Source organism: Halomonas rhizosphaerae, from assembly GCF_030012485.1.
Lineage (GTDB): Bacteria > Pseudomonadota > Gammaproteobacteria > Pseudomonadales > Halomonadaceae > Halomonas > Halomonas rhizosphaerae.
In genome coordinates this window covers 1-111,626 of record NZ_JASCQQ010000005.1, presented here as the reverse complement: position 1 = coordinate 111,626, position 111,626 = coordinate 1, and the positions used below count along the sequence as shown (strand labels likewise).

Sequence of the window (111,626 nt, the reverse complement as noted above, 5' to 3'; positions counted from 1 at the left end):
CCGTGGTCTTGTCCTCCACCATGGCGGCGGAGACCTCGGGATGACGCACGGCGAAGGTGCCGCCGAAGCCGCAGCACTCGGCGGCGCGTGCCTGCTCCACCACCTCGACCTGGCCGAGCTGGGCCAGCAGGGCCGGGCCGGTCTCGGCCAGTCCCATCTCGCGCCGGGCGCTGCAGGAGGTGTGCATGGCGACCTTCTCCGGTTCGCCGCGATCCTCGAGCTTCAGGTGACAGACATGGACCAGGAACTCGGTCAGCTCATGGATCCGCCCGGCCACTTCATTGGCCTGCTCCTCGAGGTCGGTCCCGGCAAAGAGCTGGGGGTAGTGGGTGCGCATCATGCCGCCGCAGGAGCCGGAGGGCACCACGATCGGCCAGGGCTCGGGGAAGAGGCCGAGCTGGGCCGCCGCCACTGCCCGGGCCTCCTGCTGGTAGCCCGACGTGTAGGCCGGTTGCCCGCAACAGGTCTGGTCCTCGGGAAAGAGCACCTCGATGCCCTCCCGCTCGAGCAGGCGGATAGCGTCCAGGCCAGCCTCCGGATAGAAGAGGTCGACGAGGCAGGTCCCGAAGAAATAGACCTTCTCCGGCTTCGGTGGATAGAGCTTGACTGGCGTCATGGCAGATCCTGGACAGCGCAGGAGCACGGCAGCATTGCGCTGAAGTCGTTGATTCGGGCTACGGAAAATTGGTAAAACCAATTGACACTGAAATGTTGCCGCACATTAGGAGGCGGAGCCTGCAGTGTCAAACGCGCAAGGCCCGCTTCCCAGCCTCGCTCGCCTATACTTTAGTCTATCGGTTTCAACGCTTTTCCCAACATGCTGATGTGGCAGGAGAAATTCAGACGGCCTGACGCAGGGACAGCGCGCCGTTGACGCGGTGTTTGGTAATACCAATTTGATGGCGATACCATGCCGACTTTCGCCACGTGTTCCGGAGCCACCACCATGGCCTATCAACCCGTCCGACAGCCTCGCCTCGCCGACGTCATCACCGAGCGCCTCGAGGCGCTGATCCTCGAGGGGAGCCTGAAGCCAGGCCAGCGCCTGCCGCCGGAGCGCGAACTGGCCGAGCGCTTCGGCGTCTCGCGCCCCTCGCTGCGCGAAGCAATCCAGAAGCTGTCGGCCCGCGGCCTGCTGACCAGCCGCCAGGGTGGCGGCACCTTCATCAGCGAGGAGCTCAACAGCGGCTACAGCGACCCGCTGCTGGAAATGCTCTCGCGCCACGGGGAGTTCCACCTCGACCTGCTCGAGTTCCGCGACGCCATGGAGGGCATCTCCGCCTACTATGCCGCCCTGCGCTCCACGCCCACCGACAAGGCGCTGCTGATCAAGCGCTTCGAGGAGCTCGAGGCGTGCTTCAAGGGCCGTGACCCGGCGCTCGAGGCCCGCGCCGACGCGGCCTTCCACATGGCCATTGCCGAATCGGCCCACAACGTGCTGCTGCTGCATACCATCCGAGGCATCTTCCACCTGCTGGAGAAGAGCATCGTCGACAACCTGGCCCACCTGTTCGAGAAGCCCGAATCGCGCCCCCTGCTGATGAAGCAACACCGCGACCTGCTCGATGCGATCCTCGAGGGCCGGGCCGAGGACGCCCGCACCCGCGCCCACGAACACCTGGTTTTCGTGGAAGAGGGGCTGCTCGAGGTCGAGCGCGCCGAGACCCGGGCCCAGCGCGCCCTGCGCCGCGCCCAGGTCATGCCCGCGACCTCACGCTGAGGCGGCCATGCCGACGACGTCCCGCCGCCGGGCCCGCCAGCTGCTCTGGTTGCTGATGCCCCTCGGCCTGGTGCTCGCCATGTGGCAGGCCGCCCTGCTGGCCCGCGACCAGGCCCTGCAGGGGCTGCGCCAGGACGCCGAGAACGAGCTGCGCCTCTCGGCGGCGAGCCTGGTCGGCCATCTCTCTCGCCACGACTACCTGCCCGACCTGCTCGCCTCGCGGGAAATGGTCAGGCGCTTCCTGGCCTCCCCGGAGAGCCAGGACCCCATGCCCCTCAACCGGCTGCTGGACCGCTTCAGGGCCACCGCCGGCGTCTCGGACATCTACCTGATCGACCGCCACGGCGACACCCTGGCCGCCAGCAACTGGCATCGCCCCAACACCTTCATCGGCCAGAACTACGCCTTCCGCAGCTACTTCCAGGACGCCATCGCCGGTCACGCCGGGCGTTTCTATGGCCTGGGCGTGCAGTCCCGGGAGCGCGGCTACTACTTCTCGGCGCCGGTATGGCTCGACGACACCGCACCGGACGCCAGCCCCGATGGCGTCATGGTGGTGAAGGTGCTGCTCGACACCCTGGAGGCGAGCTGGGCGGAGCAGGATGCCGAGCTGCTGGTCACCGACAAGGACGACATCATCTTCATGGCCAGCCGCCCGGAGCTGCGCATGCGGGCCCTGCAGCCGCTCTCCGGCGATGAGCGGGAGGCGCTGCTGGATACCCGTCGCTATGCCGACGAGCCGCTGGCCCCCGCCGGCATCGAGATCACCGGGAGCCCGGGCGAGCACAGCCAGCGGGTCGGCTTCCGGCGGGGACCGCTGGCCGAGGACGACTATCTGGGCCTGTCGCGCCCCATGCCGGCGTTCGGCTGGGAGATGCATATCCTCAAGTCGCTGGCGCCGGTGATCCAGGCCCAGTGGCTCGCCGCCCTGCTGGCCGGCGGCCTCTACGGCGTGGTGGTCCTGGCCGGCGGCATCGGCTGGCAGCGCCTGCGGCTGCGCCGCGAGCGCGAGCAGTTCGCCGAGCGGGAGCGGCGCACCCTGGCCCGGGCCCGCGACGAGCTGGAGCTCAACGTCCAGCGCCGCACCCGCGACCTGGTCGAGACCAACCGGCGCCTCTCCGGCGAGATCGAGGAGCGCCGCCGCGCCGAGGAGCGACTGCGCCAGACCCGCGACGAGCTGATTCAGGCCGCCAAGCTCGCCGTGCTCGGCCAGCTCGCCGCCGGCATCAACCACGAGCTCAACCAGCCGCTGGCGGCGATTCGCGCCTATGCCGAGAATGCCGCCGCCTTCCTGGCGCGCAGCCGCACCGAAGCGGCGAGCAGCAACCTGGCGCAGATCATCGAGCTCACCGAGCGCATGGCCGAGATCAGTGCCCAACTGCGCCAGTTCTCGCGCAAGAGCGGTGACAGGCCCACCAGCGTCTCGGTCCCCGCCTGCTTCGGCTACGCCCTGCGGCTCTTCCAGTCGCGGCTGCGCGATGCCGGGGTCGCCGTCGAGCGCGACTGGCCCGAGGAGGAGGCCTGGGTGCGCGCCGACCTGGTGCGCCTGGAGCAGGTGCTGGTCAACCTGATCGGCAATGCGCTACAGGCCATGGCCCAGACCGAGACGCCGCGACTGCAGCTCGGCATCGAGCCCGACGGCGGCGAGGTGCGGATCCGGGTCATCGACAACGGCCCAGGCATCGCCGAGGCCCACCTGGGGCGGATCTTCGAGCCCTTCTTCACCACCAAGTCGCCGGGCAGCGGCCTGGGGCTGGGGCTGTCGATCTCGGCGCGCATCATCGACGACCTGGGCGGCCGGCTGGCGGCGGACAATGCCCCTGGCGGCGGCGCCCGCTTCACCATTACCCTGCCCCGCGACCCCGGTCCCGAGGCGACCGGCGACACCAGGCCCGAGGAGCACGACACCCATGCATGAGCCGGCGACCCTTCCGGTGATGATCATTGACGACGAGGCGCACCTGCGCATCACCGCCGGCCAGACCCTGGAGCTGGCGGGGTACGAGCCCCGCGCCTTCGAGAGCGCCGAGGCCGCCCTGGCGGCCCTGACGCCGGACTTCCCCGGGGTGGTCGTCAGCGACATCCGCATGCCCGGCATGGACGGCATGGCCCTGCTGCGCGAGGTGCGCGGCCGCGACCCCGACCTGCCGGTGATCCTGATCACCGGCCATGGCGACATCTCCACCGCCGTGGAGGCGATGCGCGAGGGCGCCTGGGATTTCCTGGAGAAGCCCTTCGCCGGTGAGCGCCTGGTGGAGATGGTGCGCCGCGGCATCGACAAGCGCCGCCTGAGCCTCGAGAACCGTGCGCTCAAGGCCGAGCTCGAGGCCCAGCAATCGGCCCCGGGCCCACGCCTGGTGGGGCGCACCCCGGCCATCCAGCGCCTCGCCTCCATGGTCCAGCGCATCAGCCAGGTGGAGACCGACGTGCTGCTGTTCGGCGAGACCGGGGCCGGCAAGGACCTGGTGGCCCGGGCCATCCACGAGCGCAGCTGCCGCGGCGGCCACCCCTTCGTGGCCATCAACTGCGGCGCCGTCCCCGAGAGCATCATCGAGTCGGAGCTGTTCGGCCACGAGAAGGGCGCCTTCACCGGGGCCGTGGAGCGGCGCATCGGCAAATTCGAGCATGCCCAGGGGGGCACGGTGTTCCTCGACGAGATCGAGTCGATGCCGCTGTCGCTGCAGGTCAAGCTGCTGCGGGTGCTGCAGGAGCGCTCCATCGAGCGCCTCGGGGCCAACGTGCCGGTGCCCCTGGACCTGCGCGTGATCGCCGCTACCAAGGTCGACCTCAGGGCCGCGGCCGAGGCGGGACGCTTCCGCGAGGACCTCTACTACCGGCTCGAGGTGGTCACCCTGCCGATCCCTTCGCTGCGCGAGCGGCGCGAGGACATCCCGCTGCTGTTCCAGCACTTCGCCGTGGTCGCCGCCAACCGCAGCGGGCTGGAGGCCCCGCCGCTGGATGCCGCCGGCATCTCCGCGTTGCTCGCCCACGACTGGCCGGGCAACGTGCGCGAGCTGCGCAACCTGGCCGAGCGCTACGTGCTGCTCGGCGCCACCTGCGACTACCGCCTGGATGCCCTGCTCGAGGGGGTGGGCAGCGACAGCGGCGACCTGGCCCTGCCCCAGCAGGTGGAGCTGTTCGAGAAGAGCCTGATCGACCAGGCCCTGGCCCGCCACCGTGGCTGCGTCAGTGAGGCCTGCGAGCAGCTCGGCCTGCCGCGCAAGACCCTCTACGACAAGCTCAGGAAGTACGGCCTAAAGGCCGAGGACTACCGCCAGAGCGAGGCCCCCTGACGGAGCAGCTCCTGCAGCGTTCCCCAGGGGGGCAGCCAGGGGATCAGTGCGGCGACGAGCACCAGCATGAGCGCCGAGTTGCCCGGCTGGCGATAGTCGAACAGCTTGAACGCCGTGCCGAAGGAGCGCTTGATGCGCGTCCCCACCAGGTCGACGCTGTAGAGCTCATCGAGCAGCAGGTGGATCAGCGTACCCAGCACCAGCGCCAGCCCCTGGGCCCAGGCCATCCAGGCCTCCTGCAGGAGCCACTGGTAGCTGGCCACCGTGGTCGCCAGCCCGCACAGCAGCGATGCCAGCAGCGAATGCCAGATACCCCGATGCACCGAGAAGCGCCTGAACACGGCACTCAGCACATAGCGCACGCCGACATACAGGCCGCCACAGGCGACGATGAGCCCCCCCGGGCCGAGCCATGCCTGCAGCAGCAGGGCGCCCACCACCACCGACAGCACGGCGAGCAGGGTGAAGATCAGGCGGATCGCATGGGAATTGTCGGCATCGACATCCGGCAGGATCCCGCCGAACGCGGTCAGGATGGCCAGGGAGGCGGCGTCGGTGGCGGACAGCGAGGTAGCCTGCCAGGCGCCCAGACCCAGCAGCGCGCCACCGGCCACCGCGACGCCGAGGTGGGTACGAAAATCGGCCATGTGCAGAGACTCGAAAATACTGGATGAATACCCAGATTATGCGCAGCATGGCCATAAAAAACAATCAGTTGCCAATTGGCGACAGGCTCAGCCTGCCAGGTACTCGTCCTTCAACCTGACGTAGTTGCCGGCGGTGTAGGGGAAGAAGGCCCGCTCGGTCTCCTTGAGCGGGCGCAGCGCCTTGGCCGGGTTGCCGGCGTAGACGTGGCCGCTCTCCAGGCGCTTGCCCGGCGTCACCACGGCACCGGCGGCGATGATCACCTCGTCCTCGACCACGGCCCCGTCCATGACGATCGCGCCCATGCCCACCAGGATGCGGTTGCCCAGGGTGCAACCGTGGAGGATCGCCTTGTGGCCGATGGTCACCTCCTCGCCGATGGTCAGCGGGAAGCCGTCGGGGTTGAAGTCGCTGGCATGGGTGATGTGCAGCACGCTGCCGTCCTGCACGCTGGTGCGCGCGCCGATGCGGATGCGGTGCATGTCGCCGCGGATCACCGCCATGGGCCACACCGAGCAGTCGTCGCCCAGCACCACGTCACCCAGCACCATGCAGGCCGGATCGATATAGACCCGCGCACCCAGCTGCGGCGTCTGTCCCTTCCAGGGTCGCAGGCTCGTTGCCTCGCTCATTGCTCACCTCTTCTTGTCAGGTCCGGCGCTTCAGATCAGTCCGGCCAACAATACTACCAGCGTCAACGGGATCGACACCCAGCGCACCAGGGCCCGCCAGGCACGGAAACCGTTGGGGCCGGCATCCAGCGCCCGCAGGGTGGCCTCCTCGGGCATCACCCAGGCGGCGAAGATGGCGATCAAGAGCCCGCCCAGCGGCAGGAAGATCTCCGGCGGAATGGTGCTGACCAGCTCGAAGGGATTCATGCCGAACAGCACCCGGGTCTCGGCCAGGCTCGAGAAGGAGAGCACCGAGAGCATCCCCAGCCCCCAGACCGCCAGCCCCACCACGGCCGCCGCCGGGCCCCGCCGCAGGCCCCAGCCCTGCAGGGTGGCGACCATGGGCTCGGCCAGGTTGATCGAGGAGGTCCAGGTGGCCAGCAGCAGCAGCAGGAAGAACAGCGAGAGCCACAGCGGCCCCCCGGGGAGCTCGGCGAAGGCCACCGGCAGGGTGACGAACATCAGCCCCGGCCCCTCGCCGGGGTCCATGCCCTGGGCGAACACCACCGAGAAGATGGCGATGCCGGCCAGCAGGGCCACCGTCACGTCGAGCACCGCCACCGAGACGGCGGCCCGGGGCAGGCTCTGGTGGTCGGGCATGTAGGCGCCATAGGCCATCAGCGCACAGGCGCCCACCGCCAGGGTGAAGAAGGCGTGCCCCATGGCCTGCAGCATCACCATGGGCGTCACCGCCGAGAGGTCGGGCAGGAACAGCCAGGCCAGTGCCGGACCGAAGCCCTCGGTGGTGGCCGCGTAGCCCGCCAGCACCAGCAGCAGCAGGTAGAGCATCGGCATCAGCAGGTTGTTGAGCTTCTCCAGGCCCTTGGCCACCCCGGCAGCGACCACCAGCATGGTCATCATCAGGAAGAGGGTATGGTTGAAGGTCATGCGCCCGGAGTCGGCGAGGAAGGCCTCGAAGCCGGCGCCGATCTCCGCCGCGCTGCGCCCCACGAAGTCACCGTTGACCGCGGCCACCAGGAATTCGATGGACCAGCCCGAGACCACCGAGTAGAAGGAGAGGATGCAGAACACGGTGAAGGCGCCGAACAGGCCCAGCCAGCGCCAGTGGCCACTCGCCCCGGCCTGACCGGCCAGATGGCCCAGCGACTGCATGGGGCTGCGGCGTCCGGCGCGGCCGATCAGGATCTCGGCCATCATCACCGGTAGCCCCAGCAGCAGCACGAAGGCCACGTAGAGCAGCAGGAAGGCGGCGCCACCGTTCTCCCCGGTGATGTAGGGGAAGCGCCAGATGTTGCCCAGCCCCACCGCCGCCCCGGTCACTGCCAGGATGAAGGCGCGCCGCGTGCTCCAGCGCTCCAGCGTCTCGTTCATGGGTCCACTCCGCGAGCCTGAAAAGGGCGCAAGCCTAGCACATTGAAACCCGCCGCGGCCGCCCGCATCTAAGACCCATTCTCCCGTCCCGACCCGAGGTGTGCATGTCCCGCAATCCGCTGCTCGAACCCCATGAACTGCCCCCCTTCGATGCCATCCGGCCCGAGCACGTGGTGCCGGCCATCGAGGAGCTGCTGGCGGAAAACCGCACGGCCATCGAGGCGCTCCTCGCGGGCGCCGACGCCACCGCCCCGAGCTGGGACAGCCTGGCCGCCCCGCTGGAGGCCCTCAACGACCGACTGGCGCGGGCCTGGTCGCCGGTCTCGCACCTCAACGGCACCATGAACAACCCCGAGCTGCGCGAGGCCTACCAGGCCTGCCTGGGCAAGCTCTCCGACTACAGCACCTGGATCGGCCAGCACGAGGGGCTCTTCCGGGCCTGGCAGGCGCTGCGCGACGGCCCCGCCTGGCAGACCCTCGAAGAGGGCCAGCGTCGCACCGTGGAGAATGCGCTGCGCGACTTCCGCCTGGCCGGCGTGGACCTGCCCGCCGAGAAGAAGCGGCGCTACGGCGAGATCAAGTCGCGGCTCTCCGAGCTCTCCAACACCTTCTCCAACCAGTTGCTGGACGCCACCCAGGCCTGGCACCTGGACCTCGCCGACGAGGCCCGCCTCGCTGGCCTGCCCGAGAGCGCCCTGGCCAGCCTGCGGGCCAATGCCGAGTCCAAGGGCCTGGCCGGCTACCGCATCACCCTGGACTTTCCCAGCTTCTTCCCGGTGATGACCTACGCCGAGGACCGCGAGCTGCGTCGCGAGGTCTACACCGCCTTCGTCACCCGCGCCTCCGACCAGGGCCCCAACGCCGGCGAGTACGACAACGCCCCGGTGATGGAGGAGATCCTCGCGCTGCGCCACGAGTTGGCCGAGCTGCTGGGCTTCAGCGACTACGCCGACTACTCGCTCTCCACCAAGATGGCCGAGTCACCCGACCAGGTGGTCACCTTCCTCGAGGACCTGGCCGCACGCGCGGTACCCCAGGCCCGCGAGGAGTACGCGGAGCTCGCGGCATATGCCCGCGACGAGCTGGGCATGGAGGCGCTCGCGCCCTGGGACGTGGGCTTCGCCAGCGAGAAGCTGCGCGAGGCGCGCCATGCCATCTCCGACGAGCAGCTGCGCCCCTACTTCCCCGCCCCGCGGGTGGTCGACGGCCTGTTCCGGGTGGTCGAGCGCCTCTACGGCGTCACCTTCGCCGAGGACGAGACGGCGCCGCGCTACCACCCCGACGTGCGCTACTTTCGCATTCTGGAGCAGGGCGCGCCCATCGCCGGCTTCTACCTCGACCTCTATGCCCGCGAGGGCAAGCGCGGCGGCGCCTGGATGGACGAGTGCCGGGTCCGCCGCCTCGAGGGCGACGCGGTGCAGCTGCCGGTGGCCTACCTGACCTGCAACTTCACCCGCCCGGTGGGCGACACCCCGGCCCTGCTGACCCACGACGAGGTCACCACCCTCTTCCACGAGTTCGGCCACGGCCTGCACCACATGCTGACTCGCCAGACCGTCGCCGACATCTCCGGCATCAACGGCGTGGCCTGGGACGCGGTGGAGCTGCCCAGCCAGTTCATGGAGAACTTCTGCTGGGAACGCGAGGGGCTCGACCTGATCGCCGGCCACGTGGAGACCGGCGCCCCGCTGCCCGAGACGCTCTTCGAGCGGCTGCTGTCGGCCAAGAACTTCCAGTCCGCCATGGGCATGGTGCGCCAGCTGGAGTTCTCGCTGTTCGACTTCCGCCTGCACCGCGAGCTCGCCGCCCCGAGCGCCACCGATATCCAGGCCCTGCTCGACGCGGTGCGCGACGTCGTCGCCGTGGTGCCGCGGGCCGACTTCAACCGCTTCCAGAACGGCTTCGGCCACATCTTCGCCGGCGGCTATGCGGCGGGCTACTACAGCTACAAGTGGGCCGAGGTGCTCTCCGCGGATGCCTGGAGCGCCTTCGAGGAAGCCGGTATCTTCGACCCCGAGACCGGTCGGCGCTTCCGCACCGAGATCCTCGAGCGCGGTGGCTCCCGCGACGCCGCCGAGCTGTTCCGCGCCTTCCGCGGCCGCGAACCCAGCGTCGAGCCGCTGCTGCGCCACAGCGGCATCCGTGCCGCCTGAGAAGGTTTTGCCGCCGAGCCCACTCGGCGGCCCATCGTGGAGATGACATGACCGTAACCAAACGCTTTATCGCCGGAGCCATCTGCCCGCGCTGCGCCGAGATGGACCGCATCCGCAGCTGGGAGCAGAACGGCATCCGCTACCGCGACTGCGTCAGCTGTGACTTCTTCGAGCAGTTGCCCATCGAGGACGAGGCAGAGCCGGAGCTCGAGACCCGGGTCAATCGCGAGCGCGAGGAGCAGGCGCGCAGCGACCTGCAGACCGTGAAGATCCTCGACCCGAAAGGGCACTGACACGCGTGGGCCAGGGAACGGCCGCCACCCCGCTGCCGCAGCGCCGCCTGCTCGAGCTGCTCGGGCTCGCGGCCGCGGCGGCGCTGCTGGTCGCGCGACTCGACCTGGCCACCCTGGCCGCCGGACTGGGGCTCTTCCTGTGGGGCATGACCCACCTGGAGGAGGCCATCAAGCGCCTCTCCGGCGGCACCCTGGACCGCTGGCTGCACGCCGCCACCCGCCGGACCTCGCGGGCCATCGCCGTGGGTGCCCTGGCGACCGCGCTGGTCCAGTCCAGTTCGCTGGTCACCCTGCTGGCCATGTCCTTCGTCGGCGCCGGCCTGGTCGCCCTGCCCGCCGCCATCGCCCTGCTCTTCGGCGCCAACCTCGGCACCACCACCGGCGCCTGGCTGATCGCCGGCTTCGGGCTCAAGGCCGACCTGGCCCACTACGCGATGCCACTGCTGGCGCTGGGGCTGCTGGGCTCGCGGCTGCTGCAGGGCAGCCGCGCCGGCATCGCCGGCCTGCTGCTCGGCATGGGCCTGCTGCTGCTGGGCATCGACTTCATGAAGCTGGGCTTCGAGACCTGGCAGGATGGCCTCACCCTGGACGGCCTGGCCGGCGAGCGCCTCTGGCACTGGCCGCTGCTGGTGCTCTTCGGGGTCATGGCCACCGTGGTGATGCAGTCGAGTCACGCCACCCTGCTGATCACCCTCACGGCGCTGGCCTCCGGCCAGCTGCCCTACCTGCCGGCCCTGGCCATCGCCATCGGGGCCAACATCGGTACCACGGTGACCGCGGTGATCGGTGCCTTCGGCGCCAGCACGGCCGGCCGGCGCCTGGCCGGGGCCCACGTGATCTTCAACCTGGTCACGGCGGCCGTGGCCCTGGCGCTGCTGCTGCCGCTGGCCGGGCTGGTGGACCGGCTCGCCGCGCTGCTGGGCCTGGCGACCACCGCCTGGCCGCTCAAGCTGGCGCTCTTCCATACCCTCTTCAACGTCCTCGGCATCCTGCTGATGCTGCCCTGGATCCCCCGGCTGGCCGGCGGCCTGGAGCGGCTCTTCCCCGAGCCGGCAAGGCTTCCCCCGGCCCAGGCGCGCTACCTGGATGCCAACGCCCTGCAGCACGCCGACACGGCCCTCGCCGCCATCGAGCAGGAGTGCCGACGGCTCGACCGCCGCACCTACCACCTGCTCGCCTCGGCCATCCTGGTGCCCAGCGCCGAGGCGATCGGCCACCCGCCCGACCGGGCCGTGATCGAGGCGCCCATCATCCCCGAGGAGTGGCCGCTGGTGAACGTGCGCTACCACGAGCAGATCAAGCCGCTGATGGCGGAGATCCTCGACTTCTACTCGCGCATCGACACGCCCCTCACCGCGGCCCAGGAGGCCCGCCTGGAGGCCCTCTATGCTCGCACCCTACGCCTGGTCGAGGCGGTGCGCTTCGGCGAGGTGCTGCAGCGCAGCCTGCTGCGCCACGCCGCGCCGACGAGTCCGCTGCGCGAGGCCCACGATGACCTGCGCATGGCCCTCGCCGAGGGCCTCAACCGCCTGGCCAACGCCCCGGGTGCCCGCGACATCGAGGCGCCCCTGGAGGAGGTTCGCCGCCGCTGGCAGCACGAGCTGGCCGAGCGGCTGCGCCAGCATCGTCTGGATCCCTGGCTCGCCTCCTCGCTGATGAACGACCTCCACCAGGCCAGCCGCCTGACGGCCGCCCTGAGTGCGCCACTCGTCGCCGACGCCTGACGGCCCGCCCCCGACGCGACAGCCTGTGCGGAAATCCGCACACCGCAAGGCCCGCCCCGTGCGGGATCCCGGCCCCGCCCTGCCAAGGCTGCCTCGACCAAGGTCGAATGAAATCTTCACAAACATTTGAAATTACTGATATTTTAACGAAAAGGCATGGCCATTGCTTACTGATGGGCGTTGATGCCACCCCGGCCTGGCTCACGGCAGGCCCCGCAACCGGTGACCATACTGGGATGGCATGCAGCCCCGGGGCACGACGGCCCGGGCAGATGACAAGAGCACAACCGCATACAGGAGACACGCCATGCGCAACGCAACCTCACGGATCCTCGCCGGCACCCTCGCCGGCTCCCTGCTGGTCGCCGCCTCGGCCTCGGCCCAGTCCGACCGCAGCGACTGGCCCGAGAGCTTCACCGTGGGCACCGCCAGCCAGGGCGGCACCTACTTCGTCTACGGCTCCGGCTGGGCCAACCTGATCGCCGACGAGTTGGACATCTCCGGCGGGGGCGAGGTCACCGGCGGGCCGACCCAGAACATGGCGCTGGTCCATGGCGGCGACGTCGCCATGGGCCTGACCACCATGGGACCGGCCGCCGAGGCGCTGGCCGGCGAGAGCCCGCTGGCCCCCGGCGTGCCCATGGACAATGTCTGTGCCCTGTTCCCGATGTACGAGACGCCCTTCTCGATCACGGCGCTGGAGGACAGCGGCATCGAGTCGATCTCCGACATCCCGGAGGGCGCCCGCATCGGCTTCGGCCCTTCGGCCTCCACCTCAGACACCTACTTCCCAGCCATGCTCGAGACCCTGGGCGTGGAGTTCGACCGCCGCAACGGTGGCTGGTCCGACCTGGGCGGCCAGTTGCAGGATGGCCTGATCGACGTCATCGCCTTCGCCGCCGGCATCCCGATTCCCGCCGTCAGCCAGCTAGAGGTGCAGACCGACGTCAACATCATCGAGTTCACCGAGGAGGAGCAGGCCAAGGTGCTGGAGGAGTTCCCGGTCTCCGAGTTCATGATCCCGGCCAGCACCTACGAGACCCTCGAGGAGGATGCCCGCGCCGTCTCCATGTGGAACTTCACCATCGCCGGCTGTGACCTGCCGGAGGACTTCGTCTACGAGGTCACCAAGCTGAGCATGGAGAACAACGACCGCATGCGTGACGTCCACCGCAGCGCCGCGACCAGCATCCCGGAGAACATCAAGTACAACACCGTGCTGCCGTTCCACCCGGGCGCCGTGCGCTGGTACGAGGAGAACGGCCACGAGATTCCGGACGACCTGAAGCTGTAAGCCGTTGACCTGATCGGCTGCCCCGCATCGCGCTGCATGAGCCCGATGCGGGGCAGCTCCTGTGCTCCTCCGCCATCCCCCCAAGGGTGTTCCCCATGTCCCATACCCCCGATTCTCGCCCCGACGACGAAGCGGCCGATACCGTCGTCGTCGAGGGTGTCGATGAAGAAGCCGTGGAGTCGAACCGTCGGCTCTATACCGGCTGGCAGTGGCTGCTCTTCGCTACCCTGGCCATCACCTACTCCGGCTTCCATCTGGTCTCGCTGAACGTCTATCCGATGGAGACCTGGTCGTTTCGCATCGTGCACATCGCCGGCGCACTGATTCTCGGCTACGGCCTCTATGCCGGCACCCGCTTCGCCGACGAGGACCAGCGCCGCTCTGCCGCCTGGCTCTCCTGGGTGAGCTACGCCATGCTCATCCCCGCCCTCTACGCCCTGGTGCGGGTGGTGATGATGTACCAGGCGATGAGCGCTGGCGCCATGCGCATCGCCCCGGAGATCGAGGCCTGGCACTTCGGCTATCCACTGATCCTCGCCACCACGGCCGGCATCCTGCTCGCCTGGAGCTATCGCCAGTTCCGCGACCGCCTCTCGCCGGCCGACCTGGTGCTGATGGTCTGCGCCCTGGCCGTGGCCGGCTACCTGCTGGTGATGTTCAACAGCCCGCTGCGCGCCTCCACCGGCACCTCCTTCGCGCCCATGGGCATCTCCTACGCGGCCATCGCCGGCTCGCTGCTGATCCTCGAGCTGACCCGCCGCGTCGCCGGCCTGGCGCTGGTGGTGATCTCCGCCATCTTCCTGCTCTACGTCTTCGCCGGCCCCTACCTGCCGGGCTTCCTCGGCTACCCCGGGCTCTCGGTGGGACGCTTCTTCAGCCAGGTCTACACCGACGCCGGCATCCTCGGGCCGACCACTGCGGTCTCCTCGACCTACATCATCCTGTTCATCATCTTCGCCGCCTTCCTGCAGGCCTCGAAGGTGGGCGACTACTTCGTCAACTTCGCCTTCGCCGCGGCCGGTCGGGCGCGTGGCGGCCCCGCCAAGGTGTCGATCTTCGCCTCCGGCCTGATGGGCATGATCAACGGCACCAGCGCCGGCAACGTGGTCTCCACCGGCTCGCTGACCATCCCGCTGATGAAGAAGGTGGGTTACCCGGCCCGCAGTGCCGGGGCCATCGAGGCCGCCGCCTCCACCGGCGGGCAGATCATGCCGCCGATCATGGGCGCGGGCGCCTTCATCATGGCCGAGATCACCGGCATTCCCTACACCGAGATCGCCGTGGCGGCGCTTATCCCCGCCATCCTCTACTTTCTCTCGATCTACTGCATGGTGGACTTCGAGGCGGCCCGCAAGGGCATGCGCGGCATGCGCAAGGACGAGATCCCGCTGTTCTCGAAGCTGATCAAGCAGGTCTACCTGTTCGCGCCGATCATCATCCTCATCGCCGCGCTGTTCATGGGCTACTCGGTGATCCGCGCCGGCACCCTGGCCACCGCCTCGGCGGCCGTGGTGAGCTGGTTCTCGCCCCACAAGATGGGCATCCCCGCCATCCTCAAGGCCCTGCAGCTGGCCGGCACCATGGCCATCCAGATCATCGCCGTGTGCGCCTGCGCCGGCCTGATCGTGGGGGTGATCTCGCTGACCGGGGTCGGCGCACGCTTCTCCTCGCTGCTGCTCGGCCTGGCCGGCGTCAGCCAGCTGCTGGCGCTGTTCTTCGCCATGTGCATCTCGATCCTGCTGGGCATGGGCATGCCGACCACCGCCGCCTACGCGGTGGCCGCCTCGGTGGTTGCGCCGGGTCTGATCAACATCGGCATCCAGCCGCTGGTGGCGCACTTCTTCGTGTTCTACTTCGCGGTGGTCTCGGCGATCACCCCTCCGGTGGCGCTGGCCTCCTATGCGGCGGCGGGCATCTCCGGCGACAACGCCATGGGCACCTCGGTGGCCTCGTTCAAGATCGGCCTGGCGGCCTTCATCGTGCCCTTCATGTTCTTCTACAGCCCGGCCATGCTGATGGAGGGCAGCTGGATGCAGATCCTGCGCGTGGGCGTGACCGCCACCCTGGGCATCGTGCTGCTGGCGGCCACCGTCCAGGCCTGGTTCTTCGGGCCGGTCAAGGCCTGGCAGCGCCTGGTGATGCTGCTCGGGGCGCTGTGCATGATCTACGGCGGCATCTATTCCGACATCGCGGGCCTCGCCATCGGCACGCTGATGTTCATGATGCAGCGCGGCCGCCACGGCGGCGGGGGCAAGGCCGTCAGTGCCGGCTGAGCGTGACCCTCCCCTGAAACGCAACGGGCCCCGCCAATGGCGGGGCCCGTTGCGTTGCGGCGGGGGGAGTGTCAGCCGGTGATATTGTCGAGGATGCGCAGGCAGGGGGTCGCCTGGTTCAAGGTATAGAAGTGCAAGCCCGGGGCCCCGCCGTCGAGCAGCCGCTGGCAGAGCCGCGACACCACCTCCTCGCCGAAGGCGCCGATGGCCTCGCTGTCGTCACCATAGCTCTCGAGCTGCTTGCGGATCCAGCGCGGGATCTCGGCCCCGCAGGCGTCCGAGAAGCGCGCCAGCTTGGTGTAGTTGGTGATCGGCATGATGCCTGGCACGATGGGGGCCTCGACGCCCAGCGCTCGCGCGCGGTCGACGAAGTGGAAATAGGCCTCGGCGCTGAAGAAGTATTGGGTGATGGCGAGGTCGGCCCCGGCCTTCATCTTGCGGGCGAAGTTGGCCAGGTCCTGCTCGAGGTTCGCGGCCTGGGGATGGGACTCCGGGTAGGCGGCCACGGCGACCTCGAAATGGTCGCCGGTCTCCTCGCGGATGAACTCGACCAGCTCGTTGGCGTAACGCAGCTGGCCGTAGCCGCCCCCGCCCATGCCGGAGGGCATGTCACCGCGCAGGGCCACCAGGCTGTCGATGCCCTCCTCCCGGTAGCGCGAGAGCAGCTCGCGCAACGCGCCCTTGTCGCTGCCGATGCAGGAGAGGTGCGGCGCGGTGGTGAAGCCGGACTCGCGCACCATCCGCACGGTGTTCAGGGTGCGGTCCTGGGTGGAGCCACCGGCACCGTAGGTGACCGAGAAGAAGCGCGGCCCGCGGCTGGCCAGGGCATCGCGAACGCCGACCAGCTTCTCCCGACCGGCGTCGGTGTTGGGCGGGAAGAACTCGAAGCTGACCCCCAGCGGGTGTTCCTGCGTGCTCATCGGCTTACCTCATGAAAATGATGCATATTGCGGCTATTCTGACGGCTGGTCTGGCTGCAGACCAATGAAAGATACGCGACGCTGCATCAATCCTGTTCATGCAGAGGCGGTCACACGGCCGCCATGACCCAGGGAAGGACATGACCCCGATCGACCCCGGCACCCTGTTGGGTCCCCTGTGGACCCTGCTCGCCTATGTCGGCCTCGGCTGGCTCGCCGCCCGCCGGCTGGCGGTGGACCCGCGCCCCGTCGCCACCCTGCTGATCTACCTGGTCGCCCCGCTGACCTTCTTCCGTGGCCTGATCCAGGGCGGGCCCACGCCCGGCTACCTGCTGCTGACCGCGGCGCTGTTCGCGGTGGCCAGCCTGATCTCGGTGGTCGTCCACCGGCTGGCAAGGCACGGCTTCGCCCCCCAGGAGACCGCCCTGCTGGCCTTCTCCTCCGGCACCGGCAACACCGGCTACTTCGGCCTGCCGGTGGCCCTGGTGCTGCTGCCGCCCCAGGGGGTGACGCTCTACCTCTTCTGCGTGCTGGGCGTGACCCTCTACGAGTTCACGGTGGGCTTCTACTTGAGCGCCCGGGGACAGTTCTCGGTACGCCAGAGCCTGGTCAAGATCGTCCGGCTGCCGCTGGTCTACGCCTTCCTCGCCGCCCTGCTGGTGAGCGGCCTGGGCATCGGGGTGCCGGACGCGGTGATGCAGGGGCTGGCCGCCTTCCCGGCGACCTATACCCTGCTCGGCATGATGATCATCGGCATGACCCTGGGACGGGTCAGCGTGCGGGAGTTCGACCTGCGCTTCATCGGCGCCTGTGTGGCGATCCGCTACGGCCTCTGGCCGCTGCTGTCGCTGGCCACGGTGCTGGGCCTGCAGGCGCTCTTCCCGCTGTCGGGGGAGCTGGCCCTGGCGCTGCTGCTGATCGGCGTGGTGCCCATGGCCGCCAACGTGGTGGTGGTGGCCATGGAGCTCGGCATCGCCCCCGAGAAGGGCGCCCTGGCGGTGCTGATCACCACCCTGGCCGCGCCCCTGCTGATCCCCCTCTACTTGGGGCTGATGATGCCACTGGCCGGCATCCGGTAACGACGACCACACCCCTCGGCGGGCTTGCAGCCGGCCCTCATCGGGCTAGCCTTAGAGAAGAGTCGTCTCACGAGGAGCCGCCCATGCCAAGACGTCACTTCCTGCTGGCCTTGCTGGTCGGCGCCCTGCTGGTTCTGTCACCGGCCCTGGCCCACCACGGCTGGACCGGCGGCGAGACCATCGAACTCACTGGCACCATCACCGCGGTGCGCCTGGGCAATCCCCATGGCGAGGTGACCCTCGACGTGAAGGGTGAAGCCTGGACGGTCGAGGTCGGCCAGCCCTGGCGCAACACCCGCGCCGGCCTGGCGGAGGGCGACCTCGCCGAGGGCGTCGAGCTGCGCGTCTCCGGCGAGCACGCTGGCGAACGCCTGTTGAAGGCGGAGCAACTGTGGATCGGCGAGGAGCACCACGTGCTCTACCCCGATCGCATCTGAGCGCCGGGGGTGGAAGCCCTGCTGACCTGGCTGGCCGGAACCCCGCTGGCCGAATGGATGCGCCTGTCGCGCTGGGGCTATGCGGCCGTCAATGCCCTGCACGTGCTGGGCGTGGCCCTGCTGGTCGGCGCCATTGCCGCCCTGGATCTGCGCCTGTTGGGCTGGCGGCGCCGCCTGCCCCTGGCCCCTCTCCGCCGGCTACTGCAGCCCGTGGCCATGGCCGGACTCAGCCTGGCGCTTGGCGCTGGGCTGATGCTCTTCCTTGCCGATCCGACCGGCTACGCGGCCATGCCGCTGTTCTGGCTGAAGCTGTCGTTGATCGCCCTGGCCATTACCAACGCCCTGGCACTCAACCTAGGCCCAGGGGTCGAGCACGCCTCGCCTCGACGCCTGCGCCTCGCCGGCGGACTCTCACTACCGTTGTGGTTGGGGGCCTTGGCCTGCGGACGCTTTCTCGCCTTCGTCTAGGACTCAGTAGCGATAGGCGTCCGGCTTGTAGGGCCCGTCGACGGCGACGCCGGTATAGTCGGCCTGCTCCTCGGTCATGCGGGTGACCACTCCGCCGAAGCCCTGCACCATGTAGCGGGCGACCTCCTCGTCGAGGTGCCGCGGCAGCACCGTCACGCCGAGGGCATCCCGCCGGTCGCCCTCGGGCAGCTCGGCGAAGCGGCCATCGAAGAGGTGGATCTGTGCCAGCACCTGGTTGGCGAAGGAACCATCCATCACCCGGGAGGGATGACCGGTGGCATTGCCCAGGTTCACCAGGCGGCCCTCGGAGAGCAGGATCAGGTAGTCGCGACTGTCGGGGTCGAATGTTCCCGGCTTGCTGTCACGGTAGATCTGGTGCACCTGGGGCTTCACCTCCTCCCAGTGCCAGTGGCGACGCATGTAGGCGGTGTCGATCTCGCTGTCGAAGTGGCCGATGTTGCAGACCACCGCGCCGGGCTTGAGCCCCTGAAGCATGGCGGCGTCGCAGGCGTGGATGTTGCCGGTGGCGGTCACCACCAGGTCGATCCGCGAGAGCAGGTCCCGGTCGATGCTCTCCAGGCCGCGGTTGAGGCCCTCGCGGTAGGGCGAGACCACCTCGAAGCCATCCATGCAGGCCTGCATGGCGCAGATCGGGTCGATCTCCACGATGCGCACGATCATGCCCTCCTGGCGCAGCGAGGCGGCCGAGCCCTTGCCCACGTCACCATAGCCCACCACCAGCGCCTGCTTGCCCGCCAGCAGATGGTCGGTGGCGCGCTTGATGGCGTCGTTGAGCGAATGGCGGCAGCCGTACTTGTTGTCGTTCTTCGACTTGGTGACGGCATCGTTGACGTTGATCGCCGGCACCCTCAGCAGGCCGTCGCGCAGCATCTCCTGCAGGCGATGCACGCCGGTGGTGGTCTCCTCGGAGATGCCGTGGATGGCATCCAGCAGCTCGGGACGCTTCTCGTGGAGCAGTGCCGTCAGGTCGCCGCCGTCATCCAGCACCAGGTTGGGGGTCCAGCCGTCTGGGCCCTCCACCGTCTGCTCGATGCACCACCAGAACTCCTCCTCGCTCTCGCCCTTCCAGGCGAACACCGGGATGCCGGCGGCGGCGATGGCGGCCGCGGCGTGATCCTGGGTGGAGAAGATGTTGCACGACGACCAGCGCACGCTGGCCCCCAGATCGATCAGCGTCTCGATCAGCACCGCGGTCTGGATGGTCATGTGGATGCAGCCGGCGATACGCGCGCCGGCCAGCGGCTGCTCGCCGCGGTACTTGTCGCGGATCGTCATCAGCGCCGGCATCTCGGTCTCGGCGATGCGGATCTCGCGACGCCCCCAGTCGGCGAGGGAGAGATCGGCGACCTTGCAGTCGGTTGCCACGGGAGCGGAAACGGCGGGGTGGTTCATCGAGCGACACCTCTTCAAGACGAAACGCGTGATCCTCACTATAGGCAGTGAGCACAACCCCAGACAACCAACGCAGGCGGATGCCTGGCAGAGATCACGGCTCGAAGCCGTCGATGCCGGCCTCGCCGAGTCGTCGCGCCAGTGCCTGCACCTCGGGATGGGCGAAGAAGTCGACCTGCGCCTCGGCGCGCTCGGCTCCCACGCCGGGCAACGCCGTCCAATCGCGACGGCCATGGCCGGTCAGGGTCGCCCAGTCTGCCGGCAGGGCGGCCTCGACGCCGGGCGGCGCCCCCAGCGCCTGCAGCCAGCGGGGAAACGCTGCCGCCCGCGTGGCCGCGAAGGCGGCCACCAGGGCCCTGGCTCGGGCCTCGCCGATGCCGTGGGCGCGACGCAACGCCCGTTCGTCCAGGGCCAGCCAGTCCAGCAGGCCCGTGACCAGTCCGGCCTCGACCAGGGCGTACCAGGTGCCCGGGCCCACGCCGGGCAGGTCGAGCCCCTGCGGGCCACCCAGCCAGGCGAGGCGCTCGAGGAACTGTGCCTCGCAGCCCGGCCGCGACCGGAAGCAGCTCAGGGCGTGATAGTCCTCCCCCGCCGGCGGGGCGAGCGCCGGGCGCTCGACGGCTCGCCAGGCCACGCTCTCCAGCCGGGGAATCGTCAGGCCGGCCAGGGCGATCACCACCTGGTCGCCGGGGCGGATGTCGAGCGCTCGCCAGCGCGCCAGCGACCCCAGGCCGACCCGGCGGATCGTCCGGCCCTCCAGCGCGACGGGATGCAGGTGCAGCAGCGGGGTGATGCGTCCGGTACGCCCGATGCGGAACTCGACGCCGCGCACCTCCGCCAATACCTCCCGGGGCGGGTGCTTCCAGGCCGCGGCCCAGCCCGGCGGCTCGGCCCACCACTCCTTCCCGGGCGGTCGACGCCCCTGACGCAACACCACGCCATCGGTGGCGAAGGGCAGCGGGCCGCGATACCAGCGCTCCCGCCAGCGGGCCACCTCTTCCAGGGTCTCTACCGGCCGGGTCAGGGCGACGGCCTCGCCGAAGCCCAGCCGTTCAAGCCCCTCGAGCCGCTCGTCCATCGCCGCCGGACCATCCGGCCAGTCCCAGACGAAGAGGCCGATGCGCCCTGCCGCCTCGGCCTCCAGGGCATCGCGGGCCAGCAGCCCGGCCACCGCGCTGCGCGCCCCGGCCGTACCTGCCTCGGCCTGGACGTGCCCCCCCAGGCGCAGATGGAGCTCGCCCTGCAGGACCGCATCAATCTCCTCCGGGAGCCGCGCGGGAATCGCCGGGATGCGGCGTGCCGCCGGCGTCCAGTCCTGCCCATGACGGCCATCCCCTCGGCTGATCGCCCTCGCCAGGCGGCCCTGCGCGTAGGCGAGGGTCACCGCCACGCCGTCCACCTTGGGCTGCACCCAGGCGTCGTCGCGGCGCGCCAGCCAGTGGCGCACCGCGGCCTCGTCGGCGAGCTTGGCGAGCCCGGTCTGCGCAACGGGATGGCGAACCGGTCCGGACGGCCGCGCGACGTCGGGCGCGCCACCCTCGAGCGCCCCGGGAAAGCAGCGCTGCCAGGCCGCGAGCCGCTCTCGCGCCTGGTCATAGACGCCATCGGAGACCGGCGACTCGCCCCGGCGGTAATAGGCGTCGTCCCACCCGGCCAGCCGCTCGCCCAGGGCAGCGAGCTCGCGTTCGGCCCGTTCCCCGGACCAGGCGGGACAGGCCATGGCCGAGGACGGGAAAAGCACGATGGAGAGGGCCAGCAGCCAGCCGGCCAGATGCCGGGACATCAGGCAGCTCCCACGCAAGGTCTGTCCTGACCATAGCAACGGGCCCCACATGGCGCTGCCAGCGGGGCCCGTCATCGTCTGTAGGCGATCTCCTACAGCCCGGCGGCCTGGCGCAGGGCGTGGGCGCGGTCGGTCTTCTCCCAGGGGAAGGCCGTGAAGGTCTCGGTATGCGCCTGGCCCTGGGTGTCGGTCCAGCGGTAGCTCGTCTCGAAGGGCTCGCGACCGAAGTGGCCGTAGGCCGCGGTGAGCTGGTACATGGGGTGCAGCAGGTCGAGCATGCGGGTGATGGCGTTGGGCCGCAGGTCGAAGTGCTCGCGCACCAGCGCGATGATGCGCGCGTCGTCCACCCGGCCGGTCCCGAAGGTGTTGACGGAGACCGAGGTGGGCTCGGCCACGCCGATGGCGTAGGAGACCTGGATCTCGCACTTGTCGGCCAGCCCCGCGGCGACCAGGTTCTTGGCCACGTAGCGGCCGGCATAGGCGGCGCTGCGGTCGACCTTGGAGGGATCCTTGCCGGAGAAGGCGCCGCCACCGTGCCGTGCGGTGCCGCCGTAGGTGTCGACGATGATCTTGCGCCCGGTCAGGCCGCAGTCGCCCACGGGGCCGCCGATCACGAACTTGCCGGTGGGATTGATATGGTACTTGGTGGTCGCGGTCAGCCACTCGGCGGGGATCACCTGCTCGATGATCTCGCGGCGCACCATCTTGCGCAGCTCGTCCTGGTCGATCTCCGGGTCGTGCTGGGTGGAGAGCACCACGGCATCCACGGCGCAGGGCTTGCCCGCCGCGTCGTAGCGGAAGGTCAGCTGGCTCTTGGCGTCGGGGCGCAGCCAGGGCAGCAGGCCGTGCTTGCGCAGCTCGGCCTGACGCTCCACCAGGCGGTGCGCGTAGTGGATCGGCGCCGGCATGTAGGAATCGGTCTCGTTGGTGGCGTAGCCAAACATCAGGCCCTGGTCGCCGGCACCCTGGTCCTCGGGTTTGTTGCGGTCGACCCCCTGGGCGATGTCCACGCTCTGCTTGCCGATCAGGTTGAGCACGCCACAGGTCTCGCCGTCGAAGCCGACGTCCGAGGAGGTATAGCCGATGCCGGTGATCACCTCGCGCACCAGCGCCTCGAGGTCGACCCAGGCCGAGGTGGTGATCTCGCCGGCGACGATGGCCACGCCGGTCTTGACCAGCGTCTCGCAGGCCACCCGGGCGTTCTTGTCGCGGGCGATGATGGCGTCGAGCACCGCATCGGAGATCTGGTCGGCGATCTTGTCCGGATGCCCCTCGGACACGGACTCGGAGGTGAACAGAGAGTATTCGCTCATGGCGTCCTCGGCCCTCTTCTTATCGGCAATAGGCAGTCGCGAAGTCTACACGCTGCGGCTCCCCCGGGCATCCACGATTTGATGCAGGGCGGCAAGTCGGCGACAATAGGCGCCCGAATTCGACCGCGCCGCCCCGTCCCGCGGCGTCACCCAGCCAGAAGTCACGTCCGGCCGCATCCCCCCTGGCCCGTTCGTGTCGTTGCCTATATTCTGCCGCAGGCGAGGAGCACACCATGCCGTCCCGTTTCGAACTGGCCAACGCCATACGCGCCCTGTCCATGGATGCCGTCCAGAAGGCCAACTCCGGCCATCCCGGCGCGCCCATGGGCATGGCCGACATCGCCGAGGTGCTGTGGAACGACTACCTCGTCCACAACCCGGCCGATCCGCACTGGCCTGACCGCGACCGCTTCGTGCTCTCCAACGGCCACGGCTCCATGCTGCTCTACTCCCTGCTGCACCTGACCGGCTACGAGCTCGGTCTCGAGGAGTTGCAGAACTTCCGCCAGCTGCACGCCAAGACCGCCGGCCACCCGGAATACGGCTACGCGCCGGGCATCGAGACCACCACCGGCCCGCTGGGCCAGGGCCTGGCCAATGCGGTGGGCATGGCGCTGGCCGAGCGCACCCTGGCGGCCCAGTTCAACCGCCCCGGCCACACCATCGTCGACCACCACACCTACTGCTTCGTCGGCGACGGCTGCCTGATGGAGGGCATCTCCCACGAGGTCGCCTCGCTGGCCGGTACCCAGCGGCTCGGCAAGCTGATCACCTTCTATGACGACAACGGCATCTCCATCGACGGCGAGGTCGAGGGCTGGTTCACCGACGACACCGCCAAGCGCTTCGAGGCCTACGGCTGGCACGTGGTGCCCAGCGTCGACGGCCACAAGCCCGAGGAGATCAAGGCCGCCATCGAGCTGGCCCGCAGCCACGACGACAAGCCCAGCCTGATCATCTGCAAGACCATCATCGGCTTCGGTGCGCCCAACAAGCAGGGCAAGGAGGAGTGCCACGGCGCCGCGCTCGGCGAGGACGAGGTCGCCGCCGCACGTCGCCAGCTCGACTGGCCCCATGCCCCCTTCCACGTGCCCGAGGAGATCTACCGCGGCTGGGACGCCACCGAGGCCGGCCAGGCCCGCCAGGACGCCTGGAAGGAACGCTTCGCGCGCTACGCCGAGGCCTTCCCGGAGCTGGCCCGGGAGTTCCAGCGCCGGATCAAGGGTGACCTGCCGACCAGCATCACCAGCGAGGCGATGATCGAGGCCGCCCAGGCCAGGGGCGACAGCGTAGCCAGCCGCAAGGCCTCCCTGGCCTGCCTCGACGAGCTGGGCCCCCAGATGCCCGAGCTGCTCGGCGGCAGTGCCGACCTGGCCCCCTCCAACCTGACCTTCTGGAAGGGCGCCCAGGCGATCAGCCCCGCCGAGCCGGGGGGCAACTACCTGCACTACGGCGTGCGCGAGTTCGGCATGGGCGCCATCATGAACGGCATAGTGCTGCACGGCGGCTTCGTGCCCTATGGCGCCACCTTCCTGATCTTCATGGAGTACATGCGCAACGCCGTGCGCATGGCGGCGCTGATGGGCAAGCAGGCCATCTACGTCTTCACCCACGACTCCATCGGCCTGGGCGAGGACGGCCCCACCCACCAGCCCATCGAGCAGCTGACCACCCTGCGCTCCACCCCCAACCTGGCCACCTGGCGCCCCTGCGACAGCGTGGAGACCGCCGCCGCCTGGGACGCCGCCATCAAGCGTCGCTCCGGCCCGACCGCCCTGGTCTTCTCCCGCCAGGGGCTGCCGCACCAGGCGCGCAGCAGGCAACAGTTGGCCGACATCCAGCGCGGTGGCTACGTCCTCAGGGACAGCGAGGGCAGCCCGGAGCTGATCCTGATCGCCACCGGCTCCGAGGTCGGCCTGGCCATGGACGCCGCGGCGCGGCTCGAGGAACAGGGGCGCGCGGTGCGCGTGGTCTCCATGCCCTCCACCGACCTCTTCGACCGCCAGGACGCCGAGTACCGCGAGCGGGTGCTGCCCCCCGCCGTCACCGCGCGCCTGGCCGTCGAGGCCGGCCATCGCGACTTCTGGTACAAGTACGTGGGCCTGAACGGCGCCATCGTCGGCATGACCACCTTCGGCGAGTCCGCCCCGGCAGGCGACCTGTTCAAGCACTTCGGCTTCACCGTGGACAACGTGGTCGCCGAGGCCTCCGCCCTGCTGGGCTGAGCCCGTGAGGCACGACCTCGTCCCGAACGCAGGCGGGCCCGGCAGATGCCGGGCCCGCCTGCGTTGATGGCCTCCATCGCCTCAGGCCAGGGTCACCTCCGGTGACAGGTAGACGTCCTGGATGGCGTTGAGCAGCTCGATGCCCTCGGCCGTGGGCTTCTGGAAGGCCTTGCGCCCGGAGATCAGCCCCATGCCACCGGCCCGCTTGTTGATCACCGCGGTGCGCACCGCCTCGGCGAGGTCGGAGGCGCCCTTGGAGCCGCCGCCGGAATTGATCAGCCCGGCACGGCCCAGGTAGCAGTTGGCCACCTGGTAGCGCGCCAGGTCGATGGGGTTATCCGAGGTCAGCTCGTCATAGACCTTGGCATGGGTATGGCCGAAGCCGATGTCGCGGAAGCCGCCGTTGGTCTCGGGCAGCTTCTGCTTGACGATGTCGGCCTTGAGGGTCGCCGCCAGGTGGTTGGCCTGGCCGGTCAGGTCGGCGGCCACGTGGTAGTCGGTGCCATCCTTCTTGAAGTCCGGGTTGCGCAGGTAGGCCCAGAGCACCGTGACCATGCCCAGCTCGTGGGCGCGCTCGAAGGCCTCGCTGATCTCCATGATCTGGCGACGGCTCTCGTGGGAGCCGAAGTAGATGGTCGCGCCCACCGCCACGCAGCCCATCTCGAAGGCCTGCTCGACCTGGGCAAACAGCGTCTGGTCGTAGATCGCCGGGTAGCTCAGCGTCTCGTTGTGGTTGAGCTTGAGGATCATCGGGATCCGGTGGGCATAGCGCCGCGCCACGCTGGCCAGCCCGCCGAGGGTCGAGGCCACGGCGTTGCAGCCGCCCTCGATGGCCAGCTCGACGATGTTGGCCGGGTCGAAGTAGCGCGGGTTCGGCGCGAAGGAGGCCCCCGCCGAGTGCTCGATGCCCTGGTCCACCGGCAGGATGCTGAGATAGCCGGTGCCGGCCAGGCGACCGTGGTCGAACAGCGCCTGCATGCTGCGCAGCACGTTCGGGCGGCGGTCGCTCTGGGCCATCACCCGGTCGACGAAGTCAGGTCCGGGCGGGTGGATCGTCTCGGCGGGCACGCCGCGGCAGACGTGTCCCAGCAGGGTGTCGGCCTCGCTGCCCAGCAGCTTGGTGATATCGCTCATGTCGTTCCTCTCCTTGGTACCGGTGAATACGCTCTTCCCAGCGTAGGGGAAAACCGTACCGAGGGGAGGCCGCGCATGCAACGGGAGCGCCCGCGCTGGGCAGGCGCCCCCGGTCAGCGCAGGCTCAGGCCGCCTTGACCTCGATGCGCCGCCGGCGATGGGTCTCCTTGCGGGGCAGCACCAGCTCCACCACACCGTTGTCGATGCGCGCCTGGATGGCCTCGGCATCGATCTCGTGGCTCAGGGTGAAGCGCCGCGCGTAACGCTGTGCGCGGACCTCTGCATAGATCGCGGTCAGCCCCTCGGGCATCTCGAGGCGCACCTCGCCTTCCAGGCTCAGCACGTTGTTGTCCACCTCGATATGCAGCGACTCGCGGGTCACGCCTGGCATGTCGGCGACCAGGTGCAGAGCGTTGCCGTCCTCGAAGATATCCACCGGCGGCAGCAGGGTCTCCACCTCCGGCTCGCGGTCTGCAGGCACCTGCGGGGCATCACGTCGGGTCACATCGTTCATCTCGCTCACCTCCTCGGAAGTCCTCGAACACACGACCTGTCTCACTCTGCCTGAATCGCGATGCGCCGCGGCTTGAGCTCCTCGCGCTTGGGCAGCAGCACCTCGCACACCCCGTCGCGGAAGCGCGCCTCGGCCCGCTCGACGTCCAGGCCATCCGGCAGTGCCAGCGAGCGGCTGAACTCGCCACGGAAGCGCTCGCGGCGGAAGTCGGTGCGCGCTGACGCGTCCTCGTGCGCGGCCTCGGGCTCACGCCTGCCGGAGACGGTCAGCACGTTGTCCTGGAGGCTCACCTCCAGGTCATCGGCCGACAGGCCGGCGGCGAACACGTAGACCCGCACCGCATCGTCGGTGCGCCCCACGTTGATCATCGGGAAGCTGCCGCGGGGCACCGAGCGGATATCCGCGGCACCGGCCTCGGGCAGCATCTCGTCCATCAGTTGCCGGAACCAGTCCAGGCCCTGGGACCGGCCGGTATCGAAACGCCTGAGATCTCCGAACATCACGAACACCTCCTACGCTGATTGACCTCGTGTGGTTGAGCGGGGGGACGCCACTCGCGGCTGACATCGCCCCGGTAATCTGCACAATAGGAGCGCTTCGACGTTTTTCAAGGGGCCAGGACGCGCCCTTCACCCTGCTCACGAACGCTCTTCCAACAAGGACACCTCCATGCCGGCACTGCGTGGCTTCCTCTGGCTGCTGGGCTTCCTGCTGACCGGCGAGATCCTGGTGACGCTCACCGGGCTGCCGGTCTCCGCCGGCGTGGTCGGCATGCTGCTGCTGACGGCCTGGCTGCTGCTCCACGGCGGCGGCTTCGACGACATCGCCGCCGCGGCCCAGCCGCTGATCGCGATGCTGGCGATGCTGATCATGCCGGGAGTGGTGGGCGTCTTCTTCCTCGTCGACGAACTCGCCGGCCAGTGGACGGCGATCCTCGCGGCGCTGGTCGGTGGCACCCTGCTCAGCGTGCTCACCACCCTGTGGCTGATGCGCCGGCTGATGGCGAAGAGGCATGGCGACCCCAGGGACCCCGGCCATGACTGAACTGCTCGACCACCTGCTGGCCACCCCGATCCTGGCCATCGCCCTGACGCTGGCCGCCAATGTCGCCGGCATTCGGCTGCTCAAGGCCCTCGGCGCCCCCGCCTGGTGCCCGCCGATCCTGGTCGCCTCGCTGCTGCTGGCCAGCGTGCTGGCCCTGCTCTCCATCGACTACGCGGACTATCGCCGGGGGGCGGCCTGGCTGATGCTGCTGCTGGGCCCTGCCACGGTGGCCCTGGGGTTACCGCTGCACCAGCAGATGCCGCAGATCCGGCTGCTGTGGCGACCGCTGCTGGCCTGCCTGCCGCCGGCGGCGCTGCTCGCCGCCGCCTATGCAGTGGCCATCGCCTGGCTGTTCGGCGCCCCGCCGGAGACCCTCGCCTCGCTGGCACCCAAGTCGGTCACGGCCCCCATCGCCATCGGCATCACCGAGCAGCTCGGCGGCTCGGTCTCGCTGATGATGGGCGGCCTGCTGATCACCGGGGTGGTGGCAATCGGCTTCGTCGGCCTGGGCGCGCGCCTGCTGGGCATCCGTGACGAGCGCATCATCGGCTTCGCCCTGGGCCTCAACGGCCACGCCCTGGGCACGGTACGGGCCTTCGAGATCGGCCCCGTCGCCGGCGCCTTCGCCTCGCTGGGCATGAGCCTGACCGGCATCGTCAGCGCCCTGCTGCTGCCGCTCGCCTGGCGACTGGTGGGCCCCTAGAGCAGACGATCGGGGCGCAGATGCGCTAGAATCGCCGCTTCGTGTTTCCTGGCCCCGGAGTCCCCTTTCCCCCCATGGCCCTTCGCATCGCCATCAACGGATACGGCCGCATCGGCCAGTGCGTGCTGCGCGCCCTCGTCGAGAGCGAGGCGTCACGCCATGCCATGCACGACGAGCCGCGCCTCGAGATCGTGGCGATCAACGAGCTCTCGGACCTCGCCACCATCGCCTACCTGACCCGCTACGACACCACCCATGGCCGCTTTCCCGGCAGCGTGGAGGTGGAGGGCGACCGCCTGGTGGTGAACGGCCGAACCATCCGGGTGCTGTGCGAGCCCGACCCGGCGAGGCTGCCCTGGGCCGAGCTCGGCATCGACCTGGTGCTGGAGTGTTCCGGCAGCTTTCGCGACCGCGCCACCGCCGAGCGCCATCTCGCCTCCGGCGCCGGGCGGCTGCTGTTCTCCCAGCCCGCGGAGAGCGACGTCGATGCCACCATCGTCAGCGGCATCAACGACCATACCCTGGCCGCGCACCACCGCATCGTCTCCGCGGCCTCCTGCACCACCAACTGCCTGGTGCCGGTGCTCACCGTGCTCGACGAGGCGCTTCAGATCGAGCACGGCGTGACCACCACCATCCACTCGGCGATGAACGACCAGCCGGTGATTGATGCCTACCACCAGACCGACCTGCGCCTGACCCGCTCGGCGATGCACTCCATCGTGCCGGTGGACACCGGGCTGGCCCGCGGCATCAATCGCCTGATGCCCCACCTGGCCGGTCGCTTCGAGTGCCTGCACGTGCGAGTGCCGACCATCAACGTCTCGACCATGGACCTGTCGATCTGCGTGCGCCGCGACACCACGGCCGAGGCGGTCAACGCCCTGCTCGCCGAGGCGAGTCGAGGTCGACTCGTCGGGCGGCTCGGCTACACCGAGGAGCCGGTGGCCTCGGTCGACTTCAACCACGATCCGCGCTCCGGTATCGTGGACGCCACCCAGACCCGGGTGGCCGGTGGCCACCTGGTCAAGCTGCTGTGCTGGTTCGACAACGAGTGGGGCTTCGCCAACCGCATGCTCGATGTCGCCCGGCGCCTGGCCGCCCTGCCCCCGGCACCGCCCGACACCCCCGACAGATGACGTCACTTCGGCTTTCCCCAGACGAGGAACCTGCTTCCATGAACGTGCGCAAGATGACCGACCTCGACCTCGACGGCCAGCGAGTGCTGATCCGTGAGGACCTGAACGTGCCCGTCAAGCACGGCAAGGTGACCAGCGACGCCCGCCTGCGGGCCAGCCTGCCGACCATCCAGACCGCCCTGGCGGCCGGCGCCCGGGTGATGCTGATGAGCCACCTGGGCCGTCCCACCGAGGGCGAGCCGGCCGAGGCGTTCTCGCTGGCGCCGGTGGCCGAGCACCTGGGCGAGCTGCTGGGCCGTCCCGTGCGTCTCGTCCGGGACTACCTGGGCGGCGCGGTCGAGGTTGCCGACGGCGAGGTGGTGCTGCTGGAGAACGTGCGCTTCAACCCGGGCGAGAAGAAGGACGACGAGACGCTCGCCCGGCAGTATGCCGCGCTCTGCGACGTCTTCGTGATGGATGCCTTCGGCACCGCCCACCGCGCCCAGGCCTCCACCCATGGCGTGGCGCGCTTCGCCCCCACCGCCTGCGCCGGCCCGCTGCTGGCGGCCGAGCTCGACGCCCTGGAGAAGGCGCTCGCCACCCCGGCGCGCCCCATGGTCGCGGTCGTCGGCGGCTCCAAGGTCTCCACCAAGCTCGAGGTGCTCAACGCCCTCTCCGAGAAGTGCGACCAGCTGATCGTCGGCGGCGGCATCGCCAACACCTTCATCGCCGCGGCCGGCTACAACGTGGGCAAGTCGCTGCACGAGCGTGAGCTGATCGACCAGGCCAAGGCACTGATGGAAAGGGTCGAGATCCCGCTGCCGTCTGATGTGGTGGTGGCCACCGAATTCTCCGAGTCGGCCGAGGCCGTGGTCAAGCGGGTCGACCAGGTGACCGATGACGAGATGATCCTCGACATCGGGCCGGACACCGCCGGCCGCCTGGGCGGCCTGCTCAAGGATGCCGGCACCATCCTGTGGAACGGCCCGGTGGGCGTTTTCGAGATCGACCAGTTCGGCAAGGGCACCGAGGCGCTGTCGCTGGCCATCGCCGAGAGCAACGGCTTCTCCATCGCCGGCGGCGGCGACACCCTGGCGGCCATCGACAAGTACGCCATCGAGGACCGCGTCTCCTACATCTCCACCGGCGGCGGCGCCTTCCTCGAGTACGTGGAGGGCAAGACCCTGCCGGCGGTGAAGGCCCTGGAAGACGCCGCCGCCCGCTGAGGCACCCGCACCCTCGATATCCACTCTCCGGCGTGGCCACCGCAGCCACGCCGTCATGACGTCCCATACAGAACAGGTGAATCCATGGCTCTGATCAGCATGCGCCAGCTGCTGGACCACGCCGCCGAGCATGGCTACGGCGTGCCGGCCTTCAACGTCAACAACCTCGAGCAGATGCGCGCCATCATGGAAGCCGCCGACGAGACCGACTCGCCGGTGATCGTCCAGGCCTCCGCCGGTGCGCGCAAGTACGCCGGCGCCCCCTTCCTGCGCCACCTGATCCTGGCCGCCGTGGAGGAATTCCCGCACATCCCCGTGGTCATGCACCAGGACCACGGCACCAGCCCCGCCGTCTGCCAGCGCTCCATCCAGCTCGGCTTCTCCTCGGTGATGATGGACGGCTCCCTGGGCGAGGACGGCAAGACCCCGATGGACTACGACTACAACGTCGACGTCACCCGCCGCACCGTGGAGATGGCCCATGCCTGTGGCGTCTCGGTGGAGGGCGAGCTGGGCTGCCTGGGCAGCCTGGAGACCGGAATGGCCGGCGAAGAGGACGGCATCGGCGCCGAGGGCAAGCTGGACCACGACCAGCTGCTCACCGACCCGGAAGAGGCCGCCGACTTCGTCAAGGCCACCGGCGTGGACGCCCTGGCCATCGCCATCGGCACCAGCCACGGCGCCTACAAGTTCACCAAGCCGCCCACCGGCGACACCCTCTCCATCCAGCGCATCAAGGAGATCCACGCCCGCATCCCCGAGACCCACCTGGTGATGCACGGCTCCTCCTCGGTGCCCCAGGAGTGGCTGGCGGTCATCAACGAGTTCGGTGGCGCCATCCCCGAGACCTATGGCGTGCCGGTGGAGGAGATCGTCGAGGGCATCAAGCACGGCGTGCGCAAGGTCAACGTCGACACCGACCTGCGCCTGGCCTCCACCGGCGCGGTGCGCCGCTTCCTGGCCGAGAACCCCGCCGAGTTCGATCCGCGCAAGTTCCTCAAGGCCTCCACGGCCGCCATGAAGGCGATCTGCAAGGCGCGTTACGAGGCCTTCGGTACCGCCAGCAACGCCTCGAAGATCACACCGATCAACCTCGAGGAGATGTTCCTGCGCTACGAGCGCGGCGAGCTCGACCCCAGGGTCAAGTGATCACGGCGCGTTGATCCACAGGGGCGGCCGCGGGCCGCCCCTGTCGTTTCCGGCGGATGCCGCCCTCAGCGGATCCGGCCGACCCGTGACAGCCCCTCTCTCCGCGGCCTGACCACGACGATCTCGCCGGACCCGACGCCACCGCCCACCAGGGCGGTGATGTTGACCTGGTGGGTGACCAGCACCAGGGTGCCCTCGCCGTCCCAGTCGCGGATCAGTGCACGTGCGGCGCGGGTGCGGTCGTCGGCCTCGCCACGATTGCGGAAGAAGGAGTCCAGCGCCGGGGTGGGAAAGACCTCGCCGAGCCCCAGCAGCTCGGCGGTCTCCAGGGCGCGGCACCAGCGGCTGGCATGCACCGCCGCCACCTCGATGCCCTGCTCACGGAAGCGCTCGCCGATGGCCCGAGCCTGCTCACGGCCATCCGCGGAGAGGTTGCGCTGGGTGGTGCAGTCATCGAGCACGAAGTCCGCCGGGTCGCCGATACCGGGCGCCAGCGCATGGCGCATCAGGGCCACATGGCCACCCTGCGCCAGGGCCTGCCAGGCCTCGGCGTCGCCTTGCCGTGCCTGAGCATCGGCCTGACAGGGTGACACCAGGCCCATGATGGCTGGCAGCAGCAGGGCCAGCACCAGCAAGGCCAGCCGCGATGGCACCGGGAGGTATCGCATCTAGTTGACCTCGCAAGCTGAGCACAGGGGACGGGCCCCCTCGTGTCTTCAGCCTAGCCCATCCCGCCCGGCTAGAACCGTGCCCGGAAGTGCCACTCGTCGCCACCGACCTCATTGCGGATCGCTGCGGCGATGTCGGGGTCGAGGGCGGGATCATCCGGGGCATACAGTCCGCAGCGGGCCAGCGCCCGGCGAGGACTGACCGTGTCACTCAGCCGGTCGTAGACCACCCGCACGCAGCAGGGCATACGCTCGCTACTGTCGGCCACGCCCAACTTGAGGCCGGTGAGGCGGGACACATGGCTCTTGAAGCTAGGAAACAGGATGGTCTGGGTGATCTCATGGCCGTTGAGCGACTCATGATCGACGAGAAAAAGGCGATCGGTCAGCAACAGGGCCACTCCCCGGTATCGATTATGACAGGCGCGTCCACCGGCCAGGGGCGGCATGCGCTCGGTGCGCTGGTATAGCACGGCGTCGCCGCGCCGCTCGAGGCAGACCAGGGTACACAGCACACGGCCGGGCTGGGACATCGACAGGTAATACTCATGATAGCAGCCAAGATAGCGTGACATGCCCAGCCGCCCATTTTCGAGAAGCGTGGCGGGAATTCCCAGAGAGGACGCTTGCCGCGAGGGGCCACCAAACGTCTCGGGACGCAGCCGGACCAGGGGCCGAAAGTCCTCGTGGGGCAAGAGGATCTCGTGGACCTCGACCCCGAAGAAATCGCAGATGCGACGCATGGTGCTGTCGGCGGGCTTGTAGCGACCGCTCAGGTATCGATTGAACTGGGCCCGGTTGATGTCCAGTCGGCGACACACCTCGGCGATGGAGCGGTAATAGCTGCACAGCAGCCGCAGATTGGCCGCGAAGTCGTGATGCATATCGATGTCCCCGCCCATGGCACCCGAAGACTGGTGCAGTCTGATGCACCTTGTGCGAAGAATGGTGCGCCAGGCTGCAACAGGGCGTCAAATTCCATCCCGCTCGCAAAGTGATTAAATCGGACACACGACTCTCAAGCGCAATCCCAACAACACAAGAGCGGAGACAATTCATGTTGGATTTCCTTAACGACCTGCTGTGGGGCAAGGTCCTGCTCGTGCTGCTGATCGCGGTCGGCGCCGGCTTCACGGTGGCCTCTCGCTTCGTTCAGTTCCGCTATTTCGGCCGGATGTTCCAGATCCTTGGCGCCAGCCAGGCCTTCAAGCGGGACAAGCACGGCCACCTCAGTTCCTTCCAGGCACTGGTGCTATCGGTGGCCGGGCGCGTCGGAGGTGGCAACATCGCCGGCGTAGCCGTGGCCATCACCCTCGGCGGCCCAGGGGCGGTGTTCTGGATGTGGATGGTCGGCCTGATGGGCATGGCGACTAGCTTCCTCGAGTGCACCCTGGCACAGACCTACAAGGAAGCCGAACCGGACGGCACCTACCGCGGTGGACCTGCCTACTATATCCGCAAGGGGCTGGGCAGCCGCTGGTCCTGGCTGGCGGGGCTCTACTCGATTCTGCTGCTGGTCACCTTCGGCTTCGGGTTTACCGCCCTGCAGTCCTATGCGGTAGCGACCTCCTTCGGCGACGCCTTCGGCGTGCCGGTACTCTATAGCGGCCTCGCCCTGGCCCTGCTGGTGGGACTGATCATCTTTGGTGGCATCAAGCGCATTGCACGCATTTCCGAATTGCTGGTGCCCTTCATGGCCGGTGGCTATATCCTGATCGCGCTGCTCGTTCTGATCCTCAACATCGGAGAGCTCCCCGCGGTGATCACGCTGATCGTGAAGAGCGCCTTCGGTCTGGAGCCGGCCATCGGCGGCGGCATTGGAGCAGCGATCATGATGGGCGTGAAGCGCGGCCTGTTCTCCAACGAGGCAGGGCTTGGCAGCGCCCCGAACGTGGCGGCGGTGGCCTATGTGCCGCACCCCGCCAACCAGGGCATCGTGCAGGCCTTCTCGGTGTTCATCGACACCGTGATCATCTGCTCAGCCACGGCCTTCATGATCCTGCTCAGCGGTGTCTACGACCCGGCCTCTACCAATGAGGTCGCAGGCATCGCCCTGACGCAGGCGTCGATGGCCGATCACGTTGGAGAATGGGGACGCACCTTCGTCAGCCTGGCGCTGCTGCTGTTCGCCTTCAGCACCATCCTCTACAACTACTACCTGGGCGAAAACAGCCTCAACTTCTTTAGCCGAGACAACCATACCCTGTTCAACGCCTTCCGCGTCACCATCGTGCTGCTGGTATGCTGGGGGGCGACCACTGATCTCGGCACCGTATTCGGCTTTGCCGACGTGACCATGGGCCTGCTGGCGGTGGCCAACCTGATCGCCCTGATTCTGCTGTTCAAGCCGGGCCTGCGCATCCTCAGGGACTTCGACGGCCAGATCCGCGACGGCATCAAGCAGCCGATCTTCGATGCCACCCAGCACCCCGACATGGACCTGGATCCCAAGGCCTGGGAGATCGAGCCGGAAGACCTCGAGCGCATGCATGACGTCCTCGGCAACGCACCGGACCGCGCCCGGCAGTGACCCCGCCTCACCCGTTTGCCCGATCCCCCGGGCAAGCACACGGCCCCGCCCGAACGGGAGGGGCCTGTCCTCTTCCTTGCAGCCAGGACCCCCATCATGACCCGCCTGCTGATACTGCACACCGGCGGTACCATCGGCATGCAGCCCTCACCCCAAGGCTACGTGCCGGCGGCCGGCTTTTTCGAGCGCCTGGCCCGACACCTGAAGGGCCAAGCCCCGGATACCCTGCCCGCCTACCACCTCATCGAACTGGCGCCACTGATCGATAGCGCCGATAGCGCCCCGGCCGACTGGAACCGCATCGTCGCGGCGCTGGCCGAGCATTGGCGCGAATACGATGCCTTCATCGTGCTGCACGGCACCGACACCCTGGCCTACACCGCCTCGGCGCTGTCATTCATGCTCGGTCCCCTCGACAAGCCCGTGGTGCTCACCGGCGCACAGATTCCGCTCGGCGAGCCGCGCAGCGATGCCGTCAACAACCTCTCCACCGCTCTACTGATGGCAGCCGATCCCGCCATCCCTCGGGAGGTCTGCATTGTCTTCCACGACCGGCTGCTACGCGGCAATCGGGCACGCAAGGTACGCAGCCAGGGGTTCGACGCCTTCGATTCCCCGGACGCTCCGTGGCTCGGCGAGGGCGGTATCCACCTGAACTTGCATGGCCATCGGGCCCTGCCTCTCGGCACCCCGGACTTCACGCAACGTCACTTCGCCTCGGGCGCGGTCGCCATGCTGCTAGTGCACCCCGGGCTGTCGATATCGCTGCTGGATGCGGTGCTGGCAGACCCTGCGCTCAAGGGGCTGGTACTGCTGACCTATGGCGTGGGCAATCCCCCAGGCCTGGATGGCGCACTGATCGACCGGTTGACGCAGGCCGGCCAGGCAGGCGTCGCGATACTCAATGTCAGCCAGTGCCAGCAGGGCCGAGTGGTGCAGGGCACCTATGCCACCGGCGCGGCGCTGCAAGCCGCGGGCGTGATTGCCGGCCAGGACCTCACCCCGGAGGCGGCGCTGACCAAGCTTCAGGTGCTCATCGCCGATGGCCTGCAGGGGGAGGCGCTGCGGTCGGCCCTGGCGACCCCGCTGCGCGGCGAGATGGCTGCGGAGTGAGCCGACCCATGGCCCCTACGAGCTCGCAAGTTGCAGCCCCTCGCCGGGCCTACCTAGAGTGAAGGCGAAGCGTCACCATGGAGAGAGACGACATGAAACCTGCTTGGCAAGTGTTCGGGCTGGCCGCATTGCCCTTCCTGCTGCTCGGCAGCCAGTCGAGCCTGGCGGACGACGGCGCCAACGGCAACGACGCCGACGCCGCCTCGGTGGAAGGTCAGCGTTCCAGCAAAGCCGACCCCGACCTGCAGAGCGCCCCCGACCCCGCCGGCCAGGCACGGGTGGAAACCCGCGAGCAGTCTCCCTACGGGCGCTACCTGACCGACGCCGACGGCATGAGCCTCTACCTGTTCGCCAACGATCAGCCAGGGGCCGACAACAGCACCTGCGACCAGACCTGTGCCATCGCCTGGCCGCCCTACGCCACTCAGGCAGAGCCCCAGGCGGGCGAACACGTCGATGGCGACCTGCTGGATACCATCGAACGCGAGGATGGCTCCCGCCAGGTGACCTATGACGGCTGGCCGCTCTACTACTTCTCAGGCGACAAGGCTGCCGGCGATGCCCTCGGCCAGGATGTCATCCACCTGGGCGCCGCCTGGTACCTGCTGTCGCCCGACGGAGAGCGCATCGAGGCGGAGGAGCGTGCCGAGGCGTCGCGCTAGCCCGCCCACAGGCATGCGACGCTATCGCCCGAGCCGACGCAGCGCCCGCCGGTGGTAGCCGGGACGGGCACGGTGCAGGGCCTCGCGGCCGGCGCGGCGGCCAACCACCCGGGCTACGCCCACCAGCACGCCGGTGGCCGCCCCCCACAGAAGGGCATGGCGCCAGCCCACGTCCGGCTCGTCGGGATTGGCCGGCGGGGCCTCGCCCACCTCGTGCCGATAGGTCTTGTCGGCGGCCCTTCGGGCCATCACGCTGGCCGCCACCGCCGCGGCGGAGCCGACCAGTGACCAGAGGGTGTCCTGCTTCATGCGGTACCTCGCTGTCATGACATCACCGGCCGGAGGAGGCGACCCGCCGCCGGCCCCTGCGGCCCTTGCTTCATGCTAGCCGACCTTTGGCCAGATGACGTCTCCGGCAGGCTTGCACCGAAAAAAACCGCCCCGTTCAACGGGGCGGCAACGCCTCTTCGCTCTGAAGACTGCCATCACGAAATGGGGCGAGCCACCTGGGGTGGCTCGCGGTGAGCCTTACCAGGTGGACTCCTCGTCGTCCTCACCTTCCTCGGGCTCATCCCACTCTTCCTCTTCCTCCTCGTATTCCTGGCCGGAGCCGTCATCGGAGCCGGAGGTTTCCCACTCCTGCTTCTCCTGCTCCTCGTTCTCGTACTCGGTGCCGCTCGTGCCGGCATTGTCACCGGAGGATCCCATGGCCTCACCGGAGTCGCTGGTCTCCTCCTGCTCCGTGGTGGTCGGCTCGTACTCCTCGTCACCACCGCCGAAGGCCAGCGGGCTGGCGATCAGGCCGAAGGACACACCGAGGATGCCGAGCTTCTTGAGAGTTTCCCTGGACATCATGTTCACACCTCCATCGAATCGTGGACTGGCGAGATAAGGAAAGCCGCTTGGCTTTACGTCCCGGCCGGTGAGCCCCTGCGATAGCGGGTGGTTCTTACCGGCCGTATCACTCACTCAGGAGGCTGCATCCGTCGGGCCAGGATGCCGATCAAAGGATATAAAATCTTTTATTTCAATAAGATAATAAGGACCTTCATTCCAGAACATCCCCTCCTGGAAGGTCCCAGGGGTGGCGATATCTGGCACATGGTCCACGGTCGCACACTCATCGGCAGGCTCTCGGTCGCCCCTGCCCAGGCGGGGCATAACGCGCTACGCTCGTCTCGACACCCCGCCCCGAGGAGCCTCCATGGATAGCGCGCCACCCTCGCCACGCCCGACGGCGAGAGACATGACCGACAGGATCGGGAAGCGAACCCCATGATCCCGCTGCTGGACGACCTCTCCCTCGGCATGGCCCTGCTGCTGTTCGGCGGCTGCGCTCTGGTGATCGGCGTCGTGGGGACCCGCCTGACCGGGATCGTCGACGATCTGGCGGATCGCACCGGCCTCGGCGAGGCCATCGCCGGCGCGGTGCTGCTGGGCATGGCCACCTCCCTCTCGGGCATCGTGGTGTCGGTCTCGGCGGCACTGGCCGACCGTCCGACCCTGGCCATGAGCAACGCCCTGGGCGGCATCGCCGTGCAGACGCTGTTCCTGACCATCGCCGACATCTCCCACCGGCGCGCCAACCTGGAACACGCCGCCGCCTCGCTCGGCAACCTGATGCAGGCGGGGCTGCTGTTGTGCCTGCTGTCGCTGATACTGATCGGACGCTTCGCCCCCGAATGGACGCTGTGGCAGGTGCACCCGGTCACCCCGCTGCTGCTGATCGGCTACCTGTTCGGTCTGCGTCTGGTGGATCGCAGCCGCGACAACCCCATGTGGCGCCCCGCCCAGACCCGTGAGACCCAGCCCGATGTGCCCGATGAACGGGCCATGGGGCGCTCGGCGACACGGCTCTGGCTCTCCTTCGTCGCCCTGGCGGCAATGCTCGGCATCAGCGGCTGGCTGCTGGAGCGCTGTGCCGCGGTGATCGCCGAGCAGACCGGCCTGGGACAGTCGGTGGTGGGGGCGCTGATGACGGCGGTGGTGACCTCGCTGCCGGAGCTGGTCACCTCGGTGGCGGCGGTTCGGCGCGGCGCCCTGACCCTGGCCGTGGCCGGCATCATCGGGGGCAACGCCTTCGACACCCTGTTCGTCGCGGCCTCCGACATCGCCTACCGAGGCGGCTCGGTCTACCACGCCATTCCCGATACGGTCGCGCTGTGGGTCGCACTATCCATGCTGATGACCGGCATCCTGTTGGTGGGGATGATCCATCGCGAGCGGCAGGGCCCGGCACATATCGGCTTCGAGAGCGTCGGCATCATCGCCTGCTATCTGGCCGGAGCGCTCACCCTGTTGATGGCCCCTTGACGTCGAGGCATCCCGATGCGCCGACAGCGGCTTCGGCCGACCATGGCCGCCGCACCACGCGCCTTCATGGTCTGGAGCGGGACCGCCGACCGGTCTGCCTGTGATCGCTGCGACGACGCCATAACCTCGCTTCGAGCCATGTGAACAGGTAACCGCGCGGCGCATCGACCCCCGTTACGACATAGCGAAGCGTGTAGGGATTATGGAGTGTCGCCTGCAGTATCGGCTCCACCCAGTCCACACCACAGAACAGGAGCTCGTCGCCACCCTCGAGCGGTAAATCCCCGTCCGGCAACATGATCGACCGGCCTTCCCGGCGAACGGCGAGCACTTCGCACGGAAGCGTATCCAGGAACGTGCGCGCATCGCGGCACAGCGCATCGAGCGTAATCACGCCGTCGGTGTCGAGATATTGGGTCACGGCCGGGGCCTCCCCCGGAATCAGCCTCACCGACCATAGGTGAGGAGGCTCTGCGCCCACGGTCGCCTGCAGACGGGCGACCAGTTCTTTCGTCCGGGCCGGTTCATGTTGCGCGAGCCAGTCGACCAGCTCCTGGACGAGGGGCGAGATCAGCAGCTTCAGGATCCGGCGCGCCGTTGTCAGGCTGTGCTGGAGGACCAGGTCCGCCCGCGCGGCATCGAAGGCGACCTGATTCTCATGGCTGTTCTGGCGCACGATGCGAAACGCATCCGGATTGAGCTCCGTCACCGCCAACAGCGTACTGAGATTGTCCGAATCGCGATTCGTCGCGGCGACGACCCCGGCCGCGTCGTCAATTCCCGCGGTCACCAGGGCCGAATGATCGGCGTGTGCCTGCAGCATGACCGTACCTTCTTCGGTCCCCTGGGCGTCCACTTCCGGATCGATAATACATACGTTGATCCCATTGGCATGAAGATATCGATGGATCCAGTACCCCATCCGTCCGTAACCGCACAGGATCCAATTGCCCCGCGGAACCTGTACCGGCACCCCGAGTTCGATGCCAGGTGCGCCCACGAACCAGGCATTGAGGTTGTGCAGTTCAGGGCGTGCGATCGCCCAATAGAGGAGTTGGGCGAAGATCTCGAACGGGTCGACGACTGTTACATTGTCCAGCGCCCGCAGATTGGCCTCGTGACGGGGCGAGGTCGAACGACAGATGACCCGGAGCCGTGGATTCAGGTGCCGCGCCATCACCGCGATCTTGAGATTGGCATCGTCATCGTTCGTCAGCGCGACCAGGGCCCGGCATAAGGTGTGTTCGACACCCGCGGCCAACAGGTGTTTCGGCGCGCTGGCATCCGCATGGAGTCCCGGCATCGCGACCGTGTAATCGCGCACGCCCAGTGCCTTGATGCGTTCCGGGTCGGAATCGAGTATCACCGCGCGCATATGGTGGTCGCTCAGGCCCCGTGCAAGCAGACTGCCGGTATCGCCGAAACCGCAAAGGATGACGAAAGGTTCCACGTTGCGGTCGACCTTGCGGGCGAACCGGAACCTATCCATGGCCTGGATGAAATGGGGGTTCTGAACCAGGCCAATCAGGGAGCCGAGCGCATAGAACCACGCGATCACGCCGGTATAGAGGCAGAAGATGGTCCACAGGCGTTGCTCGTCGCTGAAGCCGTCCGGCAGTTCGCCGAAACCGGTCGTGGTCGCCGTGTAGGTGAAGAAGTAGAAGGCATGGAAGAGGTTCATGTTCGTCGTCTCACCATCGACGACCTGGCCTGGCATCAGGGCCATGCCCATGATGCCCACCGAATAGACGAACAGCAGCGCAAACAGCGGCCGACGCATATAGCGCAGGACGATCATCGCCACCCGGTCGAGATCGGAGGTCTGCGTCATGCGTTCAATCCTCCCTCTGCCAGTCCAGGATCGCGACCGCCACGCTGAACCGTTCCACGTGCCGTGCTAGCGCCGCGAGAGCAGCGTATCGCCGACCAGGATCACCGTCGCGATGATGTTCGCGACCAGCGCTCCCGTTGCGATCGAGACGATGTCCGCCATTGCGCCAGGCCCCGGCCCCCCCCCGTCACCGGGATCCGCGACGATCCAGACGACACGCGCCGTGATCAGCAGAAGGCCGGCCACCAGGCCGGACGCCATCAGCAATGCCCCGGTCTGCGAGCGATCCCCCATTTTCAGGCCGATCGCGACCAGGTTGGCGATGATGGTGAGCGTCAGAATCCAGACATTGTGGTGGGCGGGGGTCTCGAGGCCACCCGCGACGAACGCGTAATTGAGGCTGAGGGTAAGGATGATGAAAAAACCGAAAACGACGCGTTCGAGATTCATGGGCCTGCTCCTGGCCGGGACGCGCCGTCAGTATAGGCATGAGCCGTCGGTGACCGCGAACGCCACCCCCTGATGGGCGCGGGCAGCGGCCGGGCTCCCGGCTCCAACAACCGGGCATCCGGCGTGTCCCGGGCTCGCCGGGCACTGTCGCCATTCACCATGCTCAAGAGCTTCCCGACGCGATCCGCCTATCGCGGTCAGACGATGATTCATCACCATGAGCGCATCATCGCCACCATGCCGTGAAGCCGTGAAGCCCTGACACCAACGTCATCGCGATATTGAAGAACACTGTTCACAAAATAGGGAAACTGAGCTTTAATATTGGGCAGGAAGACCCATCATCTGTAACAATGAACTTATAACATTCTGATTCATCGTGAGGCCCGGTGATGGCACGCCACCTCTGCCTGCTCTTCGATTGCGACGGCACCCTGGTCGACAGCGAGCCACTGCTCGCCGACGAGATGTCGTCCAGCCTGACCGACGCCGGCCTGCCCTTCCAGGCCAGCGACTACATGGGAGAGTTCCGCGGGGCCCGCTTTCGCCACATCGTCGCCGAACTCGAGCGCCGCCATGGCAGCGTGGACCCGGAGCGGCTCGATACCCTCGAGTGCCGCATGCGCGCCAACCTCAACCGGCGCCTGGCCAGCGAACTGATCGCCATCCATGGCGCCACCGAGGCCCTGGCCGCCCTCGCCGGCCATCCCATGGGGGTGGTCTCCAATGGCCCGGAGAACAAGATCCGCACCTCGCTCGAGGCCACCGGGCTCGCCGCGGTGTTCGGCAACCGCCTGTTCAGCGCCTACACGGCCAACTGCTGGAAGCCCGACCCCTGCCTGTTCCGCCATGCCGCCAGCCTGATGGGTTTCGCCCCCGAGGATTGCGTGGTCATCGACGATGCCCTGGTGGGCGTCAGGGGCGCCCTGGCCGCCGGCATGACGGTGATCCACCTCAACCGCTTCCCCGATGTCGAGGAGACGCCGGCAGGGGCCATCATGATCAGCAACATGTTCCAGCTGCCCACGGTGATCGGCCACCTGGAGGGTGCCCGCGCCCTGGCCGCCCACGCCTGATATCCACACCTCCCTTCTCGCCACCACCTGTGGACAGCGGACGCGGATGCAGACCGCCCGCTGCAGGGCTATCATCGCCCGGACACTCTCGACCGCGAGGAGGCCGACATGGCATCCCTGAAGGACCAGCTCGGCGGCCTGGTCTACTCCACCGAACATGGCGATACCTGCCCGGACTGCCGCCTGCCCCTGGCCGAGTGCGAGTGTGCCGGGCAGGCCGAACGGGCCCGTCTGGCCGAACTGGACGGTATCGTGCGCATCCGCCGCGAGACCAGCGGCCGCAAGGGCAAGGGCGTGACCACCCTCGAGGGCATCCCGCTGCCCGCCGGCGAGCTCAAGGCCCTGGCCAAGACACTCAAGAAGCGCTGCGGCACCGGCGGAGCGGTCAAGGAAGGCGTCGTCGAGATCCAGGGCGACCACCGCGAGCTGCTCAAGGGCGAGCTGGAGAAGCGCGGCTACCGGGTCAGGCTGGCCGGCGGCTGATGCCTCCGGGCGACCCGCCCACCACCAGCTCGCACAGGGGGGCCAGGGCCTCGGCCGGGGCCTCTACCTTGAGCGCATAGAGGTCATCGGCCCGAGTGCGGCCAAGGTTGAGACAGACGATGGGCTGGCCCTCCCGGGCCGCCGCCCGGGCGAAGCGGAAGCCGGAAAAGACCATCAGCGAGGAACCCACCACCAGCAGCGCATCGCTCTCGGCCTGCAGGGCGAAGGCGGCCTCCACGGTAGCGCGCGGCACGCTGTCGCCGAAGAAGACCACGTCGGGCTTGTAGATACCATCGCCGCAGCGCGTGCAGTCGGGCACCCGGAACCCCGAGAAGTCGGCCTCCAAGTCGGCATCGCCGTCCGGGCCCGCCCGGGCGCCGGCCTCCAGCCAGTGCGGGTTGCGGGCGGCCAGCTCGGCATGCAGGTCATGGCGCATGCGCCGGGCACCACAGCCCATGCAGCGCACCCTGTCGGCGCGACCGTGCAGGTCGATCACCCGCCGCGAGCCGGCCCGCTGGTGCAGGCCATCGACGTTCTGGGTGATCACCCCGCTGACATGACCCATCGCCTCGAGCCGCGCCAGTGCCTGGTGGGCCGCATTGGGCCTGGCGTCCTGCAGGGTGCGAAAGCCCACCAGGGCCCGCGCCCAGTAGCGCTGGCGGGCCGCATGGCTGGCCATGAACACCTGATGCTGCATGGGCGGCGGCCGCTTCCAGTCGCCGCGGTCATCGCGATAGTCGGGAATGCCGCTCGCGGTGCTGATGCCGGCGCCGGTGAGCACCGCCAGGCGCGGGTAACGCGCGACAAAGGCGGCGAGCGCCTCGAGGTCATGGGCCGGTGGCACCGCCGTCGCCTGTCTCACGCCTGCCTCCTCATGCCCCATCGCTCGTCCCTCGCCCTTCTCGCCGAAAGAGCATGGCCCCGCGAGGGGGAGGTTGTCTAGAATGGACGCTCCCCCTCAGGGCAAGGAATCCCGATGGCCTGGCTGGAATACCTGCTCCCGCTGATCTTCCTGTTCCCGCTGGCGGCCACCGCAGTGATCGTGGTGGCGCTGCGCAACCTGCACGATGCCCGGGTGCGCTCGCCCTTCGACGCCCATCCGCTGCGCGAGCCGGGGCAGGCCCTGCGCGATCGCCTCGACCGCGCCTTCGCCGGCCTCTTCCTCGACGGCGCCCTGGGTCCCATCGTCACCCTGGCGCCGCTGGTCTACGGCATGGGCCGCATGCTCTTTTCCAGTGAGCAGGACTGGGTCGAATGGGCGCTCTACGGCGCGCTCTGCACCCTGCTGGCGCTGGTGTTCTGCTTCCTGCTGATCCGCGACTTCCAGCGCATCCGTCGTCTCAAGCTGGGGCTGGCTTGCGAACTCGCCGTGGGCCAGGAGCTCGAGCGGCTGATCCGCCCCGAGGCGCACCCCTACTATGTCTTCCACGACGTGCCCGGCGATGGCTACACCATCGACCATGTGGCGGTCACCCCCCACGGCATCTTCGTGGTCGAGACCCGTGCCCGCACCCCCGCCATCACCCCCGGCGGCCGCGAGGTCAACCTGGTCGCCGTGGAGCCGGATCGCCTGCGCTTTCCGGGCTGGAGCGAGCGTCGGCCGCTGCGCAAGACCCGCCAGGCCACGCGCTGGCTGACCGGCTGGCTCGAATACCAGGTCGGCGGTCCGGTACCGGTCAAGGGCGTGCTGGCCCTGCCCGGCTGGGAGATCGACGCCAGCCAGGCACCGGACGACCTGCTGGTGGTCGGTGGCGGCGACCTGGCCAGGCAGCTCACCGCGACCCGGCTGGGCGAGGTCGACGATGCTATCCACGATGACGTGATCACGGCCCTGCGCCATCGCGCCAGCCTGCTGGACCTGCCGCCCCTGGAGGGCCCCTCGATCTGATCAGTCGAAGGTGGCGATGCGCACCCGGGTCGCGCAGCGGCCACGGTCCTGGCGCACCAGGCTCTCGGCCGCCGGGAACTGCGTCAGGCGCTCGGTCGCGATCCCGATACGCACCTCGGTGAGCAGGCGATTGCCGCGTCCGCGGCACTCCAGGCGCAGCGCGCGGCCCGTGCCCTCACCGAAGGCCGCCTCGAAGGCATTGATCAGGTCGTTGCGCCCCACCTCGCCTCCCTGGTTGAGGGTCACGAAGGCCGAGAAGGCACTCGCGTTGACCCTCTCGACCAGCGCCACCGAGGCCGAAAAGTACGCCGCCTCGGGCAACGCCAGGCAGGCGGCATGCTTGGCATACTGGTAGCGGTCCAGGCAGCTGGCACGCCCCGGCATGGTGGCGTCCAGCGCCTCCCCCAGCGGGGCCGGCAGGCCGAGGGGCGGGTGGGCGCGGCAGAAGCTGCCGTCGGGCCGTGGCGTCTCGAGGAAACAACCCTCCTGCCACCAGCGACGCCGGTCGACGCCACGTTCGGCGAAGCGTTCCGGCAGCGAGGGCCACAGGCCGTGCAGCACGAAGCCACGCTCGGCGCCCTCGCGCAGGTCCGCTTCACGGCACTCCCGGGGCGGGCGCGAGAGGCTCTCACAGAAGCCCGGGTGCCAGGTCAGTGCCAAGGTGTAGTGGTCGAAGCCCTCGGCCGGAAGTCGCTCGAGAGGCCCCTGCGCCAGCGCAAGGCTGGCCAGCAGGGCCGCCGCCAGGCCCAGCAGCGGCCGGCACCAGGCGCGCATGCTCAATCTCCCCGCAGCCGGCCGCCCATCTCCTGGGCCAGGTCCACGGCATAGTGGTCGGTCATGCCGCCGATGAAGTCGAGCATGCGCCGGTAGCTGTCATAGAGGCTCCAGGAGGGCCGCGGGGTGTTCTCGCCGATCAGCGCCAGCACGCGCTGGTGCTTGAAGGTCGAGCGGCCAGTATGGTGGAGCTCATGGGCGGCACCGATAAAGGCCTCCAGAAGGATGCCCAGCGTCGTATAGGCACCGATCTCCAGCTTGGCCTTGCGCTCGTTCTGGAAGATGCGCTCCCGGGCCAGCTGCTTGGCCGCCTTGACGCCCCAGCCCAGGTCCGGGTGGCAGAGCTCGAGCAGGTCGTCCTTGGGGCGCCCGCCCAGCAGTTCGGCCTCGTGCTGCACGAAGACCGCGCCCACGTCGTTCACCGCCCGCTCCATGGCCGCGCCACGCAGGGCGGCGATGCGCCGCCGCTGGGAGACCCCGTGGCGCTGCATGGTGGAATAGTCGGCGGGTTCGCCGCCGGCGATCTGGATCAGGATCTCGGCCACCTCCTCATAGCGCAGGATGCCCATCTCCAGGCCATCCTCCAGGTCGAGCAGCGCGTAGCAGATGTCGTCGGCGGCCTCCACCAGCCAGGCCAGCGGGTGGCGGCACCAGCGCCCCTCGCCACGGGGCAGCAGGCCCAGCCGCTCGGCCACCTCGGCCAGCAGCTCGCGCTCGCTCTGGTAGCAGCCGAACTTGCCCGCCGCCCCGCCGTGCTCCACGGTCCAGGGGTACTTGAGCAGGGTGCCGAGCGTCGCCGTGGTCAGGCGCATGCCGCCGCGGAACTGGTTGTACTCCACCTGGGTGACGATGCGAAAGCCCTGGGCGTTGCCCTCGTAGGTGAGCAGGTCCTGGCGCTCGGGCGGCGAGAGCCCCTCCAGCAGGCCGCTGCCATCGGCCGCGGCGCGGGCGAACCAGTCGCGGATGGCGTACTCGCCGGCATGGCCGAAGGGCGGGTTGCCGATGTCATGGCCCAGGCAGGCGGCCTGGACGATCACCCCCAGATCCGCCGGGGTGATCCAGCCGGGCAGGCGGCCACTCAGCCGCTCGCCGACGATCATGCCCAGCGAGCGTCCCACGCAGCCCACCTCCAGGGAGTGGGTCAGCCGGGTGTGGATATGGTCGTTGTCGGTCAGCGGATGGACCTGGGTCTTGCGCCCCAGGCGCCGGAAGGAGCCGGCGAAGACGATGCGGTCGTGGTCCTTGTGGAAGGGGCTGCGGCCGATCTCGTCGCGACCGCCGCCGGGGCGCTCGCCGCGCCGGTCGTGCAGGCGACCCGGGTCGAGCAGCCGCTCCCAGCTCATCTGCGTCATGGGCGTTCTCTCCTTGGATGGCCCATTCTGGCAGCCCCCGGCGCCGGCGCCCAGCCCTTCGAGCTAGGGCAGGCGCGCCCTGACCATCCAGGAGTACACCAGGCCGGCAACGATCAGGGTCACGGCAAAGAGGTAGATGCCCACCGAGATGGCACTGTTCCACAGGATGCTCCAGTCGCCGCCCGAGATCGACATGGCGCGGCGCAGGTTGAACTCCATCTGACCGCCCAGCAGCAGGCCCAGCACCACCGGCACCGTGGGGATCTCCAGCTTGCGAAGCGCATAGCCCAGCACCCCGAAGCCCAGCATCATGTAGAGGTCGAAGGCGCTGTTGTTGAGCGAGTAGACGCCGACGAAGGCCACCATCACGACCATGGGCATCAGGAACCAGCCTGGCGCCTGCAGCACCTTGGCGAACAGGCTCACCAGCGGTACGTTGAGCACCAGCAGCACGAAGTTGCCGATCACCAGGGCCGCCACCAGCCCCCACACCATCTCCGGCTGCTGCTCGAAGAGCAGGGGTCCTGGGGTGATGTTCATCGACAGCAGCAGCGCCAGCAGGATCGCCGTGGTGCCGCTGCCGGGGATGCCCAGCGACAGCATGGGAATCAGTGCCCCGCCGGCGGCAGCGTTGTTGCCCGCCTCGGGCGCCGCCACGCCGCGCGGGTCGCCCTGGCCGAAGCGGCCGTCGCGCCCCACCCAGCGCTTCTCGAGCATGTAGGCGAGGAAGCTGCCCAGCGCCGCCCCGGCCCCGGGCAGCACCCCCGCCACGAAGCCGATCAGCGAGCCGCGGGCGATGGTCGGCGCGCAGCGGCCGGCGGAGCGCACGCCGGGCATCGCCGAGCCGAGCGTCAGGGTCGGGCGGCTGGTGCCGCGGATATCCTCCAGGTAGATCAGACACTCCGAGATGGCGAACAGCCCCACCAGGGCGACGATGAAGTCGATGCCGTCGTAGAGCTCGTAGAGCCCAAAGGTGTAGCGCGGCACCCCGCTCACCGCATCGATGCCGACGCTGCCCAGCAGCAGCCCCAGGAAGGCGGCGGTGAAGCTCTTGACCAGGCTGCCGCCGGTCACCCCGCCGATGGTGGCGAAGGCCAGCACGAAGAGGGCGAAGTACTCTGCTGGACCGAAGCGGATGGCGAACTGGACCAGCAGGGGGGCGAACAGCGCCAGCCCCAGGGTCGCCACCCCGGCGCCGACGAAGGAGGCCACCGCGGAGAGCCCCAGCGCCTCGCCGCCACGCCCCTGCAGCGCCATGGGATAGCCGTCCAGGGTGGTCATCATGGCCGGCTCGTCGCCGGGGATGTTGAGCACGATGGAGCTGATTCGCCCGCCATACATGCAGCCGTAGTAGACGCTGACCAGCAGGATCAGCGCCCCCGTGGCCGGCAGGCCGAAGTTGAAGGAGAGCGGGATCATCAGCGCCACGCCGTTGACCGGCCCCAGACCGGGCAGCGCGCCGATCAGGGTGCCGATGACACAGCCGATGAACGCCAGGAAGAGGTTCTGGGGCTCCAGGGCCACGGCAAAGCCCTGGGCGAGGAAGGCGAGGATATCCATGTCGCGGCGTTACCAGTCCAGGCCCGGCATGTCGGGAAGCGGAATACCGAGGGCGAATTCGAACAGCGCGTAGAGGGCCAGGGCGAGCACGGCGCCACTGACCAGGGCGGGCTTCCAGGCCGCCCCGAACAGGTGGACCAGCAGCACCACCGCCACCAGGGAGGCCGGCAGGAAGCCGAGCGGCTTGACCAGGCCGGCATAGCTGGCGAGCACCAGCAGGGTCAGCGCCTGGCGCAGCAGGGCGGCGCGACCCGGCCAGCGCTGGTTGAAGCCGGGACGCAGGATCAGCAGCAGCGACAGCGCCGCCAGGGGCAGGCTGATCAGCCGCGGGTATTCGCCCGGCCCGATGGGCTGCATGAAACCCGACTCCAGGTCGTGGGAGAGCCACCAGGCACCCACCGCGAACACCAGCAACAGGGCGCCGGCGATGCGATCGCCGATGACGCCGGGCACCCGCCCGGCGTCGTCCTGCAGGAGATCGCTCACTGGATGACCCCGATCTCCCGGGAAATGGCCTCGACCTCGTCGATGGACTCGCGGACGAAGGCGTCGAACGCCTCACCGCCGCGCCAGAGCGGGACCAGGCCGTTCTGCTGGGCGACCTCCTTCCACTCGTCGCTGTCGTAGAGCGCCTGGAGGTCCTCCACCATGGCGGCATAGTCCTCGTCGGAGACCTCGCCGCCGGTGTAGAAGCCCCGCCAGTTGTAGCCGGCCACGTCATAGCCCTGGGAGGCGGCGGTGGGCAGCTCGGCGAAGGGCTCGGGCAGCGGCTCCTCGGAGAGCACCGCCAGCACGCGCACGTCCCCCGACTCGATGAAGCCGGCGATCTCCCCCAGGTCGGTGGAGACCACATCCACATGGCCGCCCATCATCTGGGTCACGGCCGGGCCACCGCCGTCGAACTGCACCCAGCGCAGGCTGCCGATCTGATCATCCGGCATGCCGGCCTCCTTGGCCAGCATCAGCGCTCGGATGTGGTCCCAGCCGCCGGCCCCGCTGGAGCCGGCAACGGCCAGGGCGCCCGGATCCTCGACCAGGGTCTCGAGCAGCTGTTCGAGGCTCTGGTACTCGCTCTCGTCATCGACCAGGATGACGCCCACGTCGGTGCCGAGCATGGCCAGCCAACGCATGGTGTCGGCGCCACCGGGATACTTGCCCTGGGCGATCTGGGTGACGCCCACGGTGCTGGTGGCGACGATCAGGTCGCTGTCATCGGCGCGGTTGCTCTCGACGTTGGCGAAGGCCACGGCACCCACCCCGCCCGGCATGTTGGTGACCTGCACCGGGCCGTCCGTCAGCTCCAGGTCGAGCAGCAGCTTGCCCACCGAGCGGCAGGTGAAGTCCCAGCCGCCGCCGGGATCCGCCGGGGCGATGCATTCGCTGATGGGCAGGGCATGGCCGGGCATGCTGGTGACCAGGCCGAGGCCCAGCAGAGCCGAGGCGGCAAGCCCCCGAGTGGCGTGCTTCATGGTTGGCATCTCGTTGATCCTCCGGTTGTTGTTATAGCGACTGCTGTCATGGCCACGAGCCCCACCGGGTCCGGGACCCTCTGCAGCCTAGGTTCAAATCACGCCCTGCGCCTCCAGCGCCTTCAACTCGCCATCATCGAAGCCGAGCTCGGCCAGGACCTCGCGGGTGTGCTCGCCGAGTCGGGGCACGGGATGGTGCACCGCCGCCGGCGCCTCCTGCATCTTCACCGGGAAGCCGGTCACGGGAATCCGACCGAGTTCCCCCTGGTCGAGCTCGATCCGCATCTGCTGCGCCTGGACCTGCGGGTCCGCAAAGGTCTCGCGCAGGTCGTGGACGCGTCCGCAGGGCACTCCGGCCCGGTTGAGGTGGTCGATCCAGGCGTCGACGCTGCGCGTCTCGGTCACCGCCGTCAGGCACTCGCGCAGCACCTCGCGGTTGGCCATGCGCCGGGCATTGTCGGCGAAGCGCTCATCGTCGAGCAGGTGCAGCATCCCCAGGGCCCTGAGCAGGCGCTCCACCATGGCGTCGTTGCTGGGGGCGATGGCCACCTCGCCATCGCTGGCCCGGAACAGGCCGTAGGGATAGAGCATCGGGTGGTCGTTGCCGGTACGCGCCGGCACGCGGTCGGTGGCGAAGAACTCCGCGGCCAGGTAGCCCATCATGCCGATCAGGCCGTTGGTCAGGGCGGTCTCGACGATGTCTCCCTGGCCGCTGCGCTCCCGGCGGACCAGGGCGGCACAGATGCCGAAGGCCAGATTCTGGCTGGCCACCATGTCGCTGATGGGCGGGGCCGCCCGCATGGGCTCGCCGTCGGCCGGGCCATTGACGCCCATGAAGCCGCTCATGGCCTGGGCAATGAAGTCATAGGCCGGGCGGTCGCGATAGGGGCCGGTGGAGCCGAAGCCGCTGATGCGCCCGACCACCAGCCGCGGGTATTGTGCCCGCAAGGTCTCGTCATCGAGGCCCATCTTCGCCAGCACGCCGGGCCGGAAGTTCTCCACCAGCACATCGGCATCCTCGAGCAGCCGGTGAAGCACCGCCTTGCTCGCCTCCTGGCGAAGGTCCAGCGTCATGGAGCGCTTGTTGCGGTTGAACTGGGCGAAGTACCAGCTGAAGCCATTGACCATGTTCCCCTGGGAGCGCACGACGTCGCCGCGGCCCGGCGATTCCACCTTGATCACCTCGGCCCCGTGGTCACCCAGGATCTGGGTGCAGAAGGGGCCGGAGATCACACGGGTCAGGTCGATGACGCGAATCCCCGCGAGGGAGCCGGCGGCGGGAGATGGGTGGTCGGACATCCTCAGCCCCTTGCGGTGGGAACGGCGGAGCAGTCGCCAAGGGTCAGGCGCGGCCCGGCCCTGGAGACCTGGGCGGGGAGCGGCCGCCCCATCAGGCGGGTGGCCAGTCGGCCGGCCTCGATCAGGCCCTCGAGGTCGATGCCGGTCTCGATGCCCATCTCCTCGAGCAGGTAGACCAGGTCCTCGCTGGCGATGTTGCCCGACGCCCCCGGGGCGAAGGGGCAGCCGCCGAGTCCGCCGATGGCGCTCTCGTAGCGGTCGACGCCCAGCCAGAGCCCCTGCATGACGTTGGCCAGGCCGATGCCGCGGGTGTTGTGGAAGTGCAGGGTCGGCGACAGCGAGGGGGCGACCTCGCGCAGGTGGCGGACCCGTTCGGTGACCAGCGGCGGGGTGGCCATGCCGGTGGTATCGCCCAAGGACAGTCGGGTCGCGCCGAGGTCGGCGAAGTGGCGGGCGATACGCCCCACCACGCGGACGTCGACCTCTCCCTCGAAGGGACAGCCGAAGGCGGTGGCGATGGCGCCGCGGACCGCGATGCCGCTGCCCTCGAGGCGGCGGGCGACCTGCTCGAAGGCCGCCAGGGAGTCCTCGATGCGACAGTTGACGTTCTTGGCGTTGTGGGTCGCGGAGGCAGAGACGAACAGCACGACCGAGTCGACCCCGGCTTCCAGGGCCCGCTCGGCACCGCGCAGGTTAGGAACCAGCGCGGAGAAGTGCACATCCGGCGTACCGCGCAGGGCCGACACCAGCTCGGCGGCATCGGCCAGCGCCGGCACGGCCCGCGGGCTGACGAAGGAGGTCAGCTCGAACTGCCTGACGCCTGCCGACACCAGGGCCCTGACCAGCCTTGCCTTGTCCCCGGTGGGGAGCAGCACGGGTTCGTTCTGCAGGCCGTCGCGCGGGCCCACCTCGGTGACCTGGACACGCGCCGGAAGCGCTTCGGGTGCGGCGGGCATGGGGCGTCCTGCTGAATGATAGGTTGCTTATGCCTCGACGCTACGGCAGCGCCATCACGCGCAACAATGCGCCTTTCGTCCTAGGCCGTCAGGGTCATTCCTCCACCGCCAGCGGGCGGCTTGGCCGCTTGGCCGCTTGGCCGCTTGGCCGCTTGGCCGCTTGGCCGCTTGGCCGCTTGGGACCAAGCCTACTCCCCGTCGGCCAGTGCCGGCAGCAGCGTCTTCAGCTTTCTCGTCAAGGTATTACGCCCCCAGCCCAGCAGCTCGGCGGCCTCGCCCTTGCGACCCCCGGTGTGCTTGAGCGCCGTCTCGATCAGGATGCGCTCGAAGTCCGGGACGGCCTCCTCGAGCAGGTGGGTGTGGCCGGCGGCCAGCGCCCGGTCGGCCCAGTCGCGGAAGGCGGTGCGCCAGTCACCGGTATTGCCCTCGGCGGCGCCGGGCTCACGCAGCTCCTGCGGCAGGTCCTCGACGAGCACCTCGCGGCCGGACGCCATTACCGTCAGCCAGCGGCAGGTGTTCTCCAGTTGGCGGACGTTGCCCGGCCAGGGCAGCCGGGTGAAGTGCGCCTCGGCCTCGGGGGTCAGCACCTTGACGTCGGTGGCGAGCTCCTTGGCGGCCTCGACCAGGAAGTGGCGTGCCAGCCGCGGGATGTCCTCCCGCCGCTCGGAGAGCCGAGGCAGGTGCACGCGGATCACGTTGAGGCGATGGAAGAGGTCCTCGCGGAAGCGCCCGTCTTCCACCAGGGTCTCCAGGTTCTGGTGGGTGGCGGCGATGATCCGCACATCCACCTTCACGGAGGTGTGGCCGCCCACGCGGTAGAACTCGCCGTCGGCCAGCACCCGCAGCAGGCGGGTCTGGGTCTCGGCGGGCATGTCGCCGATCTCGTCGAGGAAGAGGGTACCGCCGTCGGCCTGCTCGAAGCGCCCCTGGCGCTGGGCGGTCGCGCCGGTGAAGGCGCCCTTCTCATGGCCGAACAGCTCCGACTCGATCAGGTCCTTGGGGATCGCCGCCATGTTCAGGGCGATGAACGGCCTGCCGGCCCGCGGACTGTGCTGGTGCAGCGCCCGGGCCACCCGCTCCTTGCCGGTCCCCGACTCGCCGTTGATCAGCACGGTGATATGCGAGTGTGACAGCCGGCCGATGGCGCGGAACACCTCCTGCATGGCCGGGGCCTCGCCGATGATCTCGGCGTCCAGCCCCTCGGGCACGCTGACCGGACGACGCCGCTCGCGGGCATGAGCCACGGCCCGTCGCACCAGGGCCAGGGCCTCGTCGACGTCGAAGGGCTTGGGCAGGTACTCGAAGGCGCCGCCCTGATAGGAGGCCACGGCGCTGTCGAGGTCGGAATGGGCCGTCATCACGATCACCGGCAGCTCCGGATGGACCTCGCGCACCTTGGCCATCAGGTCCAGGCCGTCGATCCCCGGCATGCGGATATCGGTGACCAGCACGTCCGGCGGCGCCTCGAGCAGGCGCTCCAGGGCACGATCGGCCCGGTCGAGGGTCTCGACCTCGAGGTCGGGCTGGGCCAGGGCACGCTCCAGCACCCAGCGAATGGCGCGATCGTCGTCGACGACCACCACGCGTGCGACATCAGTCATGGCGCTTCTCCAGCGGAATCAGCAGTCGGAATTGGGTATGGCCGGGCTCGGACTCGCACTCGATCAGTCCCTGGTGCTGGTGCAGGATCGACTGCGCGATGGAGAGCCCCAGGCCGCTGCCCTCGGCGCGACCGGAGACCATGGGGTAGAAGAGGGTCTCGCGCAGCGACTCGGGAATGCCCGGGCCGTTGTCGATGATCGCCACCTCGCAGACCAGCCGGTGGCGCTCGGCCCCCAGGGTGAACTGGCGGCGGGCGCGGGTCCGCAGCGTGAGCCGCGGCGAGGCGATACCGGCCTCGGCCATGGCCTCCACGGCATTGCGCGCCACGTTGAGCACGGCCTGGATCAGCTGCGACTCGTCCCCGGCGAGGTCCGGCAGGCTGGGGTCGTAGTCGCGCTCGATCCATACCCCCGGCTGCTCGACGATCAGCAGCGAGCGGACCCGCTCCAGCACCTTGTGGATGTTGAGCGGCGCGTGGCGCATCACCCGGTTGGGGCCCAGCATGGAATCGACCAGGTCACGCAGCCGGTCGACCTCCTCGATGATGATGCGGGTGAACTCCTGCAGGCCGGGGTCGTCGAGGTCACGCTCCAGCAGCTGGGCCGCGCCGCGGATGCCGCCCAGGGGATTCTTGACCTCGTGCGCCAGCCCCCGGGCAAGCACCTTGATGGTCTCCTGGCGGGTCTGCAGCGCCTCTTCCCGGGAGATGCGCAGCAGCCGGTCGCGGGGCTCCACCTCCAGCAGCAGCTCGTCGGCGGAGAGCGGCGAAACGGTGTAGTCCACGGTCAGCACCTCACCGGTCACCAGGGTCAGGCGTGCCTCGCGCTGGGTGAAGGGGTGAAACTCGTCGCGGGCCTTGGCCAGCAGCTCGCCGACCTGCTCCCCGCCATCCACCAGGGAGGGCAGGGGAAGCCCCTTGAGGCGACTCAGGCTGATCGCCAGCAGCGCCTCGGCGGCCGGATTCATCCAGCGCAGTCGCAGCTCGCCATCGAGCAGCAGCACCGACGTGGTGAGGTGTTCCATCAAGCGTTGGTACATGGGGAGGTCCTGCCAGGTCCGATGGTGCCCCCCTTCGGGAGGCGCTTTCAGCAGCTAATGCAAGAAGCTTTTGTAAGAAGCTCTTTGCAAGAAGCGCGCCACCCCATGGGGCACGGCATGGCGCCTTATCGGGGCAGGGTCGCACCCGCATTGCGCACCATTTTAGTGCACAGCGTCGCCGAGCGCCCATCGTCGTGCAGCAGGGCCGGACAGCGAACGGGAGGGTCAACGCTCCTCGGGCGGGAAGGCGCGGGAAGGATGACGATGGGGCGGGTATGCCTTGCGTTCGCCATCGGGGTCGCGCGGGATATCGTCGTCGCGCAACCGCTCCAGGTGCTCGAAGGCGCGGCCCTCGCTCACCCGGTCGGCATGACCGAAGGCATCGCCGCGACCCGCGTCGCGGGGCGGGGGCTCGCGACAGGGCCTGTGGGTACCGTCCGGACACAGCGGCCGATGTGGCCGGCGAAGGGGAAGCTAATTGCTGCCCGGATTGTTGGGGTTCTGGGGCAGGTTGACGCTGGCCCGCTGCACGTAGAGGGTCACCGGCGACGTGCGGTGGCGCACCGCACCGCTGGCATCCAGCAGCTCGGCCTGCAGCACGTGTTCCCCGCGCTCCAGGTTGTTGAGCATGAAGGTATCGGTGTGCATCGCCGACTGGCTGACCCGGCCGTCCACCAGCAGGCGCACCCGATGGTCCTCACGCAGGTCCGGCTCGATGCCCAGGATCACCTGGACGTTGCCGGCGGCTCCGGTCGGCAGCGTCTCCTCCTGACTCGGCGAGCGGATGCCGAAGCTGTCGTAGGGCATGAAGGGTTGCCCCGGGCCGGCAGAGGCCCCACCTTCACTCTCGCCGCCACCACCATCGATCACGGCCGGCGACTCCGCCTCGCGGACCTCGCCACGGCCGGGCACCACGGTGAGTGGCTTGAGGTCGACCTCCTCGCCGCCACGTTCCGGGTTGTCGGTGAACACCGCGTTGCCCTGGGCGTCGGTGGTGCGATAGATAGTCTGGGCCTGAGCCGCGAGGCTGACCGAGAGCCCCAGCGCCAGGATCACGAGTGCCTTGTTCATGCCTACCCCCTGCGTCGTCGCCGCCGCCCGACGGCAACGGCCATGAGAGACTGCATCATCCCTTTCTTGGATAGTGTATGAAAGAAAGGGGTTCCGCCATGGCGGAACCCCTTCTTTCGCTCAACGCGCGTGACGGCGAGCCACGCCGGACCGGCAGGCCCGGGTGGCCGGCCGCCCGCGATCAGCAGCTGTAGTACATGTCGAACTCGATCGGGTGCGTGGTCATGCGGATGCGCTCCACGTCCTCGCTGAGCAGCTCGATGTAGGCATCGATCATCTCGTCGGTGAACACGCCGCCCTCGGTGAGGAAGCCGCGATCGGCATCCAGCGCCTCCAGGGCCTGGTCGAGGCTGTGAGCCACGGTCGGCACGGCCTTGCCCTCTTCCGGCGGCAGGTCGTAGAGGTTCTTGTCCATGGGATCGCCGGGGTGGATCTTGTTCTTGATGCCGTCGATGCCGGCCATCAGCATCGCCGCGAAGGCCAGGTAGGGATTGGCGGTCGGGTCCGGGAAGCGGGTCTCGACGCGCTTGCCCTTGGGGCTCGCGGTGTAAGGGATGCGCAGGGAGGCAGAGCGGTTGCGGGCGCTGTAGGCCAGCATCACCGGCGCCTCGAAGCCCGGCACCAGGCGCTTGTAGGAGTTGGTGGAGGCGTTGGTGAAGGCGTTCAGGGCCCGGGCGTGCTTGATGATGCCGCCGATGTAGTAGAGCGCCATCTCGGAGAGGCCCGCGTACTCGTCGCCGGCGAACTGGTTGACGCCGTCCTTCCAGAAGGACTGGTGGACGTGCATGCCGCTGCCGTTGTCGCCGACCAGCGGCTTGGGCATGAAGGTGGCCGTCTTGCCGTAGGCGTGAGCCACGTTGTGGATCACGTACTTCATCTCCTGGACCTCGTCGGCCTTCTTCACGAGGGTGTTGAACTTCACGCCGATCTCGTTCTGGCCGGCGTTGGCCACCTCGTGGTGGTGCACCTCGACGGACTGGCCGATGGCTTCCAGGGTGTTGCACATGGCACCGCGGATGTCGTGGAAGCTGTCCACCGGCGGGACCGGGAAGTAGCCGCCCTTGACCCGCGGACGGTGGGCCAGGTTGCCGCCTTCTACCGGACGGTCGGTGGACCAGGCCCCCTCCTCGGAGGAGATCTTGTACATGGAGCCTTCGATGTCGGACTTCCAGTGCACCTCGTCGAAGATGAAGAACTCGGGCTCCGGCCCGAAGAAGGCGGTATCGCCCAGGCCGGAGGACTGCAGGTAGGCCTCGGCGCGCTTGGCGATGGAGCGCGGGTCACGCTCGTAGCCCTGCATGGTGGCCGGCTCGATGATGTCGCAGCGCAGCACCAGGGTGGCGTCCTCGGTGAAGGGGTCGAGGAAGGCGGTGCCATCTTCGGGGCGCAGGATCATGTCCGACTCGTTGATGCCCTTCCAGCCGGAGATGGAGGAACCGTCGAACATCTGGCCGTTCTCGAAAAATTCCTCGTCGACGTCACGGGCCGGGATGGTGACGTGCTGCTCCTTGCCGCGGGTGTCGGTGAAGCGCAGGTCGACCCACTTCACGTCGTGTTCTTCAATCAGGGCGAGAGTCTTGGCAGACATGGTGTCCTCCACTGTGAGCTAGGCTCGAAAGGTTGGGCTTAGGTAATTCATTGGCGCTGGCGATCCCAGCACGTGTTGTAGCATGCCGCGGCAGCGCTGCCCACGACTGCCATGCACGAACATGGCACTGCCCGGAACAATGCAGGCAACGTGCCAATCTTGCACCGTTTCATTTCAGCCGTTTCGTATCCATATGATTTAAAGCGACTTTAGCACCTCGACTCCGGACACTCCCTGCACCAGCATCAGCAGGCCGATGCGGGAATTCGGGATCTCGCGCATCTCATTGCACCACGCAGGTGCGTCAAGACGCCCTTGCGCACCATATTGGAACATTCCGCGGCATTCTTGCCCGTTGATGGCGCGCCTCATGCCCGGGACGGCCGGGACGTCATGGATTGTGCACAGAAATATCAGTCCGGCGCCTCATTGATACGCTTCACAACCAAAAACTACACTCATTTACATGGTGGCGCCGGCCGGGGAAGGCGCGGGTTCCGGAGATGGCGCCATGTCAGCCCGACTTGCGCACGACCCACCACTGGAGCCGGCACGAGAATGATCGTCTGCAGCATCCTCCTCGATGCCCGCTCCGCGGGTGCCGGTCTGCCCCGACGCCTGGCAGCCCTGAAGCCACTCCGCCAGCGGCACGACCTGCGCATGGAAGTGGTGTTGGCCGACGACACCGATGACCCGCGACTGCTGCGCCTGGCGAGCGGGCATGACGCACGCATCGTGACCACCGAGGGGACCCCGTTGGGGGATCGCCTCAACACGGCCGTGGCCCATAGCCAGGGGCAGGCACTGCTGTTCCTGCCCCGGGGGCGCGCCATTCCCGCCGGCTGGCTCGTGAAGGCACTGGTGGACATCGAGAAACACAGCCGGGATGCCGTGGTATTGACCACCTCGAGTCCCAGCCGGCTGAGGCAGCTCTGGCAACGCCTGCGCCACCAGACGCCCGCGGACACCCTCTGCGTCTCGCGGGCCTGGTTCGAGCGCATCGGCGGCTGCGACCCGGCACTCGACGCCGAGGCCCTTCCCGACCTGATCGAGCGCCTGCATGCCTGCCAGGCCAGGATCACCGCCGCCATAGCCTGAACCGCAGACGGCTCGGCGAAGCCTCCCAAGCCACTGATATCCCGTGGCCCCGCAAGATTCACGGCGACAACGCTGGTAGCCGTCATCGCCCTGCCCCTATAATGCGCCCCCAATTTTGTCAGCAGGATCCCGTCGTGATCGATAACCTTCGCAACATCGCCATCATCGCTCACGTCGACCACGGCAAGACCACCCTGGTCGACAAACTGCTCAGCCAGTCCGGCACTCTCGACCGCAAGGCCGAGGGGCAGGAGCGCATCATGGACTCCAATGACCAGGAAAAGGAACGCGGCATCACCATCCTGGCCAAGAACACGGCGATCCGCTGGCAGGCCCCCGACGGCCAGTACTACCACATCAACATCGTCGACACGCCCGGACACGCCGACTTCGGCGGCGAGGTCGAGCGCGTCATGTCCATGGTCGACTCCGTGCTGCTGCTGGTGGACGCGGTCGACGGCCCCATGCCGCAGACCCGCTTCGTCACCCAGAAGGCCTTCGACCAGGGCCTCAAGCCCATCGTGGTGGTCAACAAGATCGACCGCCCCGGCGCCCGTCCGGACTGGGTCATCGACCAGATCTTCGACCTGTTCGACAACCTCGGCGCCAGCGACGACCAGCTCGACTTCCCGATCATCTACTGCTCGGCACTCAACGGCATCGCCGGGCCGGACCCCGATGAGCTGGCCGAGGACATGACCCCCATGTTCCAGTCCATCGTCGACATCGTCGAGCCGCCCAAGGTCGAGCTCGACGGCCCCTTCCAGATGCAGATCTCCGCGCTGGACTACAACAGCTATGTCGGCGTCATCGGCCTGGGCCGCATCAAGCGCGGCGCGGTGAAGCCCAACCAGCAGGTCACCGTCATCACCAAGGAAGGCAACACCCGCAAGGGCAAGATCGGCCAGGTGATGACCCACATGGGCCTGGAGCGCGTGCAGACCGACGAGGCCACCGCCGGCGACATCGTCTGCATCACCGGCATCGACAACCTGGCGATCTCCGACACCCTGTGCGACCCGGCCGCCGTCGAGGCGCTGCCGCCGCTCTCCGTGGACGAGCCCACCGTCTCCATGAGCTTCCAGGTCAACGACTCGCCCTTCGCCGGCAAGGACGGCAAGTTCGTCACCAGCCGCAACATCAAGGACCGGCTCGAACAGGAGCTGATCCACAACGTGGCGCTGCGCGTCGAGCAGGGCGAGACCCCGGAGAAGTTCAAGGTCTCCGGCCGCGGCGAGCTGCACCTTTCGGTACTGATCGAGACCATGCGCCGCGAGGGTTTCGAACTCGCCGTGGGCCGCCCCGAGGTGATCATCCGCGAGATCGACGGGGAGAAGCAGGAGCCCTACGAGGAAGTGATCATCGACTGCGAGGAGCAGCACCAGGGCGCCATCATGGAGGAGCTCGGCTATCGCAAGGGCGAGCTGATCAACATGAACCCGGACGGCAAGGGCCGCGTGCGCCTGGACTTCATGATCCCCGCCCGCGGGCTGATCGGCTTCCGTGGCCAGTTCCTGACCCTGACCTCAGGTACCGGCATCCTCACCAGTCGCTTCGATCACTACGGCCCGCTCAAGCCCGATGCCTCGATCGAGCGCCGCAACGGCGTGCTGGTCTCCATGGTCTCCGGCAAGGCCCTGGCCTATGCCCTCTATGCCCTGCAGGAGCGCGGCAAGCTGATCATCGACCACGGCACCGAGGTCTACGAGGGGATGCTGATCGGCATCAACAACCGCGCCAACGACATGGTGGTCAACCCCACCAAGGGCAAGAAGCTCGACAACATGCGCGCCTCGGGCAACGACGAGAATATCGTGCTCACGCCGCCGGTGAAGTTCAGCCTCGAGCAGGCCATCGAGTTCCTCGATGACGACGAGCTGGTCGAGATCACCCCGCACCACATCCGCCTGCGCAAGAAGCACCTGACCGAGAACGAGCGCAAGCGCGCCGGCAAGAAGTAAGGTCCGCTGCCCATGCCGCCCCCAGAGCCCGCCATCCGGCGGGCTCTCTCGTATTCGCCCGCGGCGGGCTGTCGTTCGCTGCGTCGGCGGCTATGCTGGAGGCTGGAATCCCCCCTATCGAAGGAGAGCCGACATGCACAAGCACGTGGAGTGGGACGACCCCGGCCGCAACAGCGTGCTGGAGCATTTCGCGAACCAGCCCGAGCAGCTCGACGAGCCACGGCCCGGCGACATCCTCTCGGCCCGCTACCAGGGCGCCATCGTCCGGGTGAAGGTGGAGGCCTGGGTCGACGGCACCAGCATCGGCGAGGTGGCAGCGCTGATCGCCGCCGACAACGGCCGGCGCATGAAGTCCCACGGCAAGCTCGCCCTCGGCGACACCGTGCGCCTGCCGGATGCCTGCCGCGCCCTGGAGCCCGAACCCAGCGCCCCGGAGGACGACAGGGAGTGATTGCGCGCGCGGATACCATCCCGACCGCCAACGGCCCCTAAACGCAGGTCGACTAGCCAGAATGGGGCCTTGTGCCGCAAAGTTGGGGAGACAGGCCCACAAGGCCAACCAAGGCAATCCTGGATCCCCATGAGCACGCACAACGTCTGGACCCACAAGGGCACCTTCCTGCTGGCCGCGGTCGGCTCGGCCGTCGGGCTCGGCAACCTCTGGCGCTTCCCCTACCTGACCGGCGAGAACGGCGGCGGGGCCTTCATCCTGGTCTATGCCCTGACCATCTTCGCGGTGGGCATTCCCATCCTGATCGCCGAGATCATGCTGGGGCGCAACAGCCGCCGCAGCCCGATCATGGGCATGCGCTTCCTGACCCGTACCCACAACACCTCCCGGGCCTGGGAGTCGATCGGTTGGCTGGGCGCGGTCTCGGCCTTCCTGATCCTGAGCTTCTACTCGGTGATCGCCGGCTGGGCGATTCACTACACCGGGCTGATGTTCACCGGCAGCATGGTCGACGTGGATGCGGCCGGCGTGGGACAGAGCTTCGATGCCCTGCTCGCCTCGCCCGGGCTGCTGACCCTCTATCACACCCTGTTCATCGCCGCCTCGGCGCTGATCGTCGGCCTCGGCATCCACAAGGGCATCGAGTCGGGGCTGCGCGTGCTGATGCCCTCGCTGTTCGTGATCCTGCTGGTGGTGCTGGGCTACGGCGGCATCATCGGCGACTTCGGCGCGGCAGCCGGTTTCCTGTTCACCTTCAACCTCGCCGACCTCAGCCTGGAGGGCTGGCTGCAGGCCATGGGGCAGTCGTTCTTCACCCTGAGCCTGGGCATGGGCGCGATCATGGCCTATGGCGCCTACATGCCCGGCGAGACCTCGCTGACCCGCACCGCCTTCTCCATCGCCGTGGTCGACACCGCCGTGGCCATGGTCGCCGGCCTGGCGATCTTCTCGCTGGTCTTCGGTGCTGGGCTCAACCCCGGCGAGGGCCCGGGGCTGATGTTCGTCACCCTGCCGCTGGCTTTCGCCGAGATGCCCGGCGGGGCACTGGTCGGCGGGGCCTTCTTCATCCTGGTGCTGGGGGCGGCCATCAGCTCCTCGATCTCGCTGATCGAGCCGGTGGCGGCCTTCCTGGTCGAGCGCTTCGACATGACCCGGCCCCAGGCCGTGGCGATCATGGTCATCGCCAGCTGGGCACTGGGGCTGCTCACCGTGCTCAGCTTCAACCTCTGGGCCGAGGGCACCCTCTTCCACGCCCTCTTCGGGCGCAGCGCCTTCGACTTCATCGAGCTGCTGACCAACATCTTCATGCCGCTGGGCGGCCTGTTGATCGCGCTCTTCGCCGGCTGGGCGCTGACCCACTCCGAGGTGATGAAGGAGATGCGCACCAACGAGCGCTGGTTCCGCATCTGGCGCTTCCTGGTGCGCTTCGTGGCCCCCGCTGCGGTCGCCTTCGTCTTCCTGCGCAGCATCCCGCAGGTGGAGGGCTACCTGATCCCGGCCATCGGCGCCGTGGTGATCGTCGGCGCCTTCGCCGCCGGCCGCACCTTCCTGGCCGACGACAGCCAGGCACTGTAAGAACAACAACCGACGGAACCCGACATGGCAGCCATCATCGACGTCCAGCACGTCCACAAGGCCTTCGGTGGCCTCAGGGTCATCAATGACTGCTCGATCCAGGTGGAGCAGGGTTCGATCACCGGCCTGATCGGCCCCAATGGGGCCGGCAAGTCGACGCTGTTCAACATCATCGCCGGCGCCCTGCCGCTGGACAGCGGCCGGATCCTGCTCGACGGCGAGGAGATCACCAACCGGCCCGCCAACGAGCTGTTCCACAAGGGGCTGCTGCGCACCTTCCAGATCGCCCACGAGTTCTCGCAGATGACGGCGCTGGAGAACCTGATGATGGTGCCGCCCGCCCAGGCCGGCGAGACCCTCTTCAACGCCTGGCTCAAGCCCTCCCTGGTGACGATGCAGGAGGCCGAGGTGCGCCGCCGCGCCCTGGAGGTGATCGACTTCATCGGCCTGCACCACGTCCGCAACGAGCTGGCCGGCAACCTCTCCGGTGGCCAGAAGAAGCTGCTGGAACTGGGCCGCACCATGATGACCGACGCCCGGGTGGTGCTGCTCGATGAGATCGCCGCGGGGGTCAACCGCACCCTGCTCGGCGACCTGGTGACCAACATCGAGCGGCTCAACCGCGAGATGGGCTACACCTTCCTGGTCATCGAGCACGACATGGACATGATCGCGCGGCTCTGCGACCCGGTGATCGTGCTGGCCCAGGGCAGCGTGATGGTCGAGGGCAGCATCGAGGAGATCCAGAACGACCCCCAGGTCATCAAGGCCTACTTCGGCGCCGCGTCCTGACGGGAGAGCCGCCGCCCGCGGACAGGCACCCGGCCAGCACATTCCAGCGCTTCCCAACAACGAGAACGAACGCAGAGAACGTCTGACAATGCCATTACTCGACGCACGCGACGTGCATGGTGGCTACGGCGGCATGAACATCCTCAACGGGGTGGACATGGCCATCGAGGCCGACGAGATCGGCGTGATCGTCGGCCCCAACGGCGCCGGCAAGTCCACCATGCTCAAGGCCATCTTCGGCCTGCTCCGCGTCAGCCAGGGCGAGATCCTGCTGCGTGGCGAACCGATCCACAACCTGCCGCCCAACAAGCTGGTGCAGAAGGGCATGGGCTTCGTCCCCCAGGAGAAGAACGTCTTCCCCAGCCTCACGGTGAAGGAGAACCTGGAGATGGGGGCCTTCCTCAAGCCCGGCAACGTCAGGCGCATGCTCAAGCAGGTCTACGACTTCTTCCCGCCGCTCCATGACAAGCGCCACCAGCCCGCCGGCGAGCTCTCCGGCGGCCAGCGCCAGATGGTGGCCATGGGCCGGGCGCTGATGGCCGAACCCAGCCTGCTGCTGCTCGACGAGCCCACCGCCGGCCTCTCGCCGCTCTACATGAACGAGATCTTCGAGCAGGTGAAGCTGGTCAACTCGGCCGGCGTGGGCATCCTGATGGTCGAGCAGAACGCCAAGCAGGCCCTGGCCATCGCCGACCGGGGCTTCGTGCTGGCCGCCGGCCAGAACCGTTTCACCGATTCCGGCGCCGCCCTGCTGGCCGACCCGGACGTCGCCAAGAGCTTCCTGGGCGGCTAGCCCAGAAGGCCTGAGAAGGTGGGAGAGTACCGACGTGAATGAACTGGTCTTCTTTATCAACAACGTGGTGATCGCCGGCAGCGTGACCGGCTCGATCTACGCCATCGGCGCGGTGGGCGTGACGCTGATCTTCAGCATCATGCGCTTCGCCCACTTCGCCCATGGCGACATGATGACCTTCGGCGCCTTCATGGTGCTGCTGCTGACCACCGCCTTCCCCGGGGCCGGGGCCGCCATCGGCGTGCCCACCGCGCTGGTCCTGCTGCCGCTGGCCATGGCGCTCACCGCCCTGCTCGCGGTGGGCATCGACAGGGCGTTCTACAAGCCGCTGCGCGCCCACGGGGTCAAGCCGATCGTGCTGGTGATCGGCTCGCTGGGGGTGACCCTGATGCTCCAGGGCCTGATCCGGCTGTTCGCCGGCACCGGCGGCCAGAGCCTCTACATCGATGATCGCAAGGAGATCTTCCGCCTCGCCCTGCCCTTCGAGGGCGCGCGGGCCCCGGTGGTGGTCACCGAGCCGCAGCTCTACCTCTTCGTGATCACCCTCGTCGCGGTCGTCGGCCTGCATCTCTTCCTCAGCCGCTCGCGGCTGGGCAAGGCGATGCGCGCCATGTCCGACAACCCCGACCTGGCCCAGGCCTCGGGCATCAACACCAACACCATCGTCGCCGTGACCTGGGTGATCGCCGGGGCGCTCGCCGCCATCGCCGGCACCCTGCTGTCGCTGGACGTCACCTTCAAGCCCGACCTCAGCTTCTTCCTGCTGCTGCCGATCTTCGCCGCCGCCATCGTCGGCGGCGTGGGCCACCCCTACGGCGCCGTGGCCGGCGGCTTCGTGGTCGGCTTCGCCGAGACCCTCGCGGTCTTCAACTGGAGCGTGCTGCTGCGCCCCTTCCGCGACAGCCTGCCGGAATGGCTGACCCAGGCCGGCAACCTGGCCTTCGTCGGCACCGAGTACAAGATCGTGGTGCCCTTCTTCATCCTGGTCGTCATCCTGGTGTGGCGCCCCACCGGCATCTTCAAGGGCAAGGTGATCTGATGGACACGAAACGCGCCGATACCGTCGCCGCGCCGGGCCGCTTCCCGCTGCGCGAACTCCTCCTCTTCGCCGCCGTACTGGTGGCCGTGCTGGGCGTCTACGCCGTCATGGGCCCGGCCTACAGCACCCGCATGCTGGTGGAGGCCTCCTGCTACGCCATCCTGGCCCTGGGCCTGACCATCCAGTGGGGCTACGCGGGCCAGTTCAACGCCGGCGTGATGGGCTTCGTGGCCCTTGGCGGCTTCTGTGCCATGTTCTTCAGCATCCCGGTCAACGAGGCCTTCTGGGGCAGCGAGCTGCCCGGCGAGCTCGGCCGGGTGCTGCTCTACATGGTCGCCGCCGTGCTGGTGGTGTTCGCTGCCACCCGGCTCGACCGGCTCGGCGTGCCGAAAAAGCTGCGCACCGTCATCGCCGTAATGCTCGCGGTGGTGCTCTACCTGGTGGTGATCAACGCCCTGCGCGGGGTGACCGACCAGATCGAGTCCCGCGCCGGCTTCATCGGCGGCCTCGGCCTGCCGGTCGGCGTTGGCTGGATCATCGGCGGGGCGCTGGCCGGCGGGGTGGGCTACTTCATCGGCCGCGTCTGCCTGGGGCTGCGCAGCGACTACCTGGCCATCGCCACCCTGGGCATCGCCGAGATCATCAAGGCCTTCCTCAAGAACTCCGACTGGCTGACCCGCGGCACCGCCACCGTCTCGCCGCTGCCCTGGCCGGTACCGGGACCGTCCGAGGTCGGCTTCACCCTGGCCCGGGCCCTCTACCTCTCGGTCACCGCGGTGATGATCGCGGCGATCTTCTTCCTGCTGAGCCGCGCCTACCACGCCCCCTGGGGGCGGATGATCCGCGCCATCCGCGACAACGAGATCTCCGCCGCGGCCATGGGCAAGGACATCAACAAGCGCCGCCTGGAGATCTTCGTGCTGGGCTGCATCCTGATGGGCATCGGCGGGGCGGCCCTGGCCAGCTTCAACAGCATGTTCGACCCCCAGGGCTACCTGCCGCTCAACCATACCTTCCTGGTACTGGTGATGGTCATCCTGGGAGGGCCCGGCAACAACCTGGGTACCATCTTCGGTGCCGTGGCGGTCTACATCATCTGGATCATGTCCGAGCCGCTGGCACTGTTCCTGATGGAGCTGGCCGTCACCTTCGGCGAGGGCGCCTTCGGCTGGGATGCGCCCACCAACCTGGACAGCCGGGCACTGCAGGCGCGGGTGTTCGTGATCGGGCTGCTGATCACCCTGGTGCTGCGCTATGCGCCCAAGGGACTGCTCCCGGAGAAGGTCCGCCACCACGGCTAGGGAACCTCGGTCCCCTATAGAAAAGGCCCTGGCGGGTTGCCCGCCAGGGCCTTGCTGTTGTCGGCGCCAGGACCTTAGAGGTCGTCGCCCTCGAGCTCGCCGACCTGCACGAACTCGCCGTCCTCGATGGTCATCTCGACCACGATGCCCGGCACGTCCCCGGCCTCGTCGAACTCATGGGTGCCGGAGGCGCCCTCATAGTTGATCTCGGTGCCGGCGGCGATCAGCTCCACCGCCTTCTCCCATTCGCCGGGCAGGATCACCTCGCCGGGCGCCATGGCGACGCTGCGCAGCGCCACGGAGAGCCCCTCGCGCTCGGCGCTGCCGTTCTGCTCGATGGCCAGGGCCAGCAGGAAGGCCGCATCGTAGGCCTGGGCCGCGAACACCGCATCCGGGTCGACGTCCGCCGCTTCGGCGGCCTCGCTGAACATGGCGGTACCGGGCAGGTCCGGGCTGCCCGGCCGGGTGGCAATCATGCCCTCGAGGACATCGGCGCCCACCGCATCCACCAGGCTGTTGCCGACCATGCCGTCGGCCCCCACGTACTGGGTGAACATGCCGCTCTCGTAGGCCTGGCGCAGCACCGTCTGGCCTGAGGTGTCGGCATAGGCCAGCACCACCAGGGTCGGCACGCCGCTGGAAGACAGGGTGCCGAGCTCGGAACGGTAGTCGGCGCGGTTGTCCTCGTGGGCCAGGTTCTCGGCAACCGTGCCACCCTCGGCCTCGAAGGTCTCGGTGAAGGCATCGGAGAGGCCCTGGCCGTAGTCGTTGTTGACGTAGGTGACCGCCACCTCGTCGATCCCCTTCTCGATCAGCAGCTTGGCCAGCATCTCGCCCTGGAAGGCGTCCGACGGCACGGTGCGGAACACCAAGTCGTTGTCGTCCAGCTCGCTGACCGCCGGGGCCGTGGAGGCCGGCGAGACCATCACCACCCCACCGGGAATGGCCGCGTTGTTGGCCGCCGCGATGGTGGCACCGGTGCACAGGGCACCGACGATGGCCGTGACCTCCTCGGTGTTGACCATGCGGTCGGCCGCATTGGAGGCCGCCGAGGCATCGGAGCAGGTGGTATCACCGGTGGGCATCTCGATCATCTGGCCGTCGAGGAGCCCCCCCTGCTCGTTGATCTGGTTCACCGCCAGCTGGGCACCATCGAAGATCGGCGGAGTCAGGCTCTCGATCCCGCCGGTGAAGCCACCCAGGAAACCGATCTTGACCTCGGCCTGGGCCATGCCTGAAAGGGCCACCGTGGACGCGGCGACTGCCATCGCCAGTACGCGCTTTTTCATGATTGTTCGTCTCGCTCAGGTTGCTCGGGTAACACACCTTCACAATCTGGAACCCTTCCCCGCAGAACACAAGCCCGCCTCGCCAACGCTCACCGAGACGACGCCTATACTGACAGGCGTTCATCGACCCTGGAGGCACACCATGACCCACCCGCTTCACGCCACCCTGCCCCTGGCCGTCACGCTGGGCCTCGCCACCAGCAGCGCCTTCGCCTTCGAGCCCGCCGGCCAGGACGTCACCTATGACGTCGGCGACGAGGCCTTCGAGGGCTACCTCGCCACCGCCGAAGGCGAGGCCCGCGGCACCGTGCTGGTCATCCACGACTGGGACGGCCTCGACGACTACGAGCGAGAGCGCGCCGACATGCTCGCCGCACAGGGCTATGACGCCTTCGCCGTCGACCTCTATGGCCAGGGCAATCGCCCGGCGGAGATCGAGGCCAGGAAGGCCGAGACCGCCCGGCTCTACGAGGACCGCGAGCGCATGCGCCGCCTGACCCTGGCCGGCCTGGCCGAGGCCCGCGAGCAGGGAGCCGCCCGGCCCACCGTGGTGATGGGCTACTGCTTCGGCGGCGCCGTTGTGCTGGAGCTCGCCCGCTCCGGCGAGGCGGAGGACGTGGCCGGCTACGCCACCTTCCATGGCGGCCTGGCGACTCCCGAGGGCCAGTCCTACGACGGCGATACCGCCCCCATCCTGATCGCCCATGGCGGCGCCGACCAGTCGATCTCCCTGGACGACGTCGCCACCCTGGGCGAGGAGCTCGAGGATGCCGGCGTCACCTACGAGATTCAGGTCTACTCCGGCGCGCCCCACGCCTTCACGGTGTTCACCGAGGACCGCTACCAGCAGCGGGCAGACGAGAAGTCCTGGGCGGCCTTCCAGAACCTGCTCGACGAGGTGCTGTGAGCATGCACATCACCCCCCTCTCCGGCAGCCGCACCGAGATCGGCGAGGCCCACGGCCGCGCCCATGCCGGGCTGATCACCCACAGCCTCGAGGTCTACGACCGGCTGTTCCAGGACTTCGTGGGGCTGGACTGGGCCAGGGCGCGCCAGGCGGCCGGCCGCTTCCTGCCGATGATCGAGCGCGGCTTTCCGGCCATCCTCGAGGAGATGGAGGGCATCGCCCGCGGGGCCGGGCTCGAGTTCGAGGACATCCTCACCCTCAACTGCCGCAGCGAGATCTCGCTGACCCAGGCCAGCGGCGGCTGCTCCGCCTTCGCCCTGAACCGCGACGGCACCCAGTGGCTGGCCCAGAACTGGGACTGGCGCACCGACCAGCTGCACAACGTGGTGGCACTCGAGATCAACGGCCTCGACGCCCCCGCCCTGATCAGCATCGGCGAGGCCGGCATGGTGGCCAAGATCGGCATGAACGCGCACGGCATCGGCGTCTGCCTCAACGCCATTCGCTCGCGGACCTGCGGCGAGGGGCTGCCCATCCACGTCGCCCTGCGCAAGATCCTCGAGAGCGCCGACATGGACAGCGCCGTGGCCGTGGCCAGCCGCGACAGAGTCTGCTCGCCCGCCCACTTCCTGATCGCCAGTGCCCAGGTCGGCAACGAGGGGGACCAGGCCGCCGGCCTGGAGGTCCACCCCGGCGAACCCGGCCGGCTGGCCCCCGAGGGTGGCCTGGTCACCCACACCAACCACCTCTATGCCCGCGCCGCGACCGGCCAGGTCGAGGACTTCCCGCGACCCGACTCGCGCCCGCGCCTGGCGCGGCTGGATAGCCTGCTGCGCGAGCGGCTGCCCGCCGAGGGTGAGCTCGGCGAAGGCGAGCTGTTCGCCATCTTGAGCGACCATGACAGCGCACCGCTCTCCATCTGCCGCCACTTCAATCCCGACCAGCCCCCCGAGGAGCGCATGGAGACGCTATTCTCGGTGGTGATGAACCTGACCCGGCGTCGCCTGACGCTGCGCCACGGCAAGCCCTGCGAGAGCGACGAGAGCCTGACCGTACAGTTCGATACCGAGTGACTATGCGCCAGCGCATGACGCGGACCGAATGCGACAGTAATGAAAATGTTAATACTTGTCACTGCAAGGGCGGGGTGATAGCGTCAATAATGAGATTTATTCTCATCAATATGGAGGATGCTCCCATGAAGCATTTGCTTTGCGCCGCCCTCTGCACCGGCCTGCTGGCCACTCCGATCCTAGCCGAGGAAAAACCCGGCACCCATTTCGAGGGAGAGCCTTCGGATTCCCTGGCCGAAGCGGTAGCTAACTTCTCGAAATACAACCAAGAGCTTGCCGACCTGCTGGCCAAGGATGAACTGACCAGGCGCGAGATCGGCGAGATCCATATCCTCACCTATAGCCTGGAGAACGCCCTGGAGAAGATCGAAGAGGATGTGGAGGAAATGGCCGAGGTGCTGGAGGAGGTCCACCTCGGTTCCGAAACCAGCAACGTCGAACGGGTACGCAGCAACGGCGAGATCTACCTCGAATCCGCCCGCACGCTGATCCCCTAACGACCAACCAATACGACGCGGGCGGGGCATGGTGACATGACCCGCCCGCACTATTTGAACCCGGTTCGGCGCAACGTCACCCCGCCAGCGCCTCCTCCACCAGGCCGCTCGCCTCGGCCGTCATCGGCAGCCCCAGCGCCAGCTCATGGGCCCGCGGTGACATCTTCTTCCAGGTCATCTGCACGATGCGGATCAGGTGGTCGTGGTCGATCTGCTTCGAGAAGTCGCCGAAGTAGTTCTCCAGGAACACCAGGCAGGCGCAGTCCTCCACCGCCTGGGCGCCTTGGTCGCGCCCCAGGCCCTGCTTGCGGATCATCCGCGCCACCCGCTCGGCCTGCTCGGCGGGGTAGCCCGCCTCCTGCATCAGCCGGGCGGTGGTCTCGCCGGCGCGCCGGCCCTGGTCGCGCCGCCAGGTCAGGTAGCCCACCCGCCCCTCGGGGTAGTCCGTGCGCGGCACCTGCCAGCGCTGCAGGTGCTGGCCGCGCACTGCGAGGCGCATCAGCTCGTCGGGGTGCTCATGCAGCCGCTCCAGCCAGGCACTCATGCGTCCGGCATGCCACAGTTCCTGGGGCAGCGGTTCGCCGTCCACTTCCACACGGCGCGGGTCCTCCGCGTGCAGGGCATCCAGGGCGGCCAGGGTCCGCTCGAAAGGGGAAAGGGGCATCGCTCAAGACTCCTTGCTGATCAAGCAGAACGACCCGGCGGCCATCACGCCATCGAGCCGGGCTATCAGCCTGTTCTGACGCAAAACCCCAGGCAGGTCAACCTTCTGAGTCGTTGTCCTGCGTGGAGGGAGCCATTCCCCAGCCGGTCGGGATATCGGCGTCTTGTAGCCCCTCGAAGCGGTCGGTGACGTAGGCGCTGTGACACGCCACGCAGGTCTCGGTCATGCGCCCGTAGACCTCCACCTGCCGGGCGGTGTCCTGGGCCTGGCCGGCCTCGGCCAGGGACGCCGAGAGCTCGTGCAGGTACGCATCCATCTGCAGGAATTCCTGCGGCACGGCGGCCTTCAGGTCCTGACGGTCCTCATCGGTCAACGACTGCTCGAGGATGAAGCTGTCATGGATCGATTGCCCCTTCTCGGCCACCACGGCGTGCCTGCCCTGCAGCATGGCGCTGTAGATCTCCTGCATCGCCTGCTCGATCTGGATCATCTCCTTCTGCAGCAGGCCCTGCAGCTTGGGCGTCAGCTCGGGCCGGACGGGCTCCGCGGCCTGGCTGGCAGCACTGGTCCCCAGCGCGACCAGGGTGCCCAGGGCAAAGGCGGCCCACCGGCCACGACCACGGCGAGGGATGGCTGAACGACTCGAAATGGGGGATAGCATGGCGGGTCTCCTCTATTGGCATGCCTTCAAGGCTCGGCCTTGGAAAGCGTAGCTGCCATCCGGTGGCGCCACCTTGAGGCAGGTCAGCCCCGTCACGGTCGTTACCCCCTCTCGCCACGCAGCAGGCCGCTGCGTTGGGTCATCCCCAGCAGTACGGCGTCGTGAGTTGTCGTAGAGCCTGGCGTACTGGCCCGCGGGAGTGGCCAGAGTCCAGTGCCCTTCGGTGAACGCGGGCCTGGCGGCCAGGCTCGGATAATCAATCTTTTCTCAAGAGACGGACGAGACTATCAGCGCAAGGAGAGGAACAGCGCGAAGGGGGTTTCAAAGAATAAACCGATATTCCTCTTGCTCTACCGAACGCCGTCCTGCATCGGCGCCGCCTATCGCAGGAGCCTCGGTAATCGGGCAGGAAAATGAGGGGCATGAGCCCGACTCCATTCAGGTCTACCCATCAATCGGTGGAGAGGCCGGTGGCAAGCACCCCGCGCGCACCAACGTCGGCGGGCGGTAGTCGTCATCCTCCCGCCAGCGCTGCCATACCGAAGGATCCACGGTGACACCCACCGCCGGATGACCTGCACCATCATGCGCAAAGGGTCTGTGATACCTGCCATCGTCACGCTGTGTCAGTGAGCGGAACCAGCGATACGCCCCCTTCATGAATTCCGCATAGGAATCCCGGGGCTGGGAGAGGTGAGCGTCGGCGATGGGCTGAGGCAGATACAGTTTCAGGCCCGCGGTCGTGGCTCTATCGCATATCCAGCCATAGGCCAGGCTGGCCAGCGGATCGAAACCGCCACCCTCCACCCGATAGCCGCCGCCCACGTTGGCATGGGCGCCGATGAACCAGCGTTGCTCGACCTCCAGCTGTCGGAACTTCTTCGCTCCATCAGGATGGGTCCAGAGAGCTGCGTCATAGGCCGCCCGGTGCTCGTCCAGCGCCACCGCGTGGTAGGCCCGTTTCACGATCGACGACAGCTCGGTATCGTGCCAGGAAAAATGCCCATGCTCCGATAGGTTGGTGCCGGGAATGCCCAGCGCCCCCACGGTATCCCATACCCCGATGAAGTGGATCTCGATCTCGCGGCTGTAGCGCTCACGGAAATCACGGCACCGCGCATCGTCCGGCGCAACGTCCTTGTCGCGGTAGAAGGCCTCGGCCTCCTCCACCAGGCCAGGCGTGGAGACCCGCAACAGCCCGCATTTGCGGATCATCCCTACCAGGCTGCGTGCCGTGTAGGCCCCGCGGCTGAAGCCGAAGACGAAGATCTGCGAATCGTCCAGATAGTGACGCACCAGCCAGTCGTACCCCTTCTGCAGGTTACGGCTCAGCCCCAAGCCGAAGGCGCCGCCGACCACGCGCTCCCACTGCCGCGTGCCCACGCCGGGCTCGTAGAAGAAGCGCTGCCGGATGCCGTGATCATCGTGGTCGTGGATATCCCGCGCCAACCGATAGATGTTGGTACGGTCCTGGGGGTCGTTCCAGGTGCCATCGAACAACAGAATCAAGCGCTGCGTGGGAAGAGACATGCGCTGCCCTCCTCGCCCAGCCCGGGCCACACACCCCTAGGGCATGGAAACCATGGCAACAGTATGGATGGAGCCGCTGTGTGTCAGGGTAGGTAACGGGAGGGCGCGGCGCTATTGATCACCTCCTTGAACAGGTAGACATGATGGATTGACCTGCCCAGCCGGAAACCTCCCCCCCCAGCTTCACCGTAGATGGAGGCATCGACCGGAGCGGCGTTGCCGACCACCCTGGCAGCACCGCGCCCCAGTCACGGCATCGGCATCGGCATCGGCATCGGCACCACGGGCGATGGCCGCGTCGCACGGGCGGCTGATATTCTTTGCTGATATCTTTTCCTGAAATGAAAGAATCAAACGGGACGCCATGATGACGCTCTTCGCCCGCCTCGAGGAAGTGGCCTCGCCGATAATCGGCCTGGGCTGCATGAACCTCTCCCACGGCTACGGCAGCCCGCTTCCCGAGAGCGAGGCGCTGCATGCCCTGGAGGCGGCCTTCGACATGGGCTATCGCCACTTCGATACTGCCACCCTCTACGGCGCCACGGCCAACGAGCGGCTGGTGGGCAAGGCCCTGGCGGGCAGGCGTGGCGATATCCTGCTGGCCAGCAAGTGCGGCATGGCCATGGACCCGGAACTCGGCCGCAAGGTGATCGACGGGCGCCCCGAGACGCTGCGCCGCCAGTGCGAGGCAAGCCTCGCACGGCTGGGCACCGACCACCTGGACCTCTACTACCTCCACCGCTGGGACAAGGGCATGCCCATCGAGGAGAGCGTCGGCGCCCTGGGCAGGCTGGCGGAAGAAGGCAAGGTGCGCGCCATCGGGCTCTCCGAGGTGTCGGCGGCCACCCTGCGCCGCGCCCGGGCCGAGCACCCCATCGCGGCGGTGCAGTCGGAGTACTCGCTGTGGACCCGCAATCCCGAGATCGGCCTGATCGAGGCCTGTCGCGAGGCCGGCACGGCCCTGGTGGCCTTCAGCCCCCTGGGGCGCGGCTTCCTGGCGGGTGCCGTCAGCGACCCCGGTCGCCTCGAGGAGAGTGACATGCGCCGCGTCATGCCGCGCTTCAGCGCCGAGAACCATCCCCGTAACCTGCGCCTGCTGGCGGAGTTCACGGCGCTAGCGGAGGAGCTGGGCATGACACCGGGCCAGCTGGCCCTGGCCTGGCTGCAAGCCCAGGGCGACGACATCCTGCCGATCCCCGGATCGCGCAATATCGATCACATGCGCGAGAACCTGGCGGCGCAGCGCCTGCCGCTATCACCGGAAACCGTGGACCGGCTGAACGCCATGATGACCCCGGACCAGGTGGCGGGGGCTCGCTACGGCGAGGCCCAGCAGGCGGAAGTCGACACCGAGGAGTTCGGCGAGCCGGATACAGGAACCCCCGCCTAGACGCGGAGCGCCCAGGAGCAGGGGGATTCGGCTGCCGATTCCCGCATTCTGCCACGTCATGTGACGCGCGGGCCCTCGGTCATGCTTCAGTTATGGTCGACCAGCCCGGCCTCACCAGCCGCCTGGGCACAGTGGGCGCAGCAATAGACCGTATCGCCATGCTGAACACCGTGGCCGATCACGCGGCAGCCACACTGGGCACATGACGGTGCCAGCTTTTGGATGGCACATTCGAAGGAATCGAAATCGAAGCTCTGGCCGCCCTTGGTGACCGTGAAGGTGTCGTCGTATTGATTGCCGCAGGTCGCACAGGTACCCATCACACACCTCCTGCATGCCTTCCTCGGTGGATTCTCCCCGTGGCCCCCTGCTGCAATCCAACCGAACCGCAACGGTGTATTCCTGGCGCCAGGGTCATCGATGTCCGACCGGAAAGGCCGTCTTGACGATATATTCTTTACCCCCCCCCCCAACGTAGCAGACGCCCGGCCCTCTGCTAGAACGTGACGGGCGCCGCAAGACGCAGAACGGGCGATCATGCATCGGCGGAGGCGCCTGAGCCTAGGCGTCGTCAGCCCTCCTGCGCGCCCGCCGCCTCTCGCCCAGCCGCGAGAGCGCGCGGCGCACCGGCCGCCACAGCCGGCTGAGCAGCCACAGCATAGGCAGTCATGGCGGCCGGTCATCCGTGAGGCTGAGGAACCTCAAGCGTAGCACCCCCGCCCTCCCGCAGACGCCGCCTCCGGCCCTTGGTATTCTCGGTAGTTATATCCATAGCTAAGTTCGAGGAATTGCCATGTGGGATGAACGCTACGACACCGACGACTATGTCTATGGCACCGAGCCTAACGACTTCCTGCGCGAGCAGGTGGGGCTGATCGGCGAGCCGCCGCGGGAGGTGCTGTGCCTGGCCGATGGCGAGGGGCGCAACGGCGTCTACCTGGCCAGGCTCGGCCATCGGGTGCTCTCCGTGGATGCCTCGGCGGTCGGCCTGCGCAAGGCGGCTCGCCTGGCCGAGCAGGAGCGCGTGCCCCTCGAGACCCTGGTCGCCGACCTCACCGAGCACACCTTCGCCGCCGAGGCCTTCGACGCGGTGGTGTCGATCTTCTGCCATGTGCCCGAGGCGGGCCGCCCGCACCTGCACCGCCAGGTGGCGCGCACCCTGAAGCCCGACGGGATCCTGATCCTGGAGGCCTATACCCCGGCCCAGATGCCGCGAGACACCGGCGGACCGGATACCCCGGACCGCACCCCCACCGCCGCGGAGCTGGAGGCGGCCTTCGCCGACTTCGAGATCCTCTCGAGCCGCGAGTTCGACCGCCAGGTAGTCGAGGGCCGCGGCCATACCGGCCTGGGGGCCGTGGTGCAGTTCATCGCCCGCAAGCGCCCGTCCTAGGCGGGCCGGCGCTCGCGCCCTTCCGTTGTCAGGACCCTGTCGAGGAAGCCGAGCAGTTCCGGCAGTTCCTCGTCGATATGCTGGCTGAGGTCGTGATCGCCGGGCAACAGGCGCAGCTCGGCCGGGGTGTCGCCGCGGCTGGCGTGGAGCCATTCGGCATCACTCGGGGGGATCACCTCGTCGTCACGGCCGTGCACCAGCAGCACCGGGCAGCGCACCCGCGGTAGGGTGGTCACGGGCGCGATGGCGTCGAAGCGATGGCCGATCACGTGCTCCACGTAGCGCAGCACGTACCAGCCCAGCGGGACGAACGGCAGCCGCTTCCCCGCCAGCCAGCGACGCATCATGCCTTCCGGGTGGGCGAAGGCCGAGAGGCTGACCACGGCGGCGATGTCGTCACGGCGCGAGGCGGCCAGCAGCACCGCCGCGGCCCCAACCGAATGGCCGAGCAGGGCCACCGGCGCATCGGCCATGCCCGGGCGGGCGCGCAGCCAGGCCAGGGCGGCCTCGGTGTCCTCGGCGAAGCGCGGCATGGAGGAGAAGCTGTCGGCGTCGCTCTCGCCATGGTTGCGAACATCGAACAGCAGCACGTTCCAGCCCGCCGCCTGCAGCGGCCTGGCCAGTGGCAGCATCAGCTCGCGGTTGGCGCCCCAGCCGTGGGTGATCACCACCGTGTCGCGATCCTGGCCGGGTAGCCACCAGCCCGCCAGCGTCCTGCCCCGTCGCGTGGGAATGGTCACCGTCTCCCCGGTCACGCCGTGCTCGGCAAGACCCTGCATGACCGGCACCCGCGGCGCGGCCAGGCTGACCCTCAGCCGCCGATGGAAGAGGTGCAGCAGCAATACCAGCCCCGCCGGCAGCAGGCCCCACCAGAGCCAACCCGGCACCACAATCATCGCCTAGCCGCCGCCATTGAGCCACCAGGTGGCGGCATTGAGGTAGGCGGCGAAACTCACCCAGGCCAGGTAGGGCACCAGCAACCAGGCGGCGAGGCGCGAGACCGCGGCGAAGCGGCGGATGGTGAGCAGGATCAGCCCCCACAGCAGCAGCAGGTCGAGCAGCGCCAGGCCCATCCAGTGCAGGCCGAAGAACAGGATCGACCAGAGCGCGTTGGCGGCGAGTTGGGCGACGAAGGGCCAGAGGGTGGACCAGCGGGCAGCGGGCGGCGCGGCCAGGGTAGCCCGCCAGGCGGCCAGCGACATCAGCAGGTAGAGCGTGCTCCAGGCGATGGGGAAGACGAGGTCGGGCGGGGTAAGCGGCGGCTTGGCCAGCCCCGCGTACCAGTCGCCGGGCGGGGTGGCGATGCCGCTCAGCGCGGTCAGCACGACCAGCGCCAGCCAGCCGAGGAGGATCATCAGTGAGCGAGCCGGGGTCATGGGCGGCCTCCTTGCCAGTCGGACGTCAGGGGAGATTAGCACACTCCCAGGGCCGCCCCGGTCGGCGGCACCGCGCCCCAGGGCACCGAGCGGCGGCTATAGTAAGGTGGTCCTCGCCAACCGACTGCCGGAGCCCGCCATGACCGCCCGTCTTCCCCTGCACTTCGCCGCCCTCTGCCTGCTGTGCCTGTCCGGCGCTGCGCTCGCCCAGACCGGCGAGACGGAATTCCGCGCCTACGAGGATGCCCTGGCCCGGGGCGCCCAGCATGCCGACCTCTGGCAGGCGGGCTGGACCACCGTCTATGCCGGCAGCCTGGCGCTCAGCGCCTGGCAGGCAAGCGAGGCGAGCGACGACGAGGACCGCTATGACGGCCGGGTGGGCGTGGTGAAGTCGGCGCTGGCACTGGGCGGCATGCTGCTGGACCGCCAGTCCCATCCCGCCGCCTACCGGGCGCTGCAGGCGGGCGAGGAGGGCGATATCGAAGGCGCCCGACGGCTGCTGCAGTCGGTGGCCGAGGAGGAGCGCCGGCGGCGCAGCTGGGAGGCGCGGCTGGGGTCGCTTGCCGTGAACACCGCGGCGGGGCTGGTGATCGGCGTGGGCGATGATCGTCCCGACGACGGCGCCCTCAACTTCGCCACCGGCATGCTGGTCAGCGAGCTGCAGCTGCGCACCCAGCCTGGCCAGGCCATGGCGGCGGTGAACCGCTTCCAGCCGGCGGCGGTGTCGTTCGGCGACGTGCACCTGGAGGGGGAAGTCGCCTGGCTGGTAGGGCCGAACCAGCTGGGCGTGGCGCTGCGCTATTGAGGGGCAGAGGACAGCACCCGGTGTCGCGTCTGGCGGTGGCCAGCGCCCGTATTGTTATGTTATAACCTCCGCCAGTTTTCCGGAGGCTCCCCCATGGCACACCATCGACACCGGCATCGCCCGGAAGGGCCCTGCCATTTCTCCCTGATGTCGCTCTCCGCGACCCGCCGCCTGCTGCTGGTCGCGGCACCGCTCGCTGCCCTGTGGCTGACGGTCTCCTGGGCCGCGGGATGGTGGTCCTGATGTCGCGCCTGCAACTGCACGACCTGCAGCTGGCCCGCGGCGGCCAGACGGTCCTCGAGCACCTGGACGGCCGCTTCCAGGACGGCGCCATCACCGCCCTGATCGGCGCCAACGGCGCCGGCAAGAGCACCCTGATCGCCGCCATCATGGGCATGCTGGCCCCGGTGGCCGGCAGCGTGGAGTGCCGGGTGCCCCGTGAGCGCTGCGCCTGGCTGCCCCAGCAGCTGGCGCTGGACCTCACCTTCCCGATGAGCGTGGAAGAGCTGATCATGACCGGCACCTGGCCGAGCCACGGGGGCCTGAAGGGGTACTGCGCGGCCCACTACCGCCGCGGCCGCGAGATCATGGCGCGACTGGGCATCTCGCACCTGGCCCACCGGCCGCTCGGGGAGCTCTCCGGCGGCCAGCGCCAGCGCGCCCTGCTGGGCCGCACCCTGATGCAGGAGGCCGAGCTGTTGCTGCTCGACGAGCCCTTCGCCAACGTCGACATCGAGACGGTGGACGTGCTGATGGAGGTGCTGCGCGACATGGCCCGGCAGGGTGCCACCATCATCGTGGTCATCCACGACATGGAGCAGCTCGCCCGCCTGGCCGACGACGTGCTGCTGCTCACCGGCGGCCATGGCCGCTGGGTCAGCCCCGACGCCCTGCTCGACCACCACAGCGGCCTGGTGCCCCGGGCGCCGCGCCTGCCCCTGACCTTTCCGGATGCCTCCCATGCTGGCACTGCTTGAGGCCTGGCTGCTGGCCCCCTTCGACTACGGCTTCATGCAGCGCGCCCTGGTGGCCGGCCTGGCGCTGTCGCTGGCCGCCCCGCCGCTCGGGGTCTTCCTGATGCTGCGCGGCATGAGCCTGATCGGCGACGCCATGGCCCACGCCATCCTGCCCGGGGTGGCGCTGGGCTTCCTGGCCGTCGGCTTCTCGCTGCCGATCATGAGCCTGGGCGGCATCCTCTCGGGGCTGCTGGTGGCGGTGCTCGCCGGCAGCGTGTCGCAGATGACCGGCCACCGCGAGGACTCCGCCATGGCCAGCTTCTTCCTGATCTCGCTGGCCGCGGGGGTGATGCTGGTGTCGCTGGGCGGCAGCAGCGTGGACCTCACCCATGTGCTGTTCGGCTCGATCCTGGCCGTGGACTCCACTGCCCTGGTACTGATCGCCGGCATCAGCAGCCTGATCGTGGTAATCCTGGCGGTGATCTTCCGCGCCCTGGTGGTGGAGTGCCTCGACCCGCTCTTCCTGCGCGGCCAGGGAGTGCGGGGCGGCGTGGTGCACGGCATCTTCCTGGGGCTGGTGGTGCTCAACCTCACCGCCGGCTTCCAGACCCTGGGCACCCTGATGGCGGTAGGCCTGATGATGCTGCCGGCCACCACGGCCCGCTTCTGGAGCCAGCGCCTGGAGGGGCTGATCGCCATCGCCATCGGCATCGCCCTGGTGGCCAGCACCGGCGGCCTGCTGCTCTCCTACCACCTCAGCCTGCCCTCTGGGCCGGCCATCATCCTGCTGGCCGGCGGCGGCTATGTGCTCTCCGCGCTGTTCGGCCGACACCATAGCCTGACCGCCCGCTGGCGCCGCCATGCCGCGCCGCTGGGCGCCCCCGAACACGACTGACACAGCGAACCGAGGAGTCCTGTCATGCGCCTTTCCCGCCCCTTTGCCCTGCTCGCCGGGCTTTCCACCCTGCTGGCCCTGCCCGCCGCCCTGGCCGCCGAGCGCGTCCAGGTGGTCACCAGCTTCAGCATCCTCGCCGACATGATCGAGAACGTCGGCGGCGAGCATGTCGAGGTGACCGCCCTGGTGGGGCCGGACAGCGATGCCCACGTCTACTCACCGCGCCCCACCGACGCCCGCGCCCTGGCCGAGGCCGACCTGGTGGTGTTCAACGGCCTGCAGTTCGAGGGATGGATGGAACGGCTGATCGACGCCAGCGACTTCGCCGGCCCCCTGGTGGTGGCCACCGACGGCATCGAGGCGCAGCTCACCGCCGCGGAGGCCGGCGGCCATGATGACCACGACGATGCCGAGGATCACGGCCATGAAGCGCATGGCGATGAGGGCAACGAGGCCCACGACGGCCATGACCATGGCGACATCGACCCCCACGCCTGGCAGGACCTGGGCATGGGCCAGCTCTACGTGGCCAATATCCGGGACGGCCTGATCGAGGCCGACCCTGACAACAGCGACGCCTACCGGGCCAGCGCCGAGCGCTACCTCGAAGAGATCGCCGCCACCGATATCGAACTGCGCGAGCTGCTCGGCGGGATTCCCGCTGGCACCAGCGTGATCACCGGCCATGACTCCTTCGGCCACTTCGCCCGCGCCTACGGCCTGGCGTTCCTCTCGCCCCAGGGGCTCTCCACCGAGGCCGAGCCCAGCGCCGCCAACATGGCGCGGCTGATCGACGTGATCCGCGAGGAGAACGTCCGGGCGCTGTTCCACGAGAACATGACCAGCCCGGCGATGATCGACCAGCTGGCCGAGGAGACCGGCCTGTCGGTGGCCGGCACCCTCTATGCCGACGCCCTGGCCAGCGAGGGCGAGGCCAGCAGCTGGCTCGGCATGATGCGCCACAATGCCCGCACCCTGCACGATGCCCTGGCCGAGCCGGGGCATGATGACCATGGACATGACGATGATCACGGGCACAGCCACTGAACATCAGGCTCATTACGCTGCCAGCGCCACCTTCGGGTGGCGCTGTTTTCATATGGACACCGATTTTATGGGACCATCGAGCTCCGGACGCGAAGGATGTCTCCCATGCTCGAGTTCCGCCAGGTCCACAAGGCCTATGCCACCCCCCTGGGCCCGCTTGAGGTACTGAACGGGGTCAACCTGACCCTGGCCGCCGGCGAGAGCCTGGCGCTGATGGGCGAGTCGGGCTGCGGCAAGTCGACCCTGCTCCACCTGGCCGCGGGCCTCGATCTGCCCGATCGCGGCGAAGTCCGGGTCGCCGGCCGGGCCATCTCGTCGCTCGGCGAGGCGGGCCGGGCACGGCTGCGTCGCGAGACCCTGGGCCTGGTGTTCCAGCAGTTTCATCTCGTGCCGAGCCTGACCGTCCTCGACAATCTGCGCCTGCAGGCGCGGCTCGCCGGTCGCGAGGATCGCGCCTGGTCGGCAGAACTGGTCGAGCGTCTGGGCCTGGCCGGGCTGGCGAGGCGCTACCCGGAGCAGCTCTCCGGCGGCCAGCAGCAGCGCCTGGCCATCGGCCGTGCCCTGGCGCCGCGCCCGGCCCTGCTGCTCGCCGACGAGCCCACCGGCAATCTGGACGAGAGTACCGCCGACGAAGTACTGGACCTGCTGCTGGCCCTGGTCCGTGATACCGGCTGCGCCCTGCTGATGGTGACCCACAGCCCCCGGGTGGCCGCGCCGCTGGACCGCTGCCTGCAGCTTTCGCATGGCCGTATCGGCTGATTCAGCGTTGCAAGGACACCAATACCGTGACCATCCCCTCCGTCTGGGTCTTCAGGGCCGGACTCATCGCCACCGTGACGGCCATCATGGCCGGCATCTGGTGGCTGCTCCAGGGGCTGGGCCTGCCCATGAGCTTCTCCCCTTCCGGCATCGCCGAATGGTTCAACAGCCAGGGCAACCTGGGGCCCCTGCTGCTCCTGCTGTTGATGATGCTGGCGGTGGTGGTGGGCCCGATTCCCACCCTGCCGGTGACCGCCGCGGCCGGGCTGGCCTTCGGCCTGCTCCCGGGCGTGCTGCTGTCCATCATCGGGGCCATGACCGGGGCCATGATCGCCTTCACCCTGGCCCGGCTACTGGGGCGGAATGCCTTGCGCGCCAGGCTGCCGACCAATCCGCTGTTCGGGTTCCAGGGCTCGCAGCGCCTGCTGTTCCTGACCGTACTGGTCACGCGCCTGGTGCCCATCTTCTCGTTTGCGCTGGTCAGCTACGCCGCCGGGGTCACCGCCATCACCACGGGACGCTTCGCGCTGGGCACGGTGATCGGCATGCTGCCCATGACCCTGGTGTTCGCCGGCCTCGGGCGAGCCTTCGAGCTGCACCCGCTGTTCTCGATCACGGCCGCCGTCGTCATACTCACCGTGATGACCCTGCTGCCCTGGTACCTGAGCCGACGGCGCCACTCCCGGCTGGCCCGCTGGCTTCACCTGAACGACGAGCCACCCGGGAAGTAGCCGGCAACTCGGCGGGTGTTGCCGGATGCCCGAACTCCCCGCCCCGTCGCTGGTATGAGACGATACCGGCACCAGGGGCCACACCGCCCCGCTCGCTCGCCATGCACGTGCCCTCATGCTCACCGCCCTGCTGACCTTGCTCTCCCACTATCGCCGCCACCCCGGCCAGCTCGCCATGCTGCTGCTGGGCCTCTGGGTGGCCGGCGCGCTGTGGAGCGGTGTGCAGGCGATCAACGCCTCGGCCCGCGACAGCTACGACCGGGCCGAGGCGCTCTTCACCACCGGCCTGGACCGCCTGGAGCGCCGCGATGGCGAGCCCCTCGACCGTGCGGACTTCGTGTCCCTGCGCCGCCAGGGCCTACCGGTCTCGCCGCTGCTGGAGGGCCAAGTGGTGACCTCGCCGGGCGAGCGGCTGACGGTGATCGGCATCGACCCGCTGACACTGCCCGGCGACAGCGCCTTCGCCACGGCGGGCAGCCGCGGCGAGCTCACGGCCTTGTTCACCCCACCCTGGCAGACCCGGCTGGCCCCGGATACCGCCTCGCGGCTGGGGCTCGAGCGGCAGGCGGCCCCGGGCGCCGAGCCCGCCCTGGCCGATGGCCAACGGCTGCCGCCGCTGGTCCTCGCCCCGGCGCTGCCGCCGGACACCCTGGTGGTGGACATCGCCGTCGCGGCCCGACTGCTGGAGCGTGACACCGCGGTCAGCCGGCTGGTGACGGCGGCCGGCGCGCTGGAGACGGCTCCCGAGGGCTACCGGCTCGGCCGTGCGGACACCCTGGTCGACCCCGGCGAGCTCACCGCGAGCTTCCACCTCAACCTCAGCGCCATGGCGCTGCTGGCGCTGATCGTCGGGCTCTTCATCGTCCAGGCAGCGCTGGGGCTGGCGCTGGAGCAGCGCCTGGGACTGCTGCGCACCCTGCGTGCCCTGGGCGTGCCGGGGCGCACCCTGGTCGCCCTGCTGGCGCTCGAGCTGGCCCTGCTGGGCGTCATCGGCGCCCTGGCGGGCATCGCCAGCGGCGTCTGGCTGGCCCGTGCCCTGCTGCCGGACGTGGCGGCCACGCTGCAGAGCCTCTACGGCGCCGCGGTGGGCACGCAGCTGCGGCTGCCCTGGCACTACTGGCTGGGCGGACTCGGCGTGACCCTGGGCGGGCTCTTCGTCGCCGGCAGCGGCTTCCTGTGGCGGGCCGCGCGGCTCGGCGTGCTGGGGCTCGGCCAGGCCCAGGCGTGGCGCGCAGGCTTCCAGCGCCAGCTGCTTGGCCAGGCCATCGCCGGCACCCTGGCCGCCCTGCTGGCTCTGGCGATGTGGGCCTGGCTGGCCGCGCAGCCCGCCGGCGAGGGGCTGGTCGCCGGCTTCGTGCTGGTGGGGGCGATGATGCTGGCCTGCGCCCTCTGGCTGTCGCCACTGCTGGCGGCCGGGCTCTCCGGCCTGTGCCGGCTCGCCCGGCGCCGCCCCCTGACCCAGTGGGCGCTGGCCGACCTGCAGCTCCAGCTGCCGCGCCTCTCGCTGGCCATGATGGCGCTGCTGATCGCGCTCTCCGCCAACCTGGGGGTGGGCAGCATGGTCGGCGGCTTTCGCCTCACCTTCCTCGACTGGCTGGACCAGCGGCTGACCGCCGACCTCTACCTGCGCCCGCCGGCCGGACAGTTCGACGCGGTGCAGGCCTGGCTGGTCGAACGCGACGAGGTCGCCGAGCTGCTGCCCACCGCCGACGCCGAGTCGACCCTGCTCGAGGTGCAGGCCCGGGGCGACCAACGCCCCCTCGAGGTGCCGGTGACGCTGTTCGGCATCACGCCGGGCACCCGGCTCACCCCGACCTGGCCGCTGCTCGAGACCCGGGCCGGGCGGGACGCGGCCTGGCGCGCCCTCGAGGAGGGCGAGGCCTTCATCAACGAGCAGCTGGCCCTCGGCCAGGGCCTCGGCCCCGGGGACCGGCTGGTGCTGCGCTCGCCGGGCGGCCACCAGCGGGTGACGGTGGCCGCCATCTACCCCGACTACGGCAACCCCCGCGGCGAGGTGCTGCTGGCCACGGCCGCGCTGCGGGAGCGCTTCGCCGCCACGCCGGGGTCGCTGGGCATCGTGCTCGCCGACACGGCCCCGCCGGGGGAGCGCCGGGCCGAGGCACTCTCCCGGGCGCTCGCCGCCCGCTTCGCGCTGGGCCGCGAGGCCCTGCGCGACCAGCGTGAGGTCAAGGCGCTCTCCACCGAGATCTTCGAACGCACCTTCGCCATCACCCGGGCCCTCAACGCCCTGACCCTGGCCGTGGCAGCCCTGGCCCTGCTCGCCAGCCTGCTGGCCCAGGCCCGGGAACGCCGCCGCCGGCTGGCGCCGCTCTGGGCGCTGGGCGTGACCCGGGGGCGCCTGGCCGGCATCCAGCTGACCCAGCTGGGCGGGGCGGCGCTGGCCACGGGACTGACCGCCGTGCCGCTGGGCATCGCCATCACCGCCTGCCTGGTGGCGGTGATCAACGTGGCCGCCTTCGGCTGGCGCCTGCCGATGCATGTCTTCCCCGCCGAGATCGCGCTGACCCTGGCCACCGCCCTGGGGGTGGCGCTGCTGGCGGCCGGCCTGCCGGCCCTGACCCTCTGGCGCACCCCACCCCGCACCCTGCTGGCCGAGGAGGAGGCGACATGAGGCGCTGGCTGACCTGCCTGATGGTGGCACTGCTTGCCACACTGCTGGCGCGCTGCGAGGACGAGACGCCCCCTGCCCCGTCCCAGGGCTTCGCGGGCCTCGGCGCCGAGGCCGGCGGCTTCCGGCAGGCCACACCCGGCGCCCGTCTACGCTTTCCCGAGGACCACGGCCCCCATCCCGACTACCGCCTGGAGTGGTGGTACCTGACCGCCAACCTGGAAGATTCCGGCGGCGAGCCGCTGGGCGTGCAGTGGACCCTGTTCCGCCAGGCCCAGCAGCCCCCGGCCGAGCGCCCCGAAGCGCCCGGGCCCTGGGCCGCCGACCAGCTGTGGATGGCCCACATGGCCGTCTCCCGGGGAGCAACCCACCGGGTGGCCGAACGCTTCGCCCGGGGTGGCTCGCGGGAAAGCGACCCCGAGCGGGACCAGGCGGGCGTCACCGCGGTCCCCTTCCGTGCCTGGCTCGACGACTGGTCGATGGTCAGCCGCGTCGGGGACAGCGACCGGGATGCCCTGTCAGAGCTTGAACTCGTCGCCACGGCCGAGCATGACGGCGCGCGCTTCGGCTACCGGCTCTCGCTTGCGGCCGAGGGGCCCCTGGTGCGACACGGCGAGAACGGCTTCAGCCAGAAGTCCGCCGACGGCCAGGGCTCGATCTACGTCAGCCAGCCCTTCTACCGGGTCAGCGGCGAGGTCACCCTGGACGGCAAGTCCCACCAGGTGACGGGCCGCGCCTGGCTTGACCGCGAGTGGACAAGCCAGATTCTCGAGGGTCACCAGCAAGGATGGGATTGGGTCTCGCTGCACCTGGAAAGTGGCGACAAAGTAGCGGCAGCGCAGGTTCGTGGTACCGGGAAGGCCGGCGGCAACTATCGGGCCGGTACCTGGATCAGCCCAGCAGGCGAGACCCGCGCCCTGACGCCGGGTGAGTTGGAATTGACGCCCCTGGCCACGTCGACCGTGGCCGGCCGGGAGCTGCCTACCCGCTGGCGGCTACAGGTCCCGGACCAGGATCTCGATCTGGTGATCGAGGCGCCCCACGCCGATCGCTGGATGGCCACCACGGTAAGCTACTGGGAGGGCGAGGTGATCGCTCTCGATCGAGAAAGCGGTGAAACGCTCGGCGAGGGCTATCTCGAGATGACCGGCTACTGAGCCGATGACGACCGGGAGGACCGCCATGCCGCTGCTGGATGCCATCACCGCCTTCGTCCGTGTCGCCGAACTGGGCAGCTATACCCGGGCCGCGGAGGCCCTGGAGCTGTCGAGAACCCGGGTGTCGCGGCTGGTCATGCAGCTGGAGGCCCACCTCGAGGTACGCCTGATCCAGCGCACCACCCGGCGACTGCACCTGACCGAGGCGGGTGAGCGCTACCTGGCGCTGGCCCAGGGCATCCTGCAGGCCCTGGAGGACGCCGAGGCCGAGGTCGGCGCAGGCCGCGTCGAGGTGCGAGGCCGCCTGCGGCTCAACGGTCCGATGAGCTTCGGCACCCGCCACCTGGCGCCCCAGGTCGCCCGCTTCATGGTCGAGCACCCCGACCTGGACGTGCGCCTGGACCTCAACGACCGTCGCGTGGACCTGCTCGAGGAGGGCTATGACCTGGCGATCCGCATCGGTGCGCTGCCGGACTCGAGCCTGGTGGCCCGCCGGCTCACGCGCTGCCGGCTGCTGCTGTGCGCCTCGCCCGGCTACCTGGCCACCCACGGGGAGCCCGGGGACCTGGAGGCACTGGCCGAGCATCGCTGCCTGCGCTATCGCACCGGCGGTGGCACCGAGTGGCAGCTCGGGGGCCGGCGCCTGGCCGTGCAGGGGCCGCTGGACAGCAACAATGGCGATGTCCTGACCCTGGCCGCCGAGGCCGGGCTCGGCATCATCCACCAGCCGAGCTTCCTGGTCGCCGAGAGCATCCGCCGCGGGCGGCTGGTCCCCATCCTGGCCGATGAGCCGCCGGTGACGCTGGGGATCCATGGGGTGTTCCCGGCCCGCCGCCACCTGCCGGCCAAGATCGAGCGCTTCCTCGACTTCCTGGCCGAGGCCTGGGGAGACCCGCCGACCTGGGAGCGGGAGATGGAATTGTCGCCGTTTACGCAATAATGATTTTCATCTAGGCCAGATTATCTTCTGATGGGCCGCGAGTAGAGTGAGCAGCATCAACGCACACCAACCCCCCGACGGAGATTGCGACCATGACCACCCAGGCCCTTGCCACGAACCGCACCGAGTCCCTGCAGCCCCACGCCATCGCCCTGCTGCGCATTGCGCTCGGCGTCATGACCCTGGCCCACGGGCTGATGAAGGTCTTCCTCTTCACCGTGCCCGGCACCGTGGGCTACTTCGAGTCGCTGGGCCTGCCAGGCGTCCTCGCCTACCTGACCATCCTCGCCGAAGTGGGCGGCGGCATGGCGCTGATCCTCGGCCTCTTCACCCGCTGGGTGAGCCTGGCCCTGGTGCCGGTGCTGATCGGCGCCGCCTGGGTCCACCTCGGCAACGGCTGGGTCTTCTCCAACGAGGGCGGCGGCTGGGAGTTCCCGGTATTCTGGGCCATCGCCCTGCTGGTCCAGGCCGGCCTGGGCAGTGGCAGCCTGACCGTCAACCGCCGCCTCGCCTGACCCATCGACCTCGCCGGCCCCTCAGGGCCGGCGCCCGTCCACCGGAGGAGAACCGAGATGCTTCCCAGCCTGTTCATTTCCCATGGTTCGCCGATGCTGGCGCTGACCCCCGGGCCGGCCCACGACTTCCTGCGCCGGCTGGGCCGCGAGCTGACACCTACGGCCATCCTGGTGGTCTCGGCCCACTGGGCCAGCCGACAGCTGCGGATCAGCACCAGCGCGCGTCCCGAGACCATCCACGACTTCGGCGGCTTCCCCCAGGCACTCTTCGAGTGCCAGTACCCCGCCCCGGGTGAACCGGCGCTGGCGATGCGCCTGGCCCGCGAGCTCAACGCCGTGCCCACCGAGCGCGGCCTGGACCACGGCGCCTGGGTGCCGCTGTCGTTGATGTATCCCGACGCCGAAATCCCGGTGGTCTCGCTGTCGCTGCCGGTGGAGTGGTCGAACGCCGAGCTGGTGGCGCTGGGCGAGAAGCTGGCCGCGCTGCGCGAGGAGGGCATCCTGGTGATCGGCTCGGGCAGCCTGACCCACAACCTGGCGGAAATGCAGGCCCTGGAGGCGCCGATGCCGGACTGGGTCGGCGAGTTCGCCGACTGGGTCCATGCCCGGCTGGACGCCGATGACCGGGCCGCCCTGCTCGACTGGCAGCGCGCGCCACAGGCGCGGCGCAACCACCCCACCGCGGAGCACTTCCAGCCGCTGCTGGTGGCCATGGGGGCCGGCGGGCCGGGCAAGCGGCTGCACCACAGCGTGGAGCACGGCGTGCTGGCCATGGACCTCTATGCCTTCGCTTGAGGACAGCGGCGCCAGGTGAGTCGCCACGCCGCACATGAGCGAGGCCGCCCCGTGGGGCGGCCTCGTCGTGTCATGCATCGCGGCAGGATCAGGCGTCGGGGACCTCCAGCACCTGCTGCACGGCCGGCCAGCCCGGCTCGCCGTCGCGGGTGGTGACCCCCTCGAGGAAGGCCTGCACCTTGCCGGGGTTGGCACGGATCCAGTCCAGCGCCACCGCCTCGGGTTCGCGCTCCTCATAGCTGAAGCCGCGGATCATCGCGCTCTGGTCATCGGCCGTGAAGCTGAGCCGGTCGAGCAGCCGGGTGGCGTTGGGGCTGGCCTCGGCGAAGTCGCTGGTCACCAGGGTGCGTACGTCGCTGCGTCCGCCGTCCGGGCCCCACATGTCCTGGGTGTCGGTCAGGTACTCGACGTCGTACTCGATGTTCATCCAGTGGGGCGTCCAGCCGGCGAAGACGATCCACTCCTCGCGATTGATGGCCGCGTCCACGGCGCTGAGCATGCCCGGCGTGGAGGTCTCGGACAGGTCCCAGTCACCCATGCCATAGGTGTCATTCTCGACGGCCTCGTTGAGGGTGTCGCTCATGCCGGAGCCGACCTCGATGGAGTAGACGGTGCGCCCGAGCTTCTCGGCGATCTCCTCGTCGGCGAGGTCCTCGGCGGAGGTCACACCGGCGTCGTAGACATAGCTCGGCACCGCGAAGCCCAGTCGGGCGCCCTCGACGTTGTTACCGAGGTCGACGATGAGGCCCTTTTCCATGGTGGCGTCGAACATCGACTGCTGGGCGGGCAGCCAGGCGGCGAGGAAGGCATCCAGTTCGCGCTGGGTGAGGGCCTCGTAGGTGATGGTGGAGCCCAGTTCCTGCTGGCGGGTCTGGTAGCCCAGGGCATCCAGCAGTTGGGCGGCCAAGGCGGTCTTGACGGTCACGCCGGGCCAGGCGGGCACGGAGAAGCGCACCTGTTCGGGCTCCTCGGCCAGGGCAGCGGAGCTCCAGGCCAGCGGGGCGGCCAGCAGGGCACCGGCCAGAGCTAGGGTCACGGGACGATTCAGCGCTTTCATCGGGTCTCCTTGGCAGATCATGCCATGAACGAACGTGGCCGAGACCTTATCCGCCGGCGGCGTTTAAGGCAAAGACCGCCCCCGCCAGGAGCACGAAGAGAGGTCAGTCGCCCATCTGGCCGAGGCGGTCGGCCTGCACGACCTCGATCCAGTAGCCATCGGCGTCCTTGACGAACACCACGTCCTTCATCTTGCCCTGGTCACCGCGCTTGACGAAGGTCACGTCGTTGGCGTCGAACCAGGCCTGGGCGGCCTCGAGGTCCGGCACGCTGAAGCAGATATGGCCGAAGCCCTGGGGGTCGGCGTTGCCGTCATGGTAGGCGAAATCCCGCTGCGCCTCGGTGCCCCAGTTGTGGGTCAGTTCGAGCACGCCGCGCTGGCTGAAGGTCCAGACGGTGCGTTCCCCGCGCTCCTCCGGAACGCGCTCGCCGGCTTCCGGCCGCGCCAGGAAGTAGAGCGAGAACTGCATCTCCTCGAAGTCGAGCCGACGCAGTACCCGCATGCCGAAGACGCGGGTATAGAAGGCCAGGGCCCTCTCCGGGTCCTTGACCCGCAGCATGGTGTGGTTGAGGCGAAAGCCCTCGCTGTCGGCGGTGGGTGCCTGGACGCCGGGATGCTGTTCTCCCTGGAAGCTCATGGTGACTCCTTCTCACAGGGGTGGATGGTCAATGTGCCGTTGACGTGAGGGCGGCTGGCGCGCTTTTCCACCCCGCCGGACGGATCTCGCCTGGCAGCGCAGGCCGCCACTCCCTTTATAAGACATATACACATATTGCATTTACCGCCACGACGCCGGCAACCGTCATCATGAAACGTGCTTGATATGGGTGAAACGCCTTCTACACTAGTTGTACATCCATATCCCCCACGAGGCAGCCCCATGTCCATCCCGGCCTATCAATTGGGTGACCATGTCACCCTCAAGCAGATCGCCAATGCCGTCGCCCATGGCCTCACGCCGATCGTCGAGGTCGAGTCGATGGATGGCATCTATACGGTGCGTTTCCATCACGCCAATGACGTCTCGGAGCTGTCCGACAGCCAGGGGCATACCCGCACCTTCCTCGGCACCGGCGAGATCCGCGACCTGCTCGGCGGCATCGGCCTGACCCACGGGGTGCTGACCTGGGGCGACCAGTGCGGCGACGAGATGATCGGCGTGCCGGGCCATGCCCTCTCGCCGGACGAGATGCTCGCCAGCGGCACACGCATCGCCTTTCGCTGATGCGCCGCCGGGGGTAGGCTGACGGCATGACCGCCCGTGAGTGAGCCGAAGATGCCCGAGACACCCGCCCTGCCCCACCAGTCGCTCGGCCATGCCCTTCCGATGGCCGGCTCTCGCCTGCTGCTCATGATGCTGCTGGCCGCCCTGCTGGCCGGCTGCGCGGGCAGGGAACTCGCCACCCGCGACGCGCCCGGCGGTCTCTCCATCGACCGGGCGCTGATCCTCGCCGAGGCCAGGCGCGCCCTGGGCACCCCCTACCGCCTGGGCGGCACCACCGAGCGCGGCATGGACTGCTCGGGACTGGTGCAGCGGGCCTACTCCCGAGCCGGCATCCGCGTGCCCCGCACCTCCCGGGAGCAGTTCGAGGCCCTGCCGCGGGTCGACGAGGCGCGCCCCGGCGACCTGCTGTTCTTCGCCACTGCCGGGGGGCGCAAGCCAAGCCACGTGGGCATCTACCTGGGCGAGGGCGAGATGATCCATGCCCCGGGGCGGGGCCGCCGGGTCACCACCACCGCCCTGGCGCTGGACTACTGGCAGGAGCGCTTCCTGGGTGCCGCCGCGCCCGCGCCCTGACGCTCTGCCCTCGAGGGATGACCCGCCAGTCAGTCCCCCACCCATGACCATACTACCCGCCTCAGGCAGGCGATATGCCGGTCCTGCCGGCGCCCGGCGGTGCGAGATGACGGCCGAGGGCTGGGCCTATATCCGCGCCTGAATCGGCGGGACCGAGGTTTATCCCGTTCCCTTAAGCGGGCGTTAAGTTGCCGGGACCAGAGTATCGGGGAAACGTCATGGAGACGCCCCGATGCGACGCCCCGCCCCCCTGCCCTCCCCCGCGCCGTGCCGGCAGCCGCCGCTGGGCCTGTGCCCGCCACCGCTGGCCTGGCGCGAGGCCCACCACTGGCGCGAGCGACGCCGCCTGGAACAGCTCGTGCGCCGCCGCTTCGCCGCCGAGCACGGTGCCCACATCGGCCACTTCCTGCCGCGCCTCTTCGGGCTCTGGCAGGCCGACACCCCCGTGGCGGCGGTGGGCATGCGCGCCGCCGCCAGCGGGCCACTGTTCCAGGAGCACTACCTGGACGACAGCGCCGAGACCTTCCTATCCCGCCGCCTCGGCCGGGCGACGTCCCGCGACGAGATCGCCGAGATCGGCAACCTGGCGAGCCAGCGGCCGGGCCTGCAGCGTCCGCTCTACCTCCACCTGGTGGAGCAGCTGGCGGCGGAGGGCATCGCCTGGCTGCTGTTCACCGCCACGCCCGAGGTCCATAACGGCATCCGACGGCTGGGGCTCGAGCTCCACCCGCTGATGCCCGCCGACCCGGCCCGCCTGGGGGCCGGCCAGGCCGAGTGGGGGCGCTACTACGACCGCCACCCCTGGGTGATGGCCGGCGACCTGCGCCGGGCCCTTCGGGATCTCGTCGACCGCGGCCTGCTGCCGCTCGCAGACCCGGCGGAGGTGACCGATGCCCGGCTCGCCTGAGGCCCTCCTCGAGCGGCTGGCCCGCCACGCCACCGATGGCCCCGAGCGACCGGCCCTGGACGACGGCCACCGCCGGCTTGGCTACGGCGAGCTGGCCACCGCCCTGGAGGATCGCCGGCGACGCCTGGCCCGGAGCGGCGCCCGCCGGGTGGCGCTGGCGCTGGACAATGGCCTGGAGTGGGCCCTGTGGGACCTGGCCCTGCTGCGGGACGGACGGGTCGCGGTGCCGGTGCCCGCCTTCTTCAGCGACGCCCAGCGCCGTCACCTGGTGGCGAGCGCCGGCCTGGACGCCTGGATCGGCCCCGGTGCCGAGGCGCTCGGCTTCTCCGCCACGCCAGACCCGTCCATCGCCACCCGGCGGGTGGCCTCGCGTCCGGCCCTGCATGCCGGCACCACCCGCATCACCTTCACTTCCGGGACCAGCGGCACCCCCAAGGGCGTCTGCCTCGACGGCCTCGCCCCGCTGACGGTGGCCGAGAGCCTCGCCACGGTGGTCGAACCGCTCGGTATCGAACGTCACCTGGCGATGCTGCCGCTGGCGACCCTGCTCGAGAACATCGGCGGCCTCTACGTCCCGCTGTGGCTGGGCGCCACCGCCTGCCTGCCCGCGGTCGCCGAGCTGGGCTGGCAGGGGGCGAGCGGCTTCGACCCTCGCCGGGCCCTGGCGGCCCTCGAGGCCTTCCGCCCGCACAGCCTGATCCTGGTGCCCCAGCTGCTCCAGGCCCTGGTGGCGGCGAGCCCCGAGGCCCCGGAGAGCCTGCGCTTCGTCGCCGTGGGCGGCGCCCGGGTGGCGGCCACCCTGCTCGAGAGTGCACGGGACGTCGGCTGGCCGGTCTTCGAGGGCTACGGGCTCTCGGAGTGCGCCTCGGTGGTGTGCCTCAACCGGCCCGGCGAGGCGGCCCGTGGCGTGGGCCGACCGCTGCCCCATGCCCGGGTCCGCCTGGCCGCCGACGGCGAGGTGCAGGTCCGGGGGGCCACCATGCTCGGCTACTTGGGCGAACCGGCCGCCGGCGACTGGCAACCCAGCGGCGACCTGGGCCACTGGGCCGGCGAGGCCCTGGCGCTCGACGGCCGCCGCCGGGAGGTCTTCATCACCGCCTATGGCCGCAACGTCGACCCCCAGTGGGTGGAGGGCGAGCTCTGCGCCCGGCCGGCCATCGCCCAGGCACTGGTCTTCGGCGAGGCCCTGGCCTGGAACCGGGCGCTGATCGTGCCCGCCGCGCCCGACCTCGATGACGCCCGACTGGCGGCGGCGGTCGCCGCCGCCAATGCCGGCCTTCCCGACTATGCCCGCGTGCAGGAGTGGCGACGCTGCACGCCCTTCACGCCGGAGAGCCATCAGCTGACGGCCAACGGCCGCCTGCGACGCGACGCCATCCATGACCGCTACCGCGACTGGCTCCTCGCCAGCCGGCCCCACCCCGAGCAAGGAGTGACCCCATGACCCCTTACCAGCATCTCCAGGCCGCCACTCGCGCCGAGCGCGACTGGCTGCTTTCCACGCCGCTGCTGACCCGCGCCCTGGCCGGCGAGGTGAACCGCAGCGAGTACCTGGCCTTCCTCGGCCAGGCTTATCACCATGTGCGCTTCACGGTGCCGCTGATGATGGCCTGCGGCGCCCGCCTGCCGGACCGGCTGGGATGGCTGCGAGACGCCCTGGTGGAGTACATCGAGGAGGAGCATGGCCACGAGCAGTGGATCCTCGATGACATCCGCGCCGCCGGCGGCGACTCCGAGGCGGCTGCCGCACGGCCAGCGGACCCCGCTACCCGGCTGATGGTCGCCGCCGTGCGCGACGAGATCACCCACGGCAACCCGGTGGCCTTCTTCGGCATGGTCCAGGTGCTCGAGGGCACCAGCACGGCACTGGCCACCCAGGCCGCCGAGCGGCTGCAGGCGAGCCTCGGCCTGCCCGACGACGCGGTGCGCTACCTGACCTCCCACGGCAGCCTGGACATCGGCCACCTGGCCTTCTTCGAGGGGCTGGTGAACCGTCTCGAGGCCGACGACCTGGCGGCGGTGATCGACACCGCGAAGACGGTCTATCGCCTCTACGGCGCCATGTTCCGCGGCGTCGAGGCCCGCTGTGCCGATGGCAGCGCCACCCGGGAGCTCTCCGATGCGCTGGCCTGACGGGTGGTCTCGCGGCCCTGCCCTGCCGGAGGGAGGCTGGCCCGCCCAGCGGATCCTGATCACCGGCGCCAGCGGCGGCATCGGCCAGGCCCTGGTGGACGAGTTCGCCGCCGCTGGCGCGACGCTGCTGGTCACGGGGCGCCGAGGCGAGGCCCTCGAGGCTCTCGTCGCCCGCCACCCGGGCCAGGTGACGGCCCTGGCCGCCGACCTGACCCGCCCCGGGGACCGGGCCGCGCTGGCCGAGACCGCCGCCGCGGCAGGCTGCAACATGCTGGTCAATGCCGCCGGGGTGAACCGTGTGGGGCTGTTCGAGTCCTGCAGCGACGAGGATCTCGAGCGCCTGGTCACCCTCAACCTCACCGCCACCCTGCAGCTGACCCGGGCGCTGATGCCCATGCTGCTCGCGGCGCGGCATGGCTGGGTGATCAACCTGGGCTCGACCTTCGGCACCATCGGCTACCCCGGCCAGGTCGGCTACTGCGCCACCAAGTTCGCCCTGCGCGGCTTCAGCCAGGCCCTGCGCCGGGAGCTCGCCGATACTCGCGTGCGGGTGCTGCACGTCGCCCCACGGGCCACCCGCACCGCCATGAATGCCCCCGAGGTGGAGGCGATGAACCAGGCGCTCGGCAACACCATGGACACCCCCGCCCGGGTCGCCTCGGCGGTGCGCCGCGCCATCGAGCGTGGCCGCGAGGAGACCCAGCTGGGCCGGCCCGAGCGGCTCTTCACCCGGCTCAACAACCTGCTGCCCAGGCTGGTCGACCGGGCCCTGGCCCGCCAGCTGCCGGTCATCCGCCGCTTCGTCGCCACGCCCGGCGACGCCGCCCCCCACGACACGCCCTGACGCGTCCCGAGAGGAGGAATCCCGCCATGACACGACACCACAGCAAGACACCGGCCAGTCGAGGTCGCCTGGCCGCGGCCCTGCTGGCCACCGCCCTGGCCTGCCTGCCGGCAACCGGGCTGCTGGCCATGGGAGCCGAGATCGCTGAGCCGCTCGCCCGGCTGCAGCAGCGCTGGGCCGAGATCCGCTACGAACTGCCCGAGAAACAGCAGGCGGACGCCTATGCCGCCCTGGCCGCCGAGGCCGACCGGCTGGTCGAGGCCCACCCCGACGCCGCCGAGCTTCACCTCTGGGCCGGCATCGTGCGCTCCACCCAGGCAGGCGCCAGCGGGGGCCTGGGTGCCCTGAAGCTGGTCAAGCAGGCCCGCGCCGAGCTGGAGACCGCCCTGGCGCTCGATCCCCTGGCCCTGGACGGCTCGGCCTACACCAGCCTCGGCGCCCTCTACTACCAGGTTCCCGGCTGGCCGGTGGCCTTCGGCGACGACGACAAGGCGGAGTGGCACCTCAAGCGGGCCCTCTCGATCAACCCCGACGGGCTCGACAGCCTCTACTTCTGGGGCGACTATCTGCACGAGCAGGGCCGCGACGCCGAGGCGCGCCTGGCCCTGGAGAAGGCGCTGCAGGCACCGCCCCGCCCCGGCCGCGAGCTCGCCGATGCCGGGCGCCGCGAGGAGGTGCGCCGCCTGCTGGCCCAACTTAAGGAGTGACCCGCCCCCCATGCGCATCCTGCTGGTAGAGGACGACCCCAGCCTGGCGGCGGGCATCCGCCTGGCCCTCAAGCCCGAGCACTACACCGTGGACCTGCTGGCCGATGGCCGGCAGGCCCTGGCCGCCCTCAAGGGCAACGAGCCCTTCGATGCGGTGATCCTCGACCTCGGCCTCCCCGGGCTCGACGGCATGCGGGTGCTGGAGGCGACGCGTCGCCGCGGCAACCGCGTGCCGGTACTGGTGCTGACCGCCCGGGACGGCATCGACGACCGCATCGCCGGCCTGGATGCCGGCGCCGACGACTACCTGATCAAGCCCTTCCAGGTCGCGGAGCTCAAGGCCCGGCTGCGGGCCCTGCTGCGACGCAGCCAGGGGCAGGCCAGCAGCGTGCTGGAGGCCCGCGGTATCCGCCTCGATCCCGCCACCCATAGCGTCAGCTACCGTGGCGAGCCGGTGTCGCTCTCGCGACGCGAGTTCACCCTGCTCCAGGAGTTCCTCGCCCATCCGGGCCGGGTGTTCACCCGCGACACCCTGACCCGGCTGGTCTACGGCTGGGACGAGGAGGTGGAGAGCAATGCCATCGAGGTGCACGTGCACCACCTGCGCCGCAAGTTCTTCCCCGAGCTGATCCGCACCCTGCGCGGCATCGGCTATGTGCTGGACAGCCCCGTGCCGGACGGAAGGGGCTGATGTCGATCCGTCGACGCACCCTGGGCGTGGTATTGCTGATCTTCGGCCTGAGCATGCTGGTGATCGGCCTGACCAGCTACCGCGACGCCACCCACGAGGTGGAGGAGCTCTTCGATGCCAACCTGGCCCAGAACGCCCGGCTGCTGGAGGGGCTGATGCGCGCCCCGCTGGCCGCCGAGCAGCGCGAGGCGCTGCTGGCCAGCCTGGAGGCCTCCCTGCTGCGTGCCGAGCAGGCCGACCAGCGCATCGCCGGCCACCGCTACGAGAGCAAGCTCGCCTTCCAGCTGTGGGAGGGCGACCGGCTGCTGCTGCGCTCGGCCAGCGCGCCGCAGCAGCCGCTGACCGAGCTCAGGGAGGGCTACCAGGACACCCGCCTGGACGGCCATGGCTGGCGGGTCTATGCGCTGAGCACACCCGAGGAAGAGCGGCGCGTGATGGTGGGCGAGCGCGATGACGTGCGCGGCGAGCTGGTGACCCTGATCGCCCTGCGCACCCTGATGCCGGACCTGCTGGGACTCCCCGTGCTGGCCCTGCTGCTATGGTGGGCGATCGGCTGGGGGCTGCGGCCGCTATCGCGGATGGCCGAGCAGATCCGCCGACGCGACCCCCACACCCTGCAGCCCTTGATCCTCCACCCGCTGCCGCGGGAGCTGGAAACCATCGCCGGCGCCCTGAACCGCCTGCTCGAGCGCATCCGCGCGCTGCGGGTGCGCGAGAAGCGCTTCATCGCCGACGCCGCCCACGAGCTGCGCACGCCGCTGGCGGTGCTCGACCTGCATGCCCAGAACGCGCTGGCCGCCGAGGACCCGGCGGACCGCCGCGAGGCGCTGGACAAGCTGCGTGATGGCGTGGCCCGGAGCACTCGCCTGGTCACCCAGCTGCTCGCCCTGGCCCGCCTGGACCCGGAGGAGGAGTCGCCGCTGGCCGGCAAGCCTGCCGACCTGCTGGCCGAGGTGCGAGAGGCGCTGGCAAAGCTCTCGCCGCTGGCCGCCGAACGCGGCATCGAGCTGCAGCTGGAGGCCGACGAGGCCGCCGACTGGGCGCTCATGGTCGAGCCCGGGACCCTCGACACCCTGATCCAGAATCTGGCCGGCAATGCCCTGCAGCACTCCCCCGAGGGCGGCACCGTCACCGTCGGGCTGGCCGCCGGCGCCGACGCCCTGACCCTGGTGATCGACGACCAGGGCCCCGGCATCCCGGCAGAGCAACGCCCACAGGTCATCGAGCGCTTCCATCGTGCCGGCCCGGGCGCCGGCGCCGGCCTGGGGCTCTCCATCGTCGACCGGCTGCTGCAGCGCCACGGCGGCCACCTGCGGCTCGACGACGCCCCGGGCGGCGGGCTCAGGGTGTCCGTCCTGCTGCCGCGCACGCAGCAGGTGGCCTGACCGCCTCCCCGCCAGCCGGCGTCGGGCCTGCCGGACAAGCAGGACCGGGGCCCCGCAGCCGCTGCCACCCACCCGGCCGGGATGGGGCCCCACTCACTCCCGTCCCGTCGCGTCCCTGCCGGCCAGGTCGGGGCGCGTCTCGTACTCCACGCCATGGTCGCGCAGGTAGTCGCGGATCAGCTGTCGCACCACCTGGGAAGGGGTCAGGTCCTGGGCCGCACACAGCTGCTCGAAGGCCCGCTTCTTGTGCGGGTCGATCAGCAGGGTCAGGCGTGCCGTCTTCTTTTCCATCGCGATTCTCCGGAAGCATTATCATCAAATGTTAATGCGCGCTGCCGGGCGGGGCAATGCCGGGAACATGTTTGTCGATAATACTAACGACATGTTAATGTAATTCACATAAGCAACCGGATCACCGCCCAGGGTGGATGCGGCCACCGGCCCATCCAGGGAGGCGGGTGACCCCGTAACAAGGAGACCCCGCGCATGGCACGCCACCGACCGTCCCCGCGACTTCCCGGCATCGCCACCGGCCTGCGCGCGGCCTGGCGAGACGGCTACGGGCTGGACGACCTGCGCCGCGACGTCCTGGCCGGGCTGACCATCGGCACCGTGGCCGTGCCGCTCTCCATGGCCCTGGCGATCGCCACCGGCGTGCCTCCCCAGCACGGGCTATACACGGCGATCGTCGCCGGCGCCATCATCGCGCTGACCGGCGGTTCACGCTTCAATGTCTCGGGCCCCACGGCAGCCTTCGTCGTCATCCTCTTCCCGATCGTCCAGCAGTACGGCCTGGGCGGCCTGCTGATCGCCTCGATGATGGCCGGCCTGATCCTGGTGGCGCTGGGCCTCACCGGCATGGGACGCCTCATCCAGTACGTGCCCTATCCGGTGGTGCTGGGCTTCACGGCGGGGATCGCGGTGGTGATCGCGGTCCTCCAGGTGCCTGACTTCCTGGGCCTTCAGGTCGGCCAGCTGGGCGAGCACTTCGTCGAGAACCTGGGACGGATCGCCGCCTCGCTGCCCGGCCTGGAGCCACTGGAGCTGGGGATCGGGGCCTTCACCCTGGGGGTCATGCTGCTCTGGCCGCGCCTGCATCTGCCGATTCCGGCGCCCCTGGTCGGGCTGGTGGTCGGCGCGGTGGCGGCCTATGCGGTCAACCACGGGATCGGCGACCCGAGCACGGGCAACCTGGTGGAGACCATCGCCTCGCGCTTCACCTGGGAGGCTCAGGGCGAGAGGGGCAGCGGGATTCCCCCGATCGCGCCGAGTCTCGTGGCCCCCTGGCGACTGCCCGGCGCGGACGGCGAACCCCTGGCACTGGACTTCGAACTGATTCGCGCCCTGCTGGGTCCGGCCTTCGCCATCGCCATGCTGGGGGCGATCGAGTCGCTGCTCTGCGCGGTGGTGTCCGACGGGCTGACCCGGACCCGGCATGACCCCAACGCCGAGCTGATCGGCCAGGGGCTTGGCAATATCGTCGCGCCGCTGTTCGGCGGCATCACCGCCACGGCTGCCATCGCCCGTACCGCCACCAACATCCGCAGCGGTGCCCGTTCGCCGATCGCGGCGGTGGTGCACTCGCTGGTGGTGCTGCTGGCGGTAGTCGCGCTGGCCGGCCTGCTGGGGCTGGTGCCGATGGCCGCGCTGGCGGCGCTGCTGTTCATCGTCGCCTGGAACATGGGCGAGGCCCGCCACTTCCTGCACACCCTGCGCTCTGCCCCACCGGGGGACGTGGCCATCCTGTTGACCTGTTTTACCCTGACCGTGCTCTTCGACATGGTGCTGGCGGTGGCCGTGGGCATCGGGCTGGCAGCTGCCCTCTTCATCCGGCGCATGTCGCTGCTGACCCAGACCCAGCGGGTCGACAACGGGTCGCATGCCAGCATCGACGAGCTGCCCGCCGAGATCGCCCTCTACGACATCGATGGCCCGCTGTTCTTCGGCGCCGCCGAGAAGGCGCTCACCTCGCTGCACCTGGTGGACCCGAAGGTGCGGGTCGTCATCCTCGACATGCATGACGTGCCGAGCATGGATGGCACCGCCATCGTGGCCCTCCAGGCCCTGGTCGACGAGATGCATCGCCAGGGGGTCGCGCTGGTGCTGGTCGGCCTGCCGGCGCGCATCCTCGTCAAGCTGCGCCGTGCGGGCATCCGCCGCACGGCCGGCCAGCTGACGTGGTGCCGGGAACTGGCCCACGCCCGGAAGGTAGCCCTGCGCTGGCTCGCCCGTACTGCCTGAAGATCCACGATGCCACTGACACGCAACGGCCATCGCGCCTTAAGCGGACCTTAAGACGGCTCCTCTAGCGTCTGGTGAACGGGGAACAGGTCCCCGTCCATCGAACCACGAGGAGGCGACACCATGGGGACTGTCACGCGTGATACCCCCGCAGCGGAACACCTGGCGAGCGCTCGTCGAGCCGGCCTGCTGGTGGTGGCCGGCTGGCTGCTGCTGGCTACGGGCGTGCTGCTCGCCGACTGGGCAGCGGTGGAGCTGCCGCTGGGACTGATCGGCCTGGGTGCCGCGGCCCTGGCCCGGCTGTGGCCGAGCCCGGCCCTACAGTCGGACACCCTCGACGCCCTGTACAGCCTGACCCTGGCCAGCCTGATCACCCTCTCCGGCTTCCACCTGCTGGCCTGAACCCGGCCTTTACAGCCAGGGAGCGGGCAGGGATAGTGGAGCCTGACGACAGGGGCGCCGTGGCGACATCGCCACGGCTGAGACGCACCCTCGGAACCTGACCCGGATAATGCCGGCGGAGGGAGTCGTGTGGCCCCGGCCCTGCGCCGAGCCGCACCTCCCGCGCCGGGGAGGCCCCATGCTTGCCATCGATCCCGCCGCGCACCTGGCCCGGGTGCGCGAGACCAGCCCGCTGGTCCACAACATCACCAACCATGTGGCCATGAACAGCATGGCCAACGTGCTGCTGGCCATCGGCGCCTCGCCGGCCATGGTCCATGCCCGCGAGGAGGCCGCCGAGTTCACCGCGCTGGCCGGCGCCCTGACGATCAATATCGGCACCCTCTCGCCCCACTGGGTCGATGCCATGGAGGCCTCCGCCCTGGCCGCCGGGGAGACGGGGCGTCCCTGGGTGCTGGACCCGGTGGCGGTGGGCGCCACGCGCTATCGCCGCGAGACCGGGGCGCGACTGCTGGCGCTGTCGCCGGACGTGATCCGGGGGAATGCCTCGGAGATCATCGCCCTGGCGGGGCAGGCCGGCGGCGGGCGCGGCGTGGACAGCACCGACCCTGCCGAGGCGGCCCTCGACGCCGCCCGCCGGCTGGCCCGCCAGACGGATGGCGTGGTCGCGGTGACCGGCGAGGTGGACCTGGTCACCGATGGCCGACGGGTCGCCCGACTCAGGGGCGGCCACCCGCTGATGCCCAGGGTCACCACCCTGGGCTGCGCGCTGACGGGGGTGGTGGCGGCCTTCCTGGCCGGCGCCGATGACCCCTTCGAGGCGACGGTGGCGGCGCTTGCCTGCTACGCCGTGGCCGGCGAACTGGCCGGCGAACTTGCAAATGGCCCGGGCAGCTTCGCGGTGGCCTTCCTCGACGCCCTCTTTCACCTGGAGGGCGAGGCCCTGACCGAACGGGCCCGACTGGAGGTGGACGATGCGCCTTGATCTCTCGCTGTATCTCGTCACCGACCGCGGGCTCTGCGCGGGCCCTGGGCTGGTGGAGACCGTGATGGCGGCGGTGCGCGGCGGCGTGACGGTGGTACAGCTGCGCGACAAGCACGCCAGCGACGTCGAACTGATCGACCAGGCGCGTCGCCTGAAGGCCGCACTTTACGGCAGCGGTGTGCCGCTGATCATCAATGACCGGCTGGAGGTGGCCCTGGCCGCCGGCGCCGACGGCCTGCACATCGGGCAGGACGACTGCGACGTGGCCAGAGCCCGCGCGGCGCTGGGTCCGGAGGCGATCCTCGGGCTCTCGGTCCAGACCCATGACCAGCTCGCCCGCCTCGACCCGGCGCCGCTGGACTACCTGGGGCTGGGCCCGGTCTTCGCCACCCCCAGCAAGCACGACCACGCCGCGCCGCTGGGCTTCGAGGGCCTGGCTGCCCTGGTGGCCGCCAGCCCCCTGCCGAGCGTGGCCATCGGCGGCCTCAAGGCCGAGCACGTGGCCGCGACGCGGGACGCCGGTGCCCGCGGCCTGGCGGTGATCTCGGCGATCTGCGGCACCCCCGACCCCGAGGCCGCCGCGCGGGCCTTCCGTTCCCCGCGCTGAGGCGTCAGGAGGTCGGACGACGCTTCAGGGTGGTGCGTCGCTCGTGGTAGGCGATCGCCAGGCCACTGCCGATGATCAGGATGCTGCCGACGAACACCCAGAAATCCGGCATCTCGCCCCAGAACCACCAGCCCAGCAGCACCGCCCAGAGCATGGCGGTGTAGTCGAAGGGCGCGGCGATGGCCGCCGGGGCATGGCGGAAGGCCATGGTGATGAAGGCCGTGGCGCCCACCCCGAAGAGGCCCGATCCCGCGAAGGCCAGCCAGTGCCAGGGGTGGGGCGTCTGCCACACCCAGGGCAACGCCATGGCGGTCACCACGAAAGGCACCAGAGTCATGTAGAAGACCATCGCCCAGAGGTGCTCGGTGCCGCCCCAGCGCCGCGCGGTGATCATCATCAGCGCATAGAAGGCCGCCGCCCCGATCAGCGCCAGAGCGCCGGGGTCGAAGGCCTCGCCGCCGGGACGCACCACGATCAGCACCCCGACGAAGCCCACCAGCGAGGCCGCCAGCACCGGCCTCTCGATGCGCTCGCCCAGCAGCGGCACCGAGAGCAGGGTGACGAACAGCGGTGCCACGAAGGCGATGGCGGTGGCCTCGGCCAGCGGCAGCAGGGTCAGGCCCAGAACGAAGCAGAACATGGTGCCGGTGTAGATCAGCCCGCGCAGCAGGTGGATCCCAGGGCGTCGGGTACGCAGCTTGCGCAGGCCGCCGCCGAACCGGGCCAGCACCGCGATCAGCGGCAGCGAGACCAGGGTACGGAAGAAGATGATCTGCAGCGGCGAGTGCACCTCGCCCAGCCACTTGGCGATGGCGTCACCGATGGCCAAGCAGAGCACGCCCAGGCACATGAAGCCGATGCCCTTGAATGACGGTGACATGCCGAATGCCCTCCCCTGGCGGAACCCCAAAAAGCCACCCCGCCGGCCTGGGGCCGGCGGGGTGAGTGGAGATCACTACGCTAGTCGGTGACGTGCCGGAGGGCAAGCCTTCAGAGGCTGGCCTGGACCACCATGCACTCCATGCCCTGGGCCACCAGGCGACGGCAGGCGGTGTGGGCCTGGCCCTCGTTCATGTCCACCAGGCGGGCGCGAAAGACGCCGGCATCCTTGGCATCGGCTACGGCGATCCGGGCATCGGCCAGCTCACTGGCCAACTGGTCGGCGGCACGGGACGCCAGGTTGCGGGCATGGACCGCATCGCTGAAGGCGCCGACCTGTACGCCCCAGCCCCCGCGCTGGACGGCGCTTCCCGGGACGGGATCCGACGACGCACGGGTGCTGGCCATAAGCTCGCGGATCGGGTCGTCGGCCGAGCCCTGCTCCAGGCGCGCCGTCGTGGTGGCGGCCGGCGTCTCGACGGTGGCGACCCGCGATGCCACGGCCGGCCTCGGGGCATCCACTGCCGCCACCGGCTCCTCCGCCGGGGCCGGCGGGAAGGCCGACGCCACGGGGGGCGACGCGGCGCCCGAGGATGGCGTGCCGAGACTGGCCAGGCGGACCCGGTCGCCGGCCGGCTGGCCCGGGGCCTGGGGCTCGCCCGGCATCAGCCGGCCACCGGAGATGTCGGCACTGGCCAGCCAGCCGCGACCATCGGCCAGCGAGGCCCGCACGAAGCCGCGATCCAGCAGCTCGGCGGTGTGCAGGTCCCGCGAGGCGGCGGAGAAGCCGCCCATCACCACGGTGAGCAGGCGACGGCCGTCACGCACCGCCGAGGTGGCCACGTTGAAGCCGGAGGCGCGGATAAAACCGGTCTTGAGGCCGTCGGCACCGGGATAGTTCTTGAGCAGGCGGTTGTGGCCCGTGATGGTCTTGCCCCGCCAGGGAAAGCTCGTCCGCGAGAAATAGGGGTAGTACTGGGGGAAGTCACGCATTAGGTGCCGGGAGAGCACCACCATGTCACGTGCGGTGGTGACCTGACCGGCATCGGGCAGGCCGTTGGGATTACGGAAGACGGTGTCCTGCATGCCCAGGTCGCGAGCCTTGTCGGTCATCATGCGGGCAAAGTGCGTCTCGCTGCCGCCCAGGGCCTCGGCCACCACCACGGCCACATCGTTGGCCGACTTGATCACCAGCGCCTGGATGGCGGTCTCCACGGGAATCGTCGAGCCGGCCTTCACATAGAGCTTGGAGGCCGGCTTGGAGGCGGCATAGGAAGAGACCGGCAGCGGCTGGCCCAGGCTCAGCCTGCCCTCCTCCAGGGCCTCGAACACCAGGTAGAGCGTCATCATCTTGGTCAACGAGGCCGGATAGCGCAGCTTGTCGGCATTCTCGGCGTAGAGGATCTCCTGGCTGTCGGCATCGATGACGATACCCGCATAGCGAGGATTGGCCTGGACGGCCGAGGTAGCCAGCAGCAGGCAGGCCAGCAGCACAAAGATGCCCCCTCTCCGGCGCCGGTTGTTTGTTGTGATAGGCACCATGTCGCGTTCCCTCGAGGTTTGTTACCGTTGCATCTAGCCATTATGGCCGTCTGTGACGCGCTGTACAGGGCGGAGGGCGGACTTTCTGCCGATTTTTCGCCGCATTATCTCGTCCTTCACCCTGTCCACCGGCGTCGACCACCCCTTTCGATTGCGTCCAACTATCGTAACCATATGGTAAATCAGGTTACGCGATGGGCAAGGCTCCCCTAGTCTGGCAGGCAAGTACCGCTCACGGCATGGAGCCTCGCCATGAAGAAGACCGCCACCTTCGCCATCGTGCACTTCTGCGTGGCCTTCGGCGTGACCTGGATAGTCACCGGCAGCTGGGTGCTCGGCGGCATGATCGCGCTGCTCGAACCCGCCGCCAACACCGTCGCCTACTTCTTCCACGAGAAGGCCTGGGAGGCCGTTCAGCGGCGACGAGCTCGCCTGGCCGCCTGATCCACGCCCCTGCACCCGATCACCCCCCCGCCAGTAGCCGCTGCCCGCCGAGCCACACCAGGCGTAGCGCCAGCAGCGTCAATGCCCACTTGAAGAGGGTGTCGAAGCGGTGCTCCGAGAGGCGATGCAGCAGGCGCAGCCCGAGCCAGGTGCCGAGGAAGCCCGCCGCCACCATCACCAGCATGAGTGGCAACCAGTCCCGGAAGACGAAGCCGGCCACGCCGAACACGAAGGCCTTGGTCAGGTGCTGCAACAGCATGCAGGCGGAGAAGGTGGCCACCTTTACTAGGTGCTCGACACCACCCGCCTGAGCAGCAAAGGCAGCAGCAACACGAGCAGAGTGATGCGCAGCAGGTGGTGGGTGGTGACAAAGGCAGGATCGATACCCAGGCTGAGTGCTACCAGGCTAAGTTCTGGTGCACCACCCGGCATGTACGCGAGAAGCGCTGCCGCAGCGGAGTATCCGGTCAGTAAATGCCCCACCCAGGCAGCAGCTATGGCGAGTAGCAGCAACACCAGAGCCTGCACAATGGCCATCAGCAACGCATGTCCCACCTCTGCCAGCCGGGTACCGGCAAAGCGGCCGCCTACGGAGATTCCGATAACCACCTGCGCGAGGGCGATTATTAGAGGAGGCACCGCCGCATGCGTAAGGCCAGTGAGGTGTAGTGCCGCCGAGGCGAGTGCCGGGCCGAACAGCAACGGGCTGGGCAGGTGTAGGCGTTTACCCAACCACAAGCCTCCTAGCCCCGCCAGCACCAGCCACGCGATGTCGGCGGGTGCCGGCATCCACAGCCATTGCGACAAGGTCGGTCTGGCTCCGCCAATATCGATATGCCCGATGAACTGCACCACGGGTGGAATGGCTATCAGAAGGACCAGGATGCGAACAGCATGAGTGATGCCGATGATTCGAAGATCAGCACCGGAAGAGAGCGCCATCACCGTTACCGTGGAAACCCCACCTGGCACACCCGAGTAAAGCGCGGTCTCCCAAGAATGCCCCGCCACACGGCAGGAGAACCATACCGAGAAAGCCATCATCACTGCCGTGGCGATCAGCATTATGGCAAGGCTGGTACCCCACAGCACCGCCTCACCGGTCATATCCGGTGTAAATGCTGAACCCAGCATGACGCCGATGACGACCAGCACCCCCTTGCGCCCTGTGCGGGGTGATTTCAGCGGAACGCCCGCCAGGGACGCGGCCGTCGTGGTGATCATGGCACCAAGCAACCATGGGAGCGGCAGCTGAGCCCAGTAAGCCACTCCACCCCCGAAAAGCCCAAGGATTAGGGTGGGCAGGAATCGGCCTCGTGCCCCCAACCATGCCGTCAACAGCGCCTTCACTCTCACATCGCTCCATAGCAAGGCCGACATCAGCGCTTAAATTTGCCCTGCTGCTCATAATACAGCACTTCTCGCTCAGCCAGAGGTCACCTTGGACGAGGGCACACTCGATCGGGTTGGACTTCTCGAGCCAAGTGTTCGTAGTCGTCAACTGGGCGATCGGCAGGATGCGGCAGATCGGCTCGACTCGGTACGACTCGGTACGACTCCCGGTGATTGTCGATGAAGTCAAGCATCACTTGCCACGCAGATCGAGCTCTGCCTGAGCAAAATATGCGGAAGCCTTGCGCAGGATCTCATTGGTCTGCATCAGCTCGCGGTTCTCACTTTCCAGAGCCTTGATCCGTTCGCGCTCGGTGGTGTCCGTGCCTTCCAGGTGATCCGCGTCGCACTCAGCCTGCCGGGCCCAGCTCCGAGAGGTTTCCGGTGTGCAGCCGATCTTGCGGGCAATGGCACCAATGGGAAGGGTAATCTGCTTCGTAGTCGAAGACCATCCGCTGACGGACCTCAGGCGCATATATTTTGGAAGAGCTCATAACTACATTCTCTCAAGGTTTTGAGCTTCCAATAATTCTGGTACGGCTCAGCCTATATACCCCATAAATAACTGGCTAAAGGCATATACGAAAGGATCCCGAATTAATAGCCAGCGCTTTCCTCGGGCTTCCATCAGGCTCGCCTTGTTGGAGACATCCTTGCCATCGATTAACACGCTCCATTGCCTAGTGCTCAGTGACTTCCACCTCGGGGGTACTGCTCTCGACAGCAGCACCTGCCAAGAACTTCACGCCAAGCGCGGCGCACAAAAAAGCGGCCTATATAAGGCCGCAACAAACGATCAAAACAGACACCAAGCCTCTAGAACTTTATGCGTGACCCCAACATAGCAACATTAACATTGCTATATTCGGCACCAACGCCAGATAAAGAATGACGCCTATAACCCGCATAAATATCAAGCCATTGAGCTGGTTCATAAACATACCCAACACCGACAGTCTCGGCCTGATCCCCTTTTAGCCTTAGATCTTTTGTTTCCGCATAGTGGGCATCAACTGCATGCTCTTCATTAAACCTATAGCCCACTTTCGCCCAATAAAACTCTGAGTCTGGTGACACGACGTTGTCATCAGTCCGATTTGAATAAGCCCCCGTCAGATTGAAACCGCTCGTGTGCAGCCACGAGATTGACCCGCCAATAGTTTCCACATCTCCAGATGCTTCACCCACATCCTTGGTTGAAAAGCCTAACCTGGCAACAACCCGCCCCGCCAAAGGTAACGAGACACGCCCACCAAGCTCAGTGACATCAGAATTACTCTTAACACCCTGGCTAACAGAAAAGTCAACGGGGCCTAATGAAGGAGCATCATATCTCAACCTAGAGTACCTACTCTCAAAGTCTTGATCACTGACAGAACTTCTAAGAGCAATCTCTTCCGTAGTTTCTTTATTAACAAATGGCAATCCCCCACCAACCAGAGGAAGATTGGCAAAAGAAACAACGTTAGTCCCGGACAAATCTGCTTCAATATTCCCATTTGCCGCGCCATCACCCTGACCAAGTGAGAAACGGCCTGCCGCCCCTTCCAAAAACACATTGAGGTGACGATCCTTAAACTCTCCACTAATACTTTTATTCTCAGGACTCACTGCACTTGAGGGATTTTGCACATAGCCAAGTTCAACATGCGCACCAACCACAATATCCTGACTATCTAAATCACCCCTCAACCTAGCACCCACCCTACTTGCACTATTAGCATTATCTACAATGTAGCCTTCTGAGCCGAGCCCAGTATCACCATGCATATACCCTAAGTTAATTTGCCCATAAGGACTAACCTCAAAATTTTTAATGGGATCTGCATTAACCACACCTATCCCTGCAACACTTGCACCAACAATGGCAACTGCTTTTTTAAAATCTTCAGTCATACCTAGCCCCTCAATTCTTATATGATTCACAAAGTTCGCAGCCACTTCTATTAATCTACAAAAACACCTTCTTCCTCAAGCACCTCCAAAATACTAATAGTTAGAATTTAAGCACGCCCGTCCCTCCCAAGGGCGCCGCCTCAGGGTCCTTGGTCCCTTAGATTCTTGAAAAAATCTAACTCAGCACACCATCACTACTTATTAAAATCTAGAAGCCATATGGATATAAAATAAACATCACTCCTGGCTTACAATAAACTGAAACTTCCCTAAGCTTCACATTGGTATCGTGGAGCGCCCCCTATTAAACAACTCCGATCATCTTGCGCAGCACGTAGTGGAGGATGCCGCCGTGGCGGTAGTACTCCAGCTCGTTGGCGGTATCGATGCGGCACAGCGCCTCGAGCGTCTTCTCGCCCTTGTCGGAGGCGATGGTCACCTTGACCTTGCCGCCCGGGGTGAGCTCACCGAGCCCCTCGATGGAGACCGTCTCGTCGCCGGTCAGGCACAGCGTCTTGCGGCTCTCGCCTTCCGGGAACTGCAGCGGGACCACGCCCATGCCGATCAGGTTGGAGCGGTGGATGCGCTCATAGGACTCGGCCAGTACCGCTCGCACGCCGAGCAGGCGGGTGCCCTTGGCGGCCCAGTCGCGGGAGGAGCCCGTGCCGTACTCCTTGCCGGCGATCACCACCAGCGGCGTCCCCTCCTGCTGGTACGTCATGGCGGCGTCGTAGATCGCCATCTGCTCACCGGAGGGCACATGGCGGGTCTCGCCGCCGACCACGCCATCGAGCATCTCGTTCCTGATGCGCACGTTGGCGAAGGTGCCGCGCATCATCACCTCGTGGTTGCCGCGACGCGACCCGTAGGAGTTGAAGTCCACCGGCTTCACGCCCCGCTCCTGAAGGTAGCGCCCGGCGGGGCTGTCGGGCTTGATGGCGCCGGCCGGCGAGATATGGTCGGTGGTCACGGAATCGCCCAGCATGGCGAGTACCCGGGCGTCCTTGACGTCCTCGATGGCGGGAGGCGTGCGTCCCATGCCCTCGAAGAAGGGGGGATGCTGGATGTAGGTGGAGTCCTTTGACCACTGGTAGACCTTGCTCTGCGGCACCTCGATGGCCTGCCAGACCTCGTCGCCGTCGAACACCTCGGCATACTGCTTGCGGAACATGGCGGTGTTGACCTGCTCCACGGCCTCGGCGATCTCCGCCTGGCTGGGCCAGAGGTCCCTGAGATAAACCGGCTTGCCGTGATGGTCGATGCCCAGGGGATCACGGGTCAGGTCGAGCTGGACGTTGCCGGCCAGGGCATAGGCCACCACCAGCGGCGGCGAGGCCAGCCAGTTGGTCTTGACCAGCGGGTGCACCCGGCCCTCGAAGTTGCGGTTGCCGGAGAGCACCGAGGCCACGGTCAGGTCGCCCTCCTCGATGGCCTCCTCGATGGGGCCCGCCAGGGGGCCGGAGTTGCCGATGCAGGTGGTGCAGCCATAGCCCACCAGGTTGAAGCCCAGGGCATTCAGGTCATCCTGCACACCGCCGGCGACCAGGTAGTCGGTGACCACCTTGGACCCCGGTGCCAGGGAGGTCTTCACCCAGGGCTTGGTGTGCAGGCCCTTCTCGCGGGCCTTCCGGGCCAGCAGGCCGGCGGCCATCATCACGCTGGGGTTGGAGGTGTTGGTGCAGGAGGTGATGGCGGCGATCACCACGGCCCCCGGATTCAGCCGGAAGGCCTCGCCGTCGAGGTCCACGTCCTTGCTGTCATGGTGTTCGTAGCTCTCCTCGACGCCCACGGCAGTCTGGCCGCCCTCGGACATCAGCTTGCCCTTCTCGGTGGTGGAGAGCGGCTTGCCGTCGTCCTCCATGACCTTGGCGAAGACCGACTTCATGTCCTTGAGCGCCACCCGGTCCTGGGGCCGCTTGGGGCCCGCCAGGCTGGCCTCGACCTCGGTCATGTCCAGCGCCAGGGTGTCGCTGAAGACCGGCTCGTCGCCGGGCTCGCGCCACAGCCCCTGGGCCTTGCTGTAGGCCTCCACCAGTGCCAGCTGGGCGTCCTCGCGGCCGGTGAGGCGCATGTAGGTCAGCGTCTCGTCGTCCACCGGGAAGAAGCCGCAGGTGGCGCCGTACTCCGGGGCCATGTTGGCGATGGTGGCGCGGTCGGCCAGCGGCAGGTCCTTGAGGCCATCGCCATAGAACTCGACGAACTTGCCCACCACGCCGTGATTGCGCAGCATCTGGGTCACCGTCAGCACCAGGTCGGTGGCGGTGATGCCCTCGCGCAGCTTGCCGGTGAGCTTGAAGCCCACTACCTCGGGAATCAGCATGGAGACCGGCTGGCCCAGCATGGCGGCTTCGGCCTCGATGCCGCCCACGCCCCAGCCGAGCACGCCCAGGCCGTTGATCATGGTGGTGTGGGAGTCGGTGCCCACCAGGGTATCCGGGTAGGCCAGCGTCCTGCCGTCCTGCTCTTTCGTCCAGACGGTCCTGCCCAGGTACTCGAGGTTGACCTGGTGGCAGATGCCGGTGCCGGGCGGCACCACGCGGAAGTTGTCGAAGGCCTGCTGGCCCCAGCGCAGGAACTCGTAGCGCTCGTGGTTGCGTTCCATCTCGATGGCCACGTTGTCCTTGAACGCCGTGGGGTTGCCGAACTTGTCGACCATCACCGAGTGGTCGATGACCAGGTCCACCGGCGACAGCGGGTTGATGCGGGCCGGATCCTCGCCGAGGGATTCCACCGCGGCGCGCATGGAGGCCAGGTCGACGACCCCGGGCACGCCGGTGAAGTCCTGCATCAGCACCCGCGCCGGGCGATAGCCGATCTCGCGGTCGGAGTGTCCCTGTTGCTGCCAGTCGACCAGCGCCTGCATGTCCTCGCGGGAGACGCTCTCGTCATCGGCGAAGCGCAGCTGGTTCTCCAGCAGGATCTTCAGGGTCTTGGGCAGGCGGTCGATGTTGCCCAGTGCGTCGGCGGCCTTCGCCAGGCTGTGGTAGTGGTAGGTCGTGCCGCCGGCGTCCAGCGTCTGCAGGGTATCCGGTGTGGACTCGTTGCTCATG

The 111,626-nt window shown here is 68.6% G+C and carries 109 protein-coding genes, 1 pseudogene, 1 riboswitch and 1 other annotated feature (1 of these 112 running past the window's edge); of the genes and pseudogenes, 63 read left to right on the top strand and 47 right to left on the bottom strand.

Annotated features, from left to right (window positions below):
- A protein-coding gene (locus tag QLQ86_RS01980; RefSeq protein ID WP_282815757.1) for a (Fe-S)-binding protein crosses the window boundary here: on the bottom strand, positions 1-616 show its 5' portion. It extends 140 nt beyond the left edge of the window; only the first 616 of its 756 coding nucleotides appear in the window; it begins with the start codon at positions 614-616; its stop codon lies beyond the left edge, outside the window.
- A gap of 330 nt (positions 617-946) precedes the next feature.
- Between QLQ86_RS01980 and QLQ86_RS01975 the strand changes: the two genes are divergently transcribed.
- The 3 genes from QLQ86_RS01975 to QLQ86_RS01965 are packed head-to-tail and all read left to right on the top strand — an operon-like array spanning position 947 to position 5,013.
- On the top strand, positions 947-1,720 hold the full coding sequence (locus QLQ86_RS01975; protein WP_282815756.1) for a GntR family transcriptional regulator: 774 nt from the start codon (positions 947-949) through the stop codon (positions 1,718-1,720).
- Between the two features lie 7 nt (positions 1,721-1,727).
- The gene (locus QLQ86_RS01970; RefSeq protein ID WP_282815755.1) at positions 1,728-3,638 is read left to right on the top strand and encodes a sensor histidine kinase; all 1,911 of its coding nucleotides are present in this window, start codon (positions 1,728-1,730) and stop codon (positions 3,636-3,638) included.
- Positions 3,631-5,013 (top strand): sigma-54-dependent transcriptional regulator, encoded by a 1,383-nt coding sequence (locus tag QLQ86_RS01965; RefSeq protein ID WP_282734995.1) that lies wholly within the window; start codon positions 3,631-3,633, stop codon positions 5,011-5,013. Before QLQ86_RS01970 ends, QLQ86_RS01965 begins: the two co-directional genes overlap by 8 nt.
- Here QLQ86_RS01965 and QLQ86_RS01960 read toward each other — a convergent pair.
- The 3 genes from QLQ86_RS01960 to QLQ86_RS01950 form a co-directional block, all read right to left on the bottom strand.
- On the bottom strand, positions 4,989-5,660 hold the full coding sequence (locus tag QLQ86_RS01960; RefSeq protein WP_282734996.1) for a metal-dependent hydrolase: 672 nt from the start codon (positions 5,658-5,660) through the stop codon (positions 4,989-4,991). The two genes, QLQ86_RS01965 and QLQ86_RS01960, sit on opposite strands and share 25 nt — an antisense overlap.
- Before the next feature lie 87 nt (positions 5,661-5,747).
- A complete protein-coding gene (locus tag QLQ86_RS01955) occupies positions 5,748-6,290 on the bottom strand; it encodes a gamma carbonic anhydrase family protein (RefSeq protein WP_282815754.1) in 543 nt (180 codons plus the stop codon).
- Positions 6,291-6,320: 30 nt separating this feature from the next.
- Complete coding sequence (locus tag QLQ86_RS01950) at positions 6,321-7,661, bottom strand: sodium-dependent transporter (RefSeq protein ID WP_282815753.1); 1,341 nt, start codon at positions 7,659-7,661, stop codon at positions 6,321-6,323.
- A gap of 104 nt (positions 7,662-7,765) precedes the next feature.
- Here QLQ86_RS01950 and prlC point away from each other — a divergent pair, with 104 nt between their 5' ends.
- The 5 genes from prlC to QLQ86_RS01925 all read left to right on the top strand — a co-directional run bounded on the left by prlC (position 7,766) and on the right by QLQ86_RS01925 (position 15,398).
- Complete coding sequence (gene prlC / locus QLQ86_RS01945; RefSeq protein WP_282815752.1) at positions 7,766-9,814, top strand: oligopeptidase A; 2,049 nt, start codon at positions 7,766-7,768, stop codon at positions 9,812-9,814.
- A gap of 47 nt (positions 9,815-9,861) precedes the next feature.
- Positions 9,862-10,107, top strand: a complete 246-nt coding sequence (locus tag QLQ86_RS01940) for a YheV family putative zinc ribbon protein (protein ID WP_282735000.1) — start codon at positions 9,862-9,864, stop codon at positions 10,105-10,107.
- A 5-nt stretch (positions 10,108-10,112) separates the two neighbouring features.
- A complete protein-coding gene (locus QLQ86_RS01935) occupies positions 10,113-11,831 on the top strand; it encodes a Na/Pi cotransporter family protein (protein ID WP_282735001.1) in 1,719 nt (572 codons plus the stop codon).
- A gap of 307 nt (positions 11,832-12,138) precedes the next feature.
- Positions 12,139-13,125, top strand: coding sequence for a TAXI family TRAP transporter solute-binding subunit (locus tag QLQ86_RS01930; RefSeq protein WP_282815751.1), 987 nt, complete (start codon positions 12,139-12,141; stop codon positions 13,123-13,125).
- A 95-nt stretch (positions 13,126-13,220) separates the two neighbouring features.
- Positions 13,221-15,398, top strand: coding sequence for a TRAP transporter permease (locus tag QLQ86_RS01925; protein ID WP_282735003.1), 2,178 nt, complete (start codon positions 13,221-13,223; stop codon positions 15,396-15,398).
- Positions 15,399-15,469: 71 nt separating this feature from the next.
- Here the strand turns inward: QLQ86_RS01925 and metF are convergent, their stop codons facing one another.
- Complete coding sequence (metF, locus tag QLQ86_RS01920) at positions 15,470-16,318, bottom strand: methylenetetrahydrofolate reductase [NAD(P)H] (protein ID WP_282815750.1); 849 nt, start codon at positions 16,316-16,318, stop codon at positions 15,470-15,472.
- 140 nt (positions 16,319-16,458) lie between these two features.
- Here metF and QLQ86_RS01915 point away from each other — a divergent pair, with 140 nt between their 5' ends.
- The 3 genes from QLQ86_RS01915 (at position 16,459) to QLQ86_RS01905 (ending at position 18,302) form a co-directional block, all read left to right on the top strand.
- The gene (locus QLQ86_RS01915; protein ID WP_282815749.1) at positions 16,459-17,397 is read left to right on the top strand and encodes an AEC family transporter; all 939 of its coding nucleotides are present in this window, start codon (positions 16,459-16,461) and stop codon (positions 17,395-17,397) included.
- 83 nt (positions 17,398-17,480) lie between these two features.
- Positions 17,481-17,834 (top strand): DUF6152 family protein, encoded by a 354-nt coding sequence (locus QLQ86_RS01910; RefSeq protein WP_282735006.1) that lies wholly within the window; start codon positions 17,481-17,483, stop codon positions 17,832-17,834.
- Between the two features lie 9 nt (positions 17,835-17,843).
- Positions 17,844-18,302 carry a hypothetical protein gene (locus QLQ86_RS01905; protein WP_282815748.1) on the top strand — a complete coding sequence of 153 codons (459 nt, stop codon included), beginning with the start codon at positions 17,844-17,846 and terminating at the stop codon, positions 18,300-18,302.
- A gap of 3 nt (positions 18,303-18,305) precedes the next feature.
- On the opposite strand, the gene ahcY is transcribed toward QLQ86_RS01905, so the two are convergent.
- The 3 genes from ahcY to metK form a co-directional block, all read right to left on the bottom strand.
- Positions 18,306-19,715 carry an adenosylhomocysteinase gene (ahcY, locus tag QLQ86_RS01900; RefSeq protein WP_282815747.1) on the bottom strand — a complete coding sequence of 470 codons (1,410 nt, stop codon included), beginning with the start codon at positions 19,713-19,715 and terminating at the stop codon, positions 18,306-18,308.
- 94 nt (positions 19,716-19,809) lie between these two features.
- Positions 19,810-21,498: an NAD-dependent DNA ligase LigB gene (gene ligB, locus QLQ86_RS01895; protein ID WP_282815746.1), complete on the bottom strand. Its 1,689-nt coding sequence runs from the start codon at positions 21,496-21,498 to the stop codon at positions 19,810-19,812.
- Between the two features lie 92 nt (positions 21,499-21,590).
- A complete protein-coding gene (metK, locus tag QLQ86_RS01890) occupies positions 21,591-22,811 on the bottom strand; it encodes a methionine adenosyltransferase (RefSeq protein WP_282735010.1) in 1,221 nt (406 codons plus the stop codon).
- A 233-nt stretch (positions 22,812-23,044) separates the two neighbouring features.
- Between metK and tkt the strand changes: the two genes are divergently transcribed.
- Positions 23,045-25,036, top strand: coding sequence for a transketolase (tkt, locus tag QLQ86_RS01885; RefSeq protein WP_282735011.1), 1,992 nt, complete (start codon positions 23,045-23,047; stop codon positions 25,034-25,036).
- A gap of 81 nt (positions 25,037-25,117) precedes the next feature.
- On the opposite strand, the gene QLQ86_RS01880 is transcribed toward tkt, so the two are convergent.
- From QLQ86_RS01880 to QLQ86_RS01870, 3 genes are all read right to left on the bottom strand, one after another.
- Positions 25,118-26,170, bottom strand: a complete 1,053-nt coding sequence (locus QLQ86_RS01880; protein WP_282735012.1) for a class I fructose-bisphosphate aldolase — start codon at positions 26,168-26,170, stop codon at positions 25,118-25,120.
- Between the two features lie 124 nt (positions 26,171-26,294).
- Entirely contained in the window at positions 26,295-26,684 is a 390-nt protein-coding gene (locus tag QLQ86_RS01875; protein WP_282815745.1) for an Hsp20/alpha crystallin family protein, read from the bottom strand.
- A gap of 41 nt (positions 26,685-26,725) precedes the next feature.
- Positions 26,726-27,184, bottom strand: coding sequence for an Hsp20/alpha crystallin family protein (locus tag QLQ86_RS01870; RefSeq protein ID WP_282735166.1), 459 nt, complete (start codon positions 27,182-27,184; stop codon positions 26,726-26,728).
- A gap of 169 nt (positions 27,185-27,353) precedes the next feature.
- Here QLQ86_RS01870 and QLQ86_RS01865 point away from each other — a divergent pair, with 169 nt between their 5' ends.
- From QLQ86_RS01865 to fba, 5 genes are all read left to right on the top strand, one after another.
- A complete protein-coding gene (locus tag QLQ86_RS01865) occupies positions 27,354-27,728 on the top strand; it encodes a CidA/LrgA family protein (protein ID WP_282815744.1) in 375 nt (124 codons plus the stop codon).
- Positions 27,721-28,431 carry an LrgB family protein gene (locus QLQ86_RS01860; RefSeq protein ID WP_282815743.1) on the top strand — a complete coding sequence of 237 codons (711 nt, stop codon included), beginning with the start codon at positions 27,721-27,723 and terminating at the stop codon, positions 28,429-28,431. Before QLQ86_RS01865 ends, QLQ86_RS01860 begins: the two co-directional genes overlap by 8 nt.
- Before the next feature lie 74 nt (positions 28,432-28,505).
- The gene (locus QLQ86_RS01855; RefSeq protein ID WP_282735016.1) at positions 28,506-29,570 is read left to right on the top strand and encodes a type I glyceraldehyde-3-phosphate dehydrogenase; all 1,065 of its coding nucleotides are present in this window, start codon (positions 28,506-28,508) and stop codon (positions 29,568-29,570) included.
- 38 nt (positions 29,571-29,608) lie between these two features.
- A complete protein-coding gene (locus QLQ86_RS01850; protein WP_282815742.1) occupies positions 29,609-30,775 on the top strand; it encodes a phosphoglycerate kinase in 1,167 nt (388 codons plus the stop codon).
- Between the two features lie 84 nt (positions 30,776-30,859).
- Positions 30,860-31,924: a class II fructose-bisphosphate aldolase gene (gene fba, locus QLQ86_RS01845; protein ID WP_282815741.1), complete on the top strand. Its 1,065-nt coding sequence runs from the start codon at positions 30,860-30,862 to the stop codon at positions 31,922-31,924.
- A gap of 65 nt (positions 31,925-31,989) precedes the next feature.
- Here fba and QLQ86_RS01840 read toward each other — a convergent pair whose 3' ends face one another.
- Both QLQ86_RS01840 and QLQ86_RS01835 read right to left on the bottom strand, forming a co-directional pair.
- On the bottom strand, positions 31,990-32,592 hold the full coding sequence (locus tag QLQ86_RS01840; RefSeq protein ID WP_282815740.1) for a histidine phosphatase family protein: 603 nt from the start codon (positions 32,590-32,592) through the stop codon (positions 31,990-31,992).
- Positions 32,593-32,663: 71 nt separating this feature from the next.
- A complete protein-coding gene (locus QLQ86_RS01835; RefSeq protein WP_282735020.1) occupies positions 32,664-33,476 on the bottom strand; it encodes a helix-turn-helix transcriptional regulator in 813 nt (270 codons plus the stop codon).
- A gap of 173 nt (positions 33,477-33,649) precedes the next feature.
- Here QLQ86_RS01835 and QLQ86_RS01830 point away from each other — a divergent pair, with 173 nt between their 5' ends.
- The 3 genes from QLQ86_RS01830 (at position 33,650) to QLQ86_RS01820 (ending at position 36,897) form a co-directional block, all read left to right on the top strand.
- A complete protein-coding gene (locus QLQ86_RS01830) occupies positions 33,650-35,122 on the top strand; it encodes an alanine/glycine:cation symporter family protein (RefSeq protein ID WP_282815739.1) in 1,473 nt (490 codons plus the stop codon).
- A 96-nt stretch (positions 35,123-35,218) separates the two neighbouring features.
- The gene (locus QLQ86_RS01825; protein WP_282815738.1) at positions 35,219-36,235 is read left to right on the top strand and encodes an asparaginase domain-containing protein; all 1,017 of its coding nucleotides are present in this window, start codon (positions 35,219-35,221) and stop codon (positions 36,233-36,235) included.
- A gap of 92 nt (positions 36,236-36,327) precedes the next feature.
- A complete protein-coding gene (locus tag QLQ86_RS01820) occupies positions 36,328-36,897 on the top strand; it encodes a COG4315 family predicted lipoprotein (protein WP_282815737.1) in 570 nt (189 codons plus the stop codon).
- Positions 36,898-36,918: 21 nt separating this feature from the next.
- On the opposite strand, the gene QLQ86_RS01815 is transcribed toward QLQ86_RS01820, so the two are convergent.
- Both QLQ86_RS01815 and QLQ86_RS01810 read right to left on the bottom strand, forming a co-directional pair.
- Positions 36,919-37,206 carry a DUF4235 domain-containing protein gene (locus QLQ86_RS01815; protein WP_282815736.1) on the bottom strand — a complete coding sequence of 96 codons (288 nt, stop codon included), beginning with the start codon at positions 37,204-37,206 and terminating at the stop codon, positions 36,919-36,921.
- A gap of 219 nt (positions 37,207-37,425) precedes the next feature.
- Positions 37,426-37,752, bottom strand: a complete 327-nt coding sequence (locus QLQ86_RS01810; protein WP_282735025.1) for a hypothetical protein — start codon at positions 37,750-37,752, stop codon at positions 37,426-37,428.
- A gap of 420 nt (positions 37,753-38,172) precedes the next feature.
- On the opposite strand from QLQ86_RS01810, the gene QLQ86_RS01805 reads away from it, so the two are divergent.
- Complete coding sequence (locus QLQ86_RS01805; RefSeq protein WP_282815735.1) at positions 38,173-39,210, top strand: sodium:calcium antiporter; 1,038 nt, start codon at positions 38,173-38,175, stop codon at positions 39,208-39,210.
- Positions 39,211-39,274: 64 nt separating this feature from the next.
- Here the strand turns inward: QLQ86_RS01805 and QLQ86_RS01800 are convergent, their stop codons facing one another.
- Entirely contained in the window at positions 39,275-41,041 is a 1,767-nt protein-coding gene (locus tag QLQ86_RS01800; protein ID WP_282815734.1) for a potassium channel family protein, read from the bottom strand.
- Positions 41,042-41,107: 66 nt separating this feature from the next.
- Positions 41,108-41,491: a DUF6394 family protein gene (locus QLQ86_RS01795; RefSeq protein WP_282815733.1), complete on the bottom strand. Its 384-nt coding sequence runs from the start codon at positions 41,489-41,491 to the stop codon at positions 41,108-41,110.
- Between the two features lie 392 nt (positions 41,492-41,883).
- Between QLQ86_RS01795 and QLQ86_RS01790 the strand changes: the two genes are divergently transcribed.
- Positions 41,884-42,567: an HAD family hydrolase gene (locus tag QLQ86_RS01790; RefSeq protein ID WP_282815732.1), complete on the top strand. Its 684-nt coding sequence runs from the start codon at positions 41,884-41,886 to the stop codon at positions 42,565-42,567.
- Between the two features lie 108 nt (positions 42,568-42,675).
- Positions 42,676-43,050: a translation initiation factor Sui1 gene (locus QLQ86_RS01785; RefSeq protein WP_282815731.1), complete on the top strand. Its 375-nt coding sequence runs from the start codon at positions 42,676-42,678 to the stop codon at positions 43,048-43,050.
- Here QLQ86_RS01785 and QLQ86_RS01780 read toward each other — a convergent pair.
- Positions 43,031-43,933: an NAD-dependent protein deacetylase gene (locus tag QLQ86_RS01780; protein WP_407650025.1), complete on the bottom strand. Its 903-nt coding sequence runs from the start codon at positions 43,931-43,933 to the stop codon at positions 43,031-43,033. The two genes, QLQ86_RS01785 and QLQ86_RS01780, sit on opposite strands and share 20 nt — an antisense overlap.
- Positions 43,934-44,026: 93 nt before the next feature.
- Between QLQ86_RS01780 and QLQ86_RS01775 the strand changes: the two genes are divergently transcribed.
- Positions 44,027-44,938 carry a nuclease-related domain-containing protein gene (locus QLQ86_RS01775; RefSeq protein ID WP_282815729.1) on the top strand — a complete coding sequence of 304 codons (912 nt, stop codon included), beginning with the start codon at positions 44,027-44,029 and terminating at the stop codon, positions 44,936-44,938.
- On the opposite strand, the gene QLQ86_RS01770 is transcribed toward QLQ86_RS01775, so the two are convergent.
- From QLQ86_RS01770 to glnA, 12 genes are all read right to left on the bottom strand, one after another.
- On the bottom strand, positions 44,939-45,712 hold the full coding sequence (locus tag QLQ86_RS01770; protein ID WP_282815728.1) for a ribonuclease T2 family protein: 774 nt from the start codon (positions 45,710-45,712) through the stop codon (positions 44,939-44,941). It lies immediately after the preceding gene.
- A 2-nt stretch (positions 45,713-45,714) separates the two neighbouring features.
- Entirely contained in the window at positions 45,715-47,064 is a 1,350-nt protein-coding gene (locus QLQ86_RS01765; protein WP_282815727.1) for a deoxyguanosinetriphosphate triphosphohydrolase, read from the bottom strand.
- A 63-nt stretch (positions 47,065-47,127) separates the two neighbouring features.
- Positions 47,128-48,624, bottom strand: coding sequence for a tripartite tricarboxylate transporter permease (locus tag QLQ86_RS01760; RefSeq protein WP_282735035.1), 1,497 nt, complete (start codon positions 48,622-48,624; stop codon positions 47,128-47,130).
- A gap of 9 nt (positions 48,625-48,633) precedes the next feature.
- Positions 48,634-49,110 carry a tripartite tricarboxylate transporter TctB family protein gene (locus QLQ86_RS01755; protein WP_282815726.1) on the bottom strand — a complete coding sequence of 159 codons (477 nt, stop codon included), beginning with the start codon at positions 49,108-49,110 and terminating at the stop codon, positions 48,634-48,636.
- Positions 49,107-50,093 (bottom strand): Bug family tripartite tricarboxylate transporter substrate binding protein, encoded by a 987-nt coding sequence (locus tag QLQ86_RS01750; RefSeq protein WP_282735037.1) that lies wholly within the window; start codon positions 50,091-50,093, stop codon positions 49,107-49,109. Before QLQ86_RS01750 ends, QLQ86_RS01755 begins: the two co-directional genes overlap by 4 nt.
- A 93-nt stretch (positions 50,094-50,186) precedes the next feature.
- A complete protein-coding gene (locus QLQ86_RS01745) occupies positions 50,187-51,392 on the bottom strand; it encodes a CaiB/BaiF CoA transferase family protein (RefSeq protein ID WP_282735038.1) in 1,206 nt (401 codons plus the stop codon).
- Between the two features lie 2 nt (positions 51,393-51,394).
- Positions 51,395-52,348, bottom strand: coding sequence for a hydroxymethylglutaryl-CoA lyase (locus QLQ86_RS01740; protein ID WP_282815725.1), 954 nt, complete (start codon positions 52,346-52,348; stop codon positions 51,395-51,397).
- 188 nt (positions 52,349-52,536) lie between these two features.
- Positions 52,537-53,949: a nitrogen regulation protein NR(I) gene (gene glnG / locus QLQ86_RS01735; RefSeq protein WP_282735040.1), complete on the bottom strand. Its 1,413-nt coding sequence runs from the start codon at positions 53,947-53,949 to the stop codon at positions 52,537-52,539.
- Entirely contained in the window at positions 53,942-54,988 is a 1,047-nt protein-coding gene (gene glnL / locus QLQ86_RS01730) for a nitrogen regulation protein NR(II) (RefSeq protein ID WP_282815724.1), read from the bottom strand. The genes glnG and glnL overlap by 8 nt, the downstream gene beginning before the upstream one ends.
- 225 nt (positions 54,989-55,213) lie before the next feature.
- On the bottom strand, positions 55,214-55,348 hold the full coding sequence (locus tag QLQ86_RS01725) for a hypothetical protein (RefSeq protein ID WP_282815723.1): 135 nt from the start codon (positions 55,346-55,348) through the stop codon (positions 55,214-55,216).
- Positions 55,349-55,462: 114 nt separating this feature from the next.
- The gene (locus tag QLQ86_RS01720; protein ID WP_282735043.1) at positions 55,463-56,059 is read right to left on the bottom strand and encodes a DUF4124 domain-containing protein; all 597 of its coding nucleotides are present in this window, start codon (positions 56,057-56,059) and stop codon (positions 55,463-55,465) included.
- Between the two features lie 181 nt (positions 56,060-56,240).
- Entirely contained in the window at positions 56,241-57,647 is a 1,407-nt protein-coding gene (gene glnA / locus QLQ86_RS01715) for a glutamate--ammonia ligase (protein ID WP_282735044.1), read from the bottom strand.
- Positions 57,648-58,205: 558 nt separating this feature from the next.
- Here glnA and QLQ86_RS01710 point away from each other — a divergent pair.
- From QLQ86_RS01710 to QLQ86_RS01675, 8 genes are all read left to right on the top strand, one after another.
- On the top strand, positions 58,206-58,745 hold the full coding sequence (locus QLQ86_RS01710) for a glycosyltransferase family A protein (protein ID WP_282735045.1): 540 nt from the start codon (positions 58,206-58,208) through the stop codon (positions 58,743-58,745).
- A 134-nt stretch (positions 58,746-58,879) separates the two neighbouring features.
- A complete protein-coding gene (gene typA, locus QLQ86_RS01705) occupies positions 58,880-60,706 on the top strand; it encodes a translational GTPase TypA (RefSeq protein WP_282735046.1) in 1,827 nt (608 codons plus the stop codon).
- Between the two features lie 133 nt (positions 60,707-60,839).
- Complete coding sequence (locus QLQ86_RS01700; RefSeq protein ID WP_282735073.1) at positions 60,840-61,157, top strand: hypothetical protein; 318 nt, start codon at positions 60,840-60,842, stop codon at positions 61,155-61,157.
- A 129-nt stretch (positions 61,158-61,286) separates the two neighbouring features.
- Entirely contained in the window at positions 61,287-62,732 is a 1,446-nt protein-coding gene (locus tag QLQ86_RS01695; RefSeq protein WP_282735074.1) for a sodium-dependent transporter, read from the top strand.
- A 24-nt stretch (positions 62,733-62,756) separates the two neighbouring features.
- Positions 62,757-63,524: an ABC transporter ATP-binding protein gene (locus QLQ86_RS01690; RefSeq protein ID WP_282815722.1), complete on the top strand. Its 768-nt coding sequence runs from the start codon at positions 62,757-62,759 to the stop codon at positions 63,522-63,524.
- Between the two features lie 88 nt (positions 63,525-63,612).
- Positions 63,613-64,317 (top strand): ABC transporter ATP-binding protein, encoded by a 705-nt coding sequence (locus QLQ86_RS01685; protein ID WP_282735076.1) that lies wholly within the window; start codon positions 63,613-63,615, stop codon positions 64,315-64,317.
- Positions 64,318-64,351: 34 nt separating this feature from the next.
- The gene (locus QLQ86_RS01680) at positions 64,352-65,356 is read left to right on the top strand and encodes a branched-chain amino acid ABC transporter permease (RefSeq protein WP_282735077.1); all 1,005 of its coding nucleotides are present in this window, start codon (positions 64,352-64,354) and stop codon (positions 65,354-65,356) included.
- Positions 65,356-66,657 carry a branched-chain amino acid ABC transporter permease gene (locus QLQ86_RS01675; protein ID WP_282815721.1) on the top strand — a complete coding sequence of 434 codons (1,302 nt, stop codon included), beginning with the start codon at positions 65,356-65,358 and terminating at the stop codon, positions 66,655-66,657. Before QLQ86_RS01680 ends, QLQ86_RS01675 begins: the two co-directional genes overlap by 1 nt.
- Positions 66,658-66,731: 74 nt before the next feature.
- Here the strand turns inward: QLQ86_RS01675 and QLQ86_RS01670 are convergent, their stop codons facing one another.
- Positions 66,732-67,949: an ABC transporter substrate-binding protein gene (locus QLQ86_RS01670; RefSeq protein WP_282815761.1), complete on the bottom strand. Its 1,218-nt coding sequence runs from the start codon at positions 67,947-67,949 to the stop codon at positions 66,732-66,734.
- 139 nt (positions 67,950-68,088) lie between these two features.
- Here QLQ86_RS01670 and QLQ86_RS01665 point away from each other — a divergent pair, with 139 nt between their 5' ends.
- The 3 genes from QLQ86_RS01665 to QLQ86_RS01655 all read left to right on the top strand — a co-directional run bounded on the left by QLQ86_RS01665 (position 68,089) and on the right by QLQ86_RS01655 (position 70,423).
- Positions 68,089-68,853 (top strand): dienelactone hydrolase family protein, encoded by a 765-nt coding sequence (locus tag QLQ86_RS01665; protein WP_282815720.1) that lies wholly within the window; start codon positions 68,089-68,091, stop codon positions 68,851-68,853.
- A 2-nt stretch (positions 68,854-68,855) separates the two neighbouring features.
- A complete protein-coding gene (locus QLQ86_RS01660) occupies positions 68,856-69,926 on the top strand; it encodes a C45 family autoproteolytic acyltransferase/hydolase (protein ID WP_282815719.1) in 1,071 nt (356 codons plus the stop codon).
- Between the two features lie 125 nt (positions 69,927-70,051).
- A complete protein-coding gene (locus QLQ86_RS01655; protein ID WP_282735081.1) occupies positions 70,052-70,423 on the top strand; it encodes a DUF6746 family protein in 372 nt (123 codons plus the stop codon).
- Between the two features lie 76 nt (positions 70,424-70,499).
- Here the strand turns inward: QLQ86_RS01655 and QLQ86_RS01650 are convergent, their stop codons facing one another.
- The 3 genes from QLQ86_RS01650 to QLQ86_RS01640 all read right to left on the bottom strand — a co-directional run bounded on the left by QLQ86_RS01650 (position 70,500) and on the right by QLQ86_RS01640 (position 73,278).
- The gene (locus QLQ86_RS01650; RefSeq protein ID WP_282815718.1) at positions 70,500-71,087 is read right to left on the bottom strand and encodes a DUF4202 domain-containing protein; all 588 of its coding nucleotides are present in this window, start codon (positions 71,085-71,087) and stop codon (positions 70,500-70,502) included.
- A 97-nt stretch (positions 71,088-71,184) separates the two neighbouring features.
- Positions 71,185-71,748 carry a hypothetical protein gene (locus QLQ86_RS01645; RefSeq protein ID WP_282815717.1) on the bottom strand — a complete coding sequence of 188 codons (564 nt, stop codon included), beginning with the start codon at positions 71,746-71,748 and terminating at the stop codon, positions 71,185-71,187.
- A 444-nt stretch (positions 71,749-72,192) separates the two neighbouring features.
- Positions 72,193-73,278, bottom strand: a complete 1,086-nt coding sequence (locus QLQ86_RS01640) for a DUF2235 domain-containing protein (RefSeq protein WP_282815716.1) — start codon at positions 73,276-73,278, stop codon at positions 72,193-72,195.
- Between the two features lie 364 nt (positions 73,279-73,642).
- Between QLQ86_RS01640 and QLQ86_RS01635 the strand changes: the two genes are divergently transcribed.
- Positions 73,643-74,668 carry an aldo/keto reductase gene (locus QLQ86_RS01635; RefSeq protein WP_282815715.1) on the top strand — a complete coding sequence of 342 codons (1,026 nt, stop codon included), beginning with the start codon at positions 73,643-73,645 and terminating at the stop codon, positions 74,666-74,668.
- Between the two features lie 86 nt (positions 74,669-74,754).
- Here QLQ86_RS01635 and QLQ86_RS01630 read toward each other — a convergent pair whose 3' ends face one another.
- Positions 74,755-74,988, bottom strand: coding sequence for a hypothetical protein (locus QLQ86_RS01630; protein WP_282815714.1), 234 nt, complete (start codon positions 74,986-74,988; stop codon positions 74,755-74,757).
- A 473-nt stretch (positions 74,989-75,461) separates the two neighbouring features.
- Here QLQ86_RS01630 and QLQ86_RS01625 point away from each other — a divergent pair, with 473 nt between their 5' ends.
- Positions 75,462-76,061, top strand: coding sequence for a class I SAM-dependent methyltransferase (locus tag QLQ86_RS01625; protein WP_282815713.1), 600 nt, complete (start codon positions 75,462-75,464; stop codon positions 76,059-76,061).
- Here QLQ86_RS01625 and QLQ86_RS01620 read toward each other — a convergent pair.
- Both QLQ86_RS01620 and QLQ86_RS01615 read right to left on the bottom strand, forming a co-directional pair.
- Positions 76,058-76,948, bottom strand: a complete 891-nt coding sequence (locus QLQ86_RS01620; protein ID WP_282815712.1) for an alpha/beta hydrolase — start codon at positions 76,946-76,948, stop codon at positions 76,058-76,060. The genes QLQ86_RS01625 and QLQ86_RS01620 overlap by 4 nt on opposite strands.
- A 12-nt stretch (positions 76,949-76,960) precedes the next feature.
- Positions 76,961-77,437 (bottom strand): TspO/MBR family protein, encoded by a 477-nt coding sequence (locus QLQ86_RS01615; protein ID WP_282735089.1) that lies wholly within the window; start codon positions 77,435-77,437, stop codon positions 76,961-76,963.
- Positions 77,438-77,576: 139 nt separating this feature from the next.
- Between QLQ86_RS01615 and QLQ86_RS01610 the strand changes: the two genes are divergently transcribed.
- The 12 genes from QLQ86_RS01610 (at position 77,577) to QLQ86_RS01555 (ending at position 88,666) form a co-directional block, all read left to right on the top strand.
- On the top strand, positions 77,577-78,242 hold the full coding sequence (locus QLQ86_RS01610) for a hypothetical protein (RefSeq protein ID WP_282815711.1): 666 nt from the start codon (positions 77,577-77,579) through the stop codon (positions 78,240-78,242).
- A 93-nt stretch (positions 78,243-78,335) separates the two neighbouring features.
- A complete protein-coding gene (locus QLQ86_RS01605) occupies positions 78,336-78,485 on the top strand; it encodes a hypothetical protein (RefSeq protein ID WP_166644574.1) in 150 nt (49 codons plus the stop codon).
- Positions 78,485-79,219 (top strand): metal ABC transporter ATP-binding protein, encoded by a 735-nt coding sequence (locus tag QLQ86_RS01600; RefSeq protein WP_282815710.1) that lies wholly within the window; start codon positions 78,485-78,487, stop codon positions 79,217-79,219. Before QLQ86_RS01605 ends, QLQ86_RS01600 begins: the two co-directional genes overlap by 1 nt.
- Positions 79,203-80,093: a metal ABC transporter permease gene (locus tag QLQ86_RS01595; protein WP_282815709.1), complete on the top strand. Its 891-nt coding sequence runs from the start codon at positions 79,203-79,205 to the stop codon at positions 80,091-80,093. Before QLQ86_RS01600 ends, QLQ86_RS01595 begins: the two co-directional genes overlap by 17 nt.
- Positions 80,094-80,117: 24 nt before the next feature.
- Complete coding sequence (locus QLQ86_RS01590; RefSeq protein WP_282815708.1) at positions 80,118-81,140, top strand: metal ABC transporter solute-binding protein, Zn/Mn family; 1,023 nt, start codon at positions 80,118-80,120, stop codon at positions 81,138-81,140.
- Positions 81,141-81,245: 105 nt separating this feature from the next.
- Positions 81,246-81,899: an ABC transporter ATP-binding protein gene (locus tag QLQ86_RS01585; protein ID WP_282815707.1), complete on the top strand. Its 654-nt coding sequence runs from the start codon at positions 81,246-81,248 to the stop codon at positions 81,897-81,899.
- Positions 81,900-81,925: 26 nt separating this feature from the next.
- The gene (locus QLQ86_RS01580; RefSeq protein ID WP_282815706.1) at positions 81,926-82,630 is read left to right on the top strand and encodes a TVP38/TMEM64 family protein; all 705 of its coding nucleotides are present in this window, start codon (positions 81,926-81,928) and stop codon (positions 82,628-82,630) included.
- A 115-nt stretch (positions 82,631-82,745) separates the two neighbouring features.
- Positions 82,746-85,262: an ABC transporter permease gene (locus tag QLQ86_RS01575; protein ID WP_282815705.1), complete on the top strand. Its 2,517-nt coding sequence runs from the start codon at positions 82,746-82,748 to the stop codon at positions 85,260-85,262.
- Positions 85,259-86,416 (top strand): lipocalin-like domain-containing protein, encoded by a 1,158-nt coding sequence (locus tag QLQ86_RS01570; RefSeq protein WP_282815704.1) that lies wholly within the window; start codon positions 85,259-85,261, stop codon positions 86,414-86,416. Before QLQ86_RS01575 ends, QLQ86_RS01570 begins: the two co-directional genes overlap by 4 nt.
- A 25-nt stretch (positions 86,417-86,441) precedes the next feature.
- Complete coding sequence (locus QLQ86_RS01565) at positions 86,442-87,356, top strand: LysR family transcriptional regulator (protein WP_282815703.1); 915 nt, start codon at positions 86,442-86,444, stop codon at positions 87,354-87,356.
- A 92-nt stretch (positions 87,357-87,448) separates the two neighbouring features.
- A complete protein-coding gene (locus tag QLQ86_RS01560) occupies positions 87,449-87,871 on the top strand; it encodes a DoxX family protein (RefSeq protein ID WP_282815702.1) in 423 nt (140 codons plus the stop codon).
- Positions 87,872-87,928: 57 nt separating this feature from the next.
- Positions 87,929-88,666 (top strand): DODA-type extradiol aromatic ring-opening family dioxygenase, encoded by a 738-nt coding sequence (locus QLQ86_RS01555; protein WP_282815701.1) that lies wholly within the window; start codon positions 87,929-87,931, stop codon positions 88,664-88,666.
- An 88-nt stretch (positions 88,667-88,754) separates the two neighbouring features.
- On the opposite strand, the gene QLQ86_RS01550 is transcribed toward QLQ86_RS01555, so the two are convergent.
- Positions 88,755-89,723: an ABC transporter substrate-binding protein gene (locus QLQ86_RS01550; RefSeq protein ID WP_282815700.1), complete on the bottom strand. Its 969-nt coding sequence runs from the start codon at positions 89,721-89,723 to the stop codon at positions 88,755-88,757.
- A gap of 103 nt (positions 89,724-89,826) precedes the next feature.
- Complete coding sequence (gloA, locus tag QLQ86_RS01545) at positions 89,827-90,360, bottom strand: lactoylglutathione lyase (RefSeq protein ID WP_282815699.1); 534 nt, start codon at positions 90,358-90,360, stop codon at positions 89,827-89,829.
- 243 nt (positions 90,361-90,603) lie between these two features.
- Here gloA and QLQ86_RS01540 point away from each other — a divergent pair, with 243 nt between their 5' ends.
- The 9 genes from QLQ86_RS01540 (at position 90,604) to QLQ86_RS01500 (ending at position 98,188) form a co-directional block, all read left to right on the top strand.
- On the top strand, positions 90,604-90,948 hold the full coding sequence (locus QLQ86_RS01540; RefSeq protein ID WP_282735103.1) for a hypothetical protein: 345 nt from the start codon (positions 90,604-90,606) through the stop codon (positions 90,946-90,948).
- Between the two features lie 51 nt (positions 90,949-90,999).
- Positions 91,000-91,521, top strand: a complete 522-nt coding sequence (locus tag QLQ86_RS01535; protein ID WP_282735104.1) for a C40 family peptidase — start codon at positions 91,000-91,002, stop codon at positions 91,519-91,521.
- Positions 91,522-91,753: 232 nt separating this feature from the next.
- Positions 91,754-92,428: a thermostable hemolysin gene (locus tag QLQ86_RS01530; RefSeq protein ID WP_282815698.1), complete on the top strand. Its 675-nt coding sequence runs from the start codon at positions 91,754-91,756 to the stop codon at positions 92,426-92,428.
- Positions 92,412-93,872 (top strand): AMP-binding protein, encoded by a 1,461-nt coding sequence (locus QLQ86_RS01525; RefSeq protein WP_282815697.1) that lies wholly within the window; start codon positions 92,412-92,414, stop codon positions 93,870-93,872. Before QLQ86_RS01530 ends, QLQ86_RS01525 begins: the two co-directional genes overlap by 17 nt.
- On the top strand, positions 93,869-94,561 hold the full coding sequence (locus tag QLQ86_RS01520) for a TenA family transcriptional regulator (RefSeq protein ID WP_282815696.1): 693 nt from the start codon (positions 93,869-93,871) through the stop codon (positions 94,559-94,561). The genes QLQ86_RS01525 and QLQ86_RS01520 overlap by 4 nt, the downstream gene beginning before the upstream one ends.
- Positions 94,548-95,405 carry an SDR family oxidoreductase gene (locus tag QLQ86_RS01515; protein WP_282815695.1) on the top strand — a complete coding sequence of 286 codons (858 nt, stop codon included), beginning with the start codon at positions 94,548-94,550 and terminating at the stop codon, positions 95,403-95,405. The genes QLQ86_RS01520 and QLQ86_RS01515 overlap by 14 nt, the downstream gene beginning before the upstream one ends.
- A 26-nt stretch (positions 95,406-95,431) precedes the next feature.
- Positions 95,432-96,112, top strand: a complete 681-nt coding sequence (locus QLQ86_RS01510; RefSeq protein WP_282815694.1) for a tetratricopeptide repeat protein — start codon at positions 95,432-95,434, stop codon at positions 96,110-96,112.
- Positions 96,113-96,122: 10 nt separating this feature from the next.
- Positions 96,123-96,803 (top strand): response regulator, encoded by a 681-nt coding sequence (locus QLQ86_RS01505; RefSeq protein ID WP_282815693.1) that lies wholly within the window; start codon positions 96,123-96,125, stop codon positions 96,801-96,803.
- On the top strand, positions 96,803-98,188 hold the full coding sequence (locus tag QLQ86_RS01500) for an ATP-binding protein (RefSeq protein ID WP_326521261.1): 1,386 nt from the start codon (positions 96,803-96,805) through the stop codon (positions 98,186-98,188). Before QLQ86_RS01505 ends, QLQ86_RS01500 begins: the two co-directional genes overlap by 1 nt.
- Positions 98,189-98,281: 93 nt before the next feature.
- Here QLQ86_RS01500 and QLQ86_RS01495 read toward each other — a convergent pair whose 3' ends face one another.
- Positions 98,282-98,479, bottom strand: a complete 198-nt coding sequence (locus tag QLQ86_RS01495; protein WP_282815692.1) for a CopG family transcriptional regulator — start codon at positions 98,477-98,479, stop codon at positions 98,282-98,284.
- 195 nt (positions 98,480-98,674) lie between these two features.
- On the opposite strand from QLQ86_RS01495, the gene dauA reads away from it, so the two are divergent.
- From dauA to thiE, 4 genes are all read left to right on the top strand, one after another.
- Positions 98,675-100,429, top strand: a complete 1,755-nt coding sequence (gene dauA, locus QLQ86_RS01490) for a C4-dicarboxylic acid transporter DauA (RefSeq protein WP_282815691.1) — start codon at positions 98,675-98,677, stop codon at positions 100,427-100,429.
- A 123-nt stretch (positions 100,430-100,552) separates the two neighbouring features.
- Complete coding sequence (locus QLQ86_RS01485; protein ID WP_282735113.1) at positions 100,553-100,831, top strand: hypothetical protein; 279 nt, start codon at positions 100,553-100,555, stop codon at positions 100,829-100,831.
- Positions 100,832-100,871: 40 nt separating this feature from the next.
- Positions 100,872-100,972, top strand: a riboswitch (TPP riboswitch).
- A 37-nt stretch (positions 100,973-101,009) separates the two neighbouring features.
- Positions 101,010-101,816 carry a hydroxyethylthiazole kinase gene (gene thiM / locus QLQ86_RS01480; RefSeq protein ID WP_282735114.1) on the top strand — a complete coding sequence of 269 codons (807 nt, stop codon included), beginning with the start codon at positions 101,010-101,012 and terminating at the stop codon, positions 101,814-101,816.
- The gene (thiE, locus tag QLQ86_RS01475) at positions 101,806-102,423 is read left to right on the top strand and encodes a thiamine phosphate synthase (protein ID WP_282815690.1); all 618 of its coding nucleotides are present in this window, start codon (positions 101,806-101,808) and stop codon (positions 102,421-102,423) included. Before thiM ends, thiE begins: the two co-directional genes overlap by 11 nt.
- 4 nt (positions 102,424-102,427) lie before the next feature.
- Here thiE and QLQ86_RS01470 read toward each other — a convergent pair whose 3' ends face one another.
- Positions 102,428-103,303 (bottom strand): DMT family transporter, encoded by an 876-nt coding sequence (locus QLQ86_RS01470; protein ID WP_282815689.1) that lies wholly within the window; start codon positions 103,301-103,303, stop codon positions 102,428-102,430.
- A gap of 110 nt (positions 103,304-103,413) precedes the next feature.
- Positions 103,414-104,844, bottom strand: coding sequence for a serine hydrolase (locus tag QLQ86_RS01465; RefSeq protein ID WP_407650024.1), 1,431 nt, complete (start codon positions 104,842-104,844; stop codon positions 103,414-103,416).
- Between the two features lie 252 nt (positions 104,845-105,096).
- Between QLQ86_RS01465 and QLQ86_RS01460 the strand changes: the two genes are divergently transcribed.
- Positions 105,097-105,288, top strand: coding sequence for a DUF2061 domain-containing protein (locus tag QLQ86_RS01460; RefSeq protein ID WP_282735118.1), 192 nt, complete (start codon positions 105,097-105,099; stop codon positions 105,286-105,288).
- Positions 105,289-105,307: 19 nt separating this feature from the next.
- Here QLQ86_RS01460 and QLQ86_RS01455 read toward each other — a convergent pair whose 3' ends face one another.
- The 5 genes and pseudogenes from QLQ86_RS01455 to acnA all read right to left on the bottom strand — a co-directional run bounded on the left by QLQ86_RS01455 (position 105,308) and on the right by acnA (position 111,625).
- Positions 105,308-105,568 carry a hypothetical protein gene (locus QLQ86_RS01455; RefSeq protein ID WP_282815687.1) on the bottom strand — a complete coding sequence of 87 codons (261 nt, stop codon included), beginning with the start codon at positions 105,566-105,568 and terminating at the stop codon, positions 105,308-105,310.
- A 5-nt stretch (positions 105,569-105,573) separates the two neighbouring features.
- The gene (locus tag QLQ86_RS01450) at positions 105,574-106,668 is read right to left on the bottom strand and encodes an AbrB family transcriptional regulator (RefSeq protein WP_282815686.1); all 1,095 of its coding nucleotides are present in this window, start codon (positions 106,666-106,668) and stop codon (positions 105,574-105,576) included.
- Positions 106,669-106,789: 121 nt separating this feature from the next.
- Positions 106,790-106,916: a sequence feature (AL1L pseudoknot), on the bottom strand.
- Positions 106,889-107,174 (bottom strand): annotated as a pseudogene (locus QLQ86_RS01445) (transposase); the annotation flags it as partial. It overlaps the preceding feature by 28 nt.
- Positions 107,175-107,496: 322 nt before the next feature.
- Positions 107,497-108,576, bottom strand: coding sequence for a porin (locus tag QLQ86_RS01440; RefSeq protein WP_282815685.1), 1,080 nt, complete (start codon positions 108,574-108,576; stop codon positions 107,497-107,499).
- A 304-nt stretch (positions 108,577-108,880) separates the two neighbouring features.
- Positions 108,881-111,625 (bottom strand): aconitate hydratase AcnA, encoded by a 2,745-nt coding sequence (gene acnA / locus QLQ86_RS01435; protein ID WP_282815684.1) that lies wholly within the window; start codon positions 111,623-111,625, stop codon positions 108,881-108,883.
- Position 111,626: the final 1 nt, after the last annotated feature.

Coding starts and splice junctions, on each gene's coding strand:
- QLQ86_RS01975 (WP_282815756.1), top strand. CDS start 947: ATGGCCTATCAACCCGTCCGACAGCCTCGCCTCGCCGACGTCATCACC.
- QLQ86_RS01970 (WP_282815755.1), top strand. CDS start 1,728: ATGCCGACGACGTCCCGCCGCCGGGCCCGCCAGCTGCTCTGGTTGCTG.
- QLQ86_RS01965 (WP_282734995.1), top strand. CDS start 3,631: ATGCATGAGCCGGCGACCCTTCCGGTGATGATCATTGACGACGAGGCG.
- QLQ86_RS01960 (WP_282734996.1), bottom strand. CDS start 5,660: ATGGCCGATTTTCGTACCCACCTCGGCGTCGCGGTGGCCGGTGGCGCG.
- QLQ86_RS01955 (WP_282815754.1), bottom strand. CDS start 6,290: ATGAGCGAGGCAACGAGCCTGCGACCCTGGAAGGGACAGACGCCGCAG.
- QLQ86_RS01950 (WP_282815753.1), bottom strand. CDS start 7,661: ATGAACGAGACGCTGGAGCGCTGGAGCACGCGGCGCGCCTTCATCCTG.
- prlC (WP_282815752.1), top strand. CDS start 7,766: ATGTCCCGCAATCCGCTGCTCGAACCCCATGAACTGCCCCCCTTCGAT.
- QLQ86_RS01940 (WP_282735000.1), top strand. CDS start 9,862: ATGACCGTAACCAAACGCTTTATCGCCGGAGCCATCTGCCCGCGCTGC.
- QLQ86_RS01930 (WP_282815751.1), top strand. CDS start 12,139: ATGCGCAACGCAACCTCACGGATCCTCGCCGGCACCCTCGCCGGCTCC.
- QLQ86_RS01925 (WP_282735003.1), top strand. CDS start 13,221: ATGTCCCATACCCCCGATTCTCGCCCCGACGACGAAGCGGCCGATACC.
- metF (WP_282815750.1), bottom strand. CDS start 16,318: ATGAGCACGCAGGAACACCCGCTGGGGGTCAGCTTCGAGTTCTTCCCG.
- QLQ86_RS01915 (WP_282815749.1), top strand. CDS start 16,459: ATGACCCCGATCGACCCCGGCACCCTGTTGGGTCCCCTGTGGACCCTG.
- QLQ86_RS01910 (WP_282735006.1), top strand. CDS start 17,481: ATGCCAAGACGTCACTTCCTGCTGGCCTTGCTGGTCGGCGCCCTGCTG.
- ahcY (WP_282815747.1), bottom strand. CDS start 19,715: ATGAACCACCCCGCCGTTTCCGCTCCCGTGGCAACCGACTGCAAGGTC.
- ligB (WP_282815746.1), bottom strand. CDS start 21,498: ATGTCCCGGCATCTGGCCGGCTGGCTGCTGGCCCTCTCCATCGTGCTT.
- metK (WP_282735010.1), bottom strand. CDS start 22,811: ATGAGCGAATACTCTCTGTTCACCTCCGAGTCCGTGTCCGAGGGGCAT.
- tkt (WP_282735011.1), top strand. CDS start 23,045: ATGCCGTCCCGTTTCGAACTGGCCAACGCCATACGCGCCCTGTCCATG.
- QLQ86_RS01880 (WP_282735012.1), bottom strand. CDS start 26,170: ATGAGCGATATCACCAAGCTGCTGGGCAGCGAGGCCGACACCCTGCTG.
- QLQ86_RS01875 (WP_282815745.1), bottom strand. CDS start 26,684: ATGAACGATGTGACCCGACGTGATGCCCCGCAGGTGCCTGCAGACCGC.
- QLQ86_RS01870 (WP_282735166.1), bottom strand. CDS start 27,184: ATGTTCGGAGATCTCAGGCGTTTCGATACCGGCCGGTCCCAGGGCCTG.
- QLQ86_RS01865 (WP_282815744.1), top strand. CDS start 27,354: ATGCCGGCACTGCGTGGCTTCCTCTGGCTGCTGGGCTTCCTGCTGACC.
- QLQ86_RS01860 (WP_282815743.1), top strand. CDS start 27,721: ATGACTGAACTGCTCGACCACCTGCTGGCCACCCCGATCCTGGCCATC.
- QLQ86_RS01855 (WP_282735016.1), top strand. CDS start 28,506: ATGGCCCTTCGCATCGCCATCAACGGATACGGCCGCATCGGCCAGTGC.
- QLQ86_RS01850 (WP_282815742.1), top strand. CDS start 29,609: ATGAACGTGCGCAAGATGACCGACCTCGACCTCGACGGCCAGCGAGTG.
- fba (WP_282815741.1), top strand. CDS start 30,860: ATGGCTCTGATCAGCATGCGCCAGCTGCTGGACCACGCCGCCGAGCAT.
- QLQ86_RS01840 (WP_282815740.1), bottom strand. CDS start 32,592: ATGCGATACCTCCCGGTGCCATCGCGGCTGGCCTTGCTGGTGCTGGCC.
- QLQ86_RS01835 (WP_282735020.1), bottom strand. CDS start 33,476: ATGCATCACGACTTCGCGGCCAATCTGCGGCTGCTGTGCAGCTATTAC.
- QLQ86_RS01830 (WP_282815739.1), top strand. CDS start 33,650: ATGTTGGATTTCCTTAACGACCTGCTGTGGGGCAAGGTCCTGCTCGTG.
- QLQ86_RS01825 (WP_282815738.1), top strand. CDS start 35,219: ATGACCCGCCTGCTGATACTGCACACCGGCGGTACCATCGGCATGCAG.
- QLQ86_RS01820 (WP_282815737.1), top strand. CDS start 36,328: ATGAAACCTGCTTGGCAAGTGTTCGGGCTGGCCGCATTGCCCTTCCTG.
- QLQ86_RS01815 (WP_282815736.1), bottom strand. CDS start 37,206: ATGAAGCAGGACACCCTCTGGTCACTGGTCGGCTCCGCCGCGGCGGTG.
- QLQ86_RS01810 (WP_282735025.1), bottom strand. CDS start 37,752: ATGATGTCCAGGGAAACTCTCAAGAAGCTCGGCATCCTCGGTGTGTCC.
- QLQ86_RS01805 (WP_282815735.1), top strand. CDS start 38,173: ATGATCCCGCTGCTGGACGACCTCTCCCTCGGCATGGCCCTGCTGCTG.
- QLQ86_RS01800 (WP_282815734.1), bottom strand. CDS start 41,041: ATGACGCAGACCTCCGATCTCGACCGGGTGGCGATGATCGTCCTGCGC.
- QLQ86_RS01795 (WP_282815733.1), bottom strand. CDS start 41,491: ATGAATCTCGAACGCGTCGTTTTCGGTTTTTTCATCATCCTTACCCTC.
- QLQ86_RS01790 (WP_282815732.1), top strand. CDS start 41,884: ATGGCACGCCACCTCTGCCTGCTCTTCGATTGCGACGGCACCCTGGTC.
- QLQ86_RS01785 (WP_282815731.1), top strand. CDS start 42,676: ATGGCATCCCTGAAGGACCAGCTCGGCGGCCTGGTCTACTCCACCGAA.
- QLQ86_RS01780 (WP_407650025.1), bottom strand. CDS start 43,933: ATGGGGCATGAGGAGGCAGGCGTGAGACAGGCGACGGCGGTGCCACCG.
- QLQ86_RS01775 (WP_282815729.1), top strand. CDS start 44,027: ATGGCCTGGCTGGAATACCTGCTCCCGCTGATCTTCCTGTTCCCGCTG.
- QLQ86_RS01770 (WP_282815728.1), bottom strand. CDS start 45,712: ATGCGCGCCTGGTGCCGGCCGCTGCTGGGCCTGGCGGCGGCCCTGCTG.
- QLQ86_RS01765 (WP_282815727.1), bottom strand. CDS start 47,064: ATGACGCAGATGAGCTGGGAGCGGCTGCTCGACCCGGGTCGCCTGCAC.
- QLQ86_RS01760 (WP_282735035.1), bottom strand. CDS start 48,624: ATGGATATCCTCGCCTTCCTCGCCCAGGGCTTTGCCGTGGCCCTGGAG.
- QLQ86_RS01750 (WP_282735037.1), bottom strand. CDS start 50,093: ATGAAGCACGCCACTCGGGGGCTTGCCGCCTCGGCTCTGCTGGGCCTC.
- QLQ86_RS01745 (WP_282735038.1), bottom strand. CDS start 51,392: ATGTCCGACCACCCATCTCCCGCCGCCGGCTCCCTCGCGGGGATTCGC.
- QLQ86_RS01740 (WP_282815725.1), bottom strand. CDS start 52,348: ATGCCCGCCGCACCCGAAGCGCTTCCGGCGCGTGTCCAGGTCACCGAG.
- glnG (WP_282735040.1), bottom strand. CDS start 53,949: ATGACTGATGTCGCACGCGTGGTGGTCGTCGACGACGATCGCGCCATT.
- glnL (WP_282815724.1), bottom strand. CDS start 54,988: ATGTACCAACGCTTGATGGAACACCTCACCACGTCGGTGCTGCTGCTC.
- QLQ86_RS01720 (WP_282735043.1), bottom strand. CDS start 56,059: ATGAACAAGGCACTCGTGATCCTGGCGCTGGGGCTCTCGGTCAGCCTC.
- glnA (WP_282735044.1), bottom strand. CDS start 57,647: ATGTCTGCCAAGACTCTCGCCCTGATTGAAGAACACGACGTGAAGTGG.
- QLQ86_RS01710 (WP_282735045.1), top strand. CDS start 58,206: ATGATCGTCTGCAGCATCCTCCTCGATGCCCGCTCCGCGGGTGCCGGT.
- QLQ86_RS01700 (WP_282735073.1), top strand. CDS start 60,840: ATGCACAAGCACGTGGAGTGGGACGACCCCGGCCGCAACAGCGTGCTG.
- QLQ86_RS01695 (WP_282735074.1), top strand. CDS start 61,287: ATGAGCACGCACAACGTCTGGACCCACAAGGGCACCTTCCTGCTGGCC.
- QLQ86_RS01690 (WP_282815722.1), top strand. CDS start 62,757: ATGGCAGCCATCATCGACGTCCAGCACGTCCACAAGGCCTTCGGTGGC.
- QLQ86_RS01685 (WP_282735076.1), top strand. CDS start 63,613: ATGCCATTACTCGACGCACGCGACGTGCATGGTGGCTACGGCGGCATG.
- QLQ86_RS01675 (WP_282815721.1), top strand. CDS start 65,356: ATGGACACGAAACGCGCCGATACCGTCGCCGCGCCGGGCCGCTTCCCG.
- QLQ86_RS01665 (WP_282815720.1), top strand. CDS start 68,089: ATGACCCACCCGCTTCACGCCACCCTGCCCCTGGCCGTCACGCTGGGC.
- QLQ86_RS01660 (WP_282815719.1), top strand. CDS start 68,856: ATGCACATCACCCCCCTCTCCGGCAGCCGCACCGAGATCGGCGAGGCC.
- QLQ86_RS01655 (WP_282735081.1), top strand. CDS start 70,052: ATGAAGCATTTGCTTTGCGCCGCCCTCTGCACCGGCCTGCTGGCCACT.
- QLQ86_RS01650 (WP_282815718.1), bottom strand. CDS start 71,087: ATGCCCCTTTCCCCTTTCGAGCGGACCCTGGCCGCCCTGGATGCCCTG.
- QLQ86_RS01645 (WP_282815717.1), bottom strand. CDS start 71,748: ATGCTATCCCCCATTTCGAGTCGTTCAGCCATCCCTCGCCGTGGTCGT.
- QLQ86_RS01640 (WP_282815716.1), bottom strand. CDS start 73,278: ATGTCTCTTCCCACGCAGCGCTTGATTCTGTTGTTCGATGGCACCTGG.
- QLQ86_RS01635 (WP_282815715.1), top strand. CDS start 73,643: ATGATGACGCTCTTCGCCCGCCTCGAGGAAGTGGCCTCGCCGATAATC.
- QLQ86_RS01630 (WP_282815714.1), bottom strand. CDS start 74,988: ATGGGTACCTGTGCGACCTGCGGCAATCAATACGACGACACCTTCACG.
- QLQ86_RS01625 (WP_282815713.1), top strand. CDS start 75,462: ATGTGGGATGAACGCTACGACACCGACGACTATGTCTATGGCACCGAG.
- QLQ86_RS01615 (WP_282735089.1), bottom strand. CDS start 77,437: ATGACCCCGGCTCGCTCACTGATGATCCTCCTCGGCTGGCTGGCGCTG.
- QLQ86_RS01610 (WP_282815711.1), top strand. CDS start 77,577: ATGACCGCCCGTCTTCCCCTGCACTTCGCCGCCCTCTGCCTGCTGTGC.
- QLQ86_RS01605 (WP_166644574.1), top strand. CDS start 78,336: ATGGCACACCATCGACACCGGCATCGCCCGGAAGGGCCCTGCCATTTC.
- QLQ86_RS01600 (WP_282815710.1), top strand. CDS start 78,485: ATGTCGCGCCTGCAACTGCACGACCTGCAGCTGGCCCGCGGCGGCCAG.
- QLQ86_RS01595 (WP_282815709.1), top strand. CDS start 79,203: ATGCTGGCACTGCTTGAGGCCTGGCTGCTGGCCCCCTTCGACTACGGC.
- QLQ86_RS01590 (WP_282815708.1), top strand. CDS start 80,118: ATGCGCCTTTCCCGCCCCTTTGCCCTGCTCGCCGGGCTTTCCACCCTG.
- QLQ86_RS01585 (WP_282815707.1), top strand. CDS start 81,246: ATGCTCGAGTTCCGCCAGGTCCACAAGGCCTATGCCACCCCCCTGGGC.
- QLQ86_RS01575 (WP_282815705.1), top strand. CDS start 82,746: ATGCTCACCGCCCTGCTGACCTTGCTCTCCCACTATCGCCGCCACCCC.
- QLQ86_RS01570 (WP_282815704.1), top strand. CDS start 85,259: ATGAGGCGCTGGCTGACCTGCCTGATGGTGGCACTGCTTGCCACACTG.
- QLQ86_RS01565 (WP_282815703.1), top strand. CDS start 86,442: ATGCCGCTGCTGGATGCCATCACCGCCTTCGTCCGTGTCGCCGAACTG.
- QLQ86_RS01560 (WP_282815702.1), top strand. CDS start 87,449: ATGACCACCCAGGCCCTTGCCACGAACCGCACCGAGTCCCTGCAGCCC.
- QLQ86_RS01555 (WP_282815701.1), top strand. CDS start 87,929: ATGCTTCCCAGCCTGTTCATTTCCCATGGTTCGCCGATGCTGGCGCTG.
- QLQ86_RS01550 (WP_282815700.1), bottom strand. CDS start 89,723: ATGAAAGCGCTGAATCGTCCCGTGACCCTAGCTCTGGCCGGTGCCCTG.
- gloA (WP_282815699.1), bottom strand. CDS start 90,360: ATGAGCTTCCAGGGAGAACAGCATCCCGGCGTCCAGGCACCCACCGCC.
- QLQ86_RS01540 (WP_282735103.1), top strand. CDS start 90,604: ATGTCCATCCCGGCCTATCAATTGGGTGACCATGTCACCCTCAAGCAG.
- QLQ86_RS01535 (WP_282735104.1), top strand. CDS start 91,000: ATGCCCGAGACACCCGCCCTGCCCCACCAGTCGCTCGGCCATGCCCTT.
- QLQ86_RS01530 (WP_282815698.1), top strand. CDS start 91,754: ATGCGACGCCCCGCCCCCCTGCCCTCCCCCGCGCCGTGCCGGCAGCCG.
- QLQ86_RS01525 (WP_282815697.1), top strand. CDS start 92,412: ATGCCCGGCTCGCCTGAGGCCCTCCTCGAGCGGCTGGCCCGCCACGCC.
- QLQ86_RS01520 (WP_282815696.1), top strand. CDS start 93,869: ATGACCCCTTACCAGCATCTCCAGGCCGCCACTCGCGCCGAGCGCGAC.
- QLQ86_RS01515 (WP_282815695.1), top strand. CDS start 94,548: ATGCGCTGGCCTGACGGGTGGTCTCGCGGCCCTGCCCTGCCGGAGGGA.
- QLQ86_RS01510 (WP_282815694.1), top strand. CDS start 95,432: ATGACACGACACCACAGCAAGACACCGGCCAGTCGAGGTCGCCTGGCC.
- QLQ86_RS01505 (WP_282815693.1), top strand. CDS start 96,123: ATGCGCATCCTGCTGGTAGAGGACGACCCCAGCCTGGCGGCGGGCATC.
- QLQ86_RS01500 (WP_326521261.1), top strand. CDS start 96,803: ATGTCGATCCGTCGACGCACCCTGGGCGTGGTATTGCTGATCTTCGGC.
- QLQ86_RS01495 (WP_282815692.1), bottom strand. CDS start 98,479: ATGGAAAAGAAGACGGCACGCCTGACCCTGCTGATCGACCCGCACAAG.
- dauA (WP_282815691.1), top strand. CDS start 98,675: ATGGCACGCCACCGACCGTCCCCGCGACTTCCCGGCATCGCCACCGGC.
- QLQ86_RS01485 (WP_282735113.1), top strand. CDS start 100,553: ATGGGGACTGTCACGCGTGATACCCCCGCAGCGGAACACCTGGCGAGC.
- thiM (WP_282735114.1), top strand. CDS start 101,010: ATGCTTGCCATCGATCCCGCCGCGCACCTGGCCCGGGTGCGCGAGACC.
- thiE (WP_282815690.1), top strand. CDS start 101,806: ATGCGCCTTGATCTCTCGCTGTATCTCGTCACCGACCGCGGGCTCTGC.
- QLQ86_RS01470 (WP_282815689.1), bottom strand. CDS start 103,303: ATGTCACCGTCATTCAAGGGCATCGGCTTCATGTGCCTGGGCGTGCTC.
- QLQ86_RS01465 (WP_407650024.1), bottom strand. CDS start 104,844: ATGGTGCCTATCACAACAAACAACCGGCGCCGGAGAGGGGGCATCTTT.
- QLQ86_RS01460 (WP_282735118.1), top strand. CDS start 105,097: ATGAAGAAGACCGCCACCTTCGCCATCGTGCACTTCTGCGTGGCCTTC.
- QLQ86_RS01450 (WP_282815686.1), bottom strand. CDS start 106,668: ATGTCGGCCTTGCTATGGAGCGATGTGAGAGTGAAGGCGCTGTTGACG.
- QLQ86_RS01440 (WP_282815685.1), bottom strand. CDS start 108,576: ATGACTGAAGATTTTAAAAAAGCAGTTGCCATTGTTGGTGCAAGTGTT.
- acnA (WP_282815684.1), bottom strand. CDS start 111,625: ATGAGCAACGAGTCCACACCGGATACCCTGCAGACGCTGGACGCCGGC.